The sequence below is a fragment of the Chromobacterium sp. IIBBL 290-4 genome (assembly GCF_024207115.1).
GTDB lineage: Bacteria > Pseudomonadota > Gammaproteobacteria > Burkholderiales > Chromobacteriaceae > Chromobacterium.
Genome location: NZ_CP100128.1, coordinates 1,587,727 through 1,700,797 on the forward strand (window position 1 = coordinate 1,587,727; position 113,071 = coordinate 1,700,797).

Here is a 113,071-nt window from a genome sequence, read left to right on the forward strand (position 1 = left end):
AAGCTGGCCATGCCGTCCAGCAAGTCCATCCGCCTGGTGAAGGGCAGCCACATCGTGGTGAAGAAAATCTTCGACCATTCCTTCGCCTATATCTTCCAGAACCCCGACAAGCGCATCATTTTCGCCATTCCGTATGAGAAGGACTTCACGCTGATCGGCACCACCGACGTCGAATACCACGGCGATCCGGCCCAGGTGGCGATAGACGGCGACGAGATCCGCTATCTGTGCGAGATGAGCAACCGCTATTTCCATAGCCAGATCGCGCCGGAAGACGTGCTGTCCACTTATTCCGGCGTGCGTCCGCTGCTGGACGACGCTTCCGACAACGCCTCCAGCGTCACCCGCGACTACGCCTTGGAAATGGACCTGAAGGGCGCGCCGCTGCTGTCGGTGTTCGGCGGCAAGATCACTACTTTCCGCAAGCTGGCGGAAGAGGCGGTGGACAAGATCGCCCCGCTGCTGGGCTGCGGCAAAGCCACCTGGACCGCCGACGCGCCGCTGCCGGGCGGCGACATGCCGGGCGCCGATTTTGGCCGCTTCCTGCAAGGCCTGGGCCAGCGCTACCCGTGGCTGCCGGCCGCCTTGGCCGAGCGCTGGGCCCGCGCCTACGGCACCCGCGTCGCCAAGCTGATCGGCCAGGCTGCCAGCCTTTCCGAACTGGGCGAGGAAGTATTGCCCGGCTTGTACGAGGCCGAGCTGCGCTATCTGGTGAATGCCGAATGGTCCACCCGCAGCGAGGACATCCTGTGGCGCCGCTCCAAGCTCAAGCTGCATCTGCCGGCCCACGCCGCCGAGACGGTGGACCGCTGGCTGGCCGCGCAGGCCGCCACCGGCGAACGCAAGATCGCCTGAACCGCAAACGAATCTCTACCTCATGCCCGGCCTTAGCGCCGGGTCTTTTTTTTAGCAATCTCCTGAGCAAGGCCGCGAGTTGAACGAAGATGTGCCCGCTGTGCGGACAATGTTTTAGAAGGCGGTTCCGTCCGCTGCGGGCCAGCGGCTGTGCGGCCCGCCCCCTGGCGATCCCTGGCCGCCCCTGCATCACGCGAAACCCCGATAAAAACGTCCGGCCAGGAGCCGCTTCCAGCAATCCCGCTACTGCCCCATTAGCCGAATGCGTTTCCACGCCGCCCATCGCTGGGCTTAGCATGGAGCCAACCTGGAGGATGGAAGATGAAGGTGAAGTTGGGACAGGCGGCGCTGGCGCGCTGGCCGCAGATGCAGGTGGACGGTTTGATCGTCCGCGATCTCGATATCGCCGCGCTGGCGGCGTTCACGCTGGCGTGGCCGGATGACGGTTTCGATTGGGTGCCGCTGCTGGAGCGCTGGAAGCAGTTTTACCGCGCCTGGCCGGGCGACAAGAAGGCGCGCTGTTCATTGGCGTATCTGGCCAAGGCGGCGCAGGCGGGCAAGCTGCGCAGCATCCTGCCGCTGGTGGACCTGTACAACCAGGCGTCCTTGCTGAGCCGCAGCCCCTTCGGCGGCGAAGACCTGGCCAAGCTGGGCGGGGAGTTGAGCTTGGATCTGGCGGCTGGGGATGAACCCTTTCTGCCCTTGGGCAAGGCCGATGTCGAGCATCCGCAAGCGGGCGAGGCGGTGTGGCTGTCCGGTGGCGAGGCGGTGTGCCGTTGCCTGAACTGGCTGGAATCGGACCGTTTCAAGTTGGATGAGGGCAGCCGTTCGGTGGTTTTTGTCAGCGAACAGCCGGACGGAGCCTTCCCATCCGGCGCCGCCGGCATGGACTGGCTGGCGGAGAAGCTGGCGCCGCATGCCGGGGCATGGCGGCGCTTTCGTCTGGATGCGGCCAGCCCGGCGTATCAGGATTAAAGGCGGAACTTGCCCACCATGCCCTGCATTTTTTCCGATAGGGCGCTGAGGCTGGCCACGGTGCCGCGTAGTTCGCCCGCCGCTTCGGTATTGGAAGCCACCATCTGCGCCACGGTTTCGATGCGGTGGGCGATGCTGTTGCAGGCGGATTTCTGCTCGGCGATGGCGTCGCGGATTTCGCCCACGCCTTCGCTGGCCTCGTGCACGCTGTCGTTGGCCGCTTGCAGATGCGTCATGGTGGTTTCGATGATGCCGCGGCTCTGGCGAGTGGTGGCCAGGCCGTTGTCCACCGCGCTGCCCACCGCCTGCGCGTCCTGGCTCAGCCGGTCGGTGACGTTTTTGATCTCGTTGGCCGCCTTGGCCGAGTTTTCCGCCAGCTTGCGCACCTCGTCCGCCACCACGGCGAAGCCGCGGCCCATTTCGCCGGCGCGGGCGGCCTCGATGGCGGCGTTCAGCGCCAATAGATTGGTCTGCTCGGCGATTTCCTGAATTTGCACCGTCAGCTGATTGATCGCCTGAGTGCTGTCCTTGAAGGCCTGCGAGGTGCTGTCCACCTGGTTCATCACCTTGTCTATCAGGGTGGCCTGCTGGTGCAGCTTGTCCACCTCGCCGAGGCCCGCCTTGGTCATCTGCGCGCTGGTGTTGGAGTCCTCGCTGATGGCGGCGGCCTGGTTGGCGATGGTGTCTATGCTGGTGGCGATCTGTTCCACCGAGGCGGCGTTGCTGGCGATGGCGTCGTTTTGCGTTTCCGCGCCTTGCGCCAGCTGATGGGCGGCGCGGCTGAGTTCGCGGCTGGTGTGGCCGATCTCGCCGGCGGCTTCGCTCAATTCGCGGATCAAGGCGCCCAGGCTGAGCCGCACCGCCTCGCTGCAGGCGGCGATCTGGCCGATCTCATCCAATCTGTCCTGTTGCACCGGCCGGGTGAAATTGCCTTCGCGCAATTGCGACAATTCTTCCGCCAGCCTGCGGGTGCGCAGGATCAGCGTGTGCTTGATGTAATACAAAAAGAAGCCCATGCCCAGCAGCGTGCCCAGCGTCATGGCGATGCCGGCATGCCATAACGCGAGGTTGGCCGACGCCTCGGCGTCGGCGGCGGTTTGCTGGGCGCGCTTGTCCAGCTGGGCGCTGGCCTGGGTCAGCAATTCGGTGGGCGGGCGGTCCATGCCGGCCACCTGCTTGTCGCCGGCTTTGAAGTCGAAACCGGCCTGCTTGTAAGCTTGCAGACCCTTGCGGTAGTCCTCGCCCATTTTTTGATGCGCGGCGCTGAATTGGCGCAGCAAATCCTGGGTTTGCGGATCGGACACCGAAGCCGTCAGCTTTTCGGCATCGTCATGCACCTGTTGTTCGCGCTGCTGGAAATTGCCCCAGTATTTGGCCAGTTTGGCCGGGTCCTGGCCGCGCAGCAGCGTGTCCTTCCATTCCTGCACCTGTTTTTTGAAATCCACCTGCATGGTCAGTACTTGCTGCACGCTGCGCTGGTCGGCTTCCACTTGGTCGCGGAAGGCGCGGATGCCGCCCCAAAGCTGGTAGAGGGAAAACAGGGCGGCGAGCAGCAAGATGCCGACCACGAGCGCGACGATGGCTGCCAGTTGTCCGGCGAGCGAGGATTGGCGGTTCATGGAACCTCCGTACTAAAACAATGCTTGTTCTAGTTGTAGGGCAGTTCGCGGCCGCTTACGAAGAAATGCGTAGTGATTTCATCGTCTTGTGGATATTTCTTCAAAAACGGAAAGTCTGTGGATAAAAGGCTCAGTCGCGCGGCAGCAGCGGCGGCAGGCGACGCGGCACCGGGCTGCTCTTGACGATGGAGCTGGCGGTGCTGGCCATTTCGGCCCAGCCATCCAGGATGTCGTCCAGTTCCTGGATAGTGCGCAAGGCCAGCCGGGCGATGAAGCAATCCTCTCCGGTGACTTTGTCGCACTCTATCACTTGCGGCGTGGCGATCAGCTTGGCCTCCAAGGGCTTGAGCTGGCCGGGGAAGGGCCGCAGCCGCACCAGGGCGGTCAGCGTGTAGCCCCAGGCTTCCGGCTGGATGGCCGGCGCGTAGCCGGTTATCGCGCCGCTTTCTTCCAGCCGCTTCAAGCGCTCCGATACGCTGGGCGCCGCCATTTTCAGCTGGCGCGCCAGCTCCGCCAGGCTCTGGCGGGCGTTCTGCTGCAACAGTTTGATCAGCTCCACATCTATCCAGTCGCGCATTCGAAGTCTCTCCCGGCCAATTTTTAGCTGAATCCAAGGTAACAGCGGCCTTACTGCCTTGCAATCGGCATGTAGCTTAAAACGATGTTTTTCTAGACTGTTGTCATCGCAAACAAGGGAGCGAGTGATGGAGTCGAACAAGAGCATGCGTCTGGGGCAAGGCCAGATGCTGGCGGCGATGGCGCTGTCGGGCACGCTGGGCTGGTTTGTATTGCAGTCCGGCCAGCCGGCGTTCAATGTGGTGTTTTTCCGTTGCCTGATCGGCGCGGCCTGCCTGGCTTTGTTCATCGCCTGGCGCGGGCTGTGGCGGCCCTGGCCTTTCACCAGGCGCAGCCTGTTGCTGTGCCTGGCCGGCGGTGTGGCCTTGGTGGGCAATTGGCTGTTGCTGTTCAACGCCTATCGCTACAGCTCCATCGGTTTGGCCACCGTGGTGTACCAAGCCCAGCCCTTCATTTTGTACGGCATGGCGGTGCTGTGGCTGGGCGAAGTCGCCAGCCGGCGCAAGCTGGCGGCGCTGGGCATCGCCTTCATCGGCCTGCTGCTGATCATCTGGCCGGCGCTGGGCCAGGGAACCGCGGGCGGACAGTGGTGGCTGGGCGTGAGCCTGGCTTTGGGCGCGGCTTTTTTTTACGCCTTGGCGACTTTGATCACCAAGCGGCTGCCGGCCGGCATTCCGCCGCACTTGATCGCGTGCGCGCAAACACTGACCGGCGCGCTGCTGTTGTGGCCTTTGCTGCAGCCGGCGCGCTTGGCCGAAGCGGACGCTGCCGCCTGGGGCTGCCTGGCGGTTTTGGGCATGGTGCATACCTGTGTGATGTACATCCTGATGTACTCGGCCTTCCGCCGCCTACCGACCACCATGATAGGCGCGCTGGGCTTTGTTTATCCGCTGGCGGCGGTGTGGGTGGATTATCTGGCCTACGGCCATGCGCTGCTGCCGGGGCAATGGCTGGGCATGGCGCTGATCGTGCTGGCCAATGCCTGGCTGAATGGCTGGTTGGGGGCGCGGCGCGGGAGGCTGGCGGCAAATAAGGGCCCCCTCTCCCCTAGCCCCTCTCCCGCGGGGGGAGAGGGGAACGGCCGCTGAGCAATGATCTGGCTGCGGTGCAAAGTGATGAAGGCCAGGGGCGTGTGGGATGGGGGCGAAGTATGCCGCCCTCCAATCCTCTCTCGTATGGGGGAAGGAAGCGGCCGCTGAGCAATGATCTGGCTGCGGTGCAAAGTGATGAAGGCCCGGGGCTTGTGGGATGGGGGCGTAGCATGCAGCCCTCCAATCCTCTCCCGTATGGGGGAAGGAGGCGGCCGCTGATCGAGGAAATGGCCGTCGTGAGTGGTCTTGGCGGAATGGGTTGTGGATAAAATCTGGAAATGCGGATGCTTGTGGATAAGGGCGAGGCGGCGGCCTCGCCCGTTTTGCTGCAGCGAATCAGATGCTTAGCGCCGCTTCCGCAGCGTGGACAGGGTCCAGCCGTTGCAGCGCCTGGCCTTCGGCGTCGAAAACATGGCAGTGGCGCGGGTCCAGCGCCAGGTGGCGCAGGCTGCCCAGCGCCGGCTCGGCTTCATGGCCCGGCAGTTTCAAGGAAATCGGCTCGCTGCCGCCCTCGTATTGCAGATAGACGATCTGCTGGTCGCCCAGATGCTCCACCAACTGCACCGTCACCGGCAGGCCGGATTCGGCCAGGTACAGATGTTCGGCGCGGATGCCCAGCGACAGCTCGCCGCCGGCGTCGCCGCTGAAGGGCAGCGTCAGCCGGTAATCGCCCGGCAGTTTCAACTCCAGGCCCGCGGCAGCGGCGCGCAATGCTTGCGCCGGGATGAAGTTCATCTTGGGCGAGCCGAGGAAGCCGGCGACGAAGCGGTTGGCCGGCTGGTTGTACAGCTCCAGCGGCGTGCCCACTTGTTCGATGCGGCCGGCGTTGAACACCGCGATGCGGTCGCCCAGCGTCATCGCCTCCACTTGGTCGTGGGTGACGTAAATCATGGTGCTGCCCAGCTCCTTGTGCAGCCGCGCCAGCTCGATGCGCATCTGCACCCTGAGCGCCGCGTCCAGATTGGACAGCGGCTCGTCGAACAGGAACACGCCGGGCTTGCGCACGATGGCGCGGCCTATGGCCACGCGCTGGCGCTGGCCGCCGGACAGGGCCTTGGGCTTGCGCTCCAGCAGGTGCTCGATCTGCAGCGTCAGCGCCGCGCGGTGCACGGCGGCGTCGATTTCGGCCTTGCTGTGGCCGGCCAGCTTGAGGCTGAAGGCCATATTGTCGCGCACCGTCATGTGCGGATACAGCGCGTAGCTCTGGAACACCATGGCCAGGCCGCGCTTGGATGGCTCGATATCGTTGGCGAGCTTGCCGTCGATGTGCAGCTCGCCCGAGGTGATGTCTTCCAGGCCGGCGATCATCCGCATCATCGTCGATTTGCCGCAGCCGGACGGACCGACGAAAACCATGAATTCGCCGTCGCGGATGTCCAGATCGACGCCGTGGATCACCGCGTTGCCGTCGTCGTATACCTTGCGGATGGCTGAGAGTTTGAGTCGGGACACTTCAATTCTCCTGATAGGGCGCGCCCAGATCGACCGGCAGGCGGCCTTCGGCGCGGATTTCGCCGGCGAGGCGGCGGCTGACCGCCTCCAGGGCCGCGTCGGCGAAGCCGTAGCTGATCAGCGCCGGGGCGGCGATGTCGGCCGCGGCGTAGGGGTTCCATAATGCCAGATGCAAGTCCGGCCGCCAGCTTTCCTGTTCGCGCCGGCCGTAACGCTCGCGGCTGGTGGACGCCAGCACGGTGGGTACGCCGTCATGCGGCAGCGTGTGCCAGTGCAGCGCGTCGCGGCGTTCGAAGCTGATCACTTCCAGGGCATGGCGTTGCGACAGCGCGGCGATCAGCCTGTCGGCCGACAGCCCGGCTTCGGACACGCCATCGGACGGCGCCTGGCGCTGCACCACCAGCCGCAGCCTTTGGCCGGCCGGCCAGTGCGGCGCGTCGCCGCGTTCGGTGAGGGCGCGTTGCCAGGCCTCGCTGAACAAGGCCTCGTCGTTTTCGCGCTGCGCCGCCGGGTAGGCGTAATCGCCGCGGCTGGGGTAGCGGCGGATCAGCGCGTCCACCCTGTCGCCGGCCTCGGCCAGCCGCGCCACCGGCAGCGCGCCTTCGCGCAGCGCGTTCACCAGCGCGTCGGCGCTGGCTTGCATTTCGTCGGCGAATTGCAGCACCAAGGACAGATCGGCGCCGGCCTTCAGCGCCTGCACTGTGCCGGCGGGCTGGCCCCAGCGCTCGCGGATGGCTTTCATATTCAGCGCGTCGGTGATGGCCACGCCGCGGAAGCCCAGCTCGCGCCTGAGCACGCCGGTGAGGATGGCGGGCGACAACGTGGCCGGCCATTCGTGGTCCAGCGCCGGAAAGCGGATGTGGGCGCTCATCAGCGCCGGCGTATGGGCGGCCAGCGCCTTGAACGGCGCCAACTCGTAATCGCGCAGCTCGGCCAGCGGCTTGTCCACCACCGGCAAGTCCAGGTGGGAGTCGGTATGGGTGTCGCCATGGCCGGGGAAGTGCTTGACGCAGCAGGCCACGCCTTCGGCCAAATGGCCCTCCATCCAGGCTTGGGCCAGTTGGGCGGCGCGGTCCGGGTCGGCGCCGAAGGAGCGCTCGCCTATCACCGGGTTGGCCGGATTGTTGTTCAGGTCCAGCACCGGCGCGAAGTTCCAGTTGACGCCCAGGCTCTTCAGCCCGCGCGCCACGGCGGCGCCGACGCGGCGGGCCAGCTCGGCGTCATCCACTGCCGCCAGCGCCATCGCCGCCGGCGCCTGCGGCAGGAACAAGGTGCGCATCACGCCGCCGCCTTCCTGATCCAGGCCTACCAGAATGTCCGGTCCCAGCGCGGCTTTCAGGTCGGCCACCAGGCGGCGGGTGGAGGCGGCGTCCGGCACATTGCGGCGGAAAAAACAGATGGCGCGCACCTGCATTTTTTGCAATTGCAGCGCCTCTTCGGCGCTGAGCACCGGGCCGGCGACATCCACCATCAGCGCGCGGCCGGCCAGTCTTTGCAGATTGGCTTGATCGTTCAGACTCATTTGACAGCTCCATCGAAACCGCGCAGGAAATAGCGCTGGGTGAACAGGAACACGATCAGGATGGGCAGCACGGTCAGCACCGCGCCGGCCGCCACCACCCGGGTTTTGAAAGTGAAGGCGCCGGCCAGATAGAGCACGCCGACCGACAGCGGAAACTTGTCCGGGCTGGACATCACGATGGACGGCCAGATGTACTGGTTCCACGCCGACACCGTGGTGAGTATGGTCAGCGCCGCCAGCGCCGGCCGGGTCAGCGGCAGCATGATTTTCCAGAAGATCTGCCACTCGTTGGCGCCGTCCACCCGGGCCGCGTCTATCAGGTCTTGCGGCACCGCCTCGAAAGCTTGCTTCATCAAGAAGATGCCGACTGCGCCGGCCAGCGTCGGCAACACCACGCCGCTATAGCTGTCGGTCAGGTGCAGTTTGGACACGGTGATGAAGTTGACCAGGAAGTTGACCTCGCTGGGCAAAATCATGGTGGCGAGGATGGCGCCGAACACCAGCTTGCTGCCGGGAAAACGCATCCGCGCCAGCGGGTAGGCCGCCAGCGCGCTGACCAGCAAGGTGCCGATCACGGAGAACACGGTGATGGCGATGGAGTTGCGGTAGAAGGCCAGGATGTCGATGCTGGTCAGCGCCTCGTGGAAATTGCCGAAGCCGGGCGCGGTGGGCAGCATGGCCGGCGGAAAGGTGAATACGTCGCCGTCGGTGGACAGCGCCGTCACCAGCGTCCACCAGAAGGGGTAGACGGTGATCAGGCCGATGGCGATCAGCACCAGGTAGTGCAGCGCGCGGTTGGCCAGGCGCTGCCAGCGCAGCGGCGCGGCGCGGCCGGCGTTTGGAATGGCGGTGGTAGTCATGGCGGCCTCCTCAGTTCTTGCGCGGTTGCAGGTAGCGGAAATTGAGCCAGGCGAGCAGGATGCAGAACACCGACATCACCAGGCTGGCCGCCAGCGCGCGGCCGAAATTCAGCGACTTGATGCCGAACTCGTAGGCGTAGAACAAGGCGGTATAAGTGGATTGCATCGGCCCGCCCTTGGTCATGATCTGCACTTCCTCAAAGGCTTTCACCGCCGCCAGCACCGACATGATGGAACACAGCAGAATGGTGGGAGAGAGCAGCGGCACGGTGATGCGCCAGAAGCGCTGCCAGCGGTTGGCGCCGTCCAGCTGAGCGGCCTCGTAGACATCGGCCGGCACCGCCTGCAGGCCGGCCAGGTACAGCACCATATACCAGCCTATGCCGCGCCAGACGGTGATGAACATCACCGCGAACAGTGTGATGTGGTCGTCGGTGAGCCAGCCTACCGGATCGTTGACCATGTGCAGCCAACGCAACACGGCGTTGAGCACGCCGTCTTCGGTGTACATGAAGTTCCAGATGATGCCGATCACCGATACCGAGGTGACCACCGGCAGGTAATAGGCGGCGCGGAACAGCTTGATGCCTGGCATCTCATTGTTGACCAGCACCGCCAGCAGCATGGCGAAGATCTGGATAACCGGCACCACCAACAGATACAGCGCCGAATTTTTCAGCGCGGAAATGAATAGTTCGTCGCCGAACAGATCGCGGAAATTGTCCCAGCCTACCCACTGCGGCGCGTCTATCAGGTTGTAGCGGGTAAAAGCGAGGAAGGAGCCGAAGCCGACCGGCCAGAAAGAAAACACCAGCAGCAGCAGCAGGGCCGGGGCCAGAAACAGATAGGCCTGCAGGGTGATCTTGCGGGTCTTGTTGGACATGAAGGATCTCACCGGGCAGTAGAGTGGAACAGCCCGCGGCCGTTGCCGGACGCGGGCGCGAAACAAAAAGCGCTGAAGCGGATTACAGCTTGCCGCTCCAGTACGCGGCGGCCTCATCCAGCGCGGCCTTGGCGTCCTGGCGGCCGGTCACCGCTTTTTCCACCGCGGCCGACAGCTTGGCCGACAGCACGTCGGCGTTTTTCACCGACAGGAACAGGGTGCGGGTCTTGTCCAGGTTGGCGGCGGCGATGCTGACCGCGCGCTCGGCGGCGCCGGCGTTGTCGGCCACTTTCTGGAAGTGCGGATCGGCGGCGGCCTTGCGGGCGGTCGGCAGCGTGTTGGCCAGTTTGGCGAAGGCCAGCTGGTTGTCGGCGTTGGTCAGGTAATTGCCGAACTTGCCGATTTCCGGCAGCAGCGCCTTGTCCACATTCTTGGCCACTGCGAAGTTGAACATCCAGCCGCCGGCGGCGATGCCGGTTGGGCCCAGCGGCGCGGGGGCGACTCGGGTGTTGACGTAGAGTTTGGGCGCTTCGTCGCGGACGCGGGTCAGCGTGGTCGGGGTCGATTCCAGCATCGCCAGACGGCCGCTGTTATACGCTGCCATGACCACCTGGAAATTGTCCTGGGCGAACAGATTGTCTTTCAGCAGCGCGCCGGCCTTGTAAGCCTCGGCCAGTTTCTTGACGAAGGCGACATGGGCCGGGCTGTTGAATACCGGCTTGCCGTCCTTGACCACGTCCAGGCCATTCTGGATCAGCAGCGCCTCGATCTTGGTGGGGCCCAGCGTCGGGGCGAAGCCGGCCACGCCGGTCTTGGCCTTGATGATCTTGGCGTATTGCAGTTCCTGATCGAAAGACTTGGGCGGCTTGTTCGGGTCCAAGCCGGCCTTTTTGAACAGCTCGGCGTTGTAGGCGATCACATTGGCGCCGTTGTAGTGCGGGAAGGCGTACACCTTGCCGTTGAAGGTGACGTCCTTCAGCGCGCCACTTACGTACTGGCCTTTGTCTATCACGCTGTCCAGCGGCTGGATCAGGCCTTCCTGCTGGTAGTCGTAGGCCCAGGGCACGTTCAGGTTGACCAGGGCCGGCGGCTTGCCGGCGCCGACGGCGGCGGTGAACTTGGACTGGATCACATCCCAGGGATAGTCGGTCCACTTCACTTCCACATTCGGATGCTGGGCGTTGTACTTGGAAATCAGGTCTTTGAAATAGCTGTCGAATTTGGGCGACAGGCTCATGGTCCATACTTCCAGCACCGGCTTGTCGGCGGCTTGGGCGGCCAGCGGAGCGGAAAGGCCGGCGGCGATCAGCAGCGACAGGGTCAGAGTCTTCAGTTTCATTGCGTATCCCTTTTCAACACATGTCAGGCGAAAAACCGCCGCGGCCGATTGGCCGCGACGGATGCGGGCTTAGAAGGTTTTGCTGTAGGAGGCGATGACTTTCACGTCGTTGCGGTCTTTCTTGCCGTGGAAGTCGCCGGAGCGGAACCAAGCCGGATACACGCCGATGCTGGCGCCCTTGAGGAAGCCGCTTTGCACTGTGTAGCCTGCGCTGAGGTCGATTTCGTGCGCTTTACTGTCTGCTTGTCCGCCAGGGTTCTTCATCCCGGTGGCGTAGTTGGCGCTGGCGCCGGCGGTGAAGCCGGGCAAGCCCAGCTTGCCGAAGTCGTAGTTGACGCCCAGCTTGATGACTTGCGTGCCGTCCCAAACGAAGTCGTCGTCCTGGCCCCAGGTCTGGATGAAGTTGCGGTTGTCGCTATTGCCGTACGGCGTCATGCGGAAGTTGACTTCATCGCCGTCCGGGTTGCGGCTTTTGCCCAGACCCGCCATCAGCGACAGGCCGCCGGTGGTGTAGGTCAAGCTGCCGCTGGTGTGCCAGGCGGTTTGCGACTTGGGATTGCCCAGAGCGGCCTCGTCCTTGCCTTGGAAGTAATAAGCGACGCCGGTCAGCGTGTCGCCGCCAGCCAGTTTCCAGGTATAGGAGCCGGCGATCTGCGAGGTGCGGCGGTAATTTTTGCCTTCGCCGAAACCGATGTCGACGAAAGCGTTTTCCGGCGCATAACGGAAGCCGATGCTGTTGACGTAGTCGACCTTCTTGGCCAAGGAACCGGTTTGTCGGCCTTGCTCCCAGGAGTTGGTCATATCCCGGAACTGATTGTCCCACTCATTGCGGAATTGGTCGGCCCAGCCATAGCCCAGTTCAAAATCGCCGATTTTGTATTTGCCTTCAAAACCGCGGTAAGAGTGAGATTGCAAGCCGCCCGAGGTGCCCATGGTGCCGATGCTGATCGGTGTGTAGCCGGCGCGGAAGGACAGGCCTTGGCCATCCTGGTTTTGACGGAACTTCACCGCGGCCTGGCTCAGTACGGCGTCGCTCTTGTCCTTGCCGCCGCCGCCTTCGGCCGGGTTGGTCATGTCCTTGTAGTCGTGGTACAGCACTTCCGAGAAACCGATGCCGTTTGTGAGCCGGATGGATGTATGGGCGGCGGCGTCGAAGCCCAGCACGTCCCAGGCATAGCCGGATTTAAAATTCAGGCCCAGGTTCAGAGCATTGACGCGGATATCCCCGCCATTGCTGTTATTGGGTTGTTTTTCCTGTCTATCGCGGCCGTAGTACAGGGCGCTGAAAGTGGTTTCGGATTTTTTCAGCAGGTCGTAAACATCGCTTTCCGGTATGGCCTGGGTTGTGCCTTTCAGCGCAGGGCCATCGCTTGCCGGGGGAACGGCCGGTTCCTCCGCCGCGAGAGCGGCGCCGGAACAAGCGGCCAATACTGCCAATAGAAGTACGCGTTGCTTGTGCATTTTTTATCAGCTCCAGGTCCAGTTGCGGAATCCATGCTTGGACGTCCTGAGTGGACCTTATCTGGTCTGATAGTGGTCTTCAAATGGTATTGGACATTTTTAATGAATATCATCTGTCATGGTGTGGCAATGTTGCCATGCAAGCGAATTAATTAAGAAAAATTTCAAAAAAAGCACAGTATTTATCAATAAAAGACACTTATTGATAATTAATTGCAACTAATCCATTGGTAAATTCCAATTGAATTTCGTTTTTAGCGGTATTGAAACGTAATCCACTAAAATACCAATTATAATTTTTCACAAAGGAAATTAATCATTCGAATAGGAATGCTGCAGTGCGGTATTTAAAGGCTATGTCCCAATAATGTGTTGCAAGGGACGACCCACTGCCTCCTGCAAGCAGTGGCAAGGCTGCATGGTTTGCTGATAGCGCTCCAGCATCCGTCGCCACCCCAGATAGTTTTCAAGGTATTTGGTGGCAACCCCGTGGAATCGAGCCATCCAAAGCTTCAAGCGGCTATGGTAGGCATTCACATGCTGGATATGGAACGCCCCCTCGCGTACCCGCTGTCCCGTCTTGGCATGCACGACTCGATGGGTAATGCCATGCTGCCTGGCAAAGGTCGAGTACACCGCTGCGCCGTCCGAACACAGGATGGCGTCGCTATCCACCAACGGGGCTAAAGCCGCTTCCACATGAGCGCCATTGAGCTTCTTCAACTTGAAGTCCGCTATATGTCCCTCTCGGTCCTGCACCACCATGATGGGAATCTGATCCGGCCCGGTTCCCCGTGTTTGGCTGACGCCACCCCGCTGGCGCGGCGCGCGGGGGAGGCACCGCTGCCCTTTGAATGATTCCAGAATGAAGGTTTCATCTACTTCGACGATGCCTCGGGCTTGCGCCGCCAGATGGTCTGATGCGCGATGCAAGAAGCGATGCCGCCATAGGAAAGCCGTGTTCTTGCTGATGCCGCATGCACGAGCGGCTGCTCGCACGGTCAAGCCATCCTGCAGTGCTTGGGCGTAGCTCAGCCAGCGATCGGCCTTGCGCAATTTGGCTAATGGACTGCCCGACAAGGCATTGCAGGTCCGGTGGCACTGTTTGCAGCGATAACGCCGCAGGCCTCGGCCCCAGCCCCATAACGCCAACTGGTTGGCCTCGGCCTGGCAGTGTGGGCAAGCCGTCAGGTCAGGCAAGGCGTCCTGAATGGCGTCATGGTGAGTGGGATGTTTAAGCGCAGAAGACAGCAAGCTCCTCTGTTTGAGCGTGAGCTGATCCAGTTGGGCAAGAAAACGCTGAAAACTCTGGGCATCCATGGCGCGACTCCCGGTCTGCTACTGTATTCAGCATAGCTCCCAACACGGAATTGGGACATAGCCTATTTAAACGGCAGTTTACGTGTAGCGCGGTAAAAACGTTGATTCGGGGCGGCGTTCAATGAAAAAAGGGCCAGGAGGAACCTGGCCCGAATGGCAGGGTTACGTCTTTAAGCGACAAGCGGCGCGCTGGCGGGATGCAAAGAGGGGCCGGACGATTGCGGCTGGCCGCCGCTGGGCAGGCGGAAATGGCTGATGGCGGTTTGCAACGATGCGGCCATCTGTTCCACCTGGGTGGCGGATTGCGCGGTCTGCATCGCGGCGGTGCTGGTTTCCTCAGACATCTGCGCCACCTGTTCCACATTGGCGGCGATGGCGGTGCCGGCCTGCTGCTGCTCATTGAGCGAAATGGTGATGCTGGACAGCGACTGCTTGACGCGATCGACATTGCCGCTGATGCCGGCGATGGCTTCACGGGCGCGGGTGGCCTGGGTCAAGCCGACTTCCATCTTGTCCACGGTGTTGTGGATGTTGTCCACCACGTGCTGGCTGCAATCCAGCATCTCGCGGATGCTGCTGCTGATTTCGGTGGTGGATTGCGCAGTGCGCTCCGACAGCTTGCGCACCTCGTCGGCCACCACGGCGAAGCCGCGGCCCTGCTCGCCGGCGCGGGCGGCTTCGATGGCGGCGTTGAGCGCCAGCAGATTGGTCTGCTCGGCCACATCGCGTATCACCTGGATGACATTGGCGATTTCCTGCGAGCGTTCGCCCAGTAAGTCGGCCTGCTGCTGCGAGGCGCGGGCCTGATCGGCCACATGATTGATGGTCTGCAGCGTTTCATCGATGATGGCCTGGCCCTGGCGCGCCAGATCGCCGCTGGCGACCGAGTCTTTGGCCACGTCGCCGGTATTGTCGTTGACCGAGCAGATGCTGACCGACAACTGCTCTACCGAGGCGGACATCGACGACGCAGCGCGGGTCTGCTCCTCGGCGCTGGACGCGACTTGTTCCGACGCCGCCGCCAGTTCGGTGGCGTTGTTGGTCAGTCGCAATGTCACATCCTGCAGATTGCGCACCAGCTGGATCAGCGAGCTTTGCATCAAGGCCATCGAGGCGGCGATGCTGTGCTTGTCGCCTTCCTTGACGTTCAGCTTATGGCTCAGATCGCCTTGCGCGATGCGGCCGGCCAGCGCCACCACGTCGCGCGGTTCGCCGCCCAGCTCGGCCAGCAGGCCGCGCACAATGATGTAAGCCAGCACAAAGCCGAGCGCGACGCCGGCGGCGATCAGGCCGATATTGGCCCAACGGCTGAAGGCGGCGCGCTGTTGCGATTGGGCGAACTCTTCCGCGGCGACTCTGAGCTGGAGGTCGACCAAGGCGGTAATGCGCTTGGCCACCGGGTCCATCGCCGGGTACATGTCTTTTTCCACATAGCTGTCCAGCGCGGCGGCATCGCCGCCCTGCACCACTTGCTTGAGCTTGTCGGCGCTGCGGTTGGCCACGCCCATCGCCTCCTCGGCCTGGTCGGCCAGCTGCTTTTCCTCGGGGGTCAGATAGGTGGCGCGATAGTCGTCCCATTGTTTCTTGATGTCAGACTGCGCCTGCTGCAGATTGACCAGGAATGTGGACTGCGTCTGGCTGTGATTGCGCAGCTTGTGGGCATTGTCGACGATGCCCACCGCGTAGCCGTCGCCGACGATCTTCAATTGCTTGAGGCAGACCACCCGGTCGTTATAGGTGGTGGCGAAATCGCCGAGGATGCCGTCCTGAGTATGCAGTCCAAACAGGCCGACCAGAATGGGGATGATGAGGAGAACGATAACCATGGTGGCTAGTCGCTGACCGATGGTGAAATGGCTGAACATGACGGGCTCGCAGGATAGGAGGGCGCAGCCTCCGATATTTTCGGGGTAGCAGCCGGCATAAAGCTAAGCAATCCGTATAAACCGGTTTAGGTAGTCGCACCTAGTACCAATGTACAAGCGCTATCTATAAACCCATGATTCTGCTATGATTCCGGCCCCGCTAGTCGGTGAGATTCAACCCTTTTCACAACCCGGAATTCCCATGAGCCTGTTGCCGCATCAAGTCGAACTGCTGTCGCCCGCCAAAACCGCCGAAATCGGCCGCGAAGCCATCTTGCATGGCGCGGACGCGGTGTATATCGGCGGCCCCTCGTTCGGCGCGCGCCATAATGCCTGCAACAGCGTGGAAGACATCGCCGGGTTGACTGCCTTCGCGCATCGCTACCATGCGCGCATCTTCGCCACGCTCAACACCATCCTGCACGATGCCGAGCTGGAAGGCGCGCGCAAGCTGATCTGGCAGCTGTACGACGCCGGCGTGGACGCGTTGATCATTCAGGACATGGGCATTCTGCAGATGGACCTGCCGCCTATCCAGCTGCACGCGTCCACCCAATGCGACATCCGCGACGCCGACAAGGCGCGCTTCCTGTCCGACGCCGGCTTCAGCCAAGTGGTGCTCGCCCGCGAGCTGACCATTCCGCAGATCAAGAAGATCGCCGACCGGGTGGCCGATTCCGCCGCCATCGAATACTTCATCCACGGCGCGCTGTGCGTGGCCTTCTCCGGCCAGTGCTACATCAGCCACGCCGACAACGGCCGCAGCGCCAACCGCGGCGACTGCTCGCAGGCCTGTAGGCTGCCGTACACGCTGACCGACGAAAAGGGCGGCGTGGTGGCCTTCGACAAGCACCTGCTTTCCATGAAGGACAATAACCAGAGCGCCAACTTGGAAGCGCTGCTGGACGCCGGCGTGCGGTCCTTGAAGATAGAAGGCCGCTACAAGGACGTGTCCTACGTCAAGAACATCACCGCCCACTACCGCATGCTGCTGGACGAAATCTTCGAGCGCCGACCGGAGTTGGCGCCGGCCGCCAGCGGCAGCAGCGAAATCTACTTCACGCCGGACCCGGACAAGACCTTCCACCGCGGCGCGACCGACTACTTCGCCACCGGCCGCAAGCAGGACATCGGCGCCTTCGATTCGCCCAAGTTTGTCGGCGTCGGCCTGGGCACGGTGCACAAGGTGGGCGACAACTGGCTGGAGATCGCCACCACGGAGCAGATGTCCAACGGCGATGGCATCAACTTCATGAAGAAGCGCGAAGTGGTGGGCATGCAGCTCAACACGGTCAAGCAGGTGGGCAAGGCCGAGGGCGGGCTGCTGGTCTGGCGCTGCGAACCTAACGATCCGGCGGCGCTGCAAGGGCTCAAGCCCGGCGTCGACATCAGCCGCAACCGCGACCACGCTTGGGAGCTGGCGCTGCTGAAGAAGTCGGCCGAGCGCCGCGTCGGCGTGTGGGGCGCGCTGAGCGAAACCGCCGGCGGTCTGGAGCTCAGCTATACCGACGCCGACGGCTGCAGCGCCAGCGCCTGTATCGACATGGAGCTGGAGCCGGCCAAGGACGCCGCCCGCGCCGAGCAGAGCCTGCGCGACGCCGCCGCCAAGCTGGGCAACACCATGTTCCAGGCGCACGACGTGTCGTTGAGCCTGAGCCAGCCGTGGTTCGTGCCGGCTTCGGTGATCAATGGCCTGCGCCGCGAAGCGGTGGAAAAGCTGGAAGCCGCGCGCGCCGCCGCCTGGGTCCGTCCCGAGCGCAAAGCCGCTGTCGAGCCGCCGGTCGCCTTCCCGCAAAAGGAGCTGAGCTATCTGGCCAACGTCTACAACGCGCTGGCCTGGGACTTCTACAAGCAGCACGGCGTGGAAGTGATAGAGCCGGCTTACGAGGCGCACCAGGAAGAGGGCGAGGTGAGCCTGATGATCACCAAGCATTGCCTGCGTTTCTCCTACAATTTGTGCCCCAAGCAGGCCAAGGGCGTCAAGGGCGTGATGGGCCAGGTGCGCGCCGACCCGATGATTTTGAAGTCCGGCGACGAGACCTACACGCTGAAGTTCGAGTGCCGCCCCTGCGAGATGCACGTGATGGGCAAGATGAAGAAGCACATCCTGAAATCGCCGCCGCCGACCGAAATACCGGCTTCCGCGCCTATCACCTTCTTCAAGCAACGGCCGCAATGATGGATTGGCCTCGCGGCCGGCGGCAAGACCAAGGCAAACCCTGACGGTTTGCCTTTTTTTGCGGGCTCGCCCTGGTTCGCATAATGACATTTCAATTTGTTTGACCTAGTGGCATGCTGTCTGCACTCAGCGGCTCCATCGAGCCGCGCCCATGCGCTCAGGGAGGCGAGATGGATAGGGATGGCAGGCCGCAGGCGGGGGAGGATTCGACATTGTGGGTGCTGGCATGCAGCGGCACCGGCGGCGATATCCTGCCCTTCATCGACTTAGGCAAGCGACTGGCCGAGCGCGGCCGCCGGGTGCGGCTGGCGGCGCCGGCGTATCATGCCGACTGGATTCGCCGGCAAGGCCTGGATTGCGAGGCGTTTGGTTCGAAGGCGGCTTTCCAGGCTTGCCTGGATGACCCGGATCTGTGGGACGAGCGCAAGGGCTTCGGCGTAGTGTGGCGCAGCGTGGCGCCGCACCTGCAGGTGTTGCGCGAACTGGCGGCGCGGGAGTCCGGGCGCTGCGTGCTGCTCTGCCATCCCCTCATGCTGGCGGCCGCGCATCTGGCCAAGGCGGCCTATCCCGATCTGACCGTGGCGGCGCTGTACTTGTCGCCGTCCGGCTTATGCAGCAGCCATGACATGCAGGTGCTGGGCTCGCTGACTTTGCCGGCCCGCTTGCCGGTGTCGTGGAAACGCCAGCTATGGCGCTGCTTGTATCGCCTGGGGCTGGATCCTCAGGTTTTGCCGGCCATCAATGCCGCGCGGCGGGAGATGGGCTTGCCGCCGCTGCGCAGTTTTCAGCGCCTGTTGAGCGAGACGCCGGAGCAGGTGTTCGGCGGCTTTCCCAGCTGGTTCGCCGCGCCGCAGCCCGATTGGCCAAGCCCCTATCAGGAACTGGGTTTTCCACAGGCGGCGGAGCGCGATGGCACGCTATCGGCCGAGCTGCAGGCCTTTATCGATGCCGGTCCGGCGCCTGTCGTCTTTACCCCGGGCACCGGCCACCGCCATGCCCGCGGCTATTTCGAAGCGGCGCTGGCGGCCTTGGCGGCGGTAGGCGGACGCGGGATCTTCATTACGCCGTATCGCGATCAAGTGCCGGAGGCCCTGCCCGGACATGTGCTCTGGCAGCCGCATGCGCCTTTTTCCGCGATATTGCCGAAGGCGGCGGCGGTGGTTCACCACGGCGGCATCGGCACCTGCGCCGAGGCGTTCCGCGCCGGCGTGCCGCAGCTGATTTGTCCCTACGCCTTCGACCAGTTCGACAATGGCTGGCGCGCGCGCCGTCTGGGCGTGGCAGAAGTGTTGCCGGCCCGCAAGTTGAGCGCCAAGAAACTGGCTGCGGCCTTGCGACGTTTGAGCGCCTCCGGCGAGGTGGCGCGCGCGTGCGAGCGGACGGCTGCGCAGGCTCGCGCATCAGGCTTCGCATCCGTGGAACTGTTGGAGCAAGCGTTGATGGATGCGGTCTGGGCTCGACGATAGCGGGAGCGGCAATGGAAATTCGCTTGAGAAGGGCAATGCTGCAAGAGGCCGCCGCGCTGCACGCGATGCAGCTTGCAGCGTTTTTGCCGCTGCTGCGTAAATATCAAGACCACGACATCAGTCCGGCGACCGAGACTTTGGCATCATTCCGCGGCAAATTGGCGCAGGCCGAGTCCCACTTTTACTGGATAGAGCGAGGCCCGCAAGCCGTGGGCGGCTTGCGGGTGGCGGCTTTGCCCGGCAGCGGGCAATGCCGGATCAGTCCGCTGTTCATCCTGCCCGCCTTCCAAAACCAGGGCATCGCCCAGGCGGCGATGCGGCTGGCCGAGCGCCTGCATCAGCCGGATCATGGTTGGCGGCTCGATACCATCCTGGAAGAGCGCGGCAACTGCCATCTGTATGAGAAATTGGGTTATGTGAGGGTAGGGCAAGCCCGCATGGTCAAGCCGGGCATGCATCTGGTCGTCTACCACAAAGCCTGTGCCGCGACGCGATGAGAGTTTTTCTTCGGTCGATGCTCATAAGACATGCTGACGCCCGGAACGGACAAGCGCTGCGCCGAGGCCGCGCAGATCTGAGCCTGCGCCGCCTGGGATGGGCGCCGCGTCTGGTTTGGATGGCGACGCGGGGTTCACCGGACGGCGGCGATGCGGGTATGCTGAACCGATGCGGCGGCGCGGCCGCCGTCCTTTTGCCTATGCCTAATCCGTGGGAGCCGACCATGTCGAATCATCCGCCCGATCAGATATTCCGCACCGAGCGCCTGGCTGTCCGCCGTTGGCGCGACGCCGATATGGACGCGTTGTCGGCGGTATGCGGCGATGCCCAAACCATGCGCTGGGTGGGCGATGGCCAAACCTTGGCGCGGGCCGATTGCCGGCGCTGGCTGGAGGCGACGCGGCGCCATTACGCCGCGCGCGGCTATGGCATGTTCGCCGTCGAGGATGGCCTCAGCGGCGAGCTGCTGGGGTTTTGCGGGCTGACGCACCCGGATGGCCAGGCCGAGCCGGAGTTGAAATACGCTTTTTTGCCTGCCCATTGGGGCCGAGGGCTGGCCAGCGAGGCGGCGGCGGCGATGATCGCGCATGCCGCCGCGCAATGGGGGCTGCGCCACATCATCGCCACCGTGGCGGAGGCGCATCCGGCGTCGCAGCGGGTGCTGCTCAAGGCCGGCATGGCGCTGGGCGAGTCGCGGCGGGAGGCTGACGGCAGCCGGACCTTGCGATTTCATTGGCGGGCGCGGCAGGACGCGCCAGCCAGCGCGGCTGGGCCGCGAGCGGCGGACAAACGCCGTTTCAATGTCTATGGCCGGATTCTGGCGGTGGAGCGGCGCGAGGGCGGCTGGCGGGCTTTTTGGGCCGGCGGCGACGGCAAGCGCCGTCCAGCCGGCTTCATCATTCCCAATGATTTGGCGGCCGGCGATCTGACGCAATACCTGGAAGACCTGTTCCACGAAAACGCCACGCCGCGCAATGGCGAGGTGAGGGCATTGGATTGAGGGGGCCTGGTCGGCCCCGGATGAGTGTGACGAAAGGGGAAAGGCATGAATGATTTGCAAGTGGCGACGATGCAGTTTGAAAACGCCAGCGGCGACAAGGCGTTCAATCTGGCGCGGATCGAAGCCTTAGCCGAGCAGGCCGCCGCCGCCGGCGCGCGGGTGGCGGCGTTTCACGAGTGTTCGGTCACCGGCTACACCTTTGCCCGGCGCTTGAGCCGGGAACAGCTGGCCGAGCTGGCGGAGCCGATACCGGATGGCCCCAGCGTGAAGCGGCTGGCCCAGATCGCCGCCCGGCTGGACATCTATCTGCTGGCAGGACTGTTCGAGCAAGGCGAGGACGGAGAACTGTACAAGGCGCAGGTCTGCGTCGGCCCGCAAGGCCTGGTGGCCAAGCACCGCAAGCTGCATCCCTTCATCAATCCGCATCTGGCGCAGGGATCGGCGTATACGGTGTTCGAGATCGACGGCTGGAAGTGCGGCATCCTGATCTGCTACGACAACAACGTGATCGAGAACGTGCGCGCCACCGCCTTGCTGGGCGCGGAAATCTTGTTCATGCCGCATGTGACCATGTGCACGCCGTCCACCCGGCCCGGAGCCGGCTTTGTCGATCCGGTCCTGTGGCGCCAGCGCCAGCAGGACCCCACCTCCTTGCGCATCGAGTTCGAGGGCTTGAAGGGACGCGGCTGGCTGATGAAGTGGCTGCCGGCGCGCGCCTACGACAACGGCGTCTACGTGGTGTTTTCCAATCCGATAGGCATGGACGACGATCAGCTGAAAAACGGCTGTTCGATGATTCTGGACCCGTTCGGCGACATCCTGGCCGAAGGCCCGCGCCTGGACGAGGGCATGGCCTTGGCGCGGCTGAGCCGCGACAAGCTGGCCCTGTGCGGCGGGCACCGTTATCGACAAGCGCGCCGGCCGGAACTGTACCGCGAGATACTGGGCCAGCCGCACGAGCCGCGCCAGCAGGTGGCGTGGATGGCAGGCAAGGCCGTCGAGGCGGATTGATCCACCCCCCGCCCTAGCGGCTCGCGGCGGCTAATGGTCCACCACGAAGCGGCGGATCTGGCTTTGCAGCGAGGCGCTGACATCGCGCAGCCGGCCGCTGCCCTGGCTGGCGCTTTGGCTGGCGCGCAGGCTGTCGTCGGCCAGGCGGGCGATTTCCGAAACGCTGTCGGCGATGGCCTGGCTTTCCCGCACTTGTTCCGCGATGTCGGCGGCGAGGCGGTCCAGCCCGCCGACGGTGGCAGTGGCGCCCTGTTTCAGCTCGGTCAGCGGCGCGACGATTTCGCCTATCAGCCGCACGCCGCGCGCCATCTCGCGCTGGCCTTGCTCGATGCGGCCCATGGCGTCGGTGGTTTGCTGGTCCATGGCGCTGATCACCTCATTGATTTCGCGGGTGGCGCGGGCGGTGCGCGCCGCCAGATTGCGCACTTCGTCGGCCACCACGGCGAAGCCGCGGCCCATTTCGCCGGCCCGCGCCGCCTCGATGGCGGCATTCAGCGCCAGCATATTGGTTTGCTCGGCGATGTCGGTGACCGATTCGATCATGCCGTGCATGGAGTTCGCGCGCTGGCGCAGCGCGTCCACCGATTCGGCGCTGCCCTGGATCTGCCCGGCGATGGCCTGGATCTCGCGCGAGGCGGTTTCGATCAAACATTGGCCAGTGTCGGCCAGGCTGGCCGAGTCGCGCGCCTGCTGCTGCGCTTGCCGCGCCGTGTCGGCCGCGCGGTCCAGCTTGGCCGCGAAGGCGCCGACCACATCGTTGATCTGATGCAGCTCCGCCTGTTGCCGCTCCACGCCGCCGGCCAGTTCCGCCGCGCTGTCGCGGGTGGAGTGCGCAGTGTCGGCCACCACATCGGCGGAACTGCGCAGATCTCTCACCAGCGCGGCCAGACCATGCTGCATGGTTTCCATCCGTTGCAGCATTTGCGAGGTTTCGTCGCGGCCGGCGGAGCGGACCTGGCTGCGCAGATCGCCCTGAGCCATCGAATCCAGCACCGCCACGCCATGCTCCAGCGGCCGGGTGATGCTGCGGGTGACGCTCCAGGCTAGCAACAGCACGGCCAGCGCCGCCGCCGCGCTGCAGGCGAGCAGCAGGCCGCGGGTCAGGCTCATTCTGCGCAGCGCGGCGGCCATTTCGGCGTTCATATGGCTTTGCTGCTCCGCCGACAGCGCCGCGGTGGCGGCCAGCAGCGCTTGCAGCGCGGGCCGGGTGTCGCTGCCGAATTGCTTGGCCAGCGCGGCCGGATCGTTCGCCTCCACCAGGTCCACCGTTTCGAGAAAGGCTTTGGAATAGGCCGCGCGCAACTGCGCCAGCGCTTGCAATTTGCCGGCCTGTTCCGCCGGCCAGGGCAGCGCCTTGAGTTGCTGGAAGGTCGCGTCGGCGCGGCGGTTGGCCTCGTCCATCGCCGCGAACAGCGGCACGCGCTGATTGCGTTCCGGCGTGGCGATGATTTGCAGCAGCAGCAGCGCGGCGTTCTGCGCATGGCGGTCCAGGCCGGCGGCGGCTTGCTGTTTGCTGGCGTCGTCGTTGACGATGGCTTGGGTGGAGCGCTCTATGCTGTCCAGGCCGGTCCAGACGCTGGCGCAGATGCCCAGCAGGATGGCGAGCAGCAAGGTGAAGGACAGCGCCAGGCGCGGGCCGACTTTGATCGATTGCAACAGGCTCATGCGGCTTTTCTCCGAGTACGGTGGCAGTGAGTCGGATGCTGCGGGGCATTCTGTCAGGGTAGTTCCGCCCTTGCGGCCTGTCATCTCCAAGATTGACAATGGCATCTCGGCCGGGCCAGCATGCTGGCTTTGGCGAACGGATGATGAGGTGTCGGCATGGAGAACTGGAACTCGCGCTTTCCCGGCGCGGCCTGGCCGGATTATCAAGGCGGCGGCCTGCTCAATCTGATGCAGACGCTGAGCCTGGAGCTGGGCGGGCCGGATCTGGGCCACGCCCCGCTGGACAGCGAGGTTCTGGCCGGCATCGGCCGCCATCGCCATGTCTGCCTGCTGCTGGTGGATGGCTTGGGCGAGGCGCAATTGCGGCGGCTGGGGCCGAACAGCCGCTTGGCGGCCTTGCGGCGGCGCAGCCTTAGCAGCGTGTTCCCGCCCACCACCGCGGCGGCGGTCACCACGGTGTTGACCGGCCAGCCGCCTTCGGTGCATGGCCTGATAGGCTGGCACCAGCTGCATGGCGAGGAAATCATCGCGCCGCTGCCGCTGTATGTGCGCCACCCGGCCGATTCCGCCAGCGCGGCGCAGCAATTGGCCGATAGCTTGTTTTGCGCGCCGCCCTTGTTCGAGCATTTCGCCCGACCCGCTTTTTTGATGCTGCCGGCCGATATCGCCCACTCGCCCTGCACCCGTCATCATGCCGGCAGTTGCCTGCGTCTGCCTTACCGCGACTCCGCCGATGCCTTCGCGCAATTGAGCGCGCGGCTGAGCTCGCCGGCGCCGGCTTTTCATTATCTCTACCTGCGCCAACTGGACGCGCAGATGCACGCCACCGGGCCGGACAGTCCGCAAGCGCAGCAGGCGCTGGCCGAACTGGACGACGAGCTTGGCCGTTTGCTGGAGGAGGCGCGGCAGTGCGACGCGGCGGTGGTGGCGATCGCCGATCACGGCTTCACCGCCGCGCCGGCGGCGCAATGGGTGGACGTGGATGCCGACCAGGAGCTGTATGGCTTGTTGGCGCGGCCCTTGTCCGGCGAAACGCGGATGGCTTATTGCCATGTGAAGCCCGGCTGCGTCGAGCGCTTTCTCGCCTTGGCGGAAGCGCGGCTGGGCCATGCCTGCTGGCCGGCAAGGAGCGCCGAGCTGCTGGCGGCGGGGGTGTATGGCCCTGGGCCGGCGCATCCGGATTTGGCGCGCCGTTGCGGCGATGTGGTGTTGATCGCCAAGCCGGGCTGGAATCTGCGCGACACGCTGCCGGGGGAAAGGGTATTCCTGGAGGCTGGCATGCATGCCGGCGTTCATCCGGACGAGATGGCGGTGCCCTTGATGGCATGGCGGCCGTGACGAGCACGTTTTTACAAGCGCCGGCTATCGGGGCGGCGCAGAATGGCCGCCTTCTAGTTTGGAATGTCGTCAATGCAGTCGCAACAATGCTTGCCTGACGCCGGGCTGCGTCCCTGGATACACAGTTACCGCCGCTACCATTTTGAGCAGGGCGATCCTGAGGTTTTGACGCTGCTGCCGGGCACCGGTGCGGAGTTGTGGCTGGGCGAGGGCGGCGGGTCGGCCTTGCTGTGCCCGAGGCACCGCGTGCAACAATTGGCGCGGCCGGCGCGACCGGTGTTCGCGATTCGTTTCCGCGCCGGGGCGCTGCCCTTGTTCGGCGTGCCCGCCTTGTCGGGCTTGGTGGATCGCGAGACGCCTGCGCGCCAGCTCTGGCCTGAGGATGCCGATGCGTGGGCGCGGCTGGGCGGCGCTGATTTCGAAACGCAGTGCGGGCAGGCCAGCCTCTTGCTGCTATCACGTCTGCGCGAGACGCCTGAACTGGAGCGGATGCGCAGTCTGGCGGGCCGGATGTTCGCCGACAGCGCCGGCTTCGCGCTGGGCGTCTACGCCGATGAGGCGAACGTGGACCGATGCGGCCTGTCGCGCCGTTTTCATGCCAGCCAGGGCGTGACCGCCAAGTTTTATCACCGGCTGTGCCGTTTCGAGCGTTTTTTGCGCGACGCGGTTTTCCAGAGCCGGCCTTCCCTGGCTGGCTTGGCCTGGGAACACGGCTATTTCGATCAGGCCCATCTGCACCGCGACGCGCGCAGCTTGGTTGGCTTGCCGCCGGCGCGCTTGCTGAGCGAACCGGCGTGGTCCTTGTTTTACTCTCCCCTGGCGGTTCAGCCCAATTCATCTCCGGAACGGTGGCCCAGCAGCGGATGAGGGTCGAAGCGCACCACGCCTACGGACGCTAGCGAGCCGACCGCTGCCGCGACGAGAGCGGCGCCCTGGTGGCCGAAGCCGCCGCACAGCTCGATGGCGGCGCAGCCTTGCTCCGCCAGTTCGCGCGCGGTTTCCGCGGCTTGGACGTAGCTGGAGACGGCGATGGTGGCGACTTGCACTTCAGGCGTCTCGGTGATGGAACGATGTCGCGAGGGATCGCCCTGCGGGGCGATGAAGATAAAGGCGGCTTTCAAGGCCATGGCGCGCTTTCTGCGTGGTGGATGGAAACGCGAGCTTAAGCGGGGGCCCTGGCGCGATCTTGGAAAAATGTGCGGGCGGCAAGACCCGGCAACCGTGGATAAGGCCTAAATATGCCAATGATATGTTTTGGTTTATGATTGGCTGATTCGAATATTCATTCAGGGTGGCCGATGCTGCACCATCTTTCCTTAGGCGTGGCGGACTTGGACCGCGCCCGCCATTTCTACGATGCGGCTCTGCTTGAGTTGGGTTTTGTGCCGGTTTGGTCGCATGAAGAGGCGGCGGGCTATGGCGAGCCGGGCGGCGGAGACCGGCTGGCGCTGATGCGGGAGCCGGACGCCGCGCCGCCGGGGCCGGGTTTTCATCTGGCCTTGGCCGCGCCCAACCGCGAGGCGGTGGATCGCTTTCATGCCGCGGCGCTGGCGCATGGCGGGCGGGACAACGGCGCGCCTGGGTTGCGCCCGCATTATGGTGCGCATTATTACGCCGCTTTCGTTATCGATCCGGACGGCCATCACATTGAAGCAGTGATCAATCGGCCCTAAGCTCAGGAGTCGTCATGACGATAGGCAAGGATGCCGGCCTGATCGAGTTGGAAGCGATGGCGCAGCGAGGCCGCCGGGCGGTGGGCGCGATGTTCTTCACCGTGTTCGGCGCCGTTTGGCTATGGGGTTCCGATCTTCTGCGCAGCCAGCCGCGCCCGTGGTTCGCCGCGCTGGTGGCGGCGCTGGCCGCCGCCTTGTGGAGCCATGCCTGGCGGCGCTGGCGGCAAAACCGCGCGGCGATGGCGGCGGCGGCGCAAACCGCGGCCTCCAAGCGGGCCGACAAGATTTTCAAATGGGTGAACGGCTTGCAATGGCTGGGCGCTATCCTGGCGGTGAACGTCCTCAATCATTTTGATTTGCCGCAGTGGCAGCTTCCCGCGGTGATGCTGATCATCGGCCTGCATTTCTTCCCCTTGGCCTGGGCGTTCCGGGTTCGCGCCCATTATCTGACCGGCGCGGCGTTGACGGCGTGGCCGCTGGCTTACCCGCAAATCGCGGCGGGCGGGTCAAACGACCCGGTCGGCTGCCTGGGCGCGGGCGTCATTTTGTGGCTGAGCGCGGCTTATGCGCTGCGCGCAGGGAAAACATCGTGAAACATCGCATCGCCGCTGGCGCGATTGTGGAAGACCAAGGGCGCGTCTTGATGGTGCGCCGTTGCAAGCCGGGCGCGTACGACTTTTGGGCGGCGCCGGGCGGCGGCGCGATCGACGACGAAGCGCTGGCGGAGGCGGCCGCGCGCGAGGTGCGGGAGGAGTGCGGCTTGCGGGTGGAAATCGGCGCGTTGCTCTGTATCGAGGAGTTTGCCAGCCCGGAGACCCGCGAGTGCAAGTTCTGGTTCCGCGGCCGCTTGCTGGGCGGCGAGATCGATTGCGGCGCGGAAGAAGCGACGCGCGAGCACATTGTCGAGGCGGCTTGGCTGTCGCGCGAGGATTTCGTCGGCAAAACCGTGTTTCCGCCCATGCTATTGCAGGATGACTGGCGCGAGCGGGAGCAAAACTTGGCCGCGCCGCGCTATGTCGGTTTGCGGCGGATGGAATTTTACTGATTGGAGAATGCGTGATGTTTCCGCTGATTGTGACGCTGGCAGCGAATACGACCGACGACATCCCGGCCATCGCCGCCGCCTTGGCGCGGATGCGGCCGCTGTGCCTGGCGGAGCCGGGTTGTCTGTTGTGGGAGGCCTATCATTCCGAGGCCGATCCCAAACTGTTTGTCCTGGTGGAGCATTGGCAGAGCAAGGGCCATTGGGAGGCGCATGGCCAGCTAGCCGCCATCCAAACCATTTATTTGCCCGAAGTGCTGCCGCGCGCCGCGCGCCAGGCTCATCCCTGCGAAAGGCTATCGGATGCTGTCTGATACGATGGAAAGACCGGCGTTGTTGAGCCAGGCCTACCGGCACCTGCTGCTGGCGCTGGAGGAAATGCCCTTGTTTTTGGAGCAGGCTTTGGCGGAGCTGCCATCCGAAGCCTGGGGGCGGCAGCCGGAGCGCGACCGTTCGCCCTTGCTGGAACATGTCTGGCATCTGCATGACTGCGAAGTGGATCTGTATGGCCTGCGCATTCATAAGGCGCTGAGCGAGGAACTGCCCTGGCTGCCGCCTATGGAGGTTTCCGACTGGCCGCGGGAGCGGGCCTATCATTTGCGCGACGGCGCGGTGGGCCTGGCTGCGTTCTCCAGCGCCCGCCAGGCGCTGCTGGCGGAATTGCGAGCCTTGGAGCCGGCGCAATTGGGCCGCAGCGGCATTCGCGGCGATGGCTCCAGCATCAATATCCTGGGTCTGCTGGAGCTACTGGCGGACCACGACCGCGACCACCGTTGGCGCATCGCCGCCATCTTGCGGGAATTCGCGGGCTTGCATGGTTGAGGTGGAGTCTGGCCGCGTCTTGCTGTTGCTCAGCGGCGCGCCGGGCAGCGGCAAAAGCACGCTGGCGCGCCGCCTGGCCGAGGCCTTGGGCTGGCCATGTCTGGATAAAGATGATTTCCTGGAGGCGCTGTTCGAGGAGCGGGGCGTCGGCGATGCCGCTTGGCGTAGGGCGTTGAGCCGGGAGGCCGACGCGCGCTTTCTCGCCGTGGCGCAAACCGCCCCACGAGCCGTGGTCTGTTCTTGGTGGCGGCATCCCGCCTCTGGCGAGGCGTCAGGCACGCCTGTGGATGGGCTGCTGCGCTCAGGGCATCTGGTGCTGGAGCTGCATTGCCATTGCCCGGCCGAGGCGGCCGCCGAGCGTTTTGTCCAGCGCCGCCGCCATCCCGGCCATCTGGACGCGCGGCGCGATCCGGCGGATTTGCTCGCGCAGCTGCGGCGCGCCGAAAGTTTGGGGCCGCTGGGCTTGGGCGAGAGCCTGATTCTGGATACGACTGGGCAAGTCGATCTGATGCCGGCTCTGGCATGGGCGCGCAGCGCCATCGCCAGAGCCAGAGCCCTTGCCGATCGGCCGCCGCAACCGTAGAATGCCGGGCTTCCCGTCAGGGAAAGCTTCGAGTATTCAATGTGTTAAGGACGCGCCGTGGCCGATATCAACCGCCTGGAAACCTGGATCAAATACAAAAACGGCCTGTGCGGCGACTGCATGGGCTCCTGTTGCACCATGCCGGTGGAGGTTAAGCTGCCGGACCTGATCCGCATCGGGGTGGTGGACGAGTTCGAGCTGGACGAGCCGATCAAGAACATCGCCAAGCGCTTGGAAAAACAGCGCGTCATCCAGCACTTCAATTTCAAGAACAGCCTGTTCACGCTGGCCCAGCGCGCCAACGGCGATTGCCTGTATCTGGACGCCAAGACCCGGCTGTGTACTATCTACGACAAGCGGCCCAACACCTGCCGCAATCATCCCAAGATCGGCCCCAAGCCCGGTTTTTGCGCCTATACCCGCAATCCTGCGGCGCAGCCGCGCTGATTCATTTATCATCCTCGCCAGTCGCGCGCCGGGCGGCGCGCGGTAAAGAGGAATTTCGATGCAAGCCCTATATCCCTTGTTGGCCTTCCTGATCGGCGTGGTGGTGCCGCTGCAGGCGGCGGTGAACAATCAACTCAGGCAACTGATAGGCGGCAGCACCTTGCTGGCGGCGCTGGTGTCGTTCAGCGTCGGCTGTTTGACCCTGTGCCTGCTCGGCCTCGCCACCGGCCAGCGTTGGCAAAGCCTGGCCGCCCTGTCGCGGGTGGAGTGGTGGATGTTGCTGGGCGGCGTGCTGGGCGCGGGGTTCGTGTTCGGCACCACCTTGCTGGCGCCCAGGCTGGGCGTGGCGACCATGGTGTCGCTGATCATCGCCGGCCAGGTTTGCTCTTCGCTGCTGTTCGACCGTTTCGGCTGGCTGGCCATGCCCTTGCGAGAGCTGAGCGCGGCGCGTGTGGTCGGCGCCGTGCTGGTGGTGGCGGGCGTGTTGCTGGTGAATTTCGGCGACCGCTGGTTTGGCCGCTGACGGAAAGCCGAAGCGCCGCGCCCCGCCCGGGGCAACGGCGCTTTGACTTGAAACAGGCCGCCTGAAGCGGCTTTTTTACTGCGACTGCGCGGTTGACGCCGGCGGCGTCTGCGCGGCCGGCGCGTCTATCATGGTCATGTCGTGCAGCGATAGCGGCACGCTGGGCTGCACTCTGGCGGTATCGAACGGCCGGCAGTTGGCGTCCTGGGCTTGAGCCAAGCCAGCCGCCAACAGCAGGGCGGCCGTGAGAGCGAGGCGCGATGTCTTCATGATGTCATCCTTTCAGAATCTGTTCTCGACGCGCTCTCCGGACTTAAAACCGCTTGCGAACCTGGAAACCACCGGGGGCGCCATTCCAGTATCGCTGCCTTTTCTGTCGCCCGCTTTTCCAAAAAAGACTTTTTGTTTCCTTATGTTAACGTGATGGTTGTTTCTTCCGTCAGGTGATGTCGACATGCTCTGCCATGCCGGCGAGCGCTAGCCTATATCGACGGCGGCGGGTAGTAGTAGCCGCGCGGCGCCATATGCACCGGTCGCGCCTGGCTGGGCAGCTGATTGCCCTTGGCGTACATGCACTGTTGATAGGAAATGTTGTAGCGGGTTTGGGCGTCGTAACCGGCATAAGAACTGGTCGAGCTGCCCGCGGCGGTGCCGGCCAGCATGCCCACCCCTGCGCCCACGCCCGCGCCCTGGTGATTGCCGCCGATCAAGGCGCCGGCCGCCGCTCCGACCACGGTGCCCAAGGCCATGCTGCCCGCCATATTGCTGGCGGCCGCCTGGTTGGTGTCGGTGCCCAGGCTGGCGGACGCATAGGCCCGGCATTGCTGCTCTTCCTGGGCGAAGACTTCGAACGGCTTGCCCGGCGCCGGCATCACCGCGACGGTGGGGCCGGTGGGCACGGTGGCGCACGCTGCCAGCAAAGCCGGCAGCATCAGCGCGAGATAGGTTTTCTTCATGGCGGTGTCCCCTTTATTTCGGCGGCTGCGAGGGCACGGTCTTCCAACCGCCCGGGCATTCGCTGACATACGGGTAGTACTGTTTGGACGCTTTGCAGTAGTACCAAACCTGGGCCGGTTCCTGTGGCGCGACGGCGATGGGCGGAGCGGGCGGCGCCAAGGGGGCGACGGGAACTGCCGGCGCGACTGGAACGGCGACCACCGGCGGCGCGTACAGGCTGGGGTAGGGGTAGACCGGCGCGGTGTAGAAATACCAGCCGCCGCCGACGACCCACCACCAGCCCATGTGGCCATGATAGTAGCCATGGTGCCAATAACCGCCGCGCCAGATATCGATGCTGATGGAGGGCGGCCCGCCATGGTGGTGGTAAGCCAGAGCCGGCGTCGACGCGGCTGCCAGCGCGGCCAGCAGCATCGCGCCAAACAATGGGATTCTGCGTCTCATGATGGGCCTCTTTCCGTGTGGAGTTGCCGATGGCTGCGCGTCGCAAGCGCAGCCTGCCGAATAAAGGGTTTAACCGTTAGCCGGCGGCGCGCCTTCAGGCCTGCCGCGATGGTCCATTTTGCCGCGCGGGCCATGCATATGGTCCATGATCTTCTGTTGCTCCGGCGTCAGCTGGGCATAGAAGGCTTTCAGCGCGTCCAGATGCTTCTGCATTTCGGCTTGATGGCGTTGCATCATCTGTTCCATCCGCTCCGGCGCGGTGGCTTTGTCGTCCATCGCCGGTTTGGCCATCTTTTCATGCTTCATCGAGGCGGTGAAGGTTTGCCAGGCGGCTTCCTGTTGCGGCTGGATTTTCAGCTTGTCATGCAACATCTGCAAATGCTTGGCGCGCATCGCCTCCATCTTGGCCGGATCCATGTGCCAGCCCTTGTGCGCCGGGGCGACGGCGGGGGCGGGGGCATCGTCGGCGTACGCAGCGGCGGAGCCTAGGAGCAGCAGGCCGGCGACGAGTAGGGGCTTGAACAGCTTGGTCATGGCGTTTTCCTTCCATGGAGAGTTGAGGTGCTTGCAGTATTGGACGCAATTGTCTGGCGAGTTTTTCTTGGAAATTCGCTCATGTTCAATTCTGTTAACCGGCAATACCCTATTGATAATTGCGGCGTCGCAACAGGCCTGAACTACAGTGAATTAGGATACGGCGGACAGGAGGCGGCGATGGCGGAAGCGGGATGGTGGGGCTGGGGACAGCAGTGGTGGGACTACTGGACCGACGCCGCGCAGCGCGGCCTGCTGTTTTTCGACGTGCTGCGCGAGCGCGGCGACACCTATCTGGAGCATCAGGCTTCCGGCCATCCGCCGGTGCTGGTGTTCGACTACGACATCATCGTCGACGGCCGCGAACTGGAGCGGCCGGTCAACTACGCCTTGGCCGCCATCCGGCCGCCTGAGGATTGCCCGGCGGCCGACCCGGCCAAGCGCCCCTTCGTGGTGATCGATCCGCGCGCCGGCCACGGGCCGGGGATAGGCGGCTTCAAGATGGACAGCGAAATCGGCATCGCTCTGCGCCAGGGCCATCCTTGCTATTTCGTGATGTTCTTTCCGGTGCCGGTGGAGGGGCAGACCATAGAGTGCGTCTGGAACGCCGAGAAGGCGTTTTTGCGCAAGGTGGGCGAGCTGCATCCGGGCAACGCCGGCAAGCCTTTCGTCATCGGCAACTGCCAGGGCGGCTGGGCGCTGGCCATGGTGGCGGCGTCGGCGCCGGAACTGGTGGGGCCTATCCTGCTGGCCGGCTCGCCGCTGTCGTATTGGGCCGGCGTGGCCGGCAAGAACCCGATGCGCTATCAGGGCGGCATGCTGGGCGGCACCTGGACTGCCTCGCTGGCCGGCGACCTCGGCCATGGCCAGTTCGACGGCGCGCAGCTGGTGGGCAATTTCGAACAGCTGGACCCGGCCAACACCTATTGGAAGAAGGGCTACCATCTGTATTCCCATATCGACCAGGAGCGCGGCCGCTTTCTGGAGTTCGAGCGCTGGTGGGGCGGCCATTATCTGCTCAACAAGGGCGAGATGGAGTGGATCAGCCAGAACCTGTTCGTCGGCAACCGCTTGAGCCGCGGCGAAGTGTATCTGGAGGATGGCCAGACCCGGATCGACCTCAGGCAGATCCGCTCGCCCATCATCGTGTTCGCCTCCTGGGGCGACAACATCACGCCGCCGCAACAGGCCTTGTACTGGATCGCCGACTTGTACAAGGACGTGGAAGACATCCGCAACAATGAGCAGACCATCGTCTACTGCCTGCACGAGCAGATCGGCCATCTCGGCATCTTCGTGTCGGCCGGCGTGGCCAATAAGGAGCACAGCGAGCTGGCCAGCGCGCTGGACCTGATAGATGTGCTGCCGCCCGGCCTGTACGAGGCGGTGATCACCGACACCTATCCGGAAACGCCGGGCCTGCAGTATCTGCAAGGCCGCTATTTGATCCGCTTCGAACCGCGCGAAGTGGCGGATGTCCTGGCGCTGGGCGACGGCCGCGACGGCGAGAAAGCCTTCCAGGTGGTGAAGCGGGTGGCCGAGATCAACCAGCAGCTGTACGACTGTTTCATTTCGCCATGGGTCAAGACCTTCAGCACGCCACAAACCGCGCACTGGCTGCGCGAATCGCATTTTTCCCGCGCCGAACGGAGCTGGTTTTCCAGCAACAACCCCTGGTTGTTCGCCTTGCCGGATTGGGCGGCCAAGGTGCGCGCGGCCAGGCAGCCGCTGGATAAGGCCAACCCGTTCTGGCAATGGCAGGAAACCGTGTCCGGCTGGACCGCGAGCGTGCTGGACGGCTGGCGCGACCAGCGCGACGCGCTCAAGGAAATGACTTTCCGCGCGGTGTACGACGCGCCGCTGACGGCGGCGATGGTGGGGCTGTCGCCCAGCCGGCCTTATGTGGTGCGCAATCAGCAGGCGGGTTGGGAGCGGCTGGAAATGCAGCGGCTCAAGCGCAAGGAGCTGGAGCAATTCTATTCCGAAGGCGGCGCGGTGGATGGTTTCCTGCGCCTGCTGATTTATGTGGCCATCGGCAACGGCGTGGTCGATGTGCGGCCGTTCAACGCCATCCGCCGCGTGATGCAGGATACTGGCCTGGGCGAAGAGCTGACGCTGGAGGCGTTCAAGCAGGCGGTGCGCCGCCAGACCTGGCTGGTGCGCAACGACGAAAAACGCGCGCTGGCCACCATTCGCGACTTGCTGCCGGGCGAGCAGCAGCGCGAGATGGCGCTGGAGCTGGTGATGCTGCTGCTGGCCGCGGCCGGCCCCATCAGCGTGGAAAAGCAGCAGCGGCTGGGGCGGGTGGCGCTGGCGATGGGCGTGGCCAAGCAAAAGCCCGATCCCGGCGAACTCTACCACGCGAAGCCCGTCGAGCCGCCTGAGGCGCCGGCGCCTTCCCCCGCCAAGCGCGCGCCGCGCAAGCGCAAAAGCAGCAGTTGAGTTTGGACGCCGGCGGCGAGTGGGCTTACACTCGCCGCTCTGGCCGCGGAGCGGATGCAAAGTCTCGCTTCTAGAGGACCCGGCAAAGCCGGGCCTTTTCGCATAAGCGTTTGATTCCGCTGCCTGGCCACTGAGTCCCAACCCCCGCCCTTGCCCTGCAAGCGGGCCTCGCCTTCAAGTCGGCGAGAAGGGCATTATTAATAATCTGCGGCGGCGAGCGGGGCTCGCCGCATCTGATGATGTATTGGAGCGCGCGGCGGATGAGCCATCAAGCCAATAATCCCACTCACGGCGTCACGCTGGAGAAAATGCTGACTGAACTGCAAGCCCATTTCGGCTGGGAAGGGCTGTCGGAGCGGGTCAATATCCGCTGTTTCAGCCAGGACCCCAGCATCAAGTCCAGCCTGACCTTTCTGCGGCGCACGCCCTGGGCGCGCGCCCAGGTGGAGGCGCTGTTCGTCGAAATGAAGTCCCGCCCGGCGGATGCCCGCCCCAAGCTGTTCGGCAAGAAAGCTTCCTGATTCCACGCATCCATTTGCCTTGGCCTGCGTTATGCTGAGTGAGATCGCGGCCAGGCCGCGCCATGCGCAAGGAGAGAGCAATGGAAGTGGAAATCAGCGTCGAAGCGGAAAAAAAGCGGCTCAACAGCTGGGTGGCGCTCACCGTGGTGCTGCTGTCGGTGCTGATGGGCCTGGGCAAGCTGAAGGACGACAATATCGTCCAGACCCGGCAGCTGCTCAAGGCCGACGCCGCCGACGCCTGGTCGGAATACCAAGCCAAGAAGATCAAGCTGCATCTGACCGAGGCCGGCCTGCGCCAGGCCGAGATGCTGGTGCTGGCCAATCCCGCCAGCGCGGCGGCGTTAAAGCCGCAACAGCAGCAATTGCGCCAGGAGATCAGCCGCTACAAGCAGGAAAGCGAAGCGCTGCAGCGCAAGGCCGAGGGCAAGGAGCAGGGCTTTGAAGCGCTGAACGCGCGGCATGATCTGTTCGACATCAGCGACGCGGCCTTGTCCATCGCCGTGGCCTGCGCCGCCGTGGCGGCCTTGTCCGCCAATCTGCTGCCCTTGTTCGCCGCCTGGGGCTTCGGCGCTTTGGGCATGGTGTTCTGGCTGGCCGGTTTCGCCGGCTGGAATCTGCGCATCGAGTGGCTGGTGTCGCTGCTGGGCTGAGGGGGTTCGCAGGCGGGGATTTGGATTGCAATTGTCATTAATTTGCCGCAAGCTGTGACCGGTTGCGGTTTATCCTTTCCTTGCCACAGGAGCTTTGCGATGAAACTGTATCTCACCCCCGGCGCCTGCTCGCTGGCCCCGCATATCGCGCTGCACGCCAGCGGCCTGCCGTTCGCCACGGAGGCGGTCGATCTGCATGCTTCGCCGCGCACGACCGCCGGCGGCGTCGATTTTTCCACCCTCAATCCCAAGGGCTATGTGCCGGTGCTGCAACTGGATAATGGAGAGCTGCTGACCGAAGGCGCGGCCATCCTGCAGTACATCGCCGACCAAGTTCCGGACAAGGCGCTGGCGCCGGCCAATGGCACGCTGCCGCGCTATCGTCTGCAGGAGTGGCTGAATTACATAGCCATGGAAGTGCACAAGAATTTCATGCCGATGTGGTTCGCCAAGACCGACCAAGCCAAGGACGAGATCTGGGCCCGCTTGCAGCCGCGCTACGCGCTGCTGCAGCAACAGCTGGAGAAAACGCCTTATCTGCTGGGCGACCAATTCACCGTGGCGGACGCCTATCTGTTCGCAATCTTGTCTTGGCCGCAATATGTGCAGCGCTCCCTGGCCGATTACCCGGCCTTGCTGAGCTTCCTGCGACGCGCCGAAGAACTGCCGGCGGTGCGGCAGGCGCTGCAAGCGGAAGAGGCGATGAATTAAGTTCTCATGCCATCTATTGCCCTATGCCCGGCCAGTCCGGGCATTTTTGTTCCTGATTTCGATCATTAGCGTCGCAGTCATGGCTTGTGGGGGCGGATGGGCTGTAGCACACTCGCGGCTCGATCAAAAATAACAGAGGTCTGCCGTGAAACTATCCGGACTCTTTGCCGCGTCTTTGCTCTCGCTCGCCGTTTCCGCCGCCTGGGCCGCGCCGGTCCAGCTGCGGGTGCTGGAAACCTCCGACGTCCACATGAACCTGCTGGCTTATGATTATTATCAGGACAAACCGGTGGCCGATTTCGGCCTGGAGCGCACCGCCAGCCTGATCGCCGCCGCGCGCGCCGAAGCGCCCAACAGCCTGCTGATCGACAACGGCGACCTGCTGCAGGGCAGCCCGATGGGCGATCTGGCGGCCAAGATCAAGCCGCTGAAGGCCGGTGAAACCCACCCGGCCTACAAAGTGCTGAATGCCCTGAACTACGACGCCGGCAATCTGGGCAACCACGAATTCAATTACGGCCTGCCCTTCCTGCAACAGTCGCTGAAGGGCGCGGCCTATCCCTACGTCAACGCCAATGTGTTGGACGCCAAGACCGGCCAGCCGCTGTTCACGCCCTACGCCCTGCTCAAGCGCGAACTGAAAGACAGCGAGGGCAAGACCCATGCGCTGACGGTGGGGGTGATAGGCTTCGTGCCGCCGCAGATCCTGCAATGGGACAAGAACAATCTGCAGGGCAAGGTGACAGTGCGCGACATCGTGGAAACCGCCCGCGACTACGTGCCCAAGATGCGCGCCGCCGGCGCCGACATCGTCATCGCGGTGCCGCACTCCGGCTTTGAAAAGGGCGAGCAGCCGCGCTTTGCCGAAAACGCGGTGTCGAATCTGGCCGAGGTGGCGGGCATCGACGCCATCCTGTTCGGCCATGCCCACGCCGAATTTCCTTCGCCAGCCTTTGCCGGCTATCCCAAGGTGGACTTGAAAGCCGGCACCATCAACGGGGTGCCGGCGGTGATGCCGGGCCGCTGGGGCGACCATCTGGGCGTGATCGACCTGACGCTGGAACAGGTGAACGGCAAATGGCAGGTGGTGTCGAGGCAAGCGGCTTTGCGGCCCATCTTCGACAAGCAGGCCAAGAAGCCGCTGGTGGAGGCCGACCCGCGGGTGAAGGCGCTGGTGGACGCCGAGCATCAGGCCACGCTGGACTATGTGCGCGGCGAGGTGGCGGCCACCAAGCGACCGATCTACAGCTATTTCGCCCAGGTGGCCGATGATCCGTCGGTGGCGCTGGTGGCCGAGGCGCAGCGCTGGTATATGCAGCGCGCGCTGCAAGGCACCGAATACGAGAAGCTGCCGATTCTATCCGCCGCCGCCCCGTTCAAGGCCGGCGGCCGCCAGGGCTGGAACTACTACACCGATATTCCGGCCGGCAAGCTGGCCATCCGCAACCTGGCCGACCTCTACATCTACCCCAACACCATCAAGGCGGTGAAGATCACCGGCGCCGATGTGCGCGAGTGGCTGGAGATGTCGGCCGGCCAGTTCAATCGCATCGACCCCAAGGGCGCGGCGGCGCAGGCGCTGATCAATCCGGAATTCCGCTCCTACAATTTCGACAGCCTGTACGGCGTGAGCTACCAGATCGACGTGACCCAGCCGGCGCGCTACGACGGCAACGGCAAGCTGGCCGCGCCGGACAGCCATCGCATCGTCAAGCTGAGCTTTCAGGGCAAGCCCATCGACGCCAAGCAGCGCTTCATTGTAGTGACCAACAACTACCGCGCCAGCGGCGGCGGCAACTTCCCCGGCATCGCCGCCGACAAGATCGTGGTGGACGCGCCGGACGAGAACCGCGCCGCGCTGGCCAGCTATCTCGCCAGCAAGAAGGTGATCGATCTGGGCCAGGGCCAAAGCTGGCGCATTCTGCCGGTGGCCGGCGTGGGCCTGCGCTTCGAAACCGGCGCCGGCGCCTTGCGCTATCTGCCCGAGCAGAAGCAGTTCAAGCTGGTGAAGGAGAACGGCGACGGCTCGGCCACGCTGGAGCTGGTGAAATAAGACGAGTCGAAGTCTAGGCCGTCGCAGAACGGGGGCGCTGGCCCCCGTTGCTCATGGCAAGCGCCCGCGTTCGACCAGCCGGGTTTCGCGGCGGCCGGGCCGCAGCGCGGCGGCGAGGTGGGCGAGGGCGGTTTCCAGCTGCGGCTCGCCGCACATAAACAGATCCAGCGCCGCATAGCCGTGCTCCGGCCAGGTGTGGATGCTGAGGTGCGATTCCATCAGCAGCAGAATGCCGGTGACGCCCTGGCCATCGCCAAAATGATGGACATGGCCGGCCAGGACGGTGGCGCCGGCCAGCCGCGCCGCCTCGCGCAGCGCCGCCTCCACCGCCGCCGGATCGGCCAGGGCGGCGGGCGGGCAATCATGAAAATCCGCCAGCAGATGGCGGCCCAGCGCTTTCGTCATTTGTGGCCGCCGCTGCTCCAGCCCGAGCTGTGGCCGCTGCCGTAGCTGCGGCCGCCGCCGGAGGCACCGCCCATGCCGTTGCTGGCGTTGATCAGATTGATGATGGTGGTGACCACCAGCACCAGGATGCAGTATTTGCGGTAATTGCCTGGGGTCAAAAGCTCATTCCTCCTTGCGGATCGGCAAGGCCAGCACAAAGCAGGCGATCATGCAGATCACGAAGCCGTCGTCCAGCTCATTGCCTATCCAAGCCAGCGGCAGGTTGAGCAGCAGCAAGATCAGGCCGTATTTGATGCCTATGCTCTGCAGGCTGGACTCGTCCTCCGCCTCGTCCACGTGCATGGGCGCCAGTTCCGGCTGGCCGAACCATTTGCCGACGGCTTCATTGCTGGCCTTGTCGCTGCGGGTCCAGGTCATTTCCTGTTCCGACCATTCGCGCGACAGCCTTTGCTGGCCGCTGGCGTTTTGATATTCGCTGAGCAGCAGGCTGTCGCCCAGCTTGGCGCGCCAGGGGAAGGCGCCGGCGGCGTAGACGATGGAGGCGCGGTAATCCGGATAGGCGCGGCTATAGGTTTTGTTGTCCAGCACCGCGTAATCGGCGCGCAGGCTGTCCACCCAGCAATCCATCAGGCTGCCGATGAACCAGCCCTCGCTGCTTTCCACCAGCCAGCGGAAGCCCTTGTCCACGTTGTACAGCAGGTATTCGGTCCAGCGGCTGGCGTCTTCGTCGTCGGTCTGCCACACCAGCGCGCCGGTGACGGTCCAGGGCAGCCGCTCTATGGTGGCGGTGCCGCCAAGCTCCAGCGTCAGGCCCGGCGCTTCCTCGGCGCGCTTGTGCATGCCGATGACGGTGGCCACGTCGCCGGTCAGGTCCACCTGGCTGTGGCAATGGCCGCAGGTGATCTGGGTGGCGGCGCCGGCGCGGTAATCTAGCGGCGCGGCGCAGCCGGGGCAGGCCAGCGTGGCGACGCTGCCTTTGAGCTTGCCGGTTTTCTCCTCGATCATCCGCGTGTCGCGCAGCAGCTGCATTTTCAGCTGCGGCAGCGTGGTCGCCTGGCCGATGAACAGCTCGGGCGCGTCGGGATGGTCGGAGTAGTCCAGCGTCAAAAACATCTGCTGGCAGCGGGCGTCGGCCACCTGGGCCTGCCAGCCGTCGCCGACGCTGAACGGCAGCTCGCCTTCGCCGCCTATGCACTGCGCCTGGCGCACGTCGGAGAACACGAAGTCGCGGTTGAGGTGGGTGTAGGACTGGCCGGGCTGCAGGCCGTCGAAGGCCGGCGCTTGCGGGTCTTGGCCCACCGGCAGCGTCAGCACGTATTGGCCGACGCTTTCCGACAGCCAGCCGCCGCGGCCGTCGTCGAACAGCAGATACCATTCATTCCACACGCCGGCGTCGTAGCGCAGCTGGATGCGGCCGACGATGCTGAAGTTGCGGTCGATATAGCGGCCGCTGCTGGTGATCTGCAGCGGCGAGTAGTCGTCCAGCAGCTCGGCCATCTTGCCGATGTCGCGCACGCTGTCGGCGTCGCGCAGCAGCGTGCTGCGGCAATACTGGCAGACGGCCAACACGGAGCTGGCGGCGCGGAACTCGACGTCGGCGCCGCAGGAGGGGCAGGCGATGCGGTACATGCGTCGGTTTAGCCCACCAGTTTCTTCAAGACGTCCGCCTTGGCCGCGTCATAGTCGGCCTGGGTGATCAGGCCTTGGTCCAGCAACCCTTTCAACTGGGCCAGCTTGGCTTGCGGGCCGTCGGCGGCGGGGGCCGCTTGCGGGGCTGGCGCGGCGGGAGCGGCGGGCGTTGCTTGCGCCGGTTGCAGGCTTTGCTGCATGGCCTGGCCCATCAGCTGGCCGACGCCGGCGCCGGCCGCCAAGCCCGCGCCCAAGGAGGCGAGGCCGCCTTCGTTCTGCGCCGCCAACGGAATGCTTTCCGCCGTCTGGTAGCGGGTGTACTGGTTGAGGTCGCCGGCCATGCCCATCGAAATGCGCTTGTCGATGGCTTTTTGCAGCTCTTCCGGCAGCGAGATGTTTTCCACCGCGAAGCTGTCCAGCGCCAGGCCGAAGCGCTGGAACGCCGGCTCCAGCGCCTCGCGTATCTTGTCCGCCATCAGGCCCTGGTTGCCGGCCATGTCGAGGAAGGGCACGCCGCTGCCGCCCAGCGTGGTGGTCATGGTGGCGATCACCTGGTTGCGCAGCTGCTGCTCCAGGTCGTCGCAGGTGTAGATTTCGCGGGTGCCGCTGACCTCGGTGTAGAACAGCTTGGGATCGACGATGCGGTAGGAATAGATGCCGAAGGCGCGCAGCCGCACCATGCCGAAATCGCTGTCGCGGATGGTGACCGGCTGGGCGGTGCCCCATTTGCGGCCCAGCTGCACGCGGGTGCTGTAGAAGTAGACGTCGGACTTGAACGGGGATTCGAACAGCTTGTCCCAGTTTTTCAGATAGGTCAGCACCGGCAGCGTCTGGGTGGTCAGCTTGTGCATGCCGGGGCTGAACACGTCGGCGATCTTGCCTTCGTTGACGAACACCGCCATCTGCGACTCGCGCACGGTCAGGCTGCCGCCGTACTGGATTTCGTTGTCCTGCATCGGATAACGCCAGGCCAGCACGCCGTCTTCGTCCTCCTGCCATTCCAGGATGTCGATGAACTGCTTCTTGATGAAAGACATCAGGCTCATTTTGCTACTCCCAAACGATGGAACAGGCGGATATCAGGACAGGCTGCCCGCGTTGATCAGGCCGACGGCCAGGTGGATGGAGCCGGCCAGGATGCCCATGGCCACATTATTTTGGATCAGGGCGCGGCTCAAGTCCTTGAGCCAGCGCGACACCGCGAAGTGCATGATGATCTGCACCAGCATCCCCAGCAGCGCCCAGGTGATGAAGCTTTGCCAGCTGTTGAGGTGCCAGGCGCTGGACGCCAGCGTCAGCGCGAAGCCGAGCAGGGCGCCGGCGAAGGAAATGGCGGCGGCGTGGCCGTTGTCGCGGATCAGCTTGAGCTCGTCTATCGGGGTGACGAAACAGTACAGCCAGGCGAACAGGCCCAGCAGCGCCAGGCCGCTGCCAAGATAGCTCAGGTAGGCGAACAGCGCGGGCAATAATCCGGAAGCCATACTCTCTCCTCAGGCCGGCATATAATGGCGGCTATTCTACCAACAATGACAATACGATGCGAAATCGGCTGCTGATAATCTCTGTGTTTATCGTCGCGTCCTGCGGCATCGCCTATGAGCTGATCACCGGCGCCTTGGCCAGCTATCTGCTGGGCGATTCGGTGCTGCAGTTCTCCTCCATCATAGGCTGCTATCTGTTCGCGATGGGGGCGGGCTCCCACCTGTCCAAGTATGTGAAGGACGAACGGTTGCTGGACACCTTCGTCGAGATCGAGCTGCTGGTCGGCCTGATAGGCGGGGTATCCGCCTCCTTGCTGTTCCTGGTGTTCGCGCTGGCCGGCGAGCCGTTTCGGCTGGTGCTGTACGGCATGGTGTTCGCCATCGGCCTGCTGGTGGGCATGGAGATTCCGCTGGTAATGCGGGTGCTGAACCAGCGCCAGACCAGCTTCGCCGAGCTGGTGAGCCGGGTGCTGACTTTCGATTACCTGGGCGCGCTGGCGGTGTCGCTGCTGTTTCCCTTGCTATTGGCGCCCAAGCTGGGGCTGTCGCGCAGCGCCTTGCTGTTCGGCCTGCTCAATACCGGCGTCGCCATCTGGGCCTGCCGCAGCTTCCGCCGCGAACTGTCCAAACCGAATCTGCAGCTGGCGCGCAGCGGCGTGGTGCTGCTGATTCTGGGCGCGCTGTTCGCCATGTCGGACCAGCTCACCCACTGGAATGAGAAAGCCATTTACGGCGACGAGATCATCCACGCCGAAACCACGCCCTACCAGCGGCTGGTGATCACCAAGTGGAAAAACGATATGCGGCTGTACATCAACGGCAATCTGCAGTTCTCCAGCCGCGACGAATACCGCTATCACGAAGCGCTGGTGCATCCGGTGCTGGCCAGCCTGCCCTGGGCGCGCAATGTGCTGGTGCTGGGCGGCGGCGACGGGCTGGCGGTGCGCGAAATGCTGAAGTATCCCAATATCCGCCATATCACCCTGGTGGACCTGGATCCGGCGATGACGCGGCTGTTCAGCCGCTCCGAACCCTTGCTGGCCCTGAACCATGGCGCGCTGAAGGACAAGCGGGTGACGGTGGTGAACGAGGACGCGGCGCGCTGGCTGGAGCAGAACGAGGGCAGCTACGACGCGGTGATCGTCGACTTCCCCGATCCGTCCAACTTCGCCCTGGGCAAGCTGTACTCGGTGCCGATGTACCGGCTGCTGTCGCGCCATCTGGCCGAAAACGGCCTGGCGGTGGTGCAGTCCACCTCGCCTTACAACGCGCCGCGTTCCTACTGGAGCGTGGACGCCACGCTGCGTGAGGCGGGCTTCCACACCACGCCTTACCACGTCTACGTGCCGTCCTTCGGCGAATGGGGTTTCATCATCGCCGCCAAGCGGGCGGGCTTCACGCCTCCGGAGCGTTACACGGTGCCGCTGCGTTATCTGGACAAGGAAAGCACCCGCGAGATGTTCGTCTTCCCGCCCGATATGCGGCGCTGGGACGTGAAACCGAATGAGCTGAACAATCAACAGCTGGTGCATTATTTCGACCAGGACTGGTCGCAGGTGCTGCGTTGATGGACAGGCGCGACATTCTCAAGCTGGCGGCGGCGTTGGCGGGGCTGCCGGTATTGCAGGGCTGCGAACGCGTGCTGCAGTGGGGCGTGCCGCTGACGCTGCGCAAGCCGGGCATGAAGGCGGGGCACCGGCTGCGCGCCGGGATCGAGCCGCCCGAGCCCCGCAACGAGCGCCGCTGCAAGGTGGCGGTGGTGGGCAGCGGCGCGGCCGGCTTGTTCGCCGCCTGGCGGCTGGTGAAAGAAGGCTGGACCGATGTGGTGGTGCTGAACGGGCCGGAGCCGGACGGCAACGCCGCCGGCGGCGCTTTCGGCGAATGCCGCTACCCCACCGGCGCGCATTATCTGCCGCTGCCGTCGCGCGAATCGGTCCATGTGCGCGAACTCTTGGCCGAGATGGGCGTGATCGAGGCCGACCCCTATGGCCTGCGGCCGCGCTTCGATGAAAGGGTGGTGGTGCACGCGCCGGACGAGCGTTTGTGGGTGGCGGGGCATTGGCAGGATGGCTTGCTGCCAAGATGGGGCATGCCGCCCGCCGAGCTGGCCGAGCAGAACCGCTTCCTGGCGCAGATGGCGCAGTTGCGCAACGCGCGCGGCGCGGATGGCCGCAAGGCCTTCTGCATCCCGCTGGCCTTGTCCTCGCGCGATCCGCAGTGGACCGGGCTGGATCAGATCAGTTTTTCCGACTGGCTGGACGCCAATGGCTACCGCGCGCCAGGGCTGCGCTGGTATCTGGACTACTGCTGCCGCGACGACTACGGCGTGAATCTGTCCCATGCCTCGGCCTGGGCCGGTCTGCATTATTTCTGCAGCCGCGGCGGCCTGGCCGCCAATGCCGACGAAGGCGCGGTGCTGACTTGGCCGGACGGACTCAATCCGGTGATGCGCCATATGCGCGCCCGCATCGGCGCCGAGCGGCAGCAGCCGGGCATCGCCTGGCGGGTGCAAGGGAAGGGCAGCCAGGTGCGGGTCGATTATCTGGACGCGCGCGGCGACAGCCAGCGTTTGCTTGCCGACCGGGTCATCCTGGCGGTGCCGCTGTTCGTGGCCATGCATCTGTATGATCAATTGCAGGCGTCCGGCATCGAGCACAGCCATTTGCCGGCGCGCGCGCCCTGGCTGGTCAGCAATTTCCTGATCGACCGCTTCCCGGCGGAGCCGGCCGAAATGCCCCTGGCCTGGGACAATGTGGTGTATGGCAGCAAGAGCCTGGGCTATGTGGTGTCCACCCATCAGCAGATCCGCGTCGCCAAGCCGGCGCGCAGCGTCTTCACCGCTTACCACGCCTTCGCCGAAGACAGCGCCTATCAGGCGCGGCAGCGGCTGGAGCGCGCGGACGCCGACTCCTTGTTTGAAACCGCCGCCGCCGACTTGCTAGAAGTTTATGGCTGGCGTTTCCGCCAAGGATTGCTGCAAGTGGAGATGACGGCGCGCGGCCACGCCATGGCCAGCCCGACGCCGGGTTTCCTGTCCAACCGCAGCCTGCAGGTTTTGCGCGAGGCCGATGGCCCGGTGCTGTTCGCCCACTCCGACCTGAGCGGCCTGTCCTTGTTCGAAGAGGCGGCCTGGTGGGGCGAGCAGGCGGCGCGCAAGATATTGGCTTGAACGGATTGATGTTCCACGTGAAACGAGAATGACGATATGAATGATGGCAAGCTGATCGACGCCGCTGGACTGACCGAAGCGCTGCAGCGCTTTGCCGATGAACGCGACTGGAATCGCCACCATTCGCCGCGCAATTTGTTGCTGGCGCTGGTGGGCGAGGTGGGAGAACTGGCGGAAATCTTCCAATGGCTGGACGACGACGCGGCGCTGCGGCTGCGCGACGACCCGGCGCGCTTCACCCATTTGCAGGAAGAAATCGCCGATGTGCTGCTGTATCTGACGCGGCTGGCGATGGTGACCGGCGTGGACCTGGATGCGGCGGTGCGCGATAAAATGGTCAAGAATGCTATCAAATATCCGGCGCCCAAACCGGATGCGCTATAGTGGCCGTGTAAGAGCGGCAGCGGCAAGGAAGCGGCAATGAGCGAGATTCAGCACCTGCAACAATGGATAGACGATGCCCGGCGCATCGCGGTGCTGACCGGCGCCGGCATGAGCACCGAATCCGGCATCCCCGACTTCCGTTCCGCCAACGGCTTGTGGTCCAAAGACATGAGCCTGGCCGAGGTGGTGTCGGTGGATTATTTCCGCGCCGATCCCGCCGCCTTCTGGCGCGCGTTCCGCGACATCTTCCGCATCAAGCTGGTGGGCGACTACCAGCCCAATGACGGCCACCGCTTTCTCGCCGCGCTGGAGGCGGCCGGCAAGGAAGTGACCATCCTGACCCAGAACATCGACGGCCTGCACGGCCGCGCCGGCAATCGGCGGGTGCTGGAAATGCATGGCACGCTGCTGAGCGCCAGCTGTCCGGATTGCGGCGCGCCCCATCCGCTCGATTATGTGCAGCGGCATGAGGTGCCGCCTTGCCGCCGCTGCGAGGCGGTGCTGAAGCCCGATGTGGTGTTGTACGGCGAGGCGGTGCCGCTGATCGACGCTGCCTTCCAGGCAGCGCTGAACGCCGACCTGCTGCTGGTGATGGGCTCCTCGCTGGAGGTGTCGCCGGTCAACCTGATTCCGGTGGAGGCCGTCCGCGCCGGCATCCCCTGCGCGCTGATCAACTACACCCCCACCCGTTTCGACCATCTATTCGATTTGCGCGTCCACGCAGGCATAGGCGACACCTGCCGCCAACTGTCCGCCTGAGCGCGTGGCGGGCCGCCGCCGCGCCGCCTATCTTGAGAAGGCCGCCATTTGGCGGCTTTCGACAAGGGGTAGGCGATGGACCATATCAACTGGAATCATTGGCTGGACCTGGCGGCCGCGCTCGCTAGCAATATCGTGTCCGCCATTCTGCTGTGGTTGATCGGCCGCTGGCTGATCGGGCTGTCCACGCGGATGCTGGACGAGCAACTGGCGTCGCGAAAACTGGATCCGACGCTGCGCCGCTACGCGCATTCCTTCCTGTCCGTCACCCTGACCGTGGTGCTGGTCATCGGCATCCTCGGCTTTTTCGGCGTGCAGACCACCACCTTCGCCGCGGTGATCGCCGCCGCCGGCGTCGCGGTCGGCATGGCCTGGAGCGGTTTGCTCGCCAACTTCGCCGCCGGGATTTTTCTGGTGGTGCTGCGGCCCTTCAAGGTGGGCGACATCGTGGCGGTGGCTGGCATCACCGGCCAGGTGCGGGAGATTGGCCTGTTCGCCACCACTTTGGATACGCCGGACGGCGTGCAGACGCTAATCGGCAATAACAAGATCTTTTCCGACACCATCCAGAACTTCAGCGCCAATGCGGCGCGGCGGGTGGATTTGAAAGCGCAGCTGGCCAGCCGCGCCGATCATGCCGAGGCGATACGCTTGCTGTCCGAGGCGATGGTGCGCATCCCCAATGTGCTGGCTGCCCCGGCTCCGGATGTCGGCGTGTTGGAGTTCACGACGCTGGGACCGGTGTTGGCGGTGCGGCCGTATTGCGCGCCGGAGCATTATTGGCAGGTGTATTTCGACGCCAACCGCGCCATCCGCGAGACGCTGGGCGCGGCCGGTTTCCCCGCGCCGGAACAGGCGATGGTGGTGCGGCAGGGCTGAGCGATGAACAGAGCGCTATGGATCGCTGGCAGCTGCTTAAGCATCATAGCGCTGCCGGCCTGGGGACTGGCGCCCTTGAGGCTGGTCTCGCCATTGCCGCTGGACGCGCCGCATCAAAAAACGCTGAAGCGGACTCTGGAGCGGGCATTCGGCGCCTTGGGCCTGACTTTCGCGCTGGAGTACGCGCCGCCCAAGCGGGCGCTGAGCGGTTTGTTGGCCGGGCATTACGACGGCGATGTCAGCCGCGTGGCGGATTTCAATCAAGCCGCGCCCGGCGCGGTCCGGGTGGCGCCGCATCTGGGCACCGCATGGTTTTTTCTGATCGGCCGCGCCGATGATGGGCCAGTCCCGGCATGGCGGCAAGCGCGCCAAGCGGCTATCGCTTACACCCATGGCCCGGTGCGCTTGGAGCAGCGGGCCGCCGAGTTCGCCAAGCGAGAGGCCGCGCCGACGGAAGGCTCCTGTCTGCGCATGGTGGCGGCCCGCCGGGTGCGCTACTGCCTGTTGTTCAACTATCTGCCGGAAGCATGGCAAATGAAAGAGGCCTGGCAAGGCGAACTGCGTTGGCGGCGTTTCGAACCGGTCGATATCTATCTATGGATGGCGCCGGGACAGCGCGATGTCGCCGCCGCGCTGTCCCGGCAATTATCCCGGATGCAGCGCAGCGGCGAGCTGGATCGCCTGGTTGGCGCCTATCGGCAGCCTTGAGCTTAACGGCCCAGCCGGTAAACCTGGCCGTTTTGCATGCCTTCAATGCTCAAACTATAAGCCCGCGCCACGCTAGCGGCCGGCGTGGTGGGCATGCCGCGGAACCACGCGCCGTAGGCTTCGACCGATTCGTCCAGCAGCTGCGGCGCGACCAGGTTGATGCGCAAGCCGCGCGGCAATTCCACTGCGGCGGCGGTGACAAAAGCGTCCAGCGCGGCATTGGCCATATAGACGTTGCTGAATTGCGGCGCGATGCTTTGCGCGTCGGACACGCCGCCGACCAAGGTGAACGAGCCGCCATCGCGGACATGGTTCAGGCCATGCAAGACCACATTGACCTGGCCCAGCAGCTTGGACTCCAGGCCGACGCGATAGCGCGCCGCGCTCATTTCCGCCACCGGCGCGAGGTGGCCGTTGCGGCCGCCGGTGGCCACCGCCACCGCGTCGAGCTCGGGTAGACGCTGATACATCGCGATGATGCTGGCCTCGTCTTCGATATCGACGCGGACATCGCCGTGCTGGCGGCCGGCGGCGATGATTTCATGACGGCCGTCCAGTTCGGCGGCGATGGCGCGGCCGATATTGCCGCTGCCGCCTATCAACAAGATTTTCATGGCTGTTCCTGCATGGTTGTGGAAAAGTCAGCTTATGCGGCCTGGCGAATGGGAAAAACCGGCTAAACGTGGAATGATTGGAATCCATATGGAAACAATTGAACCGACATCGCAATTAGCCCTGACTTTTCTCGCCGTGGCGGAAGCCGGCAGCATCACCGCCGCCGCGGACAAGCTGGGCACGTCCAAGTCGCAGGTCAGCAAGCAGCTGAGCCGGCTCGAAGCGCTGCTGTCGGCGCAGTTATTGTTTCGCAGCACCCGGCGGCTGACGCTGACCGAGGCCGGCCAGGCCTATCTGGAATACTGCGTCCGTTTGCGCGCGCTGATGCGCGAATCGACGGCGGCGCTGCGCGGCTTGAGCGAGGAGGCTAGCGGCCGCCTGCGGCTGACGGCGCCGCCGATGTTCGCCGGCGCGTTTCTGGCCGAGCTGCTGCTGGCGTTTCACCAGCGCTATCCCGCCATCGCGGTGGAACTGGACATCAGCTCGGACGCGCAGGCTTTGGAGCAGGACGGTTTCGATCTGGCCATCCGCTCTGCGGAGGAGTTGCCTCCGCAACTGGTGGCGCGGGCCTTGTTCCTGACCCGGGATTGGGTGGTGGCGTCGCCTGACTGGCTGGCCCAGGTGGGAGAGCCGGCCGCGCCGGCGGATCTGGCGACGCGTCCCTGCGTGGCGCACGGCCGTTACCACAGCGGCGCGCGCTGGCTGTTCAGCCGCGATGGCCGCGCCGAGGAAGTGGAGGTGGAACATTGGCTGCAGGTGGGCGATTACAGCCTGAACGAGCGGCTGGCAGAGATGGGCGGCGGTTTCGCCCGCTTGCCGGATTTCGCCGCCAAGCCCGCGGTGAAGGCGGGACGGTTGAAGAGGGTGCTGGCGGAGTGGGAGACGCCGGCGCGGCCGGTGTATCTGGTGTTTCCCAAGAAAACGCCGCTGCCGGCCAAGACGCGGGCCTTGATCGATTTCATCGTCGCCTGGTTCGCCGACGACAAGGAGGAGTGAGCCGATGCCGCCAGCGGCGCGGCTGGCGGCAGGATGCGATGGTGCCGGCTTACATCGCGGCCGGGAAGCCGCCCGCGTCCTGGCAGTTCTCCACCTGGATGGCGTCGGGGCTGCTGTTGGGGATGTAAACCTGATTGACCGGCGACGGCGGGTAATCGGGGTCTGGCGAGCAGGTGGCGCTCTGGCCCGGGCCGACGGCGACCTGGACGCCGGCTTTCAGCTGACAGCGCACCACGCGGTTGAGCTGGCTCCAGCTCGGGCAGATGGCGTTGTCGGCGCGGTATTGCGCCACCGAGCCCTGCGGCGGGCTGAACGACCACCAGCGGCCCAGCTGCGAATACGGCTTGCTGCCATCCCATACCCGATACACGATCACCGCGGCGGCGGCTTCTTGCTGGAAGACTGCGCCTTCGCACAGTCCGCCCTTGCCGGGGCTGCCCACGGCTTGCGACAGCAAGGCCGCGTTTTGGGCGGCGCTCAGGCCGGCGGGCGGCGGCATGACATTGCCGACGCAGCCGCTGGCGCTTTGCTTGGGTTGGGAGGGCGGCGTGGTGGCGCAAGCCGCCAGGACGAGGGAGAGCGAAACCAAGATCAGACGCGGGTGCCGCATGGATGACCTCCTGCTTTGCCTTCATGGGAGAGAGCCGCCGGGGCGGCGTTTACTGCTTGAGTTCGTCGGTCAGCGCTTTCAGCTTGGGATTCAGATGGGTCTGCATGTCCTGCATTAAGGCCGGCATCAATTGCGCGGCGGCCTGCGGTCCCATCTGCAGTTGTTTCTTCCCTGCCGGCGTGCGGTAAAAAGCGTCGATCTGGCGGATTTCATCCAGTGTGAAATTCGCTTCGTAAAAGTCCGCCATGCTCCGCTTCAGCAATTGGCGCAGCTGCGGCGAGGCGAAGTATTGCGTGATCAGGATCTGCATTTTGTCGAAGGCGGATTGAAGCTTTTGCTTGCAGTCCGGGGTGGCGCCGCAGCCTTGGCTATCGAGCTGGCTTTTCAACTGCTGGGTCATGATGGGGAGCAGTTTGGATTGGACTGCGTCCAGGTTCTGATCGACATTGATGGTGGCGAGCAATTGCAGCGCGGCTTGATGTTGGGCGGGGCTGGCCGCAAGGCTTGGCGCGGTGAAACTGGCGCAGAGCATCGCGCCGGCCAGAAAGCGTTTGAGCTGCATAGGGCCTGCTCCTGTGTGATCTAGGTGATTGAGGACATGCCAGCAGTATGGACTTTGGGCGGCGAGATGCCAAAAAAATAGCGCCGGCAAGCCGGCGCCCAAGCTGTGGAAAACGGATGTCAGGCCACGGCTGCGCTGGCCTTGGCTGGGGCGGGCTGCTGAGCCTGGCCGTTTAGTTCGGCCTGGCGCGCGCGCGCCTGTTGGTAATTGGCGAGCTTGATGTGGCCGAAGCCGCGCACGCCTTCCCAAGTCTTGATCCATTCAGCCGCGCGCGGCAACGTTTCAGCGGTGAGGCTGGCGAGCTGGCCGGGCAGGCCTTGCTCGAATTCGGCGATCAGCTGCCGCTCCAGCTTGCGGTCGGCTTGCCAGGCGAACGGGTCCAGCGCGCCGCCGCGCAGGAAGCGGAACTTGGCCAGCAGCTTCATCGCCGGCATCAGCCACGGGCCGAACGGGATCTTGCGCGCTTGTCCGCCGGTGAGCCAGGCCACGCCGATGTGGAAGCGCAGCTTGTAGTCGCCGTCGAACTGGCTGGCCACATCGCGCAGGAATTCGCCGTCGCTGTACAGCCGCGCCACTTCGTACTCGTCCTTGTAGGCCAACAGATGGTAGTAGACGCGCGCGGCGGCCAGCGTCAGCGCGCTGCTGCCCGGATTGACTGCTTCCTCGGCCTGTTTCACCTGCTGCACCAGCGCCTTGTAGCGTTCTGCCAGCGCTTCGTTCTGGTAGGCGGTGAGCAGGGTGGCGCGATGATGGACCACCGCGTCCGGCGTTTCGCGCGGCACGAATTGCACCACGGCGCTGGGCGTCACCAGCGCTTCCACGCGCGCCTGGTCGTGCGCGGCGTGGCGGCCCCAGCTGAAGGCGTCCTGGTTGAACTTGACCGCCGCGCCGTTCAGCCGCACCGCTTCCATGATGGCTTCCAGCGAGACCGGCACCAGGCCTTTTTGCCAGGCGTAGCCCAGCATGAACATATTGCTGGCGATGGCGTCGCCCATCAGCGCGGTGGCCAGCTTGTTGGCGTTCACTTCATTGAAGCGGCCGGAACCGACCGATTCGATGATGGCGTCCTTCATGGCCTTGGCCGGGAAGCGCAGGTCGGGGTTTTTCAGGAAGCCGCTGGTCGGCGATTCGTAATTGTTGACGATGGCGTGGCTGAAGCCTTCGCGCATCTTGGCCAGCGCTTCCTCGGCGGCAGTCACCACCAGGTCGCAGCCCAGCACCAGGTTGGCGTCGCCGGCGGCGATGCGCACCGCGTGCAGTTTTTCCTGGCTGTCGGCGATGCGCACATGCGACCACACCGAGCCGCCCTTTTGCGCCAGGCCGGCCATGTCCAGCACCGTCACGCCCTTGTTGTCGAGGTAAGCCGCCATGCCCAGCACCTGGCCTATGGTGACCACGCCGGTGCCGCCGACGCCGGTCACCATGATGCCGAAGGGCTCATGCACTTCCGGGATCTTCGGTTCCGGCAGCGCCGGCATCTTGGCCAGATCGGCGCTGGCGCCGGCCGGCTTTTTCAGTTTGCCGCCTTCCACGGTGACGAAGCTGGGGCAGAAGCCCTCGACACAGGAGTAGTCCTTGTTGCAGCTGGATTGGTCGATCTTGCGCTTGCGGCCCAGCGGGGTTTCCTGCGGCAGCACCGACAGGCAGCCGGATTTCTTGCTGCAATCGCCGCAGCCTTCGCAGACGCGCTCGTTGATGAAGGCGCGCTTGGCCGGGTCCGGAAACTCGTTGCGCTTGCGGCGGCGGCGCTTCTCGGCCGCGCAGGTCTGGTCGTGAATCAGGATGGTCACGCCTTCGGTGTCGCGTAGTTCGCGCTGCACGCGGTCCAGCTCGCGGCGATGGAACACGTCGATGCCGGCGGCCAGGCCCTGGGCGTGTTGGTACTTGTCCGGGTCGTCGCTGGTGATGACGATGCGTTTGACGCCTTCTGCCGCCAGCTGGCGGGTCATCATCGGCACGTCCAGATAGCCGTCGACATGCTGGCCGCCGGTCATCGCCACCGCGTCGTTGTACAGAATCTTGTAAGTAATGTTCACCTTGCCGGCCACCGCGGCGCGGATGGCCAGGATGCCGGAGTGGAAGTAGGTGCCGTCGCCTAGATTGGTGAAGATGTGCTTGGTGGTGGTGAACGGCGCCTGGCCCAGCCAGGTGATGCCTTCGCCGCCCATCTGGGTGAAGGTCTTGGTGTTTTCCGGGCTGATCCAGTGCGCCATGTAGTGGCAGCCGATGCCGGCCACGGCGCGGCTGCCTTCCGGCAGCTTGGTGGAGGTGTTGTGCGGGCAGCCGGAGCAGTAGTGCGGCACGCGGGCGATGGATTCGCGCGGCTTGACCAGCTGCGCCTCTTTATCGTCATAGAACTTCAGGCGGTCGTGGATCACCGGGCTGTCGTAGATCTTGGCCAGCCGGCTGGCCAGCGCGCGGGCGATCATGGCCGGGGTCAGCTCGCCGGCGGCCGGCAGCAGCCAGTCGCCGTGCGGCAGTGCCCATTCGCCTTTTTCGGCGAACTTGCCCACCACGCGCGGGCGCATGTCGTCGCGCCAGTTGTACAGCTGCTCTTTGAGCTGGTATTCGATGATCTGGCGCTTTTCCTCCACCACCAGGATTTCTTCCAGGCCCTGGGCGAACTGGCGCACGCCTTCCGGCTCCAGCGGCCACACCATGCCCACCTTGAAGATGCGCAGGCCGATTTCGGCCGCCTGCGCCTCGCTGATGCCCAGGTCGTCCAGCGCCTGCATCACGTCCAGGTAGCTCTTGCCGCAAGTGATGATGCCCAGGCGCGCCTTGGGCGAATCCAGCGTGATGTGGTTGAGCTTGTTCTCGCGGGCATAGGCCAGCGCCGCGTACAGGCGATGGTGCAGCACGCGCTTTTCCTGCGCCAGCGGCGTGTCCGGCCAGCGGATGTTGAGGCCGTCTTCCGGCAGCGGGAAGTCTTGCGGAATCTTGAACTGGAAGCGCTCCGGCGAGATGTCGACGATGGCCGAGCTCTCGATGGTGTCGGTGATGGCCTTGATCGATACCCAGCAGCCGGAGTAGCGGCTCATCGCCCAGCCGTGCAGGCCGAAGTCCAGCACTTCCTGCACGCCGGACGGGCTCAGCACCGGAATCATGCTGGCGGCCAGGATGTGGTCGGACTGGTGCGGGAAGGTGGACGACTTGGCCGCGTGGTCGTCGCCGCAGACCAAGAGCACGCCGCCGTGGCGGCTGGTGCCGGCTACGTTGCCGTGCTTGAGCACGTCGCCGGAGCGGTCCACGCCGGGGCCCTTGCCGTACCACATCGAGTAGACGCCGTCGTATTTGGCGCCTTCGAACATATTGACCTGCTGCGTGCCCCAGATGGCGGTGGCGGCCAGGTCTTCGTTGAGGCCGGGATGGAACACCACCTGGTGCTCGTCCAGATGCTTCTTGGCCTTGAGCATGGTCTGGTCGACGTTGCCCAGCGGCGATCCGCGATAACCGGTGACGTAGCCGGCGGTGTTGAGGCCGGCGGCCTGGTCCAGTTGCTGCTGCAGCATGGGCAGGCGCACCAGCGCCTGGATGCCGGTCATCAGGACCTGGCCGGTGGGGGCGGTGTACTTTTCTTCCAGGTCTGCGTGGCGGATTGACATGGTTTCTCCTCCTATCGTGCTCGCTTGTGGCGATCGGCCCGCTGCGGCCTTGTGGGCGGCGTGTTCCGGGCGTGTGCGGCTGGGCAACGCGGCGGACACTTTATTTTTATACCGTGTGTCCCGGGTATGCGCGGCGGCCGCAGCTGTTTAGAGCCTTCACCCTAATGTCGCAAGAATATAGTTTACGTTTACGTCAACGTCAAAGGTATCTCGGCTTTGACGCGGGCGACTGCGGCTTCTGCGCCAATGCAGCATTTGCGTGAAGCATTGTTAAAGGATTGAAAACAGACTGTATTAGCTATGAAGGTATTTCTGATAATGGAATGCCGTTAAGCTGTAGTCTGGTTCTTTCCGTTTATAGAGTTTTTCATGTCTGTCTCTTCCTCCGCTTCCCACGATCAGCGCGGCGTGCTGTACACGATGGGCGCCTTCATCTGCTGGGGCCTGTTTCCCTTGTACTGGAAGCCGCTGCATGGCGTGGCTGCCACGCAAATCCTGTGCCACCGCCTGTTGTGGTCGGCCGTGTTCGTCGCCCTGGTGCTGAGCGGGCTGCGGCAATGGGGCGATTTGCGCGCCGCCCTGCGCCAGCCGCGGCAGCTGGGCATCTTCGCCCTATCGTCGACGGTGCTGTCCTTGAACTGGCTGACCTATATCTGGGCGGTGAACGCCGGCCATGTGGTGGAGGCGAGCCTGGGCTATTTCATCAATCCGCTGGTCAATGTGCTGTTGGGCCGCTTGTTTCTGGGCGAACGGCTGAGCCGGCCGCAAAGCTTGGCCGTGGCCTTGGCGGCGGCGGGGGTGGCCTGGCTGACCTTCAGCGCGGGCACCTTGCCCTGGATCGCCTTGTCCTTGGCTGCCACCTTCGGCGTGTATGGATTGCTGCGCAAGATGGCGCCCTTGCCGTCCTTGCCGGGCCTGGCTTTGGAGACCTTCCTGATGTCGCCGCTGGCCTTGCTGGCCTTGCTGTGGTTTGGCTGGCAGGGGGAGGGCGCCTTCGGCCAACTGGGCTGGCAGACCGACGCGCTGCTGATGGGCGCCGGCGTGGTGACGGCGGTGCCGCTATTGATGTTCGCCGCCGGGGCGCGGCGTCTGAAGCTGGCGACGGTGGGGGTGATCCAGTACATCGGCCCCAGCATCCAGCTGGCCTTGGGCGTGATGCTGTACGGCGAGCCCTTCGGCCCGGACCGCGCCTTGGGCTTCGCGCTGATTTGGAGCGCGCTCTTGCTGTATTCGGCCGCCGGCCTGCGCGACTTGTGGCGCAGCCGCCAGCCGGCTTGAGCCGCCGCCGGGTAGAAAACAAGAGACCGCCTTTTCGGCGGTCTTTTGTTTTGGGCGGCGATGCGCCATTTCAGTGCGCGGGCTGGGTCAGCTTGAGCAGCAGCTGCAGGCGGTCTTCGACATTGAATTTCTGGAAGATGGCCGACAGGTGCGCCTTGACGGTGCGTTCGGTGATGTCCAGCTCGCGGGCGATTTCCTTATTGGAATAGCCCTTCTTCAAGGTGGTGATCACTTCCGCCTCGCGCGGCGAGACCTGGCGCCGCCAGTCCGCCTGCGCCGCGTCCGGCACCAGGCTACCGAAGCGCTGGCACAGCTGCAGCAACAGGCTGCGGCCCAGCCAGGTGCCGCCGGCCTCCACGGTGGCCGCCACTTGGCGCAATACCGCCTCGCCGTCGTAGGCGTGGGCATAGCCGGCCGCGCCCAGCTGCAGCCAGCGCATGCCTTCGGCGTCGTCCGGCATGGAGGTGAGGGCCAGCACCCGGTAATGCCGGCACAGCCCGGCCCAATCGGCGCCGCGCTGCTCGGGCGTCAGGCTGGCCAAGTCCAGCCACAGCATGGTGTCGGACGAAGGCGAGCCGGGCGGCAACCCCGCCGCCAGCACGGCGGCGCCGCTCGACAGGGTTCTTTGCCAGTATTGGGCCAGCGTCGGGCTGGCGGTCATCAGCAGGTGCTTCATGTGTCAACGCTCCCGCAGCGCCTCGGTTTTGGCGCGCAGCACAGGTTTCAGCAGATAAGACAGAATGGTCTTCTTGCCGGTCATGATGTCCACTTGGGCCACCATGCCGGGGAAAATCGGCAGCTTGTCCTTGCCCAGCAGCGAGCCTTGCGTCTTCACCTTGACGATGTAGAAGGCATTGCCTTTTTCATCGGTGATGGTGTCGGCGCCGATCTCGTCCACCTTGCCTTCCATGCCGCCGTAGATGGTGTAGTCGTAGGAGGTGAAGCGCACCACGGCGTGCTGGCCGGGATGCAGGAAGGCGATGTCGCGCGGGGTGATGCGGGTTTCCAGCAGCAAGGAGTCGTCTATCGGCACGATCTCGATGATGTCTTTGCCCGGCTGCACCACGCCGCCTATGGTGTTGATGAACAGGCGCTTGATCTGGCCGCGCACCGGCGAGCGGATTTCCGACAGCTTCACCTTGTCGGCCAGCGCCACGCTGCCCGCCGACAGGCTGCTGGCCTTGGCCATGGTGTCGGAGAGCTCGGCGCTGGCGACGTTGCGCATCGCCAGCTCCACTTCCTGGATCTTGCGCTGCGCTTCGCTGATGGCGGCCTGGATCTTGGGAATCTGCGCCGAGGCCTGGTCGCGTTCGCCGCGGAAGCGGGCGACGTCGCGCTCCAGCCGCAGCAGATCGACGTCGGACACCGCGCCGGATTCCTTCAGCGGGCGGGTGACGTTGAGCTCCTTGACGGTCAGGTCGTAGCTGGACGAGGCCTGGTCGCGCCGCGCGCGCGCCTCGTTCATTTCCTGGCTGCGCTGCGCCAGCTGTTGGCGGGCGATGCCGACATTGGCGTTGAGCTCCATCTGCTTGGAGTTGTACAGCTCCATCTCTTGTTTGGCGATGTCCGGCGCCATCTGCGCCACCTTGGGCGGCAGTTCGAACGGCGTGCCGGAAGCCAGCGCCTTCAGCCGCGCGGTCTTGGCTTGCAGGGCCAGGTATTGCGCCTGGTTTTCCTGCAGCGAGGAGACGAAGCGGGTGTTGTCCACATTCAGCAGCAGCTGGCCTTTTTCGACGATCTGGCCTTCCTTGATCAGGATCTTGGACACCACGCCGCCGTCCAGGCTTTGCAGGTGCTGGTTCTGGCCGGACGGAATCACCTTGCCCTCGCCGCGCGACACCTCGTCCACCTTGGAGAAGGCGGCCCAGGCGAAGGCGACGATGAAGAAGCCCAGCATGCTCCAGACGAAGATGCGCGGACGGCCGGGTTTTTGCTGCAGGATGGCCCAGTCGGCGTCGGCGGCGAAATCGTGGCGCTCGGCCAGATCGCGCGCCGCGGCCCAGTCCATCAGCTTGTCCCAGTAAGGGCTGGTTTTTTCCTGGCCGCGGTCCACCCAGTCGGCCAGCTTTTGTTTCAGTTTCGCTTGCATCTTACGCCATCGCCTTTCCGATCTTGCCCTGTTGCAGCGCCTCGATCACCTGTTGCTTGGGGCCGTCGGCGACGATGCTGCCCTGATCGATCACGATCAGCCTGTCCACCATGTCCAGCAAAGCGTTGTGGTGGGTGACCAGCAGCATGGTCTTGCCGGCCGATACCTTGGCCAGGGTCTGGCGGATCTGGTGCTCGCTGCTGTGGTCCATATTGCTGGTGGGTTCGTCCAGCAGCAGGATGGGCGGCGCGTTGAGCAGGGCGCGGGCGATGGCGACGGCCTTGCGCTGGCCGCCGGACAAGGAGTCGCCGCGCTCGCTGATCGGCATGTCGAAGCCTTGCGGATGGCTGTTGATGAAGCCGGTCAGGCCGGCCAGGTCGGCGGCGGCGGCGATGCTGGCGTCGAAGGCGTGCGGCGAGCCCATGGCGATGTTCTGGCGCATGCTGCCGTAGAACAGTACCGGGTCTTGCGGCACGTAGCCGATCTGGCGGCGCAGTTCGGCCGGGTCGATCTGGTGCAGGTCCATGCCGTCGATGCGGATGGCGCCTTCGGTGGGCTGATACAGGCCCAGTATCATTTTCTGGATGGTGGTCTTGCCGGAGCCGACGCGGCCGATGATGGCGACGCGCTCGCCGGCCTTGATCTTGAACGACACCTCGCGCAGCGACACCATGGGATTGTTGGGGTAGCTGAACGAGACATTACGGAACTCGATCTCGCCCTGGAAGCTGGTGCGGTGGAAGAAGGCGGCGTCTTTCTCGCGCTCCACCGGCATCTTCATGAAGCCGTCCAGCGAAGCCAGCGAGGTCTTGGCGTTGTGGTACTGCGTCATCAGGTTGACCACCTGGCTCAGCGGCGCCATGGCGCGGCCGGACAGCATCACTGCGGCGATGACGCCGCCCATGGACACATTGCCGGCCATGATTTCATAGACGCCCAGCACCAGCATGGCGATGGACAGCAGCTGCTGGATGAAGCCGGCGAAGTTCATCGTGGCGGCGGCCAGCACCTTGAGGCGCGAGCCGATCTGCGCCAGGAACAAGGTGGCTTGCTCCCATTTGCCCTGCATCTCGCCTTCGGCGGCCAGCACCTTGATGGTTTCCAGGCCGGACAGGCTTTCCACCAGATAGGCGTTGCGCTGCGAGCCGGCGCGCAGCGTGGTTTCGGACAGCGCCTGCATCTTTTCCTGGACCAGCAGGGCGAAGACGATCATCACGACTATCGCCACCACCATAGGTACGGCCATCAAGGGCGCGATCCACAGGATGGCGATCAGGAAGATCAGCACGAAGGGCACGTCGATCAAGGCGGTGATGGATGCCGAGGCGATGAAGTCGCGCACCGTTTCGAAGGCGCGCAGATTGGCGGCGAAGGCGCCCACCGAGGCCGGGCGCGCCTCCATGCGGATGCCCAGCACCCGCTCCATGATCAGGGCCGACAAGGCCACGTCCACGCGCTTGCTTGCCAGATCCAGCAGATAGCCGCGGCTGAGCTTGAGCAGGAAGTCGAAAATCAGCACCAGCGCCGCGCCGCTGGCCAGCACCCACAGCGTTTCCAGCGCCATATTCGGCACCACGCGGTCGTATACCGCCATCGATACCATGGGCGTGGCCAAGGCGAACACATTGATCAGAAAGGCCGCCAGCAGCGCGTCGCGATAGAGCGGACGGCTGCCGTAGATGGTGCGCCAGAACCAGTGGCGCGAGCGGATGTCGGCCAGTTCCGGGGCGCGCTTTTCGTATTGGAAGCGCGGCTTCACCAGGATGGCGATGCCCTCGTAGCTGTGCTCCAGCTCGTCCAGCGGGATTTCGACCACCGCGTCGGGCAGCTCGGACAAGCTGAGAAATGCGACGCCGTCGCGGATGTCGCGCAAAATGCCGGCGGTATTGTTTTCCAGCAGCAGCACGGCCGGAAGCAGATTCTGGCGCAGGCTGGACAGCGGTTGGCGCAATACGCGGGTGGACAGGCCGATGCGGCGGGCGGAGCGCGCGAACATCGACGGCGACAGACGGTTGTCCACCAGCGGAATGCCGGCGACCAGCGATTCGCGGGTGGCGGTGATGCCATAGCCGCGCGCCAGCGAGAACAGACAGTCTAATAAGGGATCGAGATGCGTGGCCTGCTGGCTGAAGCTGGCCGCCGCGCCTGGATTGGGTTGCTCGGAAGCCATGCTTCCACCTCCATGCTTTTAACTACTACAACTATTTATTAATAAATGGATTGCAAAAACACTCATATGAGCCTTATGGCATCGATATGAGCAGGGCGCCGAATCAATATATCGCACCGCATTTTGTTCCACTCAGCGCACATCTTGATGTCGTGCGCATATTTGTTTGGCAGGATCTGCCTGTGAACAAGATGTTAATGCAATCGGTATTTTTCGGCAAAAATTATTAAATGATAATAAATTGTTGCAGCTGCTGCATGGATTGATAACTGTCAGCGGCAGGCGCAATCAGATACGCCTGCCGCTGGCCAAGCGGCGACAATCAGGACGGATTCGTCTTGCTGGCTTTTTTGCCCGGGGCTGCCGTCGGATTGACCAGGGTGGTGGAGATATAGGGCTTCACCTGGATGCTGGATTTGTCGAAGGCCGGCGGCGGGGTGTACTGGGTGCTGCAGGCGTTGCGCTCTTCCTCGTCGGCGGAGGCATCGAAGTTGTACTGCTCGATCGGTTTGATCTGCAGGCTGGACAGCAGCAGGCCGGAGGATGCCAGCACGCGGACTTGGGCCAGCTTGTTGTCGTACTCGGCATTGCTCAGCGCGCGCTTGGATTCATACAGCTCGTTCTCGCTGTCCAGCACGTCCAGCAGCGAGCGCTGGCCGATGTCGAACTGCTTCAGGTAGGCGTCGCGCGCTTTCTCGGTGGACAGGGCGTGCTGGCGCAGATAAGCCATCTGCTCGTTCAGCTTGCGCACGTCGTTGTTGGCGATGCGCACGTTCTGCTGCAGATCGCGGCAGGCTTTGTCGCGCAAGTCCAAGGCCGAATTGTAGCGTTCGGCCGCCGCGCTCAGGCGGGCCTTGTCGGCATTGCCGCGGAACAGATTGAAGTTGAACGCCAGCTCGATCATCTGGCGCTCGTGGCGGCCCAGCGTGCCGTTCAGGTTGTCGCCCTGTTCCTTGCGCGCGCGCAGGTCCACGGTGGGGGAGAAGGCGCCGCGCTTGACGTTGACGTCGCTTTTGGCCGCGGTCAGATTTTCCAGCGCGGCGAGGTAGCTCGGGCTGCTGCGCACGGCGGTGACCAGCAGATCCTTGTCTTGCGGCAGCTTGTCCTTCAGCGACGGGGCCGGCGCCAGATTGGCCGGCGGCTCTTCGCCAAGCAGGCGGAAGTAACGTGCGGAAACGTCGTGGAGGTTGGACGCCTCGTTGATCATATTGGTTTCGGACAGGGCCAGACGGCCGGCGGCTTGCTCCAGGTCAACACGTCGTCCGACGCCAGCCTTTACCTTCTGTTCCAGTTGGTCATAGATGCCCTTGTGGATGGCGTAGCTGTCCTTGGCCAGCTCCAGCAGTTCGCGGTAGCGCAGCACGTCCAGATAGGTGCGGCTCGCCTCCAGGCCCATTTGTTCCGAAGCGTCCAGGAAGTCGTAGTACTTGCCGCGCTTGCCGGCTTCCAGCTGGTTGACGGTGTACCAGGTCTGGAAACCTTGGAACAGGTTTTGGGCCAAGTTGGCCGACCAGCCGTTGCGGTTGAAATCGCTGTTGATTTGCGGGCCGTTGTTGACCAGCGGTTCGTTGTTTTTCTCGCGGCCCGCCGCGTAGCCGATATCCAGCGTCGGCATGTAGCCGGCGCGGCCGATGCCGGTTTCTTCCGCGGCGGCGCGGAATTCGTGGAAGCGGTAACGGACTTCCGGATTGCTGATGATGGTTTTTTCGACCATTCCCTTCATCTCCAGCGCTTGAGCTTGCAATGCAGACAGGGCCAGCAGCGCGGTCGCGATCAGACGGGCAGGTTTCTTCAACGCAAATTTCATTGCCAGGGACTCCACGGAACGGGGTAGGGTAAAAAACATTGTTAAGTTATTTAACAAATAGCTTAAATGTTTTGGTCTAAAATGGCAAGTGAATATCACGCCTTGCCGGACTACCATTTGTCAATCTGATACAGTGTCGATATCCCACCCGGTAAGCGACGATGAAATCCGCAAACCTCCTGTCCAGATGGCGCTTGTGGCGCGTTTTGCTGGCCGTCGCCTTGTTGTCGGCAGGCCTGGGCGTGATTGCGGCCAATCTGGCGCCGGAGCAGTCGGCGCGGCGCTACGGGCCGCGGGCGGTGACGCTTTACCATGAATGGACGCAATTGCTGGGGCGTCTGCAGGGTGCCGAGGAGCGGCAGAAGCTGCTGGACGTGAATCAGTTCTTCAATCGGCGGATTCAGTACCGGCTGGATATCGACAACTGGGGCGTGGCCGACTATTGGGCCACCCCGCTGGAGATGTTCGGCAAGGGGGCGGGGGACTGCAAGGCCTACAGCATAGGCAAGTACATCTCTTTGCTCAGCCTGGGCGTGGCGCCCGAGAAATTGCGCATCACCTATGTCAAGGCGCGCATCGGCGGGCCGGACAGCTCGGTCAGCCAGGCCCACATGGTATTGGCCTATTATCCCGCTCCGACCGCTGAGCCGCTGTTGCTGGACAATCTGGTCAGCTCGGTGGAGCCGGCGTCGCAGCGGCCGGACCTGACGCCGGTGTTCAGCTTCAATGCCCAGGGGCTATGGGTCGGCGACCGCAGCAGCAATGTTTCCAAGCTGACGCGCTGGCGGCAGCTGATGGACAAGATGCAGAAGGAAGGCTTTACCTTTTGATTCGTGATGAAGACCAAACCATGAAAAACCTCTCCCTGATCCAGCGATTGTGGCTCTTGCTATTGCTGCTGGTTTTCCTGTCCTTGTCCGGCGCCCTGCTGGCCAATCTGTACAATGCCCGCGGCTATCTGGAGCAGCAATTGACGGCGCAGAACGCCAATACCGCCAATTCGCTGGCATTGATGATCAACCAGAACCGCGCCGATCCGGTGATGGCGGAAACCCTGATCAACGCCGCCTTCGACCAGGGGCATTTGCGCAGCGTGCGCTGGCAGGGCATGGACGGCAAGGCGAAAGTGGAGCGGGTGAACGCCGTCGGCTTCCAGCTGGCGCCGCAGTGGTTTCAGAGCCTGCTGCCCTTGTCGCCGGCCGATGGCCGCGCGTTGGTGACCTCCGGCTGGATGCAGGCGGGCGAGGTGCAGGTGAAGGCGGAGTTGGGTTACGCCTACGAGTCGCTGTGGCTGGGCACGCTGCAGACCATGCTGTGGTTGCTGGGCGCGGGGCTGCTGGCGGGCTTGCTGGGCTCCGTGGACATCGTCAAGCTGCGGCGGGATCTGAAACAGGTGGTGCGCCAGGCCAACGCCATCAGCGAGCATCGCTTCATCCAGATCGCCGAGCCGTCGGTGCCGGAGCTGGCCACGGTGACGCGGGCGATGAACAAGATGGTGGCCAGGCTGCAGAGCTATCTGCAAGGCCTGTCGGCCGAGCTGGATCAATTGCGCCGCGAACGCCATACCGACGCGGTGACCGGCCTGGCCAACCGCGAAGCGCTGGAGCAGGCGGTGGCCAGCGCGCAGGAGGAGAATGAAGACGCCAGCGGCTATCTGCTGCTGGTGAGGCTGTCCGGCCTGGCCGAGCTGAACCAGCGCCTGGGCGGCGAGCGCGCCGACCAATTGCTGCGGCAGCTGGCGGTCGATCTGGAACAGGAGGCGCGGCGGCGCAAGAGCTGGCTGGCGGCGCGGCTGCGCGGTGCCGATTTCGCTCTGTTCTGCCCCGAGCTGGAGCAAGAAGACGCCAGCCAGTTGGCCGAGACCTTGTGCCAGCAGCTGGCCTTGTACCGCCAGATGGGCCTGAGCGACCAGCCGGCCGTCGGCCATATCGGCTTGTGCGGCTTCGGCCAGGCGGATGACTTCGCCGCGCTGCTGACGCGGGCCAGCCAGGCGCTGGCCCAGGCCGAGGCTGCGGGCGACAACCAATGGCGGCGCGACGACAGCGCCGCGCCGGCATTGGCGTCGGAGCGGGATTGGCGGGAGCTGCTCCAGCAAAGCTGCAGCCAGCATCAGTTGCAGCTGCGCTGGTATCCGGTGAAAGACGCTCAGCGCCAGGTGCTGCGGCACGAAGCCATGCTGTACCGCCCGGCGCGCGACGGCCAGCCGGCGATCAACGCCCTGCGCCTGGTTTCGCATGGCTTGCGGCTGGGGCTGACGCATCTGGCTGACCTGGAGGCCTTGCGGCTGGCCCTGGACAGCGCGCCGTCGGCCAGCATCGCCGTCAACCTGTCGCCGGCTTCGCTGGCGGAACCGGCGTTTGCCGGCAGGGTGAAAGACATGACGCGCGGCAGCAAGCTCAGCATCACTTTCGAATTCGACGAAACCGGGCTGGAGGAGCAATGGGACGCCTTCCTGGCGTTCGGCGAAGCGGCGCGCGCCGCCGGCCACGCGGTGGCGGTGGAGACCCGCGGCCATAGGCTGCAGCTGGTGGCGCGGCTGGATCAGGCCGGCGTGGCTTACCTGGTGCTGGACGGCGCGCTGACGAGGGGCATCGACCAAGACGCCGGCCGCCAGGCGCTGGTCAAGGGCCTGCAAAGAATGACGGCGCTGATGGGCATCCAGCTGGTGGCCAAGGGCGTGGCCAGCGAGTCCGACGCGCGCAGCCTGGCCGGCATGGGCATCGATGGCCTGACCGGTCCGGTAGTGGGCTGAGGGCTTTCAGAGTCCAAACGACAAGGGCGCCGAAACGGCGCCCTTGTCGTTTGCACGCGGCGCTCTGCTGGCCGGGCTGGGCCGTGGTTGGATCCCGCCGACGGCGCGGGGATGGCGCCGGCTTGGCGATTGACGCTGAGCGTTTGCCGCGGATGTAAAAAAAGACCCCCGCGCGAGGCGGGGGCGAGAGGGTGGCAGTTGCCTGCGGTTTAGTCGGTATGCAATTGGCCGTGATCCAGCAGATTCTTCAGGATCTGGGTGTCGCTCAGCTGCGCATGGTTGGCGTCATGCGTCAGGTCGACGTTTTGCAACACGATCTGCTGCGTGACATCGCCCTTGGCCGGCTTGACGTCGATCACGGTGTCCTGGCCTACCAGTTTGAAGTCCAGGTAGTTGCTCAGATTGGCCGGGTCGTGGCCCGGGTGTTTCAGCAGGTCCGCCAGATCGAGCACGTCGCGCTCGCCGTCGGTGGTGCCGAAGTCGGTGATGATGTCGCGCGCCGGCTTGGCGGCGGTGCCTTGGTCCGCCAGCGTCCACTTGAACGTGTCCACGCCGCCGCCGCCCGTCAATACATCGTGGCCGGCGCCGCCTTGCAGCAGATCATTGCCGTGGCCGCCAAACAAAGCGTCATTCTTGGCGCTGCCGAGCAGCGCCGCGTCGTGGTCGCCTGCCGTCAACGTCAAGCCATCCACCGCCAGCGGCGAGCCGTGGCGGGCCGCCAGCTGGATGGTGAGCTGGGCTTGCGAGGTGTCGCCGTCGGCGTCGCGCAGCGTATAGGTGAACACTTCCTGGCTGCCCGGCGGCAAGGCGCTGGCATTGGCGGTGAAGGTGTAGTGATAGCTGCCGTCGGCATTCACTACCACATCGCCGTAGTGGCCATGCAGCACCGCGCCGGCGGCGACGGAAGCCGAGTCGCTGCCTATGCCTACCACTTGCGCGCCATCGGCGCCCTTGACGTCATTGCCGAGCACGTTGCCGTCGACGCCTGGCAGATGGAAATCGCTGCCTTCAACGATGTGGCCGTAAATGCCAAAGCTGGTTTGGACGTTTTCAGGCGTGCGTATTGTGCTGCCCAAGTGGCCGTTGCCATCGTCGAACATGGCTCGGACGGTGAAGGTGCGGCCGTCGATGTCGAAAGACTGCTGGTCTTTCAGGAAGGTGACGATATCCTTGCTGGTTTCCGGATCGCTGGTGTTCGGCGTTTCGGTGTGCTTGATCGGGAAGTCCACCGAGATGGCTTTGCCGTTCAGCATCAGGCTCAGCGTCAGCGTGGCGCCGCTGATGCCGGAGTTGCCGCTGATCGGGTAGTTGTAGTGGACGAAGTCTCCCAGCTTGAAGGTTTCATTGACCGGCAGCGCGCCCTTCAGATTGGCGTCGTTGTCGTAGAAGCCATAGCCGGACTGTTGGCCACTGGTGCGTCCCCAGAACAGCTCGTTGCTGCCGCTGTCGTTGGCGCTATGCTTCACCGTGTTGACCCAGTCGCCGTCCAGAATGTTGTTCCAGTTGGCGATGATGCCGCCCTTATTGGTGATGGCGAAAGAGCCGCCGACTACCAAGCCGGCCTGGTCCGCCACCGCGTGAGGCGCATCGTTGACGATGCCGACCTCCAGCTTGCCGCTGGCCTTGCTGCCGTCCTTGTCCTGCGCGTCGATGGTGAGGCTGTCGAAGCCCTTGGCGCCGGAGAAGCTGCCGGCCTGGTTCAGCGTGTACTGATAGCTGACCTTGCCGCTGGCGGCGTCATAGGCGGTGACTTTCAGCGTGCCGTAATCGGTTGTCAGCGTGTTGCCGGTCAACTTGCCATTGGCGTTCACCATTTCGACATTGCCGATGCGCAAGCTGGCCAGGCCATCCGGCGCGTTGACGGTGAAGTTGCCGGCCTGGGTGAGCGCGGCGTTTTGCGGCGCGCTGCCGTTGGCCAGATTGGCTTCGTTGACCGAAATATCGCCGCCTTGCGCCTGGGTATGCAGATCGGACAAGACGACCGGATGATCCACCGGCTTGATGGTGACGCTCAGGTTTTGGCTGGCGCTGGCCTGGTCATGGTTCGAAGCCTCGGTGGCGGTGGCGGTCACCGTCACGTTGATCTGGCCGTTGTAGTGCGCCGGTCCCTTCAGCTGCAGGCTGTCCAGGCTCCAATTGCTGACGTCGAGCTTGCCGCTGGCATCGACTACGGCCAGATGGCCGCTGCCATCCTTCAGCGTGGTGCCGGCCGGCAGACCGCTGAGGGTGACGCTCAGCGTCTCGGAGCCGTCCTTGTCGTTCAGGCCGGCGCTGATCTGTCCCAGCTTGATGAAGCTGTCTTCAAAACCGACATTTTCTTGCACCTTGAAGCTCAGATTGTCGAGGATGGCGCCGTAGGAGTCGGCATCCTTGGACTGGAACATCAAGCGGTAATTGCCGCTTTCGGTGATGGGCAGATCCACTTTCACATCGCGCAGCCAGCCGGCGCTGCTGGGGTTGAAGTCATACAGCACCTGCGTCTTGCCGGCGATGGGGTTGCCCTGGCCGTCCAGCGCGATCAGCAGCACTTGCAGTTTGGAGCTGTCGACATAGCCGATGCGGGCGGAGATGTCGAAGCCCAACTGATAATTGCGGCCGGCTTCGCACTTGAAGTCGGTGTACAGGGTGTTGTCGCCGACGCGGTTCTCGATTTCCAGCACATGGTTGGTGGAGTTGCCGCCGGTATAGGTCTTCTCGGTGCCGACTTCCACTTGGCCATTGCCGTTATTGGTATTCCAGACGCCGAAGGTGTTGGCGCCCTGGATCGAGTTGATCTGGACGTCTTGGCGCCAGTTGCCGCTGGCCTGGCCTCGGCTCAGGTCTACGTCTTCGAAATTGATCGACGCGACGGTGGAGTAGCTGTTCACGCGCAGCGTCGGCGCATCGGCCACCGCTTCGACATGGATGGAGGCCGTGGCCGGGCTGGCGTCGATCGCGCCCTTATTGTCCTTGGCCGCATAGTGGAAGCCGGTATCGCCGCTCCAGTCGGCCGTGGGCTTGAAGTAGACCGGACCGCTGACGACATCGCCGACGTTAACCAGCTTGGCGCCTGCCGCGTCGCTGTACAGCGCGCCATTGCTCGGCAAGTCTTTGATGACATAACCCACAACGGTGCCATCGCCATCCTGGCCCGACAGATTCACCTGAATCAGCGGCTGATCCTCTTTGCCGGCGGCGGAGACATCGAAGGTTTCCGGCACCATATTGCCAGGCTGCGCGCTGTCATGGCCTACGGCGGTATCGCCATTGGCGGTTTCACGTGAAACAGCGTCGACGCTGATGGTGATCGGCGCGCCGACCTTGCCCTGGATTTCCAGCTGCAGGCCGGACAGCTTCACGTCCAAGGCCTTGCTGTCCCAGTGCCCGGACTGGCTGATGGTCAGCGTGCCGTCGGCGCCGATATTGCCGATCAGGTTGTGGCCGCTGTCGTACAAGGCCGCGCCGGCGTATTTCGGATCCAGCTTCACCACGATGTGGTCCAGCACTTCGCTGCCGTCGCGGTCGTTCAGCGAGGCGCTGATTTCGATCGGATAGCGGGTGAGGTCGGCGACTTCCTTGACCCAGCTGTTCTTGCTCTGATCCCAGACATAGACGCCGTCCTTGAACTGCAGGCGCTCGATGCTGTAGAGATTGTCCCGGCCCTCACCGACATAGGGGTTGGTGAATTCGTTGTAGCGTTTGTCGGCGACTTGGAAGAATAGCTGGTCGCCAGGCGTCATTTTGGGCGCGGTGATGACATAGTCGCTGAAGTTTTTGGCATAGACCGCGGTATCGATTCCCAGGCCGCCATAGAAGGTGTCGTCTCCCTTGCCGCCAAAGAAAATATCGTTGCCGTTGCCGCCGGTCAGCGTATCGTTGACTTTCTGCGAGCTGTCGTTGTCGTCGAAGGTCATCGAGCCGTCGTCGCCGATCAGCACGTTATCGGCATTGCTCCATTGCAGCGCGATATTATCCGGACCGTTCATCCCGCGCACGGCGTAGCCGGTGTTGTTGTCAATTTGCTGACCATTGGGCCAGAGGTCTTGCCCATCGGTGAGCGTGATGGCGTTCTTGCCATACTGCTTCATCACATCTTCCCACGAGGTATAGGTGTGGCCGCTGATCAGTTGATTGCCCGGCGTGAACGTAGGCAGGCCCAGCGTGATGTGCACGGTCGGAACGTCGGCGACGGGAACGATGCCGACTTGCACGGTGACGGTGGATTTGCCGCCGTGGCCGTCGTCCACTTGCACCTGGAAGGCGTCGCTGCCGCTGTAGTCCTTGCTTGGCGTATAGGTCCAGCTGCCATCGGCCTTCACTGCCACCGTGCCGTGTTGCGGGTTGGATGCCTGGCTGTAAGTCAGCGCGTCGTGGTCGGCGTCAACGGCCTGCACCTTGCCCTGCAAGATGGTGTCTTCTTTGGTGCTGGCGTTGACATGGTCGCCGGTCGGTTGGCCATTGGCGTCGACGAAAATCGGCGTGGTGTTCACCAGCGTGAAGCTAGGCGTGTCATGGCCATGGCCGCTGAGCTGACCGGGGTCTGTCACCACCAGTTTCACATCCGGGAGCGAATGGCCGCTGTTGACCCAGTCTGCGCCGGCCTGTGTCAGCACCACCTGGCCATCCTTCAGCAGATAGTAGCCATCCTTGTTGCTATCGCCGTCAAAAGCGACTTTCAGTTCGCTGGCCTGATTGTCGACATCGTTGATTGTGTAAGTGGCGGCGATATCCCCGGCTTTGAAAAGGTGCTCGGTCTGTGTTTGCGCCTGTACCAGGATGGTCGGCGCATCGTTGACGCCGTTGATGACCACCGTGATGTCATGCGGGGTGCCATCCTTCGAGAACACGGTGAAGGTTTCGGTCAGCGTGTCGTGCTCGCCTAGCTGTTTGACCTCTGCGCGGTTGTTGTCTACCGAATAATGCCAGTTGCCGTTGATGTCGATAGTGAGGGTGCCGATCGAACCGTTGCCGCCGTTGCTGATAATCCGGGATGGATCGATGAAGGATTCGTCATGATCCACATCGCTGACAATCAGTCTGCCGCTGGCGTCCAGGGTGCCGGTCGAGGAGACCTGCTGGTCTTCGGTGACGGCGCCTTGATCGTCGCCGCTGAAAGTGGCGGGGTCATTGGTGCCCTTGATGGTGACCGATACCGTATGCGTGGTGCCATCTATCGAGGTCACGGTAAAGCTGCGGTCTAGCGAGTCATTTGCGCCCAGCGACTGCGCCTTGGCATTGTCCAGCGTGAAAGTCCATTCGCCAGTCTTCTCATTGAGATGGAAGGTGCCGTAATCCACTTTGACGTCGGCTTGCGGACGGAATGCCGCCTGGTTCTTGTCTGGATCCAGAATGGTCAGAATGCCGCTTACCTGGGTGATCTTGTCCTCCACCACAACACCATGGTCTGCACCGCCGATGATCGCCGGATCATCCTTACCCTGGATGGTAACTTCAATGTTATGCGGCGTGCCGTCCAGCGATGTCACCGTGAAGGTGCGAGTGAAACGGTCGACGTTGGTCAGCTCTTGAGCCTTGTCATTGTCGAGCGTGAATGACCAGGCGCCGGTCTTCTCATTGAAATGGAAGGTGCCATAGTCGACTTTGACATCCGCTTGCGGCAGGAAGCCGCTCTGATCATGGTCGGCATCCTTGACCGTCAGTATGCCCTTGACGGTTGTCAGATCATCCTCGATCACCAGGCCCGTATCCTTGCCGGAGAAGACCGGGACATTGTCGGTGCCGTGGATGGTGACGACGATGTCGTGGGTCGTGCCGTCCAGCGAGGTGACGGTGAAGCGCTCGTCGCGGGTTTCGCCGCTGCGCAGGTACTGCACCTTGCTGTTGTCGACGCTGTAGTGCCAGTTGCCGTCGGCCTGGATGGTCAGGGTGCCGAGCGTGTTCTGGGCCGGGGTGACGGTGGTCTTGAAACCGCTCTGGTCATGGTCGGCGTCGGTGGCGACGATCTGGCCGTCGAAGCCGAGCACGGCCTTGGCGTCGGTGGCGTTCTCATAGACGTCGCCGCTGTCCTTGCCGGAGAAGACCGGGACATTGTCGGTGCCGTGGATGGTGACGACGATGTCGTGGGTCGTGCCGTCCAGCGAGGTGACGGTGAAGTGCTCGTCGCGGGTTTCGCCGCTGCGCAGGTACTGCACCTTGCTGTTGTCGACGCTGTAGTGCCAGTTGCCGTCGGCCTGGATGGTCAGGGTGCCGAGCGTGTTCTGGGCCGGGGTGACGGTGGTCTTGAAACCGCTCTGGTCATGGTCGGCGTCGGTGGCGACGATCTGGCCGTCGAAGCCGAGCACGGCCTTGGCGTCGGTGGCGTTCTCATAGACGTCGCCGCTGTCCTTGCCGGAGAAGACCGGGACATTGTCGGTACCGTGGATGGTGACGACGATGTCGTGGGTCGTGCCGTCCAGCGAGGTGACGGTGAAGCGCTCGTCGCGGGTTTCGCCGCTGCGCAGGTACTGCACCTTGCTGTTGTCGACGCTGTAGTGCCAGTTGCCGTCGGCCTGGATGGTCAGGGTGCCGAGCGTGTTCTGGGCCGGGGTGACGGTGGTCTTGAAACCGCTCTGGTCATGGTCGGCGTCGGTGGCGACGATCTGGCCGTCGAAGCCGAGCACGGCCTTGGCGTCGGTGGCGTTCTCATAGACGTCGCCGCTGTCCTTGCCGGAGAAGACCGGGACATTGTCGGTGCCGTGGATGGTGACGACGATGTCGTGGGTCGTGCCGTCCAGCGAGGTGACGGTGAAGTGCTCGTCGCGGGTTTCGCCGCTGCGCAGGTACTGCACCTTGCTGTTGTCGACGCTGTAGTGCCAGTTGCCGTCGGCCTGGATGGTCAGGGTGCCGAGCGTGTTCTGGGCCGGGGTGACGGTGGTCTTGAAACCGCTCTGGTCATGGTCGGCGTCGGTGGCGACGATCTGGCCGTCGAAGCCGAGCACGGCCTTGGCGTCGGTGGCGTTCTCATAGACGTCGCCGCTGTCCTTGCCGGAGAAGACCGGGACATTGTCGGTACCGTGGATGGTGACGACGATGTCGTGGGTCGTGCCGTCCAGCGAGGTGACGGTGAAGTGCTCGTCGCGGGTTTCGCCGCTGCGCAGGTACTGCACCTTGCTGTTGTCGACGCTGTAGTGCCAGTTGCCGTCGGCCTGGATGGTCAGGGTGCCGAGCGTGCCCTGGGCCGGGGTGACGGTGGTCTTGAAACCGCTCTGGTCATGGTCGGCGTCGGTGGCGACGATCTGGCCGTCGAAGCCGAGCACGGCCTTGGCGTCGGTGGCGTTCTCATAGACGTCGCCGCTGTCCTTGCCGGAGAAGACCGGGGCATTGTCGGTGCCGTGGATGGTGACGACGATGTCGTGGGTCGTGCCGTCCAGCGAGGTGACGGTGAAGTGCTCGTCGCGGGTTTCGCCGCTGCGCAGGTACTGCACCTTGCTGTTGTCGACGCTGTAGTGCCAGTTGCCGTCGGCCTGGATGGTCAGGGTGCCGAGCGTGCCCTGGGCCGGGGTGACGGTGGTCTTGAAACCGCTCTGGTCATGGTCGGCGTCGGTGGCGACGATCTGGCCGTCGAAGCCGAGCACGGCCTTGGCGTCGGTGGCGTTCTCATAGACGTCGCCGCTGTCCTTGCCGGAGAAGACCGGGACATTGTCGGTGCCGTGGATGGTGACGACGATGTCGTGGGTCGTGCCGTCCAGCGAGGTGACGGTGAAGTGCTCGTCGCGGGTTTCGCCGCTGCGCAGGTACTGCACCTTGCTGTTGTCGACGCTGTAGTGCCAGTTGCCGTCGGCCTGGATGGTCAGGGTGCCGAGCGTGTTCTGGGCCGGGGTGACGGTGGTCTTGAAACCGCTCTGGTCATGGTCGGCGTCGGTGGCGACGATCTGGCCGTCGAAGCCGAGCACGGCCTTGGCGTCGGTGGCGTTCTCATAGACGTCGCCGCTGTCCTTGCCGGAGAAGACCGGGACATTGTCGGTACCGTGGATGGTGACGACGATGTCGTGGGTCGTGCCGTCCAGCGAGGTGACGGTGAAGTGCTCGTCGCGGGTTTCGCCGCTGCGCAGGTACTGCACCTTGCTGTTGTCGACGCTGTAGTGCCAGTTGCCGTCGGCCTGGATGGTCAGGGTGCCGAGCGTGCCCTGGGCCGGGGTGACGGTGGTCTTGAAACCGCTCTGGTCATGGTCGGCGTCGGTGGCGACGATCTGGCCGTCGAAGCCGAGCACGGCCTTGGCGTCGGTGGCGTTCTCATAGACGTCGCCGCTGTCCTTGCCGGAGAAGACCGGGACATTGTCGGTGCCGTGGATGGTGACGACGATGTCGTGGGTCGTGCCGTCCAGCGAGGTGACGGTGAAGTGCTCGTCGCGGGTTTCGCCGCTGCGCAGGTACTGCACCTTGCTGTTGTCGACGCTGTAGTGCCAGTTGCCGTCGGCCTGGATGGTCAGGGTGCCGAGCGTGTTCTGGGCCGGGGTGACGGTGGTCTTGAAACCGCTCTGGTCATGGTCGGCGTCGGTGGCGACGATCTGGCCGTCGAAGCCGAGCACGGCCTTGGCGTCGGTGGCGTTCTCATAGACGTCGCCGCTGTCCTTGCCGGAGAAGACCGGGGCATTGTCGGTGCCGTGGATGGTGACGACGATGTCGTGGGTCGTGCCGTCCAGCGAGGTGACGGTGAAGTGCTCGTCGCGGGTTTCGCCGCTGCGCAGGTACTGCACCTTGCTGTTGTCGACGCTGTAGTGCCAGTTGCCGTCGGCCTGGATGGTCAGGGTGCCGAGCGTGCCCTGGGCCGGGGTGACGATGGTCTTGAAACCGCTCTGGTCATGGTCGGCGTCGGTGGCGACGATCTGGCCGTCGAAGCCGAGCACGGCCTTGGCGTCGGTGGCGTTCTCATAGACGTCGCCGCTGTCCTTGCCGGAGAAGACCGGGGCATTGTCGGTGCCGTGGATGGTGACGACGATGTCGTGGGTCGTGCCGTCCAGCGAGGTGACGGTGAAGTGCTCGTCGCGGGTTTCGCCGCTGCGCAGGTACTGCACCTTGCTGTTGTCGACGCTGTAGTGCCAGTTGCCGTCGGCCTGGATGGTCAGGGTGCCGAGCGTGCCCTGGGCCGGGGTGACGGTGGTCTTGAAACCGCTCTGGTCATGGTCGGCGTCGGTGGCGACGATCTGGCCGTCGAAGCCGAGCACGGCCTTGGCGTCGGTGGCGTTCTCATAGACGTCGCCGCTGTCCTTGCCGGAGAAGACCGGGACATTGTCGGTGCCGTGGATGGTGACGACGATGTCGTGGGTCGTGCCGTCCAGCGAGGTGACGGTGAAGTGCTCGTCGCGGGTTTCGCCGCTGCGCAGGTACTGCACCTTGCTGTTGTCGACGCTGTAGTGCCAGTTGCCGTCGGCCTGGATGGTCAGGGTGCCGAGCGTGCCCTGGGCCGGGGTGACGGTGGTCTTGAAACCGCTCTGGTCATGGTCGGCGTCGGTGGCGACGATCTGGCCGTCGAAGCCGAGCACGGCCTTGGCGTCGGTGGCGTTCTCATAGACGTCGCCGCTGTCCTTGCCGGAGAAGACCGGGGCATTGTCGGTGCCGTGGATGGTGACGACGATGTCGTGGGTCGTGCCGTCCAGCGAGGTGACGGTGAAGTGCTCGTCGCGGGTTTCGCCGCTGCGCAGGTACTGCACCTTGCTGTTGTCGACGCTGTAGTGCCAGTTGCCGTCGGCCTGGATGGTCAGGGTGCCGAGCGTGCCCTGGGCCGGGGTGACGGTGGTCTTGAAACCGCTCTGGTCATGGTCGGCGTCGGTGGCGACGATCTGGCCGTCGAAGCCGAGCACGGCCTTGGCGTCGGTGGCGTTCTCATAGACGTCGCCGCTGTCCTTGCCGGAGAAGACCGGGACATTGTCGGTGCCGTGGATGGTGACGACGATGTCGTGGGTCGTGCCGTCCAGCGAGGTGACGGTGAAGTGCTCGTCGCGGGTTTCGCCGCTGCGCAGGTACTGCACCTTGCTGTTGTCGACGCTGTAGTGCCAGTTGCCGTCGGCCTGGATGGTCAGGGTGCCGAGCGTGCCCTGGGCCGGGGTGACGGTGGTCTTGAAACCGCTCTGGTCATGGTCGGCGTCGGTGGCGACGATCTGGCCGTCGAAGCCGAGCACGGCCTTGGCGTCGGTGGCGTTCTCATAGACGTCGCCGCTGTCCTTGCCGGAGAAGACCGGGCATTGTCGGTGCCGTGGATGGTGACGACGATGTCGTGGGTCGTGCCGTCCAGCGAGGTGACGGTGAAGTGCTCGTCGCGGGTTTCGCCGCTGCGCAGGTACTGCACCTTGCTGTTGTCGACGCTGTAGTGCCAGTTGCCGTCGGCCTGGATGGTCAGGGTGCCGAGCGTGCCCTGGGCCGGGGTGACGGTGGTCTTGAAACCGCTCTGGTCATGGTCGGCGTCGGTGGCGACGATCTGGCCGTCGAAGCCGAGCACGGCCTTGGCGTCGGTGGCGTTCTCATAGACGTCGCCGCTGTCCTTGCCGGAGAAGACCGGGGCATTGTCGGTGCCGTGGATGGTGACGACGATGTCGTGGGTCGTGCCGTCCAGCGAGGTGACGGTGAAGTGCTCGTCGCGGGTTTCGCCGCTGCGCAGGTACTGCACCTTGCTGTTGTCGACGCTGTAGTGCCAGTTGCCGTCGGCCTGGATGGTCAGGGTGCCGAGCGTGTTCTGGGCCGGGGTGACGGTGGTCTTGAAACCGCTCTGGTCATGGTCGGCGTCGGTGGCGACGATCTGGCCGTCGAAGCCGAGCACGGCCTTGGCGTCGGTGGCGTTCTCATAGACGTCGCCGCTGTCCTTGCCGGAGAAGACCGGGGCATTGTCGGTGCCGTGGATGGTGACGACGATGTCGTGGGTCGTGCCGTCCAGCGAGGTGACGGTGAAGTGCTCGTCGCGGGTTTCGCCGCTGCGCAGGTACTGCACCTTGCTGTTGTCGACGCTGTAGTGCCAGTTGCCGTCGGCCTGGATGGTCAGGGTGCCGAGCGTGCCCTGGGCCGGGGTGACGGTGGTCTTGAAACCGCTCTGGTCATGGTCGGCGTCGGTGGCGACGATCTGGCCGTCGAAGCCGAGCACGGCCTTGGCGTCGGTGGCGTTCTCATAGACGTCGCCGCTGTCCTTGCCGGAGAAGACCGGGGCATTGTCGGTGCCGTGGATGGTGACGACGATGTCGTGGGTCGTGCCGTCCAGCGAGGTGACGGTGAAGTGCTCGTCGCGGGTTTCGCCGCTGCGCAGGTACTGCACCTTGCTGTTGTCGACGCTGTAGTGCCAGTTGCCGTCGGCCTGGATGGTCAGGGTGCCGAGCGTGCCCTGGGCCGGGGTGACGGTGGTCTTGAAACCGCTCTGGTCATGGTCGGCGTCGGTGGCGACGATCTGGCCGTCGAAGCCGAGCACGGCCTTGGCGTCGGTGGCGTTCTCATAGACGTCGCCGCTGTCCTTGCCGGAGAAGACCGGGGCATTGTCGGTGCCGTGGATGGTGACGACGATGTCGTGGGTCGTGCCGTCCAGCGAGGTGACGGTGAAGTGCTCGTCGCGGGTTTCGCCGCTGCGCAGGTACTGCACCTTGCTGTTGTCGACGCTGTAGTGCCAGTTGCCGTCGGCCTGGATGGTCAGGGTGCCGAGCGTGCCCTGGGCCGGGGTGACGGTGGTCTTGAAACCGCTCTGGTCATGGTCGGCGTCGGTGGCGACGATCTGGCCGTCGAAGCCGAGCACGGCCTTGGCGTCGGTGGCGTTCTCATAGACGTCGCCGCTGTCCTTGCCGGAGAAGACCGGGACATTGTCGGTGCCGTGGATGGTGACGACGATGTCGTGGGTCGTGCCGTCCAGCGAGGTGACGGTGAAGTGCTCGTCGCGGGTTTCGCCGCTGCGCAGGTACTGCACCTTGCTGTTGTCGACGCTGTAGTGCCAGTTGCCGTCGGCCTGGATGGTCAGGGTGCCGAGCGTGCCCTGGGCCGGGGTGACGGTGGTCTTGAAACCGCTCTGGTCATGGTCGGCGTCGGTGGCGACGATCTGGCCGTCGAAGCCGAGCACGGCCTTGGCGTCGGTGGCGTTCTCATAGACGTCGCCGCTGTCCTTGCCGGAGAAGACCGGGGCATTGTCGGTGCCGTGGATGGTGACGACGATGTCGTGGGTCGTGCCGTCCAGCGAGGTGACGGTGAAGTGCTCGTCGCGGGTTTCGCCGCTGCGCAGGTACTGCACCTTGCTGTTGTCGACGCTGTAGTGCCAGTTGCCGTCGGCCTGGATGGTCAGGGTGCCGAGCGTGCCCTGGGCCGGGGTGACGGTGGTCTTGAAACCGCTCTGGTCATGGTCGGCGTCGGTGGCGACGATCTGGCCGTCGAAGCCGAGCACGGCCTTGGCGTCGGTGGCGTTCTCATAGACGTCGCCGCTGTCCTTGCCGGAGAAGACCGGGACATTGTCGGTGCCGTGGATGGTGACGACGATGTCGTGGGTCGTGCCGTCCAGCGAGGTGACGGTGAAGTGCTCGTCGCGGGTTTCGCCGCTGCGCAGGTACTGCACCTTGCTGTTGTCGACGCTGTAGTGCCAGTTGCCGTCGGCCTGGATGGTCAGGGTGCCGAGCGTGTTCTGGGCCGGGGTGACGGTGGTCTTGAAACCGCTCTGGTCATGGTCGGCGTCGGTGGCGACGATCTGGCCGTCGAAGCCGAGCACGGCCTTGGCGTCGGTGGCGTTCTCATAGACGTCGCCGCTGTCCTTGCCGGAGAAGACCGGGACATTGTCGGTACCGTGGATGGTGACGACGATGTCGTGGGTCGTGCCGTCCAGCGAGGTGACGGTGAAGTGCTCGTCGCGGGTTTCGCCGCTGCGCAGGTACTGCACCTTGCTGTTGTCGACGCTGTAGTGCCAGTTGCCGTCGGCCTGGATGGTCAGGGTGCCGAGCGTGCCCTGGGCCGGGGTGACGGTGGTCTTGAAACCGCTCTGGTCATGGTCGGCGTCGGTGGCGACGATCTGGCCGTCGAAGCCGAGCACGGCCTTGGCGTCGGTGGCGTTCTCATAGACGTCGCCGCTGTCCTTGCCGGAGAAGACCGGGACATTGTCGGTGCCGTGGATGGTGACGACGATGTCGTGGGTCGTGCCGTCCAGCGAGGTGACGGTGAAGTGCTCGTCGCGGGTTTCGCCGCTGCGCAGGTACTGCACCTTGCTGTTGTCGACGCTGTAGTGCCAGTTGCCGTCGGCCTGGATGGTCAGGGTGCCGAGCGTGTTCTGGGCCGGGGTGACGGTGGTCTTGAAACCGCTCTGGTCATGGTCGGCGTCGGTGGCGACGATCTGGCCGTCGAAGCCGAGCACGGCCTTGGCGTCGGTGGCGTTCTCATAGACGTCGCCGCTGTCCTTGCCGGAGAAGACCGGGGCATTGTCGGTGCCGTGGATGGTGACGACGATGTCGTGGGTCGTGCCGTCCAGCGAGGTGACGGTGAAGTGCTCGTCGCGGGTTTCGCCGCTGCGCAGGTACTGCACCTTGCTGTTGTCGACGCTGTAGTGCCAGTTGCCGTCGGCCTGGATGGTCAGGGTGCCGAGCGTGCCCTGGGCCGGGGTGACGATGGTCTTGAAACCGCTCTGGTCATGGTCGGCGTCGGTGGCGACGATCTGGCCGTCGAAGCCGAGCACGGCCTTGGCGTCGGTGGCGTTCTCATAGACGTCGCCGCTGTCCTTGCCGGAGAAGACCGGGGCATTGTCGGTGCCGTGGATGGTGACGACGATGTCGTGGGTCGTGCCGTCCAGCGAGGTGACGGTGAAGTGCTCGTCGCGGGTTTCGCCGCTGCGCAGGTACTGCACCTTGCTGTTGTCGACGCTGTAGTGCCAGTTGCCGTCGGCCTGGATGGTCAGGGTGCCGAGCGTGCCCTGGGCCGGGGTGACGGTGGTCTTGAAACCGCTCTGGTCATGGTCGGCGTCGGTGGCGACGATCTGGCCGTCGAAGCCGAGCACGGCCTTGGCGTCGGTGGCGTTCTCATAGACGTCGCCGCTGTCCTTGCCGGAGAAGACCGGGACATTGTCGGTGCCGTGGATGGTGACGACGATGTCGTGGGTCGTGCCGTCCAGCGAGGTGACGGTGAAGTGCTCGTCGCGGGTTTCGCCGCTGCGCAGGTACTGCACCTTGCTGTTGTCGACGCTGTAGTGCCAGTTGCCGTCGGCCTGGATGGTCAGGGTGCCGAGCGTGCCCTGGGCCGGGGTGACGGTGGTCTTGAAACCGCTCTGGTCATGGTCGGCGTCGGTGGCGACGATCTGGCCGTCGAAGCCGAGCACGGCCTTGGCGTCGGTGGCGTTCTCATAGACGTCGCCGCTGTCCTTGCCGGAGAAGACCGGGGCATTGTCGGTGCCGTGGATGGTGACGACGATGTCGTGGGTCGTGCCGTCCAGCGAGGTGACGGTGAAGTGCTCGTCGCGGGTTTCGCCGCTGCGCAGGTACTGCACCTTGCTGTTGTCGACGCTGTAGTGCCAGTTGCCGTCGGCCTGGATGGTCAGGGTGCCGAGCGTGCCCTGGGCCGGGGTGACGGTGGTCTTGAAACCGCTCTGGTCATGGTCGGCGTCGGTGGCGACGATCTGGCCGTCGAAGCCGAGCACGGCCTTGGCGTCGGTGGCGTTCTCATAGACGTCGCCGCTGTCCTTGCCGGAGAAGACCGGGACATTGTCGGTGCCGTGGATGGTGACGACGATGTCGTGGGTCGTGCCGTCCAGCGAGGTGACGGTGAAGTGCTCGTCGCGGGTTTCGCCGCTGCGCAGGTACTGCACCTTGCTGTTGTCGACGCTGTAGTGCCAGTTGCCGTCGGCCTGGATGGTCAGGGTGCCGAGCGTGCCCTGGGCCGGGGTGACGGTGGTCTTGAAACCGCTCTGGTCATGGTCGGCGTCGGTGGCGACGATCTGGCCGTCGAAGCCGAGCACGGCCTTGGCGTCGGTGGCGTTCTCATAGACGTCGCCGCTGTCCTTGCCGGAGAAGACCGGGACATTGTCGGTGCCGTGGATGGTGACGACGATGTCGTGGGTCGTGCCGTCCAGCGAGGTGACGGTGAAGTGCTCGTCGCGGGTTTCGCCGCTGCGCAGGTACTGCACCTTGCTGTTGTCGACGCTGTAGTGCCAGTTGCCGTCGGCCTGGATGGTCAGGGTGCCGAGCGTGCCCTGGGCCGGGGTGACGGTGGTCTTGAAACCGCTCTGGTCATGGTCGGCGTCGGTGGCGACGATCTGGCCGTCGAAGCCGAGCACGGCCTTGGCGTCGGTGGCGTTCTCATAGACGTCGCCGCTGTCCTTGCCGGAGAAGACCGGGGCATTGTCGGTGCCGTGGATGGTGACGACGATGTCGTGGGTCGTGCCGTCCAGCGAGGTGACGGTGAAGTGCTCGTCGCGGGTTTCGCCGCTGCGCAGGTACTGCACCTTGCTGTTGTCGACGCTGTAGTGCCAGTTGCCGTCGGCCTGGATGGTCAGGGTGCCGAGCGTGCCCTGGGCCGGGGTGACGGTGGTCTTGAAACCGCTCTGGTCATGGTCGGCGTCGGTGGCGACGATCTGGCCGTCGAAGCCGAGCACGGCCTTGGCGTCGGTGGCGTTCTCATAGACGTCGCCGCTGTCCTTGCCGGAGAAGACCGGGACATTGTCGGTGCCGTGGATGGTGACGACGATGTCGTGGGTCGTGCCGTCCAGCGAGGTGACGGTGAAGTGCTCGTCGCGGGTTTCGCCGCTGCGCAGGTACTGCACCTTGCTGTTGTCGACGCTGTAGTGCCAGTTGCCGTCGGCCTGGATGGTCAGGGTGCCGAGCGTGTTCTGGGCCGGGGTGACGGTGGTCTTGAAACCGCTCTGGTCATGGTCGGCGTCGGTGGCGACGATCTGGCCGTCGAAGCCGAGCACGGCCTTGGCGTCGGTGGCGTTCTCATAGACGTCGCCGCTGTCCTTGCCGGAGAAGACCGGGGCATTGTCGGTGCCGTGGATGGTGACGACGATGTCGTGGGTCGTGCCGTCCAGCGAGGTGACGGTGAAGTGCTCGTCGCGGGTTTCGCCGCTGCGCAGGTACTGCACCTTGCTGTTGTCGACGCTGTAGTGCCAGTTGCCGTCGGCCTGGATGGTCAGGGTGCCGAGCGTGTTCTGGGCCGGGGTGACGGTGGTCTTGAAACCGCTCTGGTCATGGTCGGCGTCGGTGGCGACGATCTGGCCGTCGAAGCCGAGCACGGCCTTGGCGTCGGTGGCGTTCTCATAGACGTCGCCGCTGTCCTTGCCGGAGAAGACCGGGGCATTGTCGGTGCCGTGGATGGTGACGACGATGTCGTGGGTCGTGCCGTCCAGCGAGGTGACGGTGAAGTGCTCGTCGCGGGTTTCGCCGCTGCGCAGGTACTGCACCTTGCTGTTGTCGACGCTGTAGTGCCAGTTGCCGTCGGCCTGGATGGTCAGGGTGCCGAGCGTGCCCTGGGCCGGGGTGACGGTGGTCTTGAAACCGCTCTGGTCATGGTCGGCGTCGGTGGCGACGATCTGGCCGTCGAAGCCGAGCACGGCCTTGGCGTCGGTGGCGTTCTCATAGACGTCGCCGCTGTCCTTGCCGGAGAAGACCGGGGCATTGTCGGTGCCGTGGATGGTGACGACGATGTCGTGGGTCGTGCCGTCCAGCGAGGTGACGGTGAAGTGCTCGTCGCGGGTTTCGCCGCTGCGCAGGTACTGCACCTTGCTGTTGTCGACGCTGTAGTGCCAGTTGCCGTCGGCCTGGATGGTCAGGGTGCCGAGCGTGCCCTGGGCCGGGGTGACGGTGGTCTTGAAACCGCTCTGGTCATGGTCGGCGTCGGTGGCGACGATCTGGCCGTCGAAGCCGAGCACGGCCTTGGCGTCGGTGGCGTTCTCATAGACGTCGCCGCTGTCCTTGCCGGAGAAGACCGGGGCATTGTCGGTGCCGTGGATGGTGACGACGATGTCGTGGGTCGTGCCGTCCAGCGAGGTGACGGTGAAGTGCTCGTCGCGGGTTTCGCCGCTGCGCAGGTACTGCACCTTGCTGTTGTCGACGCTGTAGTGCCAGTTGCCGTCGGCCTGGATGGTCAGGGTGCCGAGCGTGCCCTGGGCCGGGGTGACGGTGGTCTTGAAACCGCTCTGGTCATGGTCGGCGTCGGTGGCGACGATCTGGCCGTCGAAGCCGAGCACGGCCTTGGCGTCGGTGGCGTTCTCATAGACGTCGCCGCTGTCCTTGCCGGAGAAGACCGGGGTGTCATTTGTGCCGACGATGGTGATGGTCACCGTGGAAGTGGTGCCATCCTTCGAAGCGACGGTGAAGGTCTCGACATGTTTTTCGCCTTCAGCCAAGGCTTGGACCTTGTCGCTGGCGTTATTGATGTCGAAGGTCCACTTGCCGTCGGCGCCGATCTTGAAGGTGCCGTAATCGTTGGTTTGGCTGCTGGCGACGAAGACCGCTTCGCCGGCGTCCTTGTCGGTGATGGTCAGGGTGCCGCTAGCCTGGCTCTGGTCGGCGGTGTCTTCTTTCACTTGGCCGGCGCCGGTGCTCAGTTCTGCCGGGTTATTGGTGCCGGTGACATGGATGGTGACGGTGGTTGTGGTGCCATCGTTCAAGGTGACGGTGATTTTGTCGTCGACCTTTTGGCCCTGGGTAAGCGCGTCGGCGCGGTTGTCCAGGGTGTAGGTCCATTTGCCCGTGGCATCCACGGTGAGGGAGCCGTACTCGCCTCTCAGGTTGCCGGACACAAAGCCTAGGGCGGGATTGTTGCTGTTGCTGGCCGTCAGCGCGCCGCTGGTGCTGGGCTGGGTTTGCTCGATTGCCGAACCGTCGCCGTTGCCGCCAATGACATTGGTGGCTTGGATAGCTTGTTCCGACAGCGGCAGGCGGGCATCGGCCGCATTGCCGCGGGCATCGTGAAGTTCAACCGCGGCATTCTGCGAGCTGTTCAATTGCAGCGGATTGATCGATTCGGCGATGCGGGCGACGCGGACGAAGGTGGAGCCGTCGTTGCCCGGGCCGGCGTCGTTCAGGCCGGCTGCGGCCGGTTCCAGATTGTCGAAGGGGTTGGGCTGGTTCGCGTCGGCGGGCGCATCCAACGACGCGAGGATTTTTTTGGCTTCTTCCGTCAGCGCGGCAACCTGGCTTTCGTTGGCTTCAGCATTGTGGGGGCGCAGCAAGTCCTCGCTCAATTGCATCTGGCGGTTGCCGTCCAGCTCCACGATTTGGCCATCGCCGCGGGTGAAACGGATATCCGCTCCCTCTTCTAGCTGCAGGCGCTCTCCCGGCAGCAGGATGTCGCCTGCTTTCAGGATGCGGATTTTGCCGCTGGCATCAATTGCCTTGACTGTGCCGTGCAGAGAAAGAATTTGCCCTTGAACGTTGGCCATGACGGAACCTTCCTATGACATTTTTGTGATTTCAGCAGGATATAGTCTTTGGCAGGCGGGAAATATTGTACCGAAGCACAATACGATTTCATGCTGATCGGGTTTTTGCGGCGATGGCGTTTCGGAAATTTTTCTTAACTGTTTGAAAGAGAAGGAAAACTGGCAGAAGGAACAGTCTTGGCTATAACCGGAACTGGGGCAGCCTCTAAGCGTTTTCCGCAGGAGCGCGAGCATATCGCCAGACTGAAAGAGGCCATACAAGACAAGGAGCCTATCATGGCGCTGTATCTGCTTTGCCTGGTTTTCTTTCTGACCGACATCGGCGCGCGGTTGGCCTTGCGCACGCGCTCCTGGCGGGTGGTGGAGTTGACCCTGGCGGCGGGCTTGATGCTGGCCTGGCTGTTGTACCCGCATCTGAGCGATTGGGCCGTTCCCTTGTTGCCGACCGAGCAAGGCATGCTCTATTACGCGGTGCTGGTGGGTTTGCAGCTGGGCTTGATGGATGCGGCGGTGCGCACCGGCTTCTGGCGTTGGCGCGAATATTACCGGCTGCAGCGCGCTGGCCAATCCCGCCACAGCGGCAAGCGATATTAAGCTATATGCTTGACGCGTAAGGCCGCGGCAGGCAGACTGCGCGCACTCCCGCATCGCGCCTCTCCGGCGCAGCGGGCCATGCAGGGAAACGGATCGTCTCCGCGATGATCGGCTTCCCACTGATCTTTACTCGTTCTTTACAGGTACCGCCATCATGGCATCGTTCTTTATTCTGTCGCGCCATTTGCTGCGCGATGTGCTCGGTTGCGAGCGCGCCGATTCCTATTCTTTAGATTCATCGTCGTTGTATCTTCCATCCGGTTATTCCGATCTTCCGGACGATTTCTCGCGCCGCGAAGCGCTATGGCAGCGGCATTGGCAGATGCGGCTGGAGAAGGGGGGCGCATGTTGATTTTGCCTTTGCAGTCGCCGCGCTTGATCTTGCGCGATTTCGTTGCGGACGATCGGGAACCCTATGGCCGTTTGCGCGGCGGTTTGGCTTTCGGCCGCCATTACGCAGCGGCTGAAACCTCGCCGGCGTTCAGCGCGCAATTGTTGGAGCGCTTCATCGGCCAGCAGCAGTCGCCGCGCCGCGCCTGGCAACTGGCGGTGATCCGGCGCGATGACGGCAGGCTGATCGGTTCGGTGGGTTTGCGGCTGACCTTGTCGGACGGCGTGGCCAGTTTCGGCGCCGAGCTGGCCGAAGCGGCCTGGGGCCAGGGCTATGCCGAAGAGGCCGCCCGGTTGCTGCTGGATGCGGGCTTCAATCATCTGGGCGTCAACCGGGTGGAGGCTGACACGGCGGAGGGCAATGCCTCGGCCTTGCGCTTGGCTGGCCGGCTGGGTTTTGTGGCGGCGCCGGCGCGCGATGGTCGCGTGTCCTTGGCGCTCAGCCTGGGCATGTTGGGCGCGCAGAGCGAGTGGCGCATGCTGGGCGCGTCCAGTTCGCTGCGTCGCATCGACGGCGGCTGGCGATTGCTGACGGCGGATCAGCCCGGTTTTTACTTCGGCAACGCTTTGCTGCTGGATCACGCGCCGGAACCCGGCAGCCGGCGCGAGTGGGAGCGGCGCATAGCCGCCGCTTTCGCCGACTATCCGGCCATCCGCCATCGCGTGCTGCAATGGCCCGTGGAGAAGTCGGCCGGCTTGGACGCGCATCAAGAGTGGTTGAGCGCCGGCTACCGCTACGATGAAACTATAGTGTTGCTGATGACGGGCGAAACCCTGCGCCCCGCGCCGCTCAGCCCATCCTTGACCATCCGCCCGCTGACCAGCGACGAGGACTGGGCGCAATGGCAGCGCTTGTTTCTGGATACGCGCGAAGCGGAGCATCTGGAGGAGGATTATTTAACCTTCCTGGCCGGACATGAGCGGCGTTATCGACAGCTGGAGGCGGAAGGAAAAGGCCACACCTGGGGCGTGTTCGACGGCAGGGCGCTGCTCTCTTGCGCGGGTTTGTTTCTGCAACCGGGCCTGGGATGCGTGCAGCAAGTGGCCACGGCCGAGCATGTGCGTCGCCTGGGTTTGGCCAGCCAGTTGCTCATCCATATGGCGCAATGGGGTTTGCAACGCGCGCCGCGTCTCCTGGTGGCGGCCGATGCCCACTACCATGCGCTGCAGCTGTATCGCCAATTGGGTTTCGTCGACGCCGGCCGCGAGGCCTCGCTATGCTGGTGGTCTGGCCGGGCGTGACCATTGATGCGCTAATTGCATGCGTCTATCGCTAAATAGCCAGTATTAACTTGACCTTGCGGGCTATCTGCAATGAAACTTGCTCATGCATGCCGTCGCAATATCCAGTGGCCGAAACAGGCCGCCATGCGCGGCTGACAGACTACTCAGGAGAGAGAAAGATGACGGTTTTGGCCACGCTGCGCCAGCAATTCAACGCGCTCAACCACGCGTATCTGCAAGTTCATAAAGCTAAGGAAGACCTGTTCTGGGACACCTATATGGCGGTGTCGGACGACGACGCCGGCTTCGCCCGCGCCGAGGGGGCCTTCAAGGATTTCATCTCCAGCCCGGAGCGGCTGGCTCAGGCCAAGGCCGCCGTCGCCCAGCTGGAGGCCTTGCCGGCCGAGGCCGAGCGCGACGCGCTGCTGCACGGCTTCAAGGGCTGGCTGGCGCTGTTTGAGAGCAACATCATTGAAAGCGATGCCGCGCGCCAGCTGATGACCGAGCTGGTGGAGCTGGAGTCCGAGCTGTTCGCCAAGCGCCGCGCTTACAAGATGCACCACCTCAACGAGGCCGGCGAGCGCGAAGAGGCGACGCTGAGCATGCTCAGCACCAATCTGGGCACCAACCGGAACGAGGCGGCGCGCAAGAGCTCGCTGGACGCCTATCTGGGGCTGGAGCGCTGGGCGCTGGACAACGGCTTCCTCGCCATCGTGAACAAGCGCAACGCGCTGGCGCGCAGCCTGGGTTACGCCGACTACTTCGAGTACAAGGTCAAGAAGAACGAGCAGATGACGCCGGATCAGCTGTTCGCCATCCTGGACGATTTCGAGGCGCGCACCCGCGACGCCAACCAGCGCGCGCTGGACGAACTGCAGGCCAAGCACGGCGCGGACGCGCTGTTGGGCCACAATCTGCGCTTCCACATGAGCGGCGACGTGACCCGCCAGATGGACCCGTATCTGCCGTTCGCCAAGGCGGTGGAGCGCTGGGTGCTGAGCTTCCGCCGTCTGGGCATCCAGTATCGCGGCGCCACCATGCAGCTGGATCTGGTGGAGCGCGAGGGCAAGTATCAAAACGGTTTCTGCCACGGCCCGATCCCGGCCTTCTTCGACGGCGCCCAATGGGTGCCGGGCCAGATCAACTTCACCGCCGAGGCCAAGCCGGACCAGGTCGGCAGCGGCGCGCGCGCCATCAACACGCTGTTCCACGAAGGCGGCCACGCCGCGCATTTCGCCAACGTGACGCAGAACTCGCCGTGCTTCTCGCAAGAGTTCGCCCCCACGTCGATGGCCTATGCCGAAACCCAGAGCATGTTCTGCGACAGCCTGCTGGAAGATGCCGACTGGCTGAAGCGCTATGCGCGCAACAGCAAGGGCGAGGTCATTCCGGATGAGCTGATCTGCGCCCGCATCGAGGCGACGCAGCCCTTCGCCGCCTATGCCGAGCGCTCCATCGCCGTGGTGGCTTATTTCGAGCGCGCGCTGTACGCGCTGCCGGAAAATGAGCTCTCCGCCGAGCGCGTGCTGCAACTGGCCCGCGCCAGCGAGAAGCGCATCCTGGGCGTGGATGTCAGCCCGCGCCCGCTGTTGGCCATTCCGCATCTGTTGAATCAGGAATCGGCCGCCGCTTATCACGGCTACCTGCTGGCCAATATGGCGGTGTATCAGACCCGCGCCTACTTCATCGGTAAGTTCGGCTATCTGACCGACAACCCGGCCATCGGCCCGCTGCTGGCCGAGCACTACTGGGGCCCGGGCAACAGCATCAACCACAACGCCACCTTGGTGCGCCTGACCGGCGAGCCGTTCAACGCGCGTTATCTGGCGGACAGCTGCAACCAGAGCGCGGCGCAAGCTTGGACCGAGGCGCAAAAGCTGATCGCCGAATCCGCCGCCCGCGACTATCCGGCGCAGTATCCGGATACGCTCGCCGCGCATATCCGCCTGGTGCACGGCGCGGAGCTGATCGCCGACAACACCGCCGGCGACGCGGCGATGTTCGACCGTTTCGAAAGCTGGGTGGCCAGCCATTACCCGGCCAGCGTGCATTGAGCTGGAGCGGCAACTCAAACAAACGGCCGGGAGATATCCTGGCCGTTTTTGTTGGGCCTATCCTTCCACTGGCGCGCTGTTTTCTTCGGCTTGCAGCGCCGCTTGCACAGCGGGGCGAGCCGCCACCCGGTGGAAGAAGGCCTGCAGCGCGGGCCAACAAGCCAGATCGATATGGAAGCGCGGCAGCCAGCCCAGGATAGAGAACAGATAGGCGTCCGCCACGCCGAAGCCGGACGGCAGCAAGTAATCCTGCTTGTCCAAGCGGCTTTCCAGCCAATCCAATCGCTGAAACAGCTTGTCGCGGAAGATCTGCAGCGCCGCTTCCGGCAGATCGGAGCGAAACAGCGGCGCGCTGCCGCCGTGCAGTTCGGCGGTGATGAAGTTGAGCATCTCCTGCAGCCGCACCCGCTGCCAGCTACCGTTCGCCGGGGCCAGGCCGGCTTCGGGCTGCAAATCCGCCAGGTATTGCAGGATGGCCGGGCCTTCGGTCAGCGCCTCGCCATTGTCCAGCGTCAGCGCGGTGACGTAGCCCTTGGGGTTGATGTCGAGAAAACTGCCGCCCTCGGCGGTGCGCTTGGTCTGGTTGTTCACCCGGATCAATTCAAAAGGCAGGCCGAGTTCGCGCAGGATGATATGCGGAGCCAGCGAGCAGGCCATGGGGGCGAAATACAGTTTCATCTTGCTATCCTTGTTCTGGTTTTGCCGACGGAGGCGGTGAGGACAGCATCTCTCTAGCCGCCATGGTTGGTAAAACAAGGATTTCAGCCGCGTGCCATCAGCTGAGCTAATGTAATGACAAAGCGGTAAAATGACGAGTCTCCATTTTTGAAACGCGCGCAATCATGATGAATTTGCTGCATTGGCGCCTGCTGCTGGCGGTGGAAGAGTGCGGCACGGTGACGGCCGCCGCCGAACGCCAGGGCATGACGCAATCCGGCGCCAGCCAAGCCATACGGCAGATGGAGGAGGCGCTGGGCATTGTCTTGTTTGTGCGCGATCGGCGGCAAACCTTGCCCACTGCCTTGGGCCAACAGGTGTTGCGCAAGGCCAGGGCGATGCTGGCCGAGCTGGACGGCATCCGCTCGCTGGCGGACGAGGGGCGCGGCTTGCTGTCCGGCCGCGTCACGGTGGCGGGTTTTCCTTCCTTGTTTGCGCGCTTATTGGCTCGCAAGCTGGATCAGTTCCGCTTGCGGCATCCGGGCCTGGAAGTATTGTGGCTGGACGGCAGCGATGAGGAGATCGAGCACTGGCTGGCCTGCGGGCAGGTGGATATCGGCGTGGTGCTGAACCCTGCCGCCGCTAGGCCGACCCAGCAGCTGGGCGAGGACACCTGGCTGGCGGTATTGCCCAATAGCCATCGCCTGGCCCGCCGCCACGCGGGCCAGCCCGTCTACGCGCATGAGTTGGCCAATGAGCCTTTCATCGTGGCGACCGGCGGTTGCCGGCTGCATGGCGAAAGCGTGCTGGAGGCGATGGGCGCGCGCTTGAACGATGTGCGCATGCGGGTGAGGGACTGGGGCAGCGCTTTGGAGATGGCGCGCGGCGGTCTGGGCGCGACGGTGATGCCGGCTTCGGTATTGCCGGATCCATGCCCCGGCGTGCGCGCGTTTGCCTTGGCGGATGCGCCGCCGCGCCGCTTCGCGCTGGCGTGTTCCGCGGCAGGGGCGGCGTCGCCGCAGGCTAAAGCCTTATTGGATTGGTTGAGCGAGCGCTAGGGTGGATGCCCCTCAGGGGCGATCCGCCTTGCCCGTTTGTCGGGCCTGGGAGTGCATTGGCTTGGAGGGGGGACCTCGCATGCGGCGAAGGCGGCCTTACTGCTGTCGGTAGATCAGCCGGCCTTCCAGCAAGAGTTCGGACGGGGTGAGCCGCAGGTTCTGGCTGGCGGCGGCGCGGTCGAAGATGAAGCGTTGGCCCTGGTATTCCACCCAGGCGAAGATGGGTTCGCCCTGGAAGCGGCCGACGATTTCATCGGAGCGCAGCACGTCGGCGTCCGCCGGCAGTTCCAGGCCCTTGGGCGCTTCCGTCTCCACGGTCCAATTGTCGTTGTCGCTGGGTTGCGGATCGTTGCGGGTGGCCGATTTCAACCACAGGCGGAACATCCACAGCGGCAGCATCACGCGATGCACGCGCTTGTCGTCGGTGATGACGCACGCCACCGGAAACACATGCTGGCAGCGTGGGCAGCTGGCGTCGGCGGACAGGAAAATCTTGCCCTTCATCAGGCTGGCCAAGCCTTCCATATGCTCGGCGCCCACCATGGCGCGGCATTGCGGGCAATGCTTGCCGAAGCGGCGCACGCTGTTGCCATTGGCAAAGGTGAGCGGAAGAAAGCGGGAGATTTTGTCGGGTCGTGCCATTGCTGCGGTGTCCGGTTTGCCGATGCGCCGCGGCGGAGGCCAACGGCGGTGATCGGGAGATTATAACCCCTAGTCGCGGCAAGAGAAATCCAGATGACAGCCTAAGGCGTGCCGCTCGCCTGGCTGCAGAGTCCGCGCGTCGTCGCCGGCGTTGGCGGTTTCGATGCAGACAAAGCGCCTCCAGTCTTCGTCGGGCAGGTCCGCCAGCCGCTGCGCCTTGGCCGGAGCCGGGTTCCACACCACCGCGCTGGCCGACCCCCGCGGCTGGATGGCGATATCACGCCGCCAGCCCTCGTCCGCCAAGGTGACGGCATGGCTGGAGTAGGCCACCAAGTCCACTTCGCCGTTGAAACGGAACGGCTCGGCGGGCAGGGCGAGGCGTTGATCGCTGAGCTTGTCGTGGGCTGGGGCGTTTTCCAGTCCGCGCAAACTGACGGCGTCCACATCCGATACCGCGAAATAACTGTGCAGGGCGGCGGTGACGGTGTGCGCGCGCTCGTCATGGTTGAGAGTGGCAAGCTCGATATCGACGCCATCCAGGCCGATGCGATAGGCCAATTCTACGCTCAAGCCCTGGTGGCTGGGACCGCGTAGTTTCACGTGGAACACCGAGCCGTCCCGCGTGATGTCGTCCACGGACCAGACTTGCTGGCGCGCCACGCCGTGCGCCGGCTGGGCGGCATCGCTGGGGTGCGGGCCAAACCAGGGCCAGCATACCGGCGCGCCGCCGCGTATGGCTTTGCCGGGCTGGCACAAGGTGATGGGCGAGACATAGAACAAAGGCGGCTGGCCATCGCGGCGATAATCTAGGATTTGCCCGCCCAGCAAGGCGATGCGGGCGGAGAAACCATCACCTGCCAGTTCGATTTGCGGCACGCCGGGCGCGAGTTCGCTCAGCCGGGCTCCTTGCGGGTAAGTCATGGCGCCATCTCCATCGTGGATTGATGTCAGCGATGATAGCGCCAAACGGACCACTTTCAGTCCACTTTTCTCAAACCGGGTCCAGCCAGCCCAAGCGCCGCCACAGGCCGCGCAGGGTCCACAGCGGACCCACCAGCAGGAATTGCAGGTCCTGTATGAAAGAGGGCTTCTTGCCTTCGCGCGCATGGCCGATGAATTGGCCTAGCCAGGCGGCGATGAACACAAGCAGCGATCCGACCCCCACCGGCGCGCCCATGCCGCGCAGCGTTTCCAGCGCAAGCAGCGCCACGCCGCTCATCAGCGCCATCGCCGCCGCCACTTTGAGGGACAGGCGCGCATACCACAGCCCGGCCAGGAGCCAGAGCAGCCAGGCCCAGGACAGCGGACCGGGAATGGCTTGCAGCATGCCCAGCAGCGACAGCGCGATCAGCGGCACGCATAGCTTGTGCATGGCGATATTGAAGGGATGGCGATGGCTTTCGTCGTAGTCCGTCAGCCATTGATTGAGCGTTTTCATGATTCATCTCCCGTTTTCTGCGCTGGATCAGCCAGCAGCGCCGGCGCTCGCGCTACAATCGGCCATTCCCTCAAGATTGGAGCCAAGGTGTCAGACGCCGCCCAACCCCGCTATCAACGCATCAAGGACTACATCCTGTGCGGCATCCGCGACCGCCATTTCCTGCCTGGCTGCAAGATTCCGCCGGAGCTGGAGCTGGCGCGCCAGTTCGGCGTCTCGCGGATGACGGTGAACAAGGCGGTGCGCGATCTGGCCGAAGCCGGCATCCTGCTGCGCTTCGCCGGCGACGGCACTTATGTGGCGGAGCGCAAGGCGGAATCGCCGCTGCTGGACATCAACAATATCGCCGCCGAGATCGAGGCGCGCGGCCACAGCCACAGCGCCCAGGTGATTGTCCTGGAGGCGATGCCGGCCAGCGAGGAGCTGGCGTTGCGCCTGAGCGTGCGCGCCGGGGCAATCATTTACCATTCTTTGATCGTCCACTTCGAGGACGAGGTGCCGATCCAGCTGGAAGACCGTTACGTCAATCCCGTGTATGCGCAGGAATATCTGCGGCAGGACTACACCGAGCGCACGCCCAATGATTACCTGATGGAAAGCTGCCCGCTCACCGATATCGAGCATAGCGTGGAAGCCATCTTGCCGGGGACGGCGGAGCAGGCGCTGCTGGGCATCGCCGCGACCGAACCCTGCTTGCTGGTGCTGCGCCGCACCTGGTCGCACAAGAAACTGGTCAGTTTCGCTCGGCTGACGCACCCGGGTTTGCGTTACAAGCTGCGTTCGCAGACGCGAGTGAAGAAATAATCGGTATATACAATTAAGCCCTTCTCATCGAGGCTGCCATTCGGCAGCCTTTTTTATTGCCGTGCAACATCAAGGATTTGTAGATTTTTTTACAATTTGCCGGCTTGACAGAGCCAGCCCATGCGCGTAATTGTATATACAAATCATTGCGCGAGACTGCTCATGCCGCCGATTCACGCTCATCGCCCCAGCCTGTGGCTCAATGCCAGGCTGGCTACCATGGACCCGCTCCACGCCGCGCCCTATGGCGCTTTGGAAGGCCATGCCTTGTTGTTGCGCGATGGCCACATCGCGGCGGTGCTGCCGCAGACCGAGGTGGACGCCGCTTCCTTCGACGGCGACGTGTTCGACCTGCAAGGCCGCTGGATCACGCCCGGCCTGATCGATTGCCACACCCACCTGGTGTACGGCGGCAGCCGCGCTGCGGAGTGGGAAAAGCGCCTCACCGGCGTGCTATACCAGCAGATCGCCGCCGAGGGCGGCGGCATCGTTTCCACCGTCCGCGCCACCCGCTGGCTGGACGAGGAGGAGCTGGCGCTGACCAGCCTGCCCAGGCTCAAGGCCTTGATGGCGGAGGGCGTCACCACGGTGGAGATCAAATCCGGCTACGGCCTGACCCAGGCCGATGAATTGAAGCAGCTGGCGGCGGCGCGCCGGCTGCAAGACTCTTTGCCAGTGGAAGTGGCGGCCACGCTGTTGGCCGCGCACGCGGTGCCGCCGGAGTACGCCGGCGACGCCGACGGCTATGTCGATCTGATCGTCGAATCCATCTTGCCGGTGGCGGCGCGGTCGGGTCTCGCGGAAGCGGTGGACGCGTTCTGCGAGAGCGTCGGTTTTTCTCCGGCGCAGACCCGCCGCGTGTTCGAGGCGGCGCGCGCGCATGGCTTGAAAGTGAAGGGCCATGTCGAGCAGCTGTCCAATCTGCACGGAGCGGCGCTGGTGGCCGAGTTCGGCGGTTTGTCGGCCGATCACATCGAATATCTGGATGACGCCGGAGTCGATGCGCTGAAACGCGCCGGCACGGTGGCGGTGCTGCTGCCCGGCGCCTTCTATTTCCTGCGCGAGACCCAAAAACCGCCGGTGGACAAGCTGCGCGCCGCCGGCGTACCGATGGCGGTGTCCACCGACCTCAATCCCGGCACCAGCCCGTTCGCCTCCATCCGTCTGGCGATGAATCAGGCCTGCGTGCTGTTCGGCCTGACGCCGGAAGAGGCGCTGGCCGGCGTCACCCGCCACGCGGCGCGGGCGTTGGGCCGCGCGGATACCCACGGCCGGCTGGCTGCCGGCTGCGTGGCGGATATCTTGGTGTGGGACATCGCTCATCCGGCCGAAATCGCCTACAGCGTCGGCGTGCCGCTGCTCAAGCAGCGGGTGTTCCGCGGCGCGGCGCAATCCATAGACTAATCATCGTTCGGTCCGCCGGACGCCGCGCGCTTCCGGCCGGGACGGCAATACAGGAAGTTTGCACATGGTGGACATGAAGATCTGGACCGGCCGCGTCGATGCGGCCGAAGGCGAGGCGGCCAAGCGTTGGCATCAGGCGGTGCAGGCCTTGCCGGAAAACGGCGCGCCGGGCATCGCCATCATCGGCTTCGCCTGCGACGAAGGCGTGCGCCGCAACCAGGGCCGCGTCGGCGCGGCCGGCGGCCCGCAGGCTTTGCGCAAGGCTTTGGCCAATCTGGCCTATCACCCGACTTTGCCGCTCTACGACGCCGGCGATGTGGTCTGCAGCGATGGCGACCTGGAGGCCGCGCAACGCCGCCTGGGCGAGCGCGTGGCGCAGGTCATCGCCGCCGGCCATCTGCCGCTGGTGCTGGGCGGCGGCCACGAAACGGCCTATGGCCACTGGCTGGGCCTGTCCGCCGCGCATCCGGACAAGCGCATAGGCGTGGTCAATTTCGACGCCCACTTCGATTTGCGCCAAGCCGACGAGGCCACCAGCGGCACGCCGTTCGCGCAGATCGCCGCCGATTGCGCCCGCCACGGCCGTGTATTCCGCTACTTGTGCCTGGGCGTGGCCGAAACCGCCAACACTCAGGCGCTGTTCGACTCCGCCCGCCGTTTGGGCGCCGAATGGCGGCTGGACACGGACATGAACGGCTGGCAGCTGGCCGACATCCGCGGCCAACTGGCCGAATTCCTGGACAGCGTGGACGCGGTCTACCTGACCATAGACCTGGATGTATTGCCGGCGGCGCAAATGCCGGCGGTGTCGGCCCCGGCCGGCTACGGCGTGGACATCGCCGTGGTGGAGGCGCTGGCCGGCCGCATCGCCAAGAGCGGCAAGCTCGCCGGCGCCGACCTGGTGGAATTCAATCCCGCATTCGATATCGACAGCCATGGCGCCAAGGCGGCGGCGCGGCTGGCCTGGAGCCTGAGCCGCCACCTGCGCCGTTGACCATCGCGCGATTCAAGGAAAACAGAGGAGAGAGAACTATGACCGACCCGCGTTTTGACGCATCCCGCCACATCCGCGCCCCGCGCGGCAGCGAAAAGACCTGCAAGAGCTGGCTGACCGAAGCCGCCTACCGGATGATCCAGAACAATCTGGACGCCGAGGTGGCCGAGCACCCGCAAAGCTTGGTGGTGTACGGCGGCATCGGCCGCGCCGCCCGCAACTGGGAGTGCTACGACAATATCCTGGAAACCTTGCAGCGGCTGGAAGACGACGAAACGCTGCTGGTGCAGTCCGGCAAACCGGTCGGCGTGTTCAAGACCCATGAAAACGCGCCGCGCGTCCTGATCGCCAACTCCAACCTGGTGCCGCACTGGGCCAATTGGGAGCACTTTAACGAGCTGGATAAGAAGGGCTTGATGATGTACGGCCAGATGACGGCCGGCTCCTGGATCTACATCGGCTCGCAGGGCATCGTGCAAGGGACCTACGAGACCTTCTTCTCCGTCGCCAACCAGCACTTCGGCGGCAAGCCGCAAGGCCGCTGGATCCTGACCGGCGGCTTGGGCGGCATGGGCGGCGCGCAGCCGCTGGCCGCCACCATGGCCGGCTTCAGCATGATCGCCGTCGAATGCGACGAAACCCGCATCGATTTCCGTCTGAAAACGCGCTACGTGGACCGCAAGGCCACCACGCTGGACGAGGCGCTGGCCATCGTCGAAGACGCCAAGCAAAGCGGCAAGGCGGTATCGGTGGGGCTGCTCGGCAACGCCGCCGACGTGTTCGCCGAACTGGTGGCGCGCGGCATCACCCCGGACGTGGTCACCGACCAGACCTCCGCCCACGATCCGGTGCACGGCTATCTGCCGCAGGGTTGGACCGTGGCCCAATGGCGCGACAAGCAGAAGACCGCCGCCGCCGAGATCACCGCCGCCGCCAAGAAATCGATGGCCGTGCAAGTGCGCGCCATGTTGACCCTGCAAGAGCGCGGCGCGGCCACGCTGGACTACGGCAACAACATCCGCCAGATGGCGCTGGAAGAGGGCGTGCAGAACGCCTTCGATTTCCCCGGCTTCGTGCCGGCCTATGTGCGCCCGCTGTTCTGCGAAGGCATCGGCCCCTTCCGCTGGGTGGCGCTGTCCGGCGATCCGGAAGACATCTACAAGACCGACGCCAAGGTGAAGGAACTGATCCCCGACGATCCGCACCTGCACAACTGGCTGGACATGGCCAAGGAGCGCATCAGCTTCCAGGGCCTGCCGGCGCGCATCTGTTGGGTGGGTCTGAAGGACCGCGCCCGCCTGGGCCAGGCGTTCAACGAAATGGTGAAGAGCGGCGAATTGAAGGCGCCCATCGTCATCGGCCGCGACCACCTGGACTCCGGCTCCGTGGCCTCGCCTAACCGCGAGACGGAATCGATGAAGGATGGCTCCGACGCCGTATCCGACTGGCCGTTGCTCAACGCCTTGCTCAACACCGCCGGCGGCGCGACCTGGGTCTCGCTGCACCACGGCGGCGGCGTGGGCATGGGCTTCAGCCAGCACTCCGGCGTGGTCATCGTTTGCGACGGGACGGATGCCGCGTCCGAGCGGCTGGGCCGCGTGCTGCGCAACGATCCGGGCACCGGCGTGATGCGCCACGCCGATGCCGGCTACGACATCGCGGTGAATTGCGCCAAAGAGCAGGGCCTGGACCTGCCGATGCTGAAATAAGACGCGATGGCGCGTGTGGGCGAATCGACGATTTGCCCACCCTACATGCGGTGGGCAAGCATGGGGGCCCTGCGGGGCTACCGCCTATGATGGTTCGGGCTTGTTTGGTGGCTCCTATTGGGAGCCGTTGACCGCTGGCCAGAATGTCATGCTGCGCTAGCCCCTCTCCCGCGAGGGAGAGGGGTTGGGGAGAGGGGGCAAGCCGCCATCGCCGTAGGGGGACGCCTCGGGGCGTTACGCCCTTGCACACAAGGAGAAATGGCAGTGCAAGCATCAGACCTGATCGGCGAGTGGAAGCTGGACGACTTCATCGTCCACCGTGAAAACGGCGAAGCTTTTCATTGGCCGGGAGAACAAAGCGGCACGCTGATCTACACCGCCAGCGGCTACGTCAGCGTGGCGCAGAACCGCCAGCCCTTGGCGGATCCCAGCCCGGAAGACGTCCAGCGCGTGTCCAATTTCTACACCGGCCGTTGGCGGCTGGGCGATGAGCCGGGCGTGGTTTACCACACCGCCTTGCAGTCCAGCGCGCCGGCGGTGATCGGCCAGACCATGCGCCGCGAGCTGGAAAAATTGCCCGATGGACGTTTGAAGCTTTCCGGGCAAGGACTGAAAGAAAGCGTCACCTTGATCTGGTCCCGTCTGGACTAGAGCAAGCATCAACAGAACATAGAGAAGCCAAGAGAGACAGAAGCCATGAGCATCCTCAACATCGTACCGGGCCAGCTCACCCTGGCCGACCTGCGCCGTGTTTCACGTGAAACAGGTCTGCAACTGCAACTGGATCCGTCCAGCCACGCCGCCATCGACGCTTCCGCCGCCACTGTGGCGCGGGTGTTGTCTGAAGGCCGCACCGTTTACGGCATCAACACCGGCTTCGGCCTGTTGGCCAGCACCAAGATCGCGCCGGAAGAGCTGGAGCTACTGCAGCGCTCCATCGTGCTGTCGCACGCCGCCGGCATCGGCGCGCCGATGGACGACAGCACCGTGCGCCTGGTGATGGCGCTGAAGATCAACTCGCTGGCGCGCGGCTTCTCCGGCATCCGCCGCCAGGTCATCGAGGCCCTGGTGACGCTGTTCAACCGCCAGATCTATCCGGTGATTCCGCAGAAGGGCTCGGTCGGCGCGTCCGGCGACCTGGCGCCGCTGTCGCATATGAGCGCGGTGTTGATCGGCGAGGGCGAAGCTTTTGTCGATGGCAAACGCGTGTCCGGCGCCGAGGCGATGCGCGCAGCTGGCCTGGAACCGATCACGCTGGCGCCCAAGGAAGGCCTGGCCTTGCTGAACGGCACTCAAGCCTCCAGCGCCTTCGCGCTGGAAGGCCTGTTTGCCGCCGAAGACCTGTACGTGTCCGCCACCGTGGCCGGCAGCCTGTCGGTGGAAGCCGCGCTGGGCAGCCGCACCCCGTTCGACGCGCGCATCCACGCCGTGCGCGGCCATCAGGGCCAGATCGACGCCGCCCGCCTGTACCGCGAGCTGCTGGCGCATAGCCAGATCGAGCAATCGCATGAAAACTGCGGCAAGGTGCAAGACCCGTACAGCCTGCGCTGCCAGCCGCAGGTGATGGGCGCCTGCCTGACGCAAATCCGCCAGGCGGCCGAAGTGCTGCGCGTGGAAGCCAATTCGGTGTCCGATAATCCTCTGGTTTTCGCCGACGACAACGATATCCTGTCCGGCGGCAACTTCCATGCCGAACCGGTGGCCTTCGCCGCCGACAATCTGGCGCTGGCCATCGCCGAGATCGGCTCGCTGTCCGAACGCCGCATGGCGCTGCTGATCGACAGCAATCTGTCCAAGCTGCCGCCTTTCCTGGTCAACAACGGCGGCGTCAACTCCGGCTTCATGATCGCCCAGGTGACCTCCGCGGCGCTGGCCAGCGAGAACAAATCGCTGGCCCACCCGGCCTCGGTGGACAGCCTGCCCACCAGCGCCAACCAGGAAGACCATGTGTCGATGGCCACCTTCGCCGGCCGCCGCCTGCGCGATATGGCCGGCAACACCGCCGGCATCCTGGCGGTGGAGCTGCTGGCCGCCTGCCAGGGCATAGACTTCCGCGCGCCCAACAAGTCCAGCGACAAGCTGGAAGCGGCCAAGGGCATGCTGCGCGAGCTGGTGCCGTTCTACGACAAGGACCGTTACTTCGCGCCGGATATCGAAAAGGCGGCCACGCTGGTGGCCAGCGGTCGCCTCAATGGCTTGGTGGACGGCGAGCTGTTCCCGTCGCTGTAAAGCAGGGAGGAAGCCCCGGCTTTGCCGGGGTATTCCGCCGAATGGGCGTCATCGGTTCATGGCGATGGAAAGCAAGGGCAGGCCGGAAGGCTTGCTCTTTTTGTTTGGGTGCTATGTTTAATGTGTTAGCGAACTTGTTCACATCGGGTGAGCAGATGGCGATGATTTTGACGTTTCTGTAGCAGACTAGATGTCAAATGAGTCGTTGTTGAAAATCTCCAGCATTAGTTTTATTTATTTTTGAATAATGAATTGTTTTATGGTTTTGATAGGGTAGTTTGGATTTTAAATTAACAATTGGAGGATTTGCAATGAGTGTTGACCCTGTTGTTTTGGAAACGCTTCGAGTGCAAGAGATACAAGCATGGATAACCGGGGTTGCAATCATCCTAGGCCCACTTTTTGGTGTGTTATTTACTTTTTGGTTTCAAGATAGGAAAGAAAAAATAGAAGCTAAGCACCAGCTTTTTATAGCACTAGTTGCAGAGCGAAAAGCAGTTGTTTCTCTACAAGTGGCGCAATCTTTGAATAAAATAGATATTGTTTTTTCGAACAGTCCGAAGGTAAGAGGTTTGTGGCACCAATACTATGATTTATTGAACCAGCCGCCATCCCCTTCGCGAATTCATAAATGGATAGAATTGTTGTCGGCTATGGCTAGTGATCTTGGATATAAAAATCTTTCTCAAGTTGAATTAGATAAATTTTATACCCCGCAGGGACATATTGATGATGTAGAATTTCAGCAAAAGGTAGCAAAACAATGGTCAAGGGTCCTAGAAGGAACTGAGCATTTTATAGTGAAAGCTAGGCAAGATAATAAAGAGAACGGCTAATTTATTTTTGGAAATAGAATGTTTAGATGTTTGCGTTGACAGTGCGAAATGTAAAGATTCTTCAAGTCTTATCAATATCGAGTCAAGTTGGATTTTAGGCATTGTAGTACTACTACGCGGTACTGTTTGTTCGAGCTGATTCCACCTGACGAACGGGCCTGGGCCATATGCCATATGACCAGCTCCGTAGCGCCCCCTGCGCTCCAACTGCGCAGAGTCCCGTCTGCAAAGTCATTTCCAAGGTCTCTCCTGAACTACATGCGTGCGAATTTTTTTAGATTAGCCCAAAGGTATGCGCTACCGTTGCGGAGCTGTCGAATAGCTGGCGGCTTAACGCCTTGAATGCTTAGAAGACTACCGGAGCTGATGGGGTATGGGGTCGCGTTAGTACCGGGGTTGTTTTAGATGTGTGTTCAATCGTTTTCCCCTTCCCATCATTGCCGCTAGCATCCCTGACCCTTAGCATGTTTTTTCTCGCTGGCGGGTCTGCATGGCGAACCATCGTCCTTATCCTTCTGTCCCACAAAATGCTTTCCGAATTTTCGGTATTTGAGAACAGGAGCTCCGCATGAACAGTCTGTCCAATCTCCGCTTCACCGTGCTGCCGCATCAGCAGCTGTCCGCACGGCAGCGCGATCGCATTCTCAGCTTGTGCTCGCAGGCTTATGAGGAAGACTTTTCGCCTTACCTGGACTTGCTGGCCGAGGCCACGCATTTATTGGCGGAGACGGATGGCGAGCTGGTGAGCCATGCGGCCTGGCTGCCGCGCGAATTGCGGACCGAGGGCCTGGCGCCGCTGCGCGCGGCTTATGTGGAGGCGGTGGCCACCGCGCCGGATCGCAAGGGCAAAGGCTATGGCCGCGCGGTGTTGTCCGCCATTCCCGCGATATTGGGCAACGATTACGACATCGCCGCGCTCTCGCCATCCGAGCCGGACTATTACGCCCGTCTGGGATGGGAGCTGTGGCTGGGAGATTTGTCCTATCAGGCGACTGAGGGCAAGGTGGCGACGCCGGAAGAGGACGTGATGATCTACCGCTTGCTCAAGACCCCGAACAATCTGGATATTTCCGCGCCGCTGGAAACCGACTGGCGGCAAGGGGAGGTATGGTGATGGGGCTGAAATGACTTTGACTTCTGCAATTTGAAATTGAAAATGCCCTTGATATGGCATGCGCTGCTAAAATAATGCCGTTTGATTGATTTGGGCGACGGCGGCATGCTGGTGTTCCGCTGCCGGCGGCCTGTTCGGAGGCAATATGAAATGGCAGGGCAAGCGCGAAAGCGACAATGTCGAGGATCTGCGCGACGAGGCGGAAGAACTTGAACAGGCAGACGACGCCGAAGAGGATGCAGAAGACGAGGCGCAAGGTTTCAGCCGAGAAGATGAGGAAGAGCAGGAACAGGACAGCGCGTTCGAGTCGAACGATTTAGGCACGGCGCTGGTGGTGGGCGTTTTGGTGGTGGCTGGCGTGATCGGCTGGCTGTGGCTGAGCGGCGGCAATGACGATGACCCGGTGTCCCACAGCGCGGCAACGAATGGCGGCAGCCGCGTCTTGGCGCCGCCTGCGCCTGTCGATCATCCAGGCCGGGACAATCAGCAGACCAAGGACAGGGATACCGCCTTCGTCAAAGTGATTCTGGCCGATACCGAGGATGTGTGGGGCGAGTTGTTCCGGCAGCAGAACCTGCGCTACCAACCGCCCAAGCTGGTGCTGTATACCGAGTCGATCAAGACCGGAGGCTGCGGCAAGGGGGAGGTTTCGATCGGCCCTTTCTATTGCACGGGCGACAACAAGGTGTATCTGGACAGCACCTTCTTCCGCCAGATGCGCAAGCAATTGCATGGCAAGGCGGAGTTTGGCCAGGCTTATGTGGTGGCGCACGAGGTGGGCCACCATGTCCAGAACCAGCTGGGGCTTTGGGAGGCGTACGAGAAACAGGCGGCGGGATTGAGCAAGAAAAAGACGAACGCCCTGTCCGTGCGCATGGAGCTGCAAGCGGATTGTCTGGCCGGGGTATGGGGCCATTACGCCAAGCAGCGCCAGTTGCTGGAGTTTAACGAAGTGGCGGAGGGCATCCAGGCCGCGTCCGATTACGGCGACGACGAGATCATGCGCAAGGCGGGTGTGGAAGTCAGGCCGGACGCCTTCACCCACGGCACCAGCGAACAGCGGGTGCGTTGGTTCCGCCGTGGTTTCGACAGCGGCGACATGTCGCAGTGCGACACCTTCCGCGCGGCGCGTTTGTAGCGGGCGGCGCAGGCAAGACGGTGGCGGGATGCCGCAAGAAAAAAGGGCGCGATGCGGAATGGCATCGCGCCCTTGTCGTTGGAAGGCCGCAAGACTGCGCCGGAAGGCCTCAGGCGATGCTGGGCAGCGTGTCGTCGGTGTAGATGTCGCGCCAGCTGGTGTAGCCGATCAGACACATCACCGGCACCAGCACAATCAGCGCCAGGCCAAGCGTGATCACGCTGAGCATGGCCAGCGCGATTTGCAGCAAGGCGCTCAGCACGATGGCAGCCCAGTTCTTCAATACGCCGCGTGAGCTGAGGGCCACCGCTTGGATCAAAGGCACGCCTTTGAACACCAGCAAGGCCGGCGCGTACATGAGGACGCTGTGGATCAGCATGAAGGCTGCGAACGCGTACCAGTAAATGGGTGGAACGGAATGGCCAGGCGTGGGAACCAGGTTTTCCCCGACGAAGTTCTCGACCAGGATCAAGGGCAGCATCAGCGCGGCGAAGCTCAATAAAGGCCGGAGATGATTGCGCCAGCCCAGAAAGAGGTCGGTGAATTTAACGGTCTGATTGTCGCTGCGCTTACGGGCGGCGAGCAGCAGGCCAGCCGTGAACACGGGCGCGATGGCGGCGAGCAGTATGCTGCCGACGACCGGGATTTGCAGAGAGGCAATGTAGATCAGGATATAAAAGACGCACATGCCTATCCAAACCAGCTTTTGCTGTTTGAACAGGCCGTAGGCTTCCTTGAACCATTGCCAAGCATGGGTGGCGGGGACTTTATGGATGGTTGTGCTCATGATGTCATGGAGAGTTGCCGCCGCGATCCGCGCGGCGCGGGCGCTGGATGCTTGAAGAGCGAGCGCTGAGCTGGAAGGCTATCGCAGCGCCTAATGAATGACAAATAGATTCTTTGAAAATAAAAACGGCAGGCTGCCGACAAAGGAGCCTGCCGTCGCGTACCGCGCGCGGTTTACTGAACCTGGGCGAAAGCCTGGGCGACGTAAGGCGCGTTGGCGGTATTGAGGCCGGCCACGCACATGCGACCGCTGCCCACCAGATAGACGGCGAACTGCTCGCGCAGCTTGTCTACCTGTGCCTGGCTGAAGCCGGTGTAGCTGAACATGCCGCGCTGGTGTTTCAGATATTCAAAATCGCGTTCCGGCAGCGCTTCCTTCAGCACCTGCACCAGCACGCCGCGCATGGCCTGGATGCGTTCGCGCATTTCGTCCACCTCGGCCACCCACAGCGCTTTCAGTTCCGGACTGTTCAGCACGGTGGCGATCACCTTGGCGCCGTGCGTCGGCGGGCTGGAGTAGTTGCGGCGCACCGTGGCTTTCAACTGGCCAGACACCAGCGCGGCGTCGGCCGCGTTGTCGCATACCACCGACAGGCCGCCGCAGCGCTCGCCGTACAGCGAGAAGATCTTGGAGAAGGAGTTGCTCACCAGGAAGGCGAGGCCGGCGTCGGCCATGGCGCGGATGGCGTAGGCGTCTTGTTCCAGCCCGGCGCCGAAGCCCTGGTAAGCGATGTCCAGGAAGGGGATCAGCTGGCGTTCTTTGGCCACCGCCACCACCTGGTCCCATTGGGCGTTGTTCAGATCCGCGCCGGTGGGATTATGGCAACACGGATGCAGCAGCACGATGCTCTTGGCCGGCAGCGTTTGCAGCTTGGCCAGCATGGCGGCGAAATCCACGCCGCGGGTGGTCGGATCGAAGTAGGGGTAGCGCTCCACGGCGAAGCCGGCGCCTTCGAAGATGGCGACGTGGTTGTCCCAGGTTGGATCGCTGACCCAGACATTGGAGGTCGGGAAATAGCGCTTCAGGAAGTCCGCGCCCACTTTCAGCGCGCCGGAGCCGCCCAGCGTTTGCAGCGTGGCGATGCGGCCGTTCTTCACCGCCGGATGCTCGGCGCCGAACAGCAGCGTCTGGATGGCGCTGCGGTAAGGGGCCAGACCGTCCATCGGCAGGTAGGTGCACGGCGGCTGCGGCTGGCTGGCCAGCAAGGCCTCGGCCTGCTCCACCGCCTTCAGGCGCGGGATGCGGCCGGCTTCGTCGTAATACAGGCCGATGCTGAGATTGACCTTCTCGGCGCGGGCGTCTTTGCCGAAGGCTTCCACCAGCGACAGAATGGGATCGCCGGCATAGGCGTCTACATGTTGGAACACAGTCTTCTCCTCTTGGTTTGCCGGCGCCCGCGCTCGTGGAGTGGGCGGGTCGCCGAGTCTCGCGCTCAGGCCAGATCGTCGCGTTTCAGGGCCAGGCCCATGGCGATGATCCACGGCAGAATCAGCCAGCCGCCCAGAATGTTCAATAAGGCCACTTTGCGCAGGCGCGGGCTTTTCACCAGCACGGCGGTGGCGGTGGGCACCAGATAGGCGCCGGCCATCGCCAGGACATCGCCCAGCCAAATGGCGGCATTCACCAGATCCGGCCGGTTTTGCCAACTGCCGACGCTCCACAACAGGATGGCCAGCGCCAATAGCGCGAACAGCAGGTATCTCAGCAGCGGCAGGGCATTCATGGCGGCGTCTATTGTATGGCAAACCCATATCGTGCGAGTTTTTCGCGCTGCTGGCAATGGCAAGTTAGACCCAATATCGGGTGGTTTCTGCTGTATATCTATCCATCATTGGCATTTGAATGCTGTTTGTATGCCAAATGCTTGTTTGGTTCGCTTGCTTTGTTTAGGCTGGGACTTTTCAGGTTTGGAGCACGGCGCATGCAGGCGATCATCGATAGCGATCCAGCCCGGCTGGAGCGGGACCGCATTTATCAGTATCTGTCGCAGCAATCCTATTGGGCGAAGGGCTTGCCGCGCGAGATTTTCGATCGTTCGGTCGAGCATTCGCTGTGCTTCGGCGCCTATGGCGAGGATGGCCGCCAGCTGGGTTTTGGCCGAGTGGTGACCGACTGCGCCACCTTCGCTTATCTGGCGGATATATTCGTCTGGGACGAATATCAGGGGCACGGCATTGGCAAGCAGCTGGTGGCGGGCATGCTGGCGCATCCAAAATTGCGCGATCTGCGGCGGATGATGCTGGCCACCGCCGATGCGCACGGCCTGTACGCGCAATACGGTTTTGCTGCATTGTCCAAGCCGGAGCGCCTGATGGAGCGTTTGGAGCAGGGCGTGTACCAGCGGCTGGCTGAGGAAGCGGCCGCCGCGCGGGGCGATTGAACCGAATAGCGCGTGGAGGCGGCAATCATGCGGAAACAGTTCTGGCAAGATCCTTATCAGACCGAGTTGCTCACACGCATCGCCAAGGTGGACGGCGAGCGGGTGTGGCTGGCATCCACCATTTTCTATGCTATTTCCGGCGGGCAGGAGAGCGATAGCGGCAGCATCGCCGGCCAGCGCGTGTTGCGGGCGGAAAAAGACGGGCAGGATATCGTCTACACCCTCGCGCCGGAGCATGGCTTGCGCGCGGGAGACGAGGCGCGGGTGGCGATAGATTGGCCGCGCCGCTATCGGCTGATGCGCCTGCACTTCGCCGCCGAGCTGGTGTTGGAAGTGATCTGCCAGATGGTGGACGGCGTGGAGAAGATAGGCGCGCATATCGCCGAGGACAAGGCGCGGATCGATTTCGCGCTGGATCAGCCCATCACGCCGTGGTTGGAGCGCATCGCCGTCGAGGCGCAGCGCTGGATTGACGCCGATCTGCCCATCGCCAGCGCCTTTTCCGACGAGGCGGCCGAGCGGCGTTACTGGGAGCTGCCGGGCTTCGCCCGTGTGCCCTGCGGCGGCACCCATCTGCAACGCAGCGGCGAAGTGGGGCGGATCGCGCTGAAACGCCGCAATATCGGCAAAGACAAGGAAAGAGTGGAGATTTACCTGGCATCATGATGATTTACGATCTCGCAGCTGTCGGCGCCGCCGGCTGCTGGGCGCTGGGCAGCATGCTCGGCGCCACGCCCTCCCGCCATTTTGGCCCCTTCGCCTTTACCCGTTTGCGGCTGAGTTTGCTGACCGCGCTGTTGGGCGGCTATAGCCTGTTGTCCGGCGGCTGGCACACGCTTGGCGCCGCCAGCGTCAGACCGGTGCTGTTGTCCGGACTGGCCGGCATATTTCTGGGCGACACGGTGATGTTCGCCTCGATGAACCGGCTCGGGCCGCGTCGCACCGGTCTATTGTTCGCCACCCATTCCGTTTTTTCAGTCCTGTTGGGCGTGTTGTTCCTGTCCGAGCGCCTGAGCGCGGCCGCGATGCTGGGCAGCCTGCTGGTGTTTGGCGGCGTGCTGCTGGCGGTGGCCTTCGGCCGGCGCGAGGTGGATGCCCATGTGTGGGAGCGCAACGACAAATTGGCTTCCGGCGTGGCCTTGGGCTTGGCCGCCGCCATCTGCCAGGCGCTGGGCACTTTCTTCGCCAAGCCGGCGATGGTCGCCGGGGTGGACCCGATTGCCGCATCGGCCTTGCGCATGGGCGTGAGCTGCGGCGCGCATTACCTGCTGTGGGGCAGCGGCCTGGCGTTGGCGAAAAGCCGCGGCGCGTATACCCCGCGCATGCTGGGCCAGACCGCGCTGAACGGGCTGGTGGCGCTGGGGCTGGGCATGACCTTGATCATGTTGGCCTTGCAGCGAGCCGATGTGGCGACGGTGGGCATTCTGTCGGCGATGAGCCCGGTGCTGATCCTGCCCATGCTGTGGTGGAAGCTGAAACGCCCGCCGCCGCCCTTGGCCTGGATAGGCGCGGCCCTGAGCTGCGCCGGCACCGCGCTGGTGGTGCTGCGCTGAGTCCTGCCATGCAAAAACCGCGCCGGTTGGGCGCGGTTTCACGTGGAACATGGCGATGGGGTTAGGTCAGCATTTGATGCAGGCGAGCAGGGCGACGTTGCGGGGGCGGGTGCCGCCGGCGATGAAGCAAAGATTGGAGTTCAGAGGACGATTACAATTGTTATCGACGGGTTTGCCAAAAGAATTTCCAGCATAAGCATTCAGTATCTGATTATAAGCATACCCTTTGAGCGTGCTTGCGTAGTCCTGATCCCGAATGGGGTCGGTCTGCATCGCGCGATTGAAATCATCGACTGTCGCATTATTTGAGTTGTTGCCTTCGACGACTAGATCTTGTAAGGCATCTGGGCCAATTGACGCAGTTTGCAGCGATGGGGCTTGCCAAGAGCCGAATGTTCTGCCCGGATCTTTGCCTGCATTCTTGATATCCCAACCACGAATAAACTCACCGCAAAGGTCAGGAAGCACGAAAGTCGAGGTCCCATCGCCGATGCCATAGAGTGTGCTTATTGCTGCAAACAATGCCGGGTAGTCCTTGCGGTTAACAGCCCGCCCATCGGCCACCAGCCAACCTGCAGGAGCATCTTTCATCGCAAAATAGGCCACCATCCCCGCTGGCGCGGCAGCATTCACTTGCGTGGCAGTCGCGCCATCGCTGATCCCATATCCGGCCAGCGTCGTGGCTTTGTCCGCTTTGTTTGCCAACTTGTTGGTGACGGTGGTGGAGAAGTTTTGGTCGCGGCCCAGAGCATCGGCCAGCTCTTTCAGCGTGTTCAAGGCATCGGGCGCACTGGCTACTAGGCTGTCTATCGCGGTTTTCAGGTCGCTCTTGCTGGCACCATCGGCAATGCCATAACCAGCCAAGGTGGTGGGTTTTTGGCTGCCGCCCCAGGCGATGTTTTGTACCGCTTGCAGCAATTGGTCCTTGCGAGATGGATCAGGATTTTGGCCGTTGCTCTTGATGACGGACAGCACCTCTTGCTGGGTGGATTGCACGGCGGATTGGACGCCATTCAACCACTCCGAGGTGACGATGGTGCCGAAATCCCCGGTGGCCGGGTTGCCGTCATGGAACAGGCCATCGGGGCTGGTAATCGATTTGAGCTGGTCTTGCATGAAAAGCGCCTCCCGCAGGTAAAGAGAAATCGGCCGCAGGGGCCGATGACAGATGTCGCTGATTGAGAATGGCGTTGATTGTGAAGGAGGGGGCAATGATGGTTCAGAGGAAGGATGTCAGTGCGTGACCATGATGAGGAGTAGCTGTCGCAAGGCGAACTTGTCGTGAACCACTCCTATCTGCATGGGGTATTAAGTCTTAGTACTTGATGCTTGCAAGTAAGGCAACTGAGCGCGGCTTAGTTTCATTGCCTCCGTATGGAGCTGTTTGTCCCCAGCCTGAGCCAGCGCCTCCGGCGACATCCGCAGCGCCTATGGTGCCTGCAGAAATAACTTTGCTGCCAAGTCCATGCTGGTGTAGCGCAATGTCCGAGTCTGCCCAGGTGCCAAATGGGCGGTTGACATCTACGTTGCGGCCATCATCCCAGCAGCGCTGGAACTCTCCCCGAACGTCATAGGCGAAGAAAGTATTGTCATCGTTGTCTGTAAAGGAAATAGAGCCTGCCATCCATTTTCCCGGGACGACCATCAGGCCGTTATGTATGGCCCAGGCACGTAACGCTGCATATTTCCCGGTAGCAAGTAATTTTTGAGGCCCACATTTGATGTAGCCAGGACGGGCTGTTGGCTGCGTGTCCAGCAGCAGGCTGCCTATCAGCGTGCTGGCGTATCCGGTGTAATTTGCTCCGTTGGCGTTGAATATCTGCCAAGTCATCACGCTGTTATAGCCATCATGCCAGATCGGGCCGATATCCTGAGTTGGCAGTGGCATATCCTGTGTCAGGCGAGTCATGGCATTGCTTATGCCATAACCTGCCAGTGTTCCGGCCTTGTCGGCTTTGCCTGCAAGCAACTTGGCGATGGATGACGCAAAGCTGGCGTCGTTTCCAAGCGCAGCGGCCAGTTCCTGCAAGGTGTTCAAGGCGCCTGGCGCGCCGGCGATCAGATTATTGATGGCGGTTTGCAGATCTGTTTTGCTAGCGCCGTCGTTAATGCCATATCCCGCCAAAGTAGTGGGTCTCTGGCTGCTGCCCCAGGCGATATTGCGCACGGCCTGCAGCAATTGGTCCTGGCGGCTGGGGTCGGTTTTCTGGCCGCTGCTTTGGATGACCGAGACTAATTCCTGCTGAGCGGATTGCAGCGCCGACTGGGTGGTTTGCATGCCGGTTTGCATGCTATTCAACCAGTCGGCGCTGACGATGCTGCCAAGCTCGCCGGTGGAGGGGTTGCCGTCGCGGAAAGTCTGGCTGGGGGTGCTAGAAGGTTGGATGGGGTCTTGCATGGTAAGCGTCTCCCGCAGGTAAAGAGAAATCGGCCGCAAGGGCCGATGACAAATGTCGCCGATTGAGAATGAGGGCGATTGTGCGGGAGCGCCTGTCCATCTTGCAGTGGACGGGTGTCAGTTAGGGTTGGATGGATCGCAACTTATCCTAATTGATCCTATCTTCTGTTATTTGAATAGAAAAACGGGGCGTGCAGATGTTGTGGTGGCCGAGAGGCTGGCATGGCATTGGTGATGAACCCGGTACTGCTCCTGCCCATGTTGTGGTGGAGGTTAGAACGCCAGCCGTCGCTGCCATTTGCCTGGATTGGCATGGTCTTGAGCGGCACCGCGCCGATGATGTGGCGCTGAGCCCAGTTATGTAAAAACCGCGCCGATTGAGCGCGGTTTCACGTGGAACAAGCGATTGGATCAGATCAGCATTTGATGCAGGCGAGCAGTGCGACGTTGCGGGGGCGGATGGATCTTATAAATCCCGAAGCGCTCGGGCAGCTCGTTGTTGTCGAGTTCACAAAGTGTAGATTTACCCCACTGGCCTGAGCGACTTCGTATCCAAGAGCAACTAAGTCATTTGATGACCAGTCTATAGCGCCCACTGTTTGAAGACCATCATCGTCAACTAGGATTTGTGACGAAATCTGAGTTGAGCCTATCTTTCGGTTAATGTCTACCCCTCTTCCCCTATCCCAACCTCGGATAAACTCCCCGCAGAGGTTGGGCACAGTAAAAGTCGTGGCTCCAACGACGTCATAGGTACTATTCAGCACAGCACCAAGTGCAGGGTAGTCTTTGCATGAGTAGCTTTTCCCATCGGCCACCAACCATCCTGCCGGGGCATCCTTCATCGCGAAATAAGCCACCATCCCCACAGGCGCAGCGGCATTGACTTGCGTGGCAGTCGCTCCATCGCTGATGCCATATCCAGCTAAAGTCGAAGCTTTGTCGGCCTTGCCGGCGAGCAGCTTGGCGATGGAGGCTGCAAAGTTGGAATCATTGCCCAGCGCGGCGGCTAGCTCCTGCAAAGTGTTCAAAGCGCCTGGCGCGCCGGCCACCACGCCGTCGATGGCGGTTTTCAGGTCACTCTTGCTGGCGCCGTCCGCAATGCCATATCCCGCCAGCGTGGTGGGCTTTTGAGTGCCGCCCCAAGCGATGTTCTGCACGGCCTGCAGCAATTGGTCCTGGCGGTTGGAATCGGTTTTCTGGCCGCTGTTCTGGATGACGGACACCAATTCCTGTTGCGCGGACTGTAGTGCGGACTGGGTGGTTTGCATGCTGTCTTGCATGCTGTTCAGCCAGTCGGCGTTGACGATGCTGCCAAGCTCGCCAGAGGCAGGATTGCCGTTGCTGAATTTCTGGCTAGGCGCGGGCAGGGGTTTGATCGGGTCTTGCATGGGGTGCTCCTGTTGAGGGATGGATGTTTGGGCGCGAGGGGATGACGCCACTTTCCAAGCGTTTTCCCGCGAGAGCGTGGGCTACGCGCTTGATGTGTCGCTGCTAAGGGGCTGGTGGCGAGATGTCCGGTGGACCGCTGTTAGCTGGGAAAGCGTGAAGGCTGGCGGTTGAACGGGAGGCCGAGGAAGGCTGGGGTGCAACGCAATGCCGAAGGTGGATTGGCTTGCCGGCGGGGATGGAGCTTGCGATGAGGGATCAAGATGCGGCCGTGTTGACCGCTCCGATGGGCCTAAGCCTGGTAGGCGAAATAGACGTAGGTGTGGGCGGGCTTGAGATCGTTGATGAGGTCTTCCAGCCTGGGGTCGCCGAAGGCAGTGAGCCGTTCGCCCGCCAACGATTGGCCGGCGCGGAAGCGGTAGGTTTGCATGCCCCCCTTGCTGCCGTGGACGGTGACGCGCCATTGCCAGATCACTTGGCCGGACCACACCTGCTCGCCGGCGCGGCCTAAGCCTGCGCGGAAGGGCTGTAGTTCGGAAATGTCGATATCGTAGCCCAGGCTTTTGGCCAGCTGGATGAAGTAGTTTTTCGACAGGCCGCCGGTTTCCGCCAGCTTGCCGCGCACGCTTTGCAGTCTTTGCTGATAGGTGGCGTCCGGCGGCGGCGTCAGGCCGCATATCCGCTCCCAGTCCGGCAGCAAAGGGCCGGGTTGCAGCGCCGTGACGGCGCCGGCCAGTTGCGTGGAGGATAACTGCGCGCGGTCCAAGGCCGCGCCTTCGGCGGAGAGTTCCGCGCTGAGCCGCGGCGCGTCCGGGCTATAGCTGGCGGGCGGCAGCAGCTGGCTCAGCAGCTCGCGGTTGGATGGGCTTGGCGTCATCACTGGCCTCCCAGCGGGCTGATGGCCACCTTGCCCAGCCGCAGCCACTCAACCTGTCCGGTGGACGCGGCGGAGACGTTGGCGGCGGGCGCGCGCAGCAGGCGGTCGCGCACGCCGGGCAGGTTGGAGATCAGCGTTTCCAGTTGGCTGCGGTACAGCGGTTTGCCTGGCTCCAGCGCGGCGAAGTGTTGGTTCAAGGCCTGATTGAGCTGGATAGTGAAATCGTTGAGGCTGACGCCGTCCAGCGCCACCGCCAGGTCCAAGTCGACGGGAACCGGCTTGGGCAGAATCACCCGGCAGGTCGCGGTGACCGGTTTTTTGTCCAGGATGGCGCGTTCCGCCGCGGCGCGGATGGCTTCCGAGGCCTCGGCCTGCACGCCGGTGACGGCCACCACCACCTGCCCCAGTTGCTTGGGATCGAGCGGCAGCACATAAGCGGCGCCGACGCCGTCCACTTCCATCGCCCAGCGGCGATAGTCGTAACGGTTGCCGCCAGCCGGGGGGCGGCGGATCAGCTCCAGCAGGCGGTCAAGCAGCGCCGCGTCGCTTTCCGGGTCGGCGCCGCCGTTCATCTTGAGCAAGGTCGCCGGGCTTCTGACACCGGATGGCGCTTGCATCAGTTCCACCGGCAAATTGTCCGGCTGGCTGCCGGTCGTGCCGGCCTGGCTGGCGAGAATGGGGACGATGGCCTGGCCGTTGGCGTCCAGGCGGTCCGGCGCGGGATTGCCTTGCGGGTCGGCCGCCTGGGTGACGTAGAGCTGGTCGCCGACGCGGACTTGCAGGCCGGCGGGGACCATCGCGCCCGCCTTGCCATCGATTTGCAGCCAGCCGGAGGCTGGGGTGGCCCCCTTGCGTGAGAGGCCGCGCAGCCGGGCGTGCTGTTCCAGATTATCGCTGTCGGCGGTGTCGGGGAAAATTTGGCGGGCGATCCAGCTCTGGTGCTGGTACAAGCCTTCCACGGCGCTGGCGGTGACGCTGGCGCGGACAAAGTTGTCGCTGTCGGGGGTAAGGGCCGCATCGGCGCGCAGGTTTTGCAGGTCGCGCAGCCAGGCGTCGCGCAGGGCGGCGAAATCGGGCGTGGACAGGGGCATCAGGCTATCCTCACTTGATGTTGGAAATGGCGGGTGCGGCCGCCGGCATCGGCGACCTCGATGTCGAGCAGCAGCCGGCCGGAGCCTGGGCGTTGCGACGACACTTGAATGCGGCTGGCGCGGCCGTCCTGCTGCAGCGGCTGCAGGGCCTGCTCGGCGTATTGGCAGGCCAGCAGGTCGATGCGGCTGCTGTCTTTGCTGCGGGACAGTTCGTGCAGGCGCGAGCCCAGCGTCGGGTCGGCCCACCAGCCGCCCAGCGGCGTCATCAGCCGCAGGTAGACGGCGTTGGCGAGGGTGTCGGTGGAGCCGCCGGCGTAGTCGCCGGTGAGGGGGTCGAGCAGGGGATCCATGGCTATTTTCCTGGAATGAGGTAGGGCGCGGCAGAGGACGCCGGTCAGTGGCGCGGCTTATTTGGGCGGGCTGGTCGGGCCGTTGGGCGCGTCGTGGGTGTGGCTAGCCAGGCTCTTGCCGCTGGCTTTGACATCGCCGCTGGCGTTCATCGAACCGCTCAGCGCGATGTCGCCGGTGACGCTGGCGCCGCTGCCGCCCTGGACGGCCAGGCCGCCGTTGCCGCTGATCTGGCCTTGCGCCACCAGCTGTTGGCTGGTTTGCAGCGTGGGGGTGGTGAAGGCGGCCTGCTTGCTGGCGTTGACTTGCAGACCCTCGCAATCCAGTTGCGCGTTCTTGCAGCTCAGATGGAAGGTATCGCAGCTAACTTCTATTATCTTGCCGCGTTTGAGCACGATCTTGCTGCCTTCGTCGCTATACAGGGCTACCTCGCCGGGTTGCAGCGATTGCAGGCGGTAGCTGCCGTGTTCGGTGGCGATCACCACGCTGTGGCTGCTGCGGCCGCCCAGCGGCAACACCATGGCCATGCTGCCGGGCGGCGGGTTGGAGGTGTAGCCGTAATGCTGGAACAGCTCGGCGTCTTGCAGCCGCTCGCCGGCCAGCGCGTCGGCCTGGGCCAGCTGCACGCCGCCGCCGCTGTCCACATGGGTGAGCGCGGCGCGGAAACCCTGGCGCACATTGCCCAGCGCGCGGCGGATGCGTTGATCGACTTCATGCCACATGGCGTTCTCCTTTAGTGCTTTCCGGCGCGCATGGCCGGAATCCAGCATTTGTCTTCTTTCAGTGTCAGCCGGGTGACGCTGCCGACGCCGCGGCCGCCTTCGAAGGTGCGCGCCATCAGGAAATAGACGCCGTTCAGGCCATGCGGCTCGCTTTCCACTTCGATGCGCTGGCCCGGCGTCCACAGCCGGCCGCCGCTGTCGCGGTGCCCGGCCACGGTGGCTGCGAGCGTGTAGCCGGCCAGCCGGGCGTCGGCCAGCATCTTGTCGGCGCGGGCGGCCAGCTCGGCCAGGCTGGCGGCGTCCGGCTCCACCTGGATGCGTGGTTTGTGGTAGCAGACATCGGAATCGAAACTCTGATGCCGCATGGCGTGGCGGCCGGGGGTCTGCGCCTGGCCATGGCCCTGGCCCAGCAGCGTCAGCTCGGAATAGCGCTGCGCGTGGGAACGGGTTTCGGCCAGGCTCAGCACATTGTTGCCCTTGCCGTCGCGGCGCAGGATCAGCCGCGCGGTTGGCGGCCGGCTGTAGTCTGGCCCGCCCACCACCAGGGTGCCGTCCGGGTCGAACCAGGCGGCCAGGCCGTTGATCTGGGCCGCGCGGCTCAGCACGTCCCAAGCGCTGGTTCCGGGGTCGACATTGGTTTTCTCGATCTGGCCCTTGGCCTTGGCATCGACGCGGAT

General features: G+C 63.8%; 97 protein-coding genes (2 of these 97 running past the window's edge). 51 read left to right on the plus strand and 46 right to left on the minus strand.

Annotation, left to right across the window (positions count from 1 at the left end):
• Together glpD and NKT35_RS07425 are read left to right on the plus strand one after the other, a co-directional pair.
• Positions 1 to 855 carry the 3' portion of a glycerol-3-phosphate dehydrogenase gene (gene glpD, locus NKT35_RS07420; RefSeq protein WP_254300346.1) on the plus strand. The gene continues 654 nt to the left of window position 1, outside the view, so 855 of the gene's 1,509 nt are visible here — the last part of the coding sequence; its start codon lies off the left edge, out of view; the stop codon is at positions 853 to 855.
• 321 nt (positions 856 to 1,176) lie between these two features.
• Complete coding sequence (locus tag NKT35_RS07425; protein ID WP_254300348.1) at positions 1,177 to 1,830, plus strand: B3/B4 domain-containing protein; 654 nt, start codon at positions 1,177 to 1,179, stop codon at positions 1,828 to 1,830.
• Here NKT35_RS07425 and NKT35_RS07430 read toward each other — a convergent pair.
• Entirely contained in the window at positions 1,827 to 3,449 is a 1,623-nt protein-coding gene (locus tag NKT35_RS07430) for a methyl-accepting chemotaxis protein (RefSeq protein ID WP_254300350.1), read from the minus strand. The genes NKT35_RS07425 and NKT35_RS07430 overlap by 4 nt on opposite strands.
• Before the next feature lie 130 nt (positions 3,450 to 3,579).
• Entirely contained in the window at positions 3,580 to 4,026 is a 447-nt protein-coding gene (locus NKT35_RS07435; RefSeq protein ID WP_254300351.1) for an Lrp/AsnC family transcriptional regulator, read from the minus strand.
• Between the two features lie 127 nt (positions 4,027 to 4,153).
• On the opposite strand from NKT35_RS07435, the gene NKT35_RS07440 reads away from it, so the two are divergent.
• Positions 4,154 to 5,113 carry a DMT family transporter gene (locus tag NKT35_RS07440; RefSeq protein WP_254300352.1) on the plus strand — a complete coding sequence of 320 codons (960 nt, stop codon included), beginning with the start codon at positions 4,154 to 4,156 and terminating at the stop codon, positions 5,111 to 5,113.
• Positions 5,114 to 5,452: 339 nt separating this feature from the next.
• On the opposite strand, the gene NKT35_RS07445 is transcribed toward NKT35_RS07440, so the two are convergent.
• From NKT35_RS07445 to NKT35_RS07480, 8 genes are all read right to left on the minus strand, one after another.
• The gene (locus tag NKT35_RS07445) at positions 5,453 to 6,568 is read right to left on the minus strand and encodes an ABC transporter ATP-binding protein (protein WP_254300353.1); all 1,116 of its coding nucleotides are present in this window, start codon (positions 6,566 to 6,568) and stop codon (positions 5,453 to 5,455) included.
• 1 nt (position 6,569) lies between these two features.
• Positions 6,570 to 8,090, minus strand: coding sequence for a beta-N-acetylhexosaminidase (nagZ, locus tag NKT35_RS07450; RefSeq protein WP_254300354.1), 1,521 nt, complete (start codon positions 8,088 to 8,090; stop codon positions 6,570 to 6,572).
• Positions 8,087 to 8,950 carry a carbohydrate ABC transporter permease gene (locus NKT35_RS07455; RefSeq protein WP_254300355.1) on the minus strand — a complete coding sequence of 288 codons (864 nt, stop codon included), beginning with the start codon at positions 8,948 to 8,950 and terminating at the stop codon, positions 8,087 to 8,089. Before NKT35_RS07455 ends, nagZ begins: the two co-directional genes overlap by 4 nt.
• Before the next feature lie 10 nt (positions 8,951 to 8,960).
• Complete coding sequence (locus tag NKT35_RS07460) at positions 8,961 to 9,833, minus strand: carbohydrate ABC transporter permease (protein WP_254300356.1); 873 nt, start codon at positions 9,831 to 9,833, stop codon at positions 8,961 to 8,963.
• A gap of 82 nt (positions 9,834 to 9,915) precedes the next feature.
• On the minus strand, positions 9,916 to 11,172 hold the full coding sequence (locus NKT35_RS07465) for an ABC transporter substrate-binding protein (RefSeq protein WP_254300358.1): 1,257 nt from the start codon (positions 11,170 to 11,172) through the stop codon (positions 9,916 to 9,918).
• Positions 11,173 to 11,241: 69 nt separating this feature from the next.
• Positions 11,242 to 12,633: an OprD family outer membrane porin gene (locus NKT35_RS07470; RefSeq protein WP_254300360.1), complete on the minus strand. Its 1,392-nt coding sequence runs from the start codon at positions 12,631 to 12,633 to the stop codon at positions 11,242 to 11,244.
• 354 nt (positions 12,634 to 12,987) lie between these two features.
• Positions 12,988 to 13,953: an IS1595 family transposase gene (locus NKT35_RS07475; protein WP_254296678.1), complete on the minus strand. Its 966-nt coding sequence runs from the start codon at positions 13,951 to 13,953 to the stop codon at positions 12,988 to 12,990.
• 170 nt (positions 13,954 to 14,123) lie between these two features.
• Positions 14,124 to 15,818 carry a methyl-accepting chemotaxis protein gene (locus NKT35_RS07480; RefSeq protein ID WP_371926458.1) on the minus strand — a complete coding sequence of 565 codons (1,695 nt, stop codon included), beginning with the start codon at positions 15,816 to 15,818 and terminating at the stop codon, positions 14,124 to 14,126.
• Positions 15,819 to 16,020: 202 nt separating this feature from the next.
• Here NKT35_RS07480 and NKT35_RS07485 point away from each other — a divergent pair, with 202 nt between their 5' ends.
• The 5 genes from NKT35_RS07485 (at position 16,021) to NKT35_RS07505 (ending at position 21,972) form a co-directional block, all read left to right on the plus strand.
• Positions 16,021 to 17,997 (plus strand): peptidase U32 family protein, encoded by a 1,977-nt coding sequence (locus NKT35_RS07485; protein WP_254300364.1) that lies wholly within the window; start codon positions 16,021 to 16,023, stop codon positions 17,995 to 17,997.
• Positions 17,998 to 18,167: 170 nt separating this feature from the next.
• The gene (locus tag NKT35_RS07490; protein ID WP_505190907.1) at positions 18,168 to 19,463 is read left to right on the plus strand and encodes a glycosyltransferase; all 1,296 of its coding nucleotides are present in this window, start codon (positions 18,168 to 18,170) and stop codon (positions 19,461 to 19,463) included.
• Positions 19,464 to 19,474: 11 nt separating this feature from the next.
• Positions 19,475 to 19,960: a GNAT family N-acetyltransferase gene (locus tag NKT35_RS07495; RefSeq protein ID WP_254300369.1), complete on the plus strand. Its 486-nt coding sequence runs from the start codon at positions 19,475 to 19,477 to the stop codon at positions 19,958 to 19,960.
• Positions 19,961 to 20,184: 224 nt separating this feature from the next.
• Positions 20,185 to 20,961 carry a GNAT family N-acetyltransferase gene (locus NKT35_RS07500; RefSeq protein WP_254300371.1) on the plus strand — a complete coding sequence of 259 codons (777 nt, stop codon included), beginning with the start codon at positions 20,185 to 20,187 and terminating at the stop codon, positions 20,959 to 20,961.
• A gap of 45 nt (positions 20,962 to 21,006) precedes the next feature.
• Entirely contained in the window at positions 21,007 to 21,972 is a 966-nt protein-coding gene (locus NKT35_RS07505; protein ID WP_254300373.1) for a nitrilase-related carbon-nitrogen hydrolase, read from the plus strand.
• Positions 21,973 to 22,002: 30 nt separating this feature from the next.
• Here the strand turns inward: NKT35_RS07505 and NKT35_RS07510 are convergent, their stop codons facing one another.
• Complete coding sequence (locus NKT35_RS07510; RefSeq protein WP_254300375.1) at positions 22,003 to 23,637, minus strand: methyl-accepting chemotaxis protein; 1,635 nt, start codon at positions 23,635 to 23,637, stop codon at positions 22,003 to 22,005.
• Positions 23,638 to 23,793: 156 nt separating this feature from the next.
• Between NKT35_RS07510 and NKT35_RS07515 the strand changes: the two genes are divergently transcribed.
• Both NKT35_RS07515 and NKT35_RS07520 read left to right on the plus strand, forming a co-directional pair.
• Positions 23,794 to 24,975, plus strand: coding sequence for an alkaline phosphatase family protein (locus NKT35_RS07515; protein ID WP_254300377.1), 1,182 nt, complete (start codon positions 23,794 to 23,796; stop codon positions 24,973 to 24,975).
• Positions 24,976 to 25,047: 72 nt separating this feature from the next.
• Positions 25,048 to 25,842: an AraC family transcriptional regulator gene (locus NKT35_RS07520; protein ID WP_254300378.1), complete on the plus strand. Its 795-nt coding sequence runs from the start codon at positions 25,048 to 25,050 to the stop codon at positions 25,840 to 25,842.
• Here NKT35_RS07520 and NKT35_RS07525 read toward each other — a convergent pair.
• Positions 25,800 to 26,102 carry a DUF6506 family protein gene (locus NKT35_RS07525; protein WP_254300380.1) on the minus strand — a complete coding sequence of 101 codons (303 nt, stop codon included), beginning with the start codon at positions 26,100 to 26,102 and terminating at the stop codon, positions 25,800 to 25,802. The genes NKT35_RS07520 and NKT35_RS07525 overlap by 43 nt on opposite strands.
• A 171-nt stretch (positions 26,103 to 26,273) precedes the next feature.
• Here NKT35_RS07525 and NKT35_RS07530 point away from each other — a divergent pair, with 171 nt between their 5' ends.
• The 8 genes from NKT35_RS07530 to NKT35_RS07565 are packed head-to-tail and all read left to right on the plus strand — an operon-like array spanning position 26,274 to position 30,065.
• On the plus strand, positions 26,274 to 26,648 hold the full coding sequence (locus tag NKT35_RS07530) for a VOC family protein (protein WP_254300383.1): 375 nt from the start codon (positions 26,274 to 26,276) through the stop codon (positions 26,646 to 26,648).
• Positions 26,649 to 26,662: 14 nt separating this feature from the next.
• Positions 26,663 to 27,241 (plus strand): hypothetical protein, encoded by a 579-nt coding sequence (locus NKT35_RS07535; protein WP_254300385.1) that lies wholly within the window; start codon positions 26,663 to 26,665, stop codon positions 27,239 to 27,241.
• Positions 27,238 to 27,693, plus strand: a complete 456-nt coding sequence (locus tag NKT35_RS07540; protein ID WP_254300387.1) for an NUDIX domain-containing protein — start codon at positions 27,238 to 27,240, stop codon at positions 27,691 to 27,693. The genes NKT35_RS07535 and NKT35_RS07540 overlap by 4 nt, the downstream gene beginning before the upstream one ends.
• Before the next feature lie 14 nt (positions 27,694 to 27,707).
• Positions 27,708 to 28,004 (plus strand): putative quinol monooxygenase, encoded by a 297-nt coding sequence (locus NKT35_RS07545; RefSeq protein ID WP_254300389.1) that lies wholly within the window; start codon positions 27,708 to 27,710, stop codon positions 28,002 to 28,004.
• Complete coding sequence (locus tag NKT35_RS07550) at positions 27,994 to 28,512, plus strand: DinB family protein (RefSeq protein WP_254300391.1); 519 nt, start codon at positions 27,994 to 27,996, stop codon at positions 28,510 to 28,512. The genes NKT35_RS07545 and NKT35_RS07550 overlap by 11 nt, the downstream gene beginning before the upstream one ends.
• On the plus strand, positions 28,505 to 29,095 hold the full coding sequence (locus tag NKT35_RS07555) for a P-loop nucleotide/nucleoside kinase family protein (protein WP_254300393.1): 591 nt from the start codon (positions 28,505 to 28,507) through the stop codon (positions 29,093 to 29,095). The genes NKT35_RS07550 and NKT35_RS07555 overlap by 8 nt, the downstream gene beginning before the upstream one ends.
• Positions 29,096 to 29,152: 57 nt before the next feature.
• Positions 29,153 to 29,542: a YkgJ family cysteine cluster protein gene (locus tag NKT35_RS07560; RefSeq protein WP_254300394.1), complete on the plus strand. Its 390-nt coding sequence runs from the start codon at positions 29,153 to 29,155 to the stop codon at positions 29,540 to 29,542.
• Between the two features lie 58 nt (positions 29,543 to 29,600).
• Entirely contained in the window at positions 29,601 to 30,065 is a 465-nt protein-coding gene (locus tag NKT35_RS07565) for a DMT family transporter (protein WP_254300396.1), read from the plus strand.
• Positions 30,066 to 30,140: 75 nt separating this feature from the next.
• On the opposite strand, the gene NKT35_RS07570 is transcribed toward NKT35_RS07565, so the two are convergent.
• The 4 genes from NKT35_RS07570 to NKT35_RS07585 all read right to left on the minus strand — a co-directional run bounded on the left by NKT35_RS07570 (position 30,141) and on the right by NKT35_RS07585 (position 32,000).
• Complete coding sequence (locus tag NKT35_RS07570; protein ID WP_254300398.1) at positions 30,141 to 30,335, minus strand: hypothetical protein; 195 nt, start codon at positions 30,333 to 30,335, stop codon at positions 30,141 to 30,143.
• A gap of 212 nt (positions 30,336 to 30,547) precedes the next feature.
• A complete protein-coding gene (locus NKT35_RS07575) occupies positions 30,548 to 31,021 on the minus strand; it encodes a YMGG-like glycine zipper-containing protein (RefSeq protein ID WP_254300401.1) in 474 nt (157 codons plus the stop codon).
• Between the two features lie 13 nt (positions 31,022 to 31,034).
• On the minus strand, positions 31,035 to 31,466 hold the full coding sequence (locus NKT35_RS07580) for a hypothetical protein (RefSeq protein WP_254300403.1): 432 nt from the start codon (positions 31,464 to 31,466) through the stop codon (positions 31,035 to 31,037).
• A gap of 69 nt (positions 31,467 to 31,535) precedes the next feature.
• Entirely contained in the window at positions 31,536 to 32,000 is a 465-nt protein-coding gene (locus NKT35_RS07585) for a Spy/CpxP family protein refolding chaperone (RefSeq protein ID WP_254300405.1), read from the minus strand.
• Positions 32,001 to 32,180: 180 nt separating this feature from the next.
• Between NKT35_RS07585 and NKT35_RS07590 the strand changes: the two genes are divergently transcribed.
• The 5 genes from NKT35_RS07590 (at position 32,181) to NKT35_RS07610 (ending at position 38,377) form a co-directional block, all read left to right on the plus strand.
• Positions 32,181 to 34,442 (plus strand): TerB family tellurite resistance protein, encoded by a 2,262-nt coding sequence (locus NKT35_RS07590; protein ID WP_505190908.1) that lies wholly within the window; start codon positions 32,181 to 32,183, stop codon positions 34,440 to 34,442.
• A 260-nt stretch (positions 34,443 to 34,702) separates the two neighbouring features.
• Positions 34,703 to 34,963, plus strand: a complete 261-nt coding sequence (locus NKT35_RS07595; RefSeq protein ID WP_254300409.1) for a VF530 family protein — start codon at positions 34,703 to 34,705, stop codon at positions 34,961 to 34,963.
• 80 nt (positions 34,964 to 35,043) lie between these two features.
• Positions 35,044 to 35,613 (plus strand): DUF4337 domain-containing protein, encoded by a 570-nt coding sequence (locus tag NKT35_RS07600; RefSeq protein ID WP_254300410.1) that lies wholly within the window; start codon positions 35,044 to 35,046, stop codon positions 35,611 to 35,613.
• A gap of 99 nt (positions 35,614 to 35,712) precedes the next feature.
• Positions 35,713 to 36,324 (plus strand): glutathione transferase GstA, encoded by a 612-nt coding sequence (gstA, locus tag NKT35_RS07605; RefSeq protein WP_254300411.1) that lies wholly within the window; start codon positions 35,713 to 35,715, stop codon positions 36,322 to 36,324.
• Between the two features lie 145 nt (positions 36,325 to 36,469).
• The gene (locus NKT35_RS07610; RefSeq protein WP_254300412.1) at positions 36,470 to 38,377 is read left to right on the plus strand and encodes a bifunctional 2',3'-cyclic-nucleotide 2'-phosphodiesterase/3'-nucleotidase; all 1,908 of its coding nucleotides are present in this window, start codon (positions 36,470 to 36,472) and stop codon (positions 38,375 to 38,377) included.
• 51 nt (positions 38,378 to 38,428) lie between these two features.
• Here the strand turns inward: NKT35_RS07610 and speD are convergent, their stop codons facing one another.
• Genes speD through NKT35_RS07635 form a run of 5 tightly spaced genes read right to left on the minus strand, consistent with a single transcriptional unit; the run spans position 38,429 to position 41,892 of the window.
• The gene (speD, locus tag NKT35_RS07615) at positions 38,429 to 38,782 is read right to left on the minus strand and encodes an adenosylmethionine decarboxylase (protein ID WP_254300413.1); all 354 of its coding nucleotides are present in this window, start codon (positions 38,780 to 38,782) and stop codon (positions 38,429 to 38,431) included.
• Positions 38,779 to 38,940 (minus strand): hypothetical protein, encoded by a 162-nt coding sequence (locus NKT35_RS07620; protein WP_254300414.1) that lies wholly within the window; start codon positions 38,938 to 38,940, stop codon positions 38,779 to 38,781. The genes speD and NKT35_RS07620 overlap by 4 nt, the downstream gene beginning before the upstream one ends.
• A gap of 4 nt (positions 38,941 to 38,944) precedes the next feature.
• Complete coding sequence (locus tag NKT35_RS07625) at positions 38,945 to 40,411, minus strand: DUF4178 domain-containing protein (protein ID WP_254300415.1); 1,467 nt, start codon at positions 40,409 to 40,411, stop codon at positions 38,945 to 38,947.
• Between the two features lie 8 nt (positions 40,412 to 40,419).
• On the minus strand, positions 40,420 to 41,451 hold the full coding sequence (locus tag NKT35_RS07630; RefSeq protein ID WP_371926495.1) for an SPFH domain-containing protein: 1,032 nt from the start codon (positions 41,449 to 41,451) through the stop codon (positions 40,420 to 40,422).
• Between the two features lie 39 nt (positions 41,452 to 41,490).
• Positions 41,491 to 41,892 carry a DUF350 domain-containing protein gene (locus NKT35_RS07635; RefSeq protein WP_254300417.1) on the minus strand — a complete coding sequence of 134 codons (402 nt, stop codon included), beginning with the start codon at positions 41,890 to 41,892 and terminating at the stop codon, positions 41,491 to 41,493.
• Here NKT35_RS07635 and NKT35_RS07640 point away from each other — a divergent pair.
• From NKT35_RS07640 to NKT35_RS07665, 6 genes are all read left to right on the plus strand, one after another.
• On the plus strand, positions 41,877 to 43,460 hold the full coding sequence (locus NKT35_RS07640) for a polyamine aminopropyltransferase (protein WP_371926496.1): 1,584 nt from the start codon (positions 41,877 to 41,879) through the stop codon (positions 43,458 to 43,460). The two genes, NKT35_RS07635 and NKT35_RS07640, sit on opposite strands and share 16 nt — an antisense overlap.
• Positions 43,460 to 45,061: an NAD(P)-binding protein gene (locus NKT35_RS07645; protein ID WP_254300419.1), complete on the plus strand. Its 1,602-nt coding sequence runs from the start codon at positions 43,460 to 43,462 to the stop codon at positions 45,059 to 45,061. Before NKT35_RS07640 ends, NKT35_RS07645 begins: the two co-directional genes overlap by 1 nt.
• Before the next feature lie 36 nt (positions 45,062 to 45,097).
• A complete protein-coding gene (locus tag NKT35_RS07650; protein ID WP_254300420.1) occupies positions 45,098 to 45,445 on the plus strand; it encodes a nucleotide pyrophosphohydrolase in 348 nt (115 codons plus the stop codon).
• A gap of 36 nt (positions 45,446 to 45,481) precedes the next feature.
• Complete coding sequence (locus tag NKT35_RS07655; protein WP_254300421.1) at positions 45,482 to 46,204, plus strand: NAD-dependent protein deacylase; 723 nt, start codon at positions 45,482 to 45,484, stop codon at positions 46,202 to 46,204.
• Between the two features lie 75 nt (positions 46,205 to 46,279).
• Positions 46,280 to 47,083 carry a mechanosensitive ion channel family protein gene (locus tag NKT35_RS07660; RefSeq protein ID WP_254300422.1) on the plus strand — a complete coding sequence of 268 codons (804 nt, stop codon included), beginning with the start codon at positions 46,280 to 46,282 and terminating at the stop codon, positions 47,081 to 47,083.
• 3 nt (positions 47,084 to 47,086) lie between these two features.
• Entirely contained in the window at positions 47,087 to 47,791 is a 705-nt protein-coding gene (locus tag NKT35_RS07665) for a transporter substrate-binding domain-containing protein (RefSeq protein WP_254300423.1), read from the plus strand.
• A gap of 2 nt (positions 47,792 to 47,793) precedes the next feature.
• Here NKT35_RS07665 and NKT35_RS07670 read toward each other — a convergent pair whose 3' ends face one another.
• Complete coding sequence (locus tag NKT35_RS07670; RefSeq protein WP_254300424.1) at positions 47,794 to 48,405, minus strand: short chain dehydrogenase; 612 nt, start codon at positions 48,403 to 48,405, stop codon at positions 47,794 to 47,796.
• Positions 48,406 to 48,493: 88 nt separating this feature from the next.
• On the opposite strand from NKT35_RS07670, the gene NKT35_RS07675 reads away from it, so the two are divergent.
• A complete protein-coding gene (locus tag NKT35_RS07675) occupies positions 48,494 to 49,402 on the plus strand; it encodes a LysR family transcriptional regulator (RefSeq protein WP_254300425.1) in 909 nt (302 codons plus the stop codon).
• Positions 49,403 to 49,451: 49 nt separating this feature from the next.
• On the opposite strand, the gene NKT35_RS07680 is transcribed toward NKT35_RS07675, so the two are convergent.
• The 3 genes from NKT35_RS07680 to NKT35_RS07690 form a co-directional block, all read right to left on the minus strand.
• Positions 49,452 to 50,012 carry a hypothetical protein gene (locus NKT35_RS07680; RefSeq protein WP_254300426.1) on the minus strand — a complete coding sequence of 187 codons (561 nt, stop codon included), beginning with the start codon at positions 50,010 to 50,012 and terminating at the stop codon, positions 49,452 to 49,454.
• A gap of 49 nt (positions 50,013 to 50,061) precedes the next feature.
• Positions 50,062 to 50,574 (minus strand): DUF2059 domain-containing protein, encoded by a 513-nt coding sequence (locus NKT35_RS07685; RefSeq protein WP_254300427.1) that lies wholly within the window; start codon positions 50,572 to 50,574, stop codon positions 50,062 to 50,064.
• Positions 50,575 to 50,693: 119 nt separating this feature from the next.
• Positions 50,694 to 54,179 (minus strand): indolepyruvate ferredoxin oxidoreductase family protein, encoded by a 3,486-nt coding sequence (locus tag NKT35_RS07690; protein WP_254300428.1) that lies wholly within the window; start codon positions 54,177 to 54,179, stop codon positions 50,694 to 50,696.
• 369 nt (positions 54,180 to 54,548) lie between these two features.
• Here NKT35_RS07690 and rarD point away from each other — a divergent pair, with 369 nt between their 5' ends.
• A complete protein-coding gene (gene rarD / locus NKT35_RS07695) occupies positions 54,549 to 55,457 on the plus strand; it encodes an EamA family transporter RarD (RefSeq protein ID WP_254300429.1) in 909 nt (302 codons plus the stop codon).
• A gap of 70 nt (positions 55,458 to 55,527) precedes the next feature.
• Here the strand turns inward: rarD and NKT35_RS07700 are convergent, their stop codons facing one another.
• From NKT35_RS07700 to NKT35_RS07715, 4 genes are all read right to left on the minus strand, one after another.
• Positions 55,528 to 56,133 carry a helix-turn-helix transcriptional regulator gene (locus NKT35_RS07700; RefSeq protein WP_254300430.1) on the minus strand — a complete coding sequence of 202 codons (606 nt, stop codon included), beginning with the start codon at positions 56,131 to 56,133 and terminating at the stop codon, positions 55,528 to 55,530.
• A gap of 3 nt (positions 56,134 to 56,136) precedes the next feature.
• Positions 56,137 to 57,546 carry an HlyD family type I secretion periplasmic adaptor subunit gene (locus NKT35_RS07705; protein WP_254300431.1) on the minus strand — a complete coding sequence of 470 codons (1,410 nt, stop codon included), beginning with the start codon at positions 57,544 to 57,546 and terminating at the stop codon, positions 56,137 to 56,139.
• Between the two features lies 1 nt (position 57,547).
• Complete coding sequence (locus tag NKT35_RS07710; protein ID WP_254300432.1) at positions 57,548 to 59,716, minus strand: type I secretion system permease/ATPase; 2,169 nt, start codon at positions 59,714 to 59,716, stop codon at positions 57,548 to 57,550.
• Positions 59,717 to 60,038: 322 nt separating this feature from the next.
• A complete protein-coding gene (locus NKT35_RS07715) occupies positions 60,039 to 61,523 on the minus strand; it encodes a TolC family outer membrane protein (RefSeq protein ID WP_254300433.1) in 1,485 nt (494 codons plus the stop codon).
• A gap of 161 nt (positions 61,524 to 61,684) precedes the next feature.
• Between NKT35_RS07715 and NKT35_RS07720 the strand changes: the two genes are divergently transcribed.
• Complete coding sequence (locus NKT35_RS07720; protein ID WP_254300434.1) at positions 61,685 to 62,353, plus strand: transglutaminase-like cysteine peptidase; 669 nt, start codon at positions 61,685 to 61,687, stop codon at positions 62,351 to 62,353.
• Positions 62,354 to 62,373: 20 nt separating this feature from the next.
• Positions 62,374 to 64,275 carry a bifunctional diguanylate cyclase/phosphodiesterase gene (locus NKT35_RS07725; RefSeq protein ID WP_254300435.1) on the plus strand — a complete coding sequence of 634 codons (1,902 nt, stop codon included), beginning with the start codon at positions 62,374 to 62,376 and terminating at the stop codon, positions 64,273 to 64,275.
• 209 nt (positions 64,276 to 64,484) lie between these two features.
• Here NKT35_RS07725 and NKT35_RS07740 read toward each other — a convergent pair whose 3' ends face one another.
• Together NKT35_RS07740 and NKT35_RS07745 are read right to left on the minus strand one after the other, a co-directional pair.
• On the minus strand, positions 64,485 to 74,372 hold the full coding sequence (locus NKT35_RS07740) for a VCBS domain-containing protein (protein ID WP_305883470.1): 9,888 nt from the start codon (positions 74,370 to 74,372) through the stop codon (positions 64,485 to 64,487).
• On the minus strand, positions 74,270 to 82,564 hold the full coding sequence (locus tag NKT35_RS07745; RefSeq protein WP_254300436.1) for a retention module-containing protein: 8,295 nt from the start codon (positions 82,562 to 82,564) through the stop codon (positions 74,270 to 74,272). Before NKT35_RS07745 ends, NKT35_RS07740 begins: the two co-directional genes overlap by 103 nt.
• A gap of 276 nt (positions 82,565 to 82,840) precedes the next feature.
• Between NKT35_RS07745 and NKT35_RS07750 the strand changes: the two genes are divergently transcribed.
• The 4 genes from NKT35_RS07750 (at position 82,841) to NKT35_RS07765 (ending at position 86,826) form a co-directional block, all read left to right on the plus strand.
• Positions 82,841 to 83,158 carry a hypothetical protein gene (locus tag NKT35_RS07750; protein ID WP_254300437.1) on the plus strand — a complete coding sequence of 106 codons (318 nt, stop codon included), beginning with the start codon at positions 82,841 to 82,843 and terminating at the stop codon, positions 83,156 to 83,158.
• 154 nt (positions 83,159 to 83,312) lie between these two features.
• The gene (locus tag NKT35_RS07755; protein ID WP_254300438.1) at positions 83,313 to 83,510 is read left to right on the plus strand and encodes a hypothetical protein; all 198 of its coding nucleotides are present in this window, start codon (positions 83,313 to 83,315) and stop codon (positions 83,508 to 83,510) included.
• Entirely contained in the window at positions 83,504 to 84,790 is a 1,287-nt protein-coding gene (locus NKT35_RS07760) for a GNAT family N-acetyltransferase (protein WP_254300439.1), read from the plus strand. Before NKT35_RS07755 ends, NKT35_RS07760 begins: the two co-directional genes overlap by 7 nt.
• A gap of 161 nt (positions 84,791 to 84,951) precedes the next feature.
• Positions 84,952 to 86,826, plus strand: a complete 1,875-nt coding sequence (locus NKT35_RS07765; protein WP_254300440.1) for a M3 family metallopeptidase — start codon at positions 84,952 to 84,954, stop codon at positions 86,824 to 86,826.
• A gap of 57 nt (positions 86,827 to 86,883) precedes the next feature.
• Here NKT35_RS07765 and gstA (NKT35_RS07770) read toward each other — a convergent pair whose 3' ends face one another.
• Positions 86,884 to 87,504 carry a glutathione transferase GstA gene (gene gstA, locus NKT35_RS07770; RefSeq protein ID WP_254300441.1) on the minus strand — a complete coding sequence of 207 codons (621 nt, stop codon included), beginning with the start codon at positions 87,502 to 87,504 and terminating at the stop codon, positions 86,884 to 86,886.
• Between the two features lie 164 nt (positions 87,505 to 87,668).
• On the opposite strand from gstA (NKT35_RS07770), the gene NKT35_RS07775 reads away from it, so the two are divergent.
• Positions 87,669 to 88,541 carry a LysR family transcriptional regulator gene (locus NKT35_RS07775; RefSeq protein ID WP_254300442.1) on the plus strand — a complete coding sequence of 291 codons (873 nt, stop codon included), beginning with the start codon at positions 87,669 to 87,671 and terminating at the stop codon, positions 88,539 to 88,541.
• A 96-nt stretch (positions 88,542 to 88,637) separates the two neighbouring features.
• On the opposite strand, the gene NKT35_RS07780 is transcribed toward NKT35_RS07775, so the two are convergent.
• The 3 genes from NKT35_RS07780 to NKT35_RS07790 all read right to left on the minus strand — a co-directional run bounded on the left by NKT35_RS07780 (position 88,638) and on the right by NKT35_RS07790 (position 90,621).
• Positions 88,638 to 89,183: a hypothetical protein gene (locus NKT35_RS07780; RefSeq protein ID WP_254300443.1), complete on the minus strand. Its 546-nt coding sequence runs from the start codon at positions 89,181 to 89,183 to the stop codon at positions 88,638 to 88,640.
• A 69-nt stretch (positions 89,184 to 89,252) separates the two neighbouring features.
• Positions 89,253 to 90,104, minus strand: coding sequence for a D-hexose-6-phosphate mutarotase (locus NKT35_RS07785; protein ID WP_254300444.1), 852 nt, complete (start codon positions 90,102 to 90,104; stop codon positions 89,253 to 89,255).
• Between the two features lie 70 nt (positions 90,105 to 90,174).
• Positions 90,175 to 90,621: an Mpo1 family 2-hydroxy fatty acid dioxygenase gene (locus NKT35_RS07790; RefSeq protein ID WP_254300445.1), complete on the minus strand. Its 447-nt coding sequence runs from the start codon at positions 90,619 to 90,621 to the stop codon at positions 90,175 to 90,177.
• Between the two features lie 87 nt (positions 90,622 to 90,708).
• Between NKT35_RS07790 and hutC the strand changes: the two genes are divergently transcribed.
• The 9 genes from hutC (at position 90,709) to ypfJ (ending at position 100,849) form a co-directional block, all read left to right on the plus strand.
• The gene (gene hutC / locus NKT35_RS07795) at positions 90,709 to 91,425 is read left to right on the plus strand and encodes a histidine utilization transcriptional repressor HutC (RefSeq protein ID WP_254300446.1); all 717 of its coding nucleotides are present in this window, start codon (positions 90,709 to 90,711) and stop codon (positions 91,423 to 91,425) included.
• Between the two features lie 162 nt (positions 91,426 to 91,587).
• Positions 91,588 to 92,829, plus strand: coding sequence for an imidazolonepropionase (gene hutI, locus NKT35_RS07800; protein WP_254300447.1), 1,242 nt, complete (start codon positions 91,588 to 91,590; stop codon positions 92,827 to 92,829).
• Between the two features lie 64 nt (positions 92,830 to 92,893).
• On the plus strand, positions 92,894 to 93,823 hold the full coding sequence (gene hutG, locus NKT35_RS07805; protein WP_254300448.1) for a formimidoylglutamase: 930 nt from the start codon (positions 92,894 to 92,896) through the stop codon (positions 93,821 to 93,823).
• A gap of 38 nt (positions 93,824 to 93,861) precedes the next feature.
• A complete protein-coding gene (gene hutU, locus NKT35_RS07810; protein ID WP_254300449.1) occupies positions 93,862 to 95,532 on the plus strand; it encodes a urocanate hydratase in 1,671 nt (556 codons plus the stop codon).
• A 258-nt stretch (positions 95,533 to 95,790) separates the two neighbouring features.
• Entirely contained in the window at positions 95,791 to 96,183 is a 393-nt protein-coding gene (locus NKT35_RS07815; protein WP_254300450.1) for a lipocalin-like domain-containing protein, read from the plus strand.
• Positions 96,184 to 96,228: 45 nt separating this feature from the next.
• Positions 96,229 to 97,761, plus strand: a complete 1,533-nt coding sequence (hutH, locus tag NKT35_RS07820) for a histidine ammonia-lyase (RefSeq protein WP_254300451.1) — start codon at positions 96,229 to 96,231, stop codon at positions 97,759 to 97,761.
• A 311-nt stretch (positions 97,762 to 98,072) separates the two neighbouring features.
• Complete coding sequence (locus NKT35_RS07825; RefSeq protein WP_254300452.1) at positions 98,073 to 98,597, plus strand: DUF6680 family protein; 525 nt, start codon at positions 98,073 to 98,075, stop codon at positions 98,595 to 98,597.
• Positions 98,598 to 99,165: 568 nt separating this feature from the next.
• A complete protein-coding gene (locus tag NKT35_RS07830) occupies positions 99,166 to 99,711 on the plus strand; it encodes a GNAT family N-acetyltransferase (protein WP_254300453.1) in 546 nt (181 codons plus the stop codon).
• Between the two features lie 145 nt (positions 99,712 to 99,856).
• Entirely contained in the window at positions 99,857 to 100,849 is a 993-nt protein-coding gene (gene ypfJ / locus NKT35_RS07835; RefSeq protein ID WP_254300454.1) for a KPN_02809 family neutral zinc metallopeptidase, read from the plus strand.
• 109 nt (positions 100,850 to 100,958) lie between these two features.
• Here ypfJ and NKT35_RS07840 read toward each other — a convergent pair whose 3' ends face one another.
• The 3 genes from NKT35_RS07840 to NKT35_RS07850 all read right to left on the minus strand — a co-directional run bounded on the left by NKT35_RS07840 (position 100,959) and on the right by NKT35_RS07850 (position 103,359).
• The gene (locus NKT35_RS07840; RefSeq protein ID WP_254300455.1) at positions 100,959 to 101,636 is read right to left on the minus strand and encodes a BPSS1780 family membrane protein; all 678 of its coding nucleotides are present in this window, start codon (positions 101,634 to 101,636) and stop codon (positions 100,959 to 100,961) included.
• A 173-nt stretch (positions 101,637 to 101,809) separates the two neighbouring features.
• On the minus strand, positions 101,810 to 103,003 hold the full coding sequence (locus NKT35_RS07845) for an amino acid aminotransferase (protein ID WP_254300456.1): 1,194 nt from the start codon (positions 103,001 to 103,003) through the stop codon (positions 101,810 to 101,812).
• A gap of 65 nt (positions 103,004 to 103,068) precedes the next feature.
• Positions 103,069 to 103,359 carry a superinfection immunity protein gene (locus tag NKT35_RS07850; protein WP_254300457.1) on the minus strand — a complete coding sequence of 97 codons (291 nt, stop codon included), beginning with the start codon at positions 103,357 to 103,359 and terminating at the stop codon, positions 103,069 to 103,071.
• 198 nt (positions 103,360 to 103,557) lie between these two features.
• On the opposite strand from NKT35_RS07850, the gene NKT35_RS07855 reads away from it, so the two are divergent.
• The 3 genes from NKT35_RS07855 to NKT35_RS07865 are packed head-to-tail and all read left to right on the plus strand — an operon-like array spanning position 103,558 to position 105,569.
• Positions 103,558 to 104,016: a GNAT family N-acetyltransferase gene (locus NKT35_RS07855; RefSeq protein ID WP_254300458.1), complete on the plus strand. Its 459-nt coding sequence runs from the start codon at positions 103,558 to 103,560 to the stop codon at positions 104,014 to 104,016.
• Positions 104,017 to 104,043: 27 nt separating this feature from the next.
• Positions 104,044 to 104,682: an alanyl-tRNA editing protein gene (locus NKT35_RS07860; protein WP_254300459.1), complete on the plus strand. Its 639-nt coding sequence runs from the start codon at positions 104,044 to 104,046 to the stop codon at positions 104,680 to 104,682.
• Positions 104,679 to 105,569: a DMT family transporter gene (locus NKT35_RS07865; RefSeq protein ID WP_254300460.1), complete on the plus strand. Its 891-nt coding sequence runs from the start codon at positions 104,679 to 104,681 to the stop codon at positions 105,567 to 105,569. The genes NKT35_RS07860 and NKT35_RS07865 overlap by 4 nt, the downstream gene beginning before the upstream one ends.
• A gap of 66 nt (positions 105,570 to 105,635) precedes the next feature.
• Here NKT35_RS07865 and NKT35_RS07870 read toward each other — a convergent pair whose 3' ends face one another.
• Complete coding sequence (locus NKT35_RS07870; protein ID WP_254300461.1) at positions 105,636 to 106,685, minus strand: phage tail protein; 1,050 nt, start codon at positions 106,683 to 106,685, stop codon at positions 105,636 to 105,638.
• A 199-nt stretch (positions 106,686 to 106,884) separates the two neighbouring features.
• Positions 106,885 to 107,967, minus strand: a complete 1,083-nt coding sequence (locus tag NKT35_RS07875) for a hypothetical protein (protein ID WP_254300462.1) — start codon at positions 107,965 to 107,967, stop codon at positions 106,885 to 106,887.
• A 222-nt stretch (positions 107,968 to 108,189) separates the two neighbouring features.
• Between NKT35_RS07875 and NKT35_RS24300 the strand changes: the two genes are divergently transcribed.
• Positions 108,190 to 108,318, plus strand: a complete 129-nt coding sequence (locus NKT35_RS24300; protein WP_505190909.1) for a hypothetical protein — start codon at positions 108,190 to 108,192, stop codon at positions 108,316 to 108,318.
• 65 nt (positions 108,319 to 108,383) lie between these two features.
• Here NKT35_RS24300 and NKT35_RS07880 read toward each other — a convergent pair whose 3' ends face one another.
• The 6 genes from NKT35_RS07880 to NKT35_RS07905 form a co-directional block, all read right to left on the minus strand.
• Positions 108,384 to 109,358 carry a phage tail protein gene (locus tag NKT35_RS07880; protein ID WP_254300463.1) on the minus strand — a complete coding sequence of 325 codons (975 nt, stop codon included), beginning with the start codon at positions 109,356 to 109,358 and terminating at the stop codon, positions 108,384 to 108,386.
• A 290-nt stretch (positions 109,359 to 109,648) separates the two neighbouring features.
• Positions 109,649 to 110,233, minus strand: a complete 585-nt coding sequence (locus NKT35_RS07885; RefSeq protein ID WP_254300464.1) for a YmfQ family protein — start codon at positions 110,231 to 110,233, stop codon at positions 109,649 to 109,651.
• Entirely contained in the window at positions 110,233 to 111,324 is a 1,092-nt protein-coding gene (locus NKT35_RS07890; RefSeq protein ID WP_254300465.1) for a baseplate J/gp47 family protein, read from the minus strand. The genes NKT35_RS07885 and NKT35_RS07890 overlap by 1 nt, the downstream gene beginning before the upstream one ends.
• The gene (locus tag NKT35_RS07895; RefSeq protein ID WP_254300466.1) at positions 111,324 to 111,674 is read right to left on the minus strand and encodes a phage GP46 family protein; all 351 of its coding nucleotides are present in this window, start codon (positions 111,672 to 111,674) and stop codon (positions 111,324 to 111,326) included. The genes NKT35_RS07890 and NKT35_RS07895 overlap by 1 nt, the downstream gene beginning before the upstream one ends.
• 57 nt (positions 111,675 to 111,731) lie before the next feature.
• Positions 111,732 to 112,394, minus strand: a complete 663-nt coding sequence (locus NKT35_RS07900) for a phage baseplate assembly protein V (RefSeq protein WP_254300467.1) — start codon at positions 112,392 to 112,394, stop codon at positions 111,732 to 111,734.
• Between the two features lie 11 nt (positions 112,395 to 112,405).
• Positions 112,406 to 113,071 carry the 3' portion of a phage baseplate assembly protein gene (locus NKT35_RS07905; RefSeq protein WP_254300468.1) on the minus strand. Its footprint extends 381 nt past the window's final position, so 666 of the gene's 1,047 nt are visible here — the last part of the coding sequence; the start codon falls outside the window, past its right edge; its stop codon occupies positions 112,406 to 112,408.

What these genes read in the sequence shown, in the direction of transcription:
- NKT35_RS07425 (WP_254300348.1), top strand. Translation starts at nt 1,177, where the DNA reads ATGAAGGTGAAGTTGGGACAGGCGGCGCTGGCGCGCTGGCCGCAGATG.
- NKT35_RS07430 (WP_254300350.1), bottom strand. Translation starts at nt 3,449, where the DNA reads ATGAACCGCCAATCCTCGCTCGCCGGACAACTGGCAGCCATCGTCGCG.
- NKT35_RS07435 (WP_254300351.1), bottom strand. Translation starts at nt 4,026, where the DNA reads ATGCGCGACTGGATAGATGTGGAGCTGATCAAACTGTTGCAGCAGAAC.
- NKT35_RS07440 (WP_254300352.1), top strand. Translation starts at nt 4,154, where the DNA reads ATGGAGTCGAACAAGAGCATGCGTCTGGGGCAAGGCCAGATGCTGGCG.
- nagZ (WP_254300354.1), bottom strand. Translation starts at nt 8,090, where the DNA reads ATGAGTCTGAACGATCAAGCCAATCTGCAAAGACTGGCCGGCCGCGCG.
- NKT35_RS07455 (WP_254300355.1), bottom strand. Translation starts at nt 8,950, where the DNA reads ATGACTACCACCGCCATTCCAAACGCCGGCCGCGCCGCGCCGCTGCGC.
- NKT35_RS07460 (WP_254300356.1), bottom strand. Translation starts at nt 9,833, where the DNA reads ATGTCCAACAAGACCCGCAAGATCACCCTGCAGGCCTATCTGTTTCTG.
- NKT35_RS07465 (WP_254300358.1), bottom strand. Translation starts at nt 11,172, where the DNA reads ATGAAACTGAAGACTCTGACCCTGTCGCTGCTGATCGCCGCCGGCCTT.
- NKT35_RS07470 (WP_254300360.1), bottom strand. Translation starts at nt 12,633, where the DNA reads ATGCACAAGCAACGCGTACTTCTATTGGCAGTATTGGCCGCTTGTTCC.
- NKT35_RS07475 (WP_254296678.1), bottom strand. Translation starts at nt 13,953, where the DNA reads ATGGATGCCCAGAGTTTTCAGCGTTTTCTTGCCCAACTGGATCAGCTC.
- NKT35_RS07480 (WP_371926458.1), bottom strand. Translation starts at nt 15,818, where the DNA reads ATGTTCAGCCATTTCACCATCGGTCAGCGACTAGCCACCATGGTTATC.
- NKT35_RS07485 (WP_254300364.1), top strand. Translation starts at nt 16,021, where the DNA reads ATGAGCCTGTTGCCGCATCAAGTCGAACTGCTGTCGCCCGCCAAAACC.
- NKT35_RS07490 (WP_505190907.1), top strand. Translation starts at nt 18,168, where the DNA reads ATGGATAGGGATGGCAGGCCGCAGGCGGGGGAGGATTCGACATTGTGG.
- NKT35_RS07495 (WP_254300369.1), top strand. Translation starts at nt 19,475, where the DNA reads ATGGAAATTCGCTTGAGAAGGGCAATGCTGCAAGAGGCCGCCGCGCTG.
- NKT35_RS07500 (WP_254300371.1), top strand. Translation starts at nt 20,185, where the DNA reads ATGTCGAATCATCCGCCCGATCAGATATTCCGCACCGAGCGCCTGGCT.
- NKT35_RS07505 (WP_254300373.1), top strand. Translation starts at nt 21,007, where the DNA reads ATGAATGATTTGCAAGTGGCGACGATGCAGTTTGAAAACGCCAGCGGC.
- NKT35_RS07510 (WP_254300375.1), bottom strand. Translation starts at nt 23,637, where the DNA reads ATGAGCCTGTTGCAATCGATCAAAGTCGGCCCGCGCCTGGCGCTGTCC.
- NKT35_RS07515 (WP_254300377.1), top strand. Translation starts at nt 23,794, where the DNA reads ATGGAGAACTGGAACTCGCGCTTTCCCGGCGCGGCCTGGCCGGATTAT.
- NKT35_RS07520 (WP_254300378.1), top strand. Translation starts at nt 25,048, where the DNA reads ATGCAGTCGCAACAATGCTTGCCTGACGCCGGGCTGCGTCCCTGGATA.
- NKT35_RS07525 (WP_254300380.1), bottom strand. Translation starts at nt 26,102, where the DNA reads ATGGCCTTGAAAGCCGCCTTTATCTTCATCGCCCCGCAGGGCGATCCC.
- NKT35_RS07530 (WP_254300383.1), top strand. Translation starts at nt 26,274, where the DNA reads ATGCTGCACCATCTTTCCTTAGGCGTGGCGGACTTGGACCGCGCCCGC.
- NKT35_RS07535 (WP_254300385.1), top strand. Translation starts at nt 26,663, where the DNA reads ATGACGATAGGCAAGGATGCCGGCCTGATCGAGTTGGAAGCGATGGCG.
- NKT35_RS07545 (WP_254300389.1), top strand. Translation starts at nt 27,708, where the DNA reads ATGTTTCCGCTGATTGTGACGCTGGCAGCGAATACGACCGACGACATC.
- NKT35_RS07550 (WP_254300391.1), top strand. Translation starts at nt 27,994, where the DNA reads ATGCTGTCTGATACGATGGAAAGACCGGCGTTGTTGAGCCAGGCCTAC.
- NKT35_RS07555 (WP_254300393.1), top strand. Translation starts at nt 28,505, where the DNA reads ATGGTTGAGGTGGAGTCTGGCCGCGTCTTGCTGTTGCTCAGCGGCGCG.
- NKT35_RS07565 (WP_254300396.1), top strand. Translation starts at nt 29,601, where the DNA reads ATGCAAGCCCTATATCCCTTGTTGGCCTTCCTGATCGGCGTGGTGGTG.
- NKT35_RS07570 (WP_254300398.1), bottom strand. Translation starts at nt 30,335, where the DNA reads ATGAAGACATCGCGCCTCGCTCTCACGGCCGCCCTGCTGTTGGCGGCT.
- NKT35_RS07575 (WP_254300401.1), bottom strand. Translation starts at nt 31,021, where the DNA reads ATGAAGAAAACCTATCTCGCGCTGATGCTGCCGGCTTTGCTGGCAGCG.
- NKT35_RS07580 (WP_254300403.1), bottom strand. Translation starts at nt 31,466, where the DNA reads ATGAGACGCAGAATCCCATTGTTTGGCGCGATGCTGCTGGCCGCGCTG.
- NKT35_RS07585 (WP_254300405.1), bottom strand. Translation starts at nt 32,000, where the DNA reads ATGACCAAGCTGTTCAAGCCCCTACTCGTCGCCGGCCTGCTGCTCCTA.
- NKT35_RS07590 (WP_505190908.1), top strand. Translation starts at nt 32,181, where the DNA reads ATGGCGGAAGCGGGATGGTGGGGCTGGGGACAGCAGTGGTGGGACTAC.
- NKT35_RS07595 (WP_254300409.1), top strand. Translation starts at nt 34,703, where the DNA reads ATGAGCCATCAAGCCAATAATCCCACTCACGGCGTCACGCTGGAGAAA.
- NKT35_RS07600 (WP_254300410.1), top strand. Translation starts at nt 35,044, where the DNA reads ATGGAAGTGGAAATCAGCGTCGAAGCGGAAAAAAAGCGGCTCAACAGC.
- gstA (WP_254300411.1), top strand. Translation starts at nt 35,713, where the DNA reads ATGAAACTGTATCTCACCCCCGGCGCCTGCTCGCTGGCCCCGCATATC.
- speD (WP_254300413.1), bottom strand. Translation starts at nt 38,782, where the DNA reads ATGACGAAAGCGCTGGGCCGCCATCTGCTGGCGGATTTTCATGATTGC.
- NKT35_RS07625 (WP_254300415.1), bottom strand. Translation starts at nt 40,411, where the DNA reads ATGTACCGCATCGCCTGCCCCTCCTGCGGCGCCGACGTCGAGTTCCGC.
- NKT35_RS07635 (WP_254300417.1), bottom strand. Translation starts at nt 41,892, where the DNA reads ATGGCTTCCGGATTATTGCCCGCGCTGTTCGCCTACCTGAGCTATCTT.
- NKT35_RS07645 (WP_254300419.1), top strand. Translation starts at nt 43,460, where the DNA reads ATGGACAGGCGCGACATTCTCAAGCTGGCGGCGGCGTTGGCGGGGCTG.
- NKT35_RS07650 (WP_254300420.1), top strand. Translation starts at nt 45,098, where the DNA reads ATGAATGATGGCAAGCTGATCGACGCCGCTGGACTGACCGAAGCGCTG.
- NKT35_RS07655 (WP_254300421.1), top strand. Translation starts at nt 45,482, where the DNA reads ATGAGCGAGATTCAGCACCTGCAACAATGGATAGACGATGCCCGGCGC.
- NKT35_RS07660 (WP_254300422.1), top strand. Translation starts at nt 46,280, where the DNA reads ATGGACCATATCAACTGGAATCATTGGCTGGACCTGGCGGCCGCGCTC.
- NKT35_RS07665 (WP_254300423.1), top strand. Translation starts at nt 47,087, where the DNA reads ATGAACAGAGCGCTATGGATCGCTGGCAGCTGCTTAAGCATCATAGCG.
- NKT35_RS07670 (WP_254300424.1), bottom strand. Translation starts at nt 48,405, where the DNA reads ATGAAAATCTTGTTGATAGGCGGCAGCGGCAATATCGGCCGCGCCATC.
- NKT35_RS07675 (WP_254300425.1), top strand. Translation starts at nt 48,494, where the DNA reads ATGGAAACAATTGAACCGACATCGCAATTAGCCCTGACTTTTCTCGCC.
- NKT35_RS07680 (WP_254300426.1), bottom strand. Translation starts at nt 50,012, where the DNA reads ATGCGGCACCCGCGTCTGATCTTGGTTTCGCTCTCCCTCGTCCTGGCG.
- NKT35_RS07685 (WP_254300427.1), bottom strand. Translation starts at nt 50,574, where the DNA reads ATGCAGCTCAAACGCTTTCTGGCCGGCGCGATGCTCTGCGCCAGTTTC.
- NKT35_RS07690 (WP_254300428.1), bottom strand. Translation starts at nt 54,179, where the DNA reads ATGTCAATCCGCCACGCAGACCTGGAAGAAAAGTACACCGCCCCCACC.
- rarD (WP_254300429.1), top strand. Translation starts at nt 54,549, where the DNA reads ATGTCTGTCTCTTCCTCCGCTTCCCACGATCAGCGCGGCGTGCTGTAC.
- NKT35_RS07700 (WP_254300430.1), bottom strand. Translation starts at nt 56,133, where the DNA reads ATGAAGCACCTGCTGATGACCGCCAGCCCGACGCTGGCCCAATACTGG.
- NKT35_RS07705 (WP_254300431.1), bottom strand. Translation starts at nt 57,546, where the DNA reads ATGCAAGCGAAACTGAAACAAAAGCTGGCCGACTGGGTGGACCGCGGC.
- NKT35_RS07710 (WP_254300432.1), bottom strand. Translation starts at nt 59,716, where the DNA reads ATGGCTTCCGAGCAACCCAATCCAGGCGCGGCGGCCAGCTTCAGCCAG.
- NKT35_RS07715 (WP_254300433.1), bottom strand. Translation starts at nt 61,523, where the DNA reads ATGAAATTTGCGTTGAAGAAACCTGCCCGTCTGATCGCGACCGCGCTG.
- NKT35_RS07720 (WP_254300434.1), top strand. Translation starts at nt 61,685, where the DNA reads ATGAAATCCGCAAACCTCCTGTCCAGATGGCGCTTGTGGCGCGTTTTG.
- NKT35_RS07725 (WP_254300435.1), top strand. Translation starts at nt 62,374, where the DNA reads ATGAAAAACCTCTCCCTGATCCAGCGATTGTGGCTCTTGCTATTGCTG.
- NKT35_RS07745 (WP_254300436.1), bottom strand. Translation starts at nt 82,564, where the DNA reads ATGGCCAACGTTCAAGGGCAAATTCTTTCTCTGCACGGCACAGTCAAG.
- NKT35_RS07750 (WP_254300437.1), top strand. Translation starts at nt 82,841, where the DNA reads ATGGCGCTGTATCTGCTTTGCCTGGTTTTCTTTCTGACCGACATCGGC.
- NKT35_RS07755 (WP_254300438.1), top strand. Translation starts at nt 83,313, where the DNA reads ATGGCATCGTTCTTTATTCTGTCGCGCCATTTGCTGCGCGATGTGCTC.
- NKT35_RS07760 (WP_254300439.1), top strand. Translation starts at nt 83,504, where the DNA reads ATGTTGATTTTGCCTTTGCAGTCGCCGCGCTTGATCTTGCGCGATTTC.
- NKT35_RS07765 (WP_254300440.1), top strand. Translation starts at nt 84,952, where the DNA reads ATGACGGTTTTGGCCACGCTGCGCCAGCAATTCAACGCGCTCAACCAC.
- gstA (WP_254300441.1), bottom strand. Translation starts at nt 87,504, where the DNA reads ATGAAACTGTATTTCGCCCCCATGGCCTGCTCGCTGGCTCCGCATATC.
- NKT35_RS07775 (WP_254300442.1), top strand. Translation starts at nt 87,669, where the DNA reads ATGATGAATTTGCTGCATTGGCGCCTGCTGCTGGCGGTGGAAGAGTGC.
- NKT35_RS07780 (WP_254300443.1), bottom strand. Translation starts at nt 89,183, where the DNA reads ATGGCACGACCCGACAAAATCTCCCGCTTTCTTCCGCTCACCTTTGCC.
- NKT35_RS07785 (WP_254300444.1), bottom strand. Translation starts at nt 90,104, where the DNA reads ATGACTTACCCGCAAGGAGCCCGGCTGAGCGAACTCGCGCCCGGCGTG.
- NKT35_RS07790 (WP_254300445.1), bottom strand. Translation starts at nt 90,621, where the DNA reads ATGAAAACGCTCAATCAATGGCTGACGGACTACGACGAAAGCCATCGC.
- hutI (WP_254300447.1), top strand. Translation starts at nt 91,588, where the DNA reads ATGCCGCCGATTCACGCTCATCGCCCCAGCCTGTGGCTCAATGCCAGG.
- hutG (WP_254300448.1), top strand. Translation starts at nt 92,894, where the DNA reads ATGGTGGACATGAAGATCTGGACCGGCCGCGTCGATGCGGCCGAAGGC.
- hutU (WP_254300449.1), top strand. Translation starts at nt 93,862, where the DNA reads ATGACCGACCCGCGTTTTGACGCATCCCGCCACATCCGCGCCCCGCGC.
- NKT35_RS07815 (WP_254300450.1), top strand. Translation starts at nt 95,791, where the DNA reads ATGGCAGTGCAAGCATCAGACCTGATCGGCGAGTGGAAGCTGGACGAC.
- hutH (WP_254300451.1), top strand. Translation starts at nt 96,229, where the DNA reads ATGAGCATCCTCAACATCGTACCGGGCCAGCTCACCCTGGCCGACCTG.
- NKT35_RS07825 (WP_254300452.1), top strand. Translation starts at nt 98,073, where the DNA reads ATGAGTGTTGACCCTGTTGTTTTGGAAACGCTTCGAGTGCAAGAGATA.
- NKT35_RS07830 (WP_254300453.1), top strand. Translation starts at nt 99,166, where the DNA reads ATGAACAGTCTGTCCAATCTCCGCTTCACCGTGCTGCCGCATCAGCAG.
- ypfJ (WP_254300454.1), top strand. Translation starts at nt 99,857, where the DNA reads ATGAAATGGCAGGGCAAGCGCGAAAGCGACAATGTCGAGGATCTGCGC.
- NKT35_RS07840 (WP_254300455.1), bottom strand. Translation starts at nt 101,636, where the DNA reads ATGAGCACAACCATCCATAAAGTCCCCGCCACCCATGCTTGGCAATGG.
- NKT35_RS07850 (WP_254300457.1), bottom strand. Translation starts at nt 103,359, where the DNA reads ATGAATGCCCTGCCGCTGCTGAGATACCTGCTGTTCGCGCTATTGGCG.
- NKT35_RS07855 (WP_254300458.1), top strand. Translation starts at nt 103,558, where the DNA reads ATGCAGGCGATCATCGATAGCGATCCAGCCCGGCTGGAGCGGGACCGC.
- NKT35_RS07860 (WP_254300459.1), top strand. Translation starts at nt 104,044, where the DNA reads ATGCGGAAACAGTTCTGGCAAGATCCTTATCAGACCGAGTTGCTCACA.
- NKT35_RS07865 (WP_254300460.1), top strand. Translation starts at nt 104,679, where the DNA reads ATGATGATTTACGATCTCGCAGCTGTCGGCGCCGCCGGCTGCTGGGCG.
- NKT35_RS07870 (WP_254300461.1), bottom strand. Translation starts at nt 106,685, where the DNA reads ATGCAAGACCAGCTCAAATCGATTACCAGCCCCGATGGCCTGTTCCAT.
- NKT35_RS07875 (WP_254300462.1), bottom strand. Translation starts at nt 107,967, where the DNA reads ATGCAAGACCCCATCCAACCTTCTAGCACCCCCAGCCAGACTTTCCGC.
- NKT35_RS24300 (WP_505190909.1), top strand. Translation starts at nt 108,190, where the DNA reads ATGGCATTGGTGATGAACCCGGTACTGCTCCTGCCCATGTTGTGGTGG.
- NKT35_RS07880 (WP_254300463.1), bottom strand. Translation starts at nt 109,358, where the DNA reads ATGCAAGACCCGATCAAACCCCTGCCCGCGCCTAGCCAGAAATTCAGC.
- NKT35_RS07885 (WP_254300464.1), bottom strand. Translation starts at nt 110,233, where the DNA reads ATGACGCCAAGCCCATCCAACCGCGAGCTGCTGAGCCAGCTGCTGCCG.
- NKT35_RS07890 (WP_254300465.1), bottom strand. Translation starts at nt 111,324, where the DNA reads ATGCCCCTGTCCACGCCCGATTTCGCCGCCCTGCGCGACGCCTGGCTG.
- NKT35_RS07895 (WP_254300466.1), bottom strand. Translation starts at nt 111,674, where the DNA reads ATGGATCCCCTGCTCGACCCCCTCACCGGCGACTACGCCGGCGGCTCC.
- NKT35_RS07900 (WP_254300467.1), bottom strand. Translation starts at nt 112,394, where the DNA reads ATGTGGCATGAAGTCGATCAACGCATCCGCCGCGCGCTGGGCAATGTG.